The sequence below is a fragment of the Nocardia jiangxiensis NBRC 101359 genome (assembly GCF_000308615.1).
GTDB lineage: Bacteria > Actinomycetota > Actinomycetes > Mycobacteriales > Mycobacteriaceae > Nocardia > Nocardia jiangxiensis.
The window spans coordinates 1-91,580 of sequence record NZ_BAGB01000063.1 but is presented as its reverse complement, the minus strand read 5'-3'; the positions used below and the strand labels follow the sequence as shown (position 1 = coordinate 91,580).

Below are 91,580 nucleotides of genomic sequence, written 5' to 3'. Positions count from 1 at the left end.
CGCCTGGTGATCGCGTCGGGCGGGCACGAGGTCGTGGCGGATCCAGTAATAGATCGCTTTGGTCGTGACACCCAACGCTGCGGCGGCCTGTGTCACGCTGAGCTCGCCGTCGTGGACGGCGGCGGTGCGTGGGGCGGGGATGGTGTAGGTGTCGCGGATTCTGGCGACGGCCTCGGCGTCGAACCGCCGTCCTTTGCCGGTCCTCAGGCCGGCGGTGTTGAGTTCGTCGGCGAGTTGCTGGCTGGTTTTCACCGCGCCGTGTCGGCGGATGATCTCGAGCGCGGTGGTCGTCGTGCGGCCGACGCTGTTGCGGTTGGCGGTGATCTCGTCGGTGGCGCCGGTGTGCCAGCGCACCCCGATCCGGACTTGCCCGGAATCGGCGGTCGGCAGCAGTGTGACATCAGCGATCAGTGTGCGCAGCAACCGCTTTCGGTCGCGGGGGCTGGTATCGGGGTCGTTCCACAATCCCGGCAGGTCAGCGGCCAGCGCCTCCAGTGTCGAGCGCGGAGGCAGGGGCGGTTTGGCCGCCCGCGCGGTGTCCAACGCCGCTTGTGCCTCGGCCAACGCGGCGAGCTTGGCTTCCCATCGTGCTTCCAAGCTCCTTGCTACCAAACGATTTTCGGGCTCGACCTGGGAGAAGGCGCGTTCGGCGCGATCAGCGTCGTAGCGGGCGCGTTCCACCGCGAGCTCGGCAGCCCGATGCGACCGCATGTGCCGGTCGGTGACCTCGTCGGCCACCGCCAACGCCGACGCTATCTGGGCCGGGGTGACCGCGTCGAGCAGCAACCGGCCGACGACCTTGTCCACCGTCGAGGCGACAACACCGCGGCATTGCGCCGTCTTGGCGTGGTCGCGGGCAGCGCAACAGAAATAGAACCCGTTGCGGGCGCCGCCGTATCGGGTCCCCATCCGCCCGCCGCAACCACCGCAATAAATGATTCCCTGACACAACGCGCTGCCCTCACGCGGCGGACGAGCACCGACGCCGGTTTGGTTGGCCGCGAGCTTGGCCTCGTTGTCCAGGAACTGCTGCCAGCTGATGTAGCCCTCGTGATGGTCGTGGATCAGCACGGTCCAGTCCTCACGGGCACGTTTGCGTCGCGCCGAACGCACCGTGCCGTCGGGCTGGACCCGGCGTTTGTCGTAGCTGCGGCCGTAGGAATAGGCACCGGCGTACGCGGGATTCTTCAACGCCTGCAGCACCCGCTGGTGGACGAGCTTTCCCCACTTCAACCGGCCCGCCCACACTCCGCCGTAGGCGCGTTGCGGGAACAGCCGCCCCGTCTCGGCGAACGCCGCGACGACCCCGTAGGCCGATCCGGTGCGGGCGAACTCGGCGAACAGATCCTCCACCGCGGTGCGGACCTGTTCGTCAGGATCGATCACCACCATGCCGTCGAGGTCGTAGACGAACCCGACCGCGAGCTGGGCCCGCAACTCACCTCGGTGCGCCGCGGCCAGTTTCGCGCCGTGCAACCGTCCGGCGAGCAGGTGGAGCTCGGCCTCCGACATCGATCCCTTGAGCCCCAGCAACAACCGGTCGTTGACATCGCCCAGGTCGTAGACGCCGTCGCCATCGATGAGCAACGTATCGGTCAGCCGCGCCAACTCCAGCAGCCGCGCGAACTCCGCCGAGGACCGCGCCAGCCGCGAGACCTCCAGTCCGAAGATCGCGCCGACCTCGCCGAGGCACACCCGCGAGATCAGCTCCCGGAAACCGTCGCGGTCGGACCCGAACCGCCCCGACACCCCGAGATCGGCGTCGACGATGACGACCTGCTCGGACGTCCAGCCGAGTCTGACCGCTACGTCGGACAACCCGTATTGGCGCGCGGTCGATTCGGCGTGCTCGCGGACCTGCATCGCCGTGGACTGCCGCACGTAGACCACCGCGCTGCGGGACCGATGCGCCGTGCTGATCTTCGTCGCGCCGTTCACCGCAACCACCACCAGATCCCTTGCGCAGCAACGACTCGACCATGTTCGCCACGGCCATCACCGCCTCGCCGCACCACGTCGCGGCCACCACGCCTCATCTCCGAACCTGCCCGACCGACACCGGCCGGATCCAGCGTCTTCAAGATCATCTTTCACTCACCTGCTCGCCGCCCGAACAGCGCCCCCGCATGGCATCGATCACCGCACGTAGAGCTGTCAAACCGTCGGCAGCCAACCGCTGATCACCTTGCGGCGCACCGCGATCGGTCCACTCCTGCCGCAACGTCACCCGCGCCCGACCGTCGACCTCGCACACGAACCTCAACCCTGTTCGGGACCGGCGTTCGAACAACACCGGCAACTGCCTGCCGCACAACGGATGAAAAGGATGCGTGACCACCAATGAGCTACCACGAGACCCGGACGAACGGGTCCTTAGCATTTCGTATCCCCGCCGATGTCGAGCGCCGCGACCGCTTGATCGGACCGTTCACCTCCCGCCAGCTCGCCATCCTCGCCGCGACCGGAGTACTCCTCTATCTGGGGTGGATGGGCACGCGCACGGTGATCGCGCCGCTGGTGTTCGTGGCCGGAGCGGTCCCGATCGGCGTCATCGTCACGGTCCTGATCTCCACCACCCGCGACGGCCTCTCGGTCGACCAGTTGCTGCTCGCGGCGATCCGCCATCGGCTCCGGCCCCGTCACCTGGTCCGCGACCCCGGCCGCATCGCGGCGGTGCCACGCTGGGTCACCGACGAGGCGGTGCGGGGACCTCGGCCGCCGGTCCCGGCGGAGTTGTCCGCCGAGACCGCGCGGCTACCGCAGACGGTCACCAGCAGCACCAGCGGGATCGGTGTGGTGGATCTCGGTGCCGACGGGCTCGCGGTCATCGCCGCGGCCAGCAGCGTGAACCTCGCGCTGCGGACCCCGGCCGAGCAAGACAGCCTGGTGGCCCAGTTGGGTGGCTGGCTACACACGCTGCGCCAACCCGTCCAGATCCTGATCCGGTCCGCACGCCTGGACCTGAACCCGCACCTGTCGGGCTTGGACGCCGCCACCGCAGACATGTCACCCGAGCTGGCCACCGCCGCCCGCGATCACGCCGACCACCTCACCGACCTCGCCGCCGCAGAAGACCTGATCGCGCACCAAGTGCTCCTGGTCTGGCGCGAACCACTCCACACCCCCGCCGCACCCGCGCCATCAGCGGGCCTGTCGTGGCTGCCCCCGGGACATCGCCGCTCGCGGGGCCGAGCCTCGCTCGCGGCGCGGCGTGCCACCGAGTCCCGGCTCGTGCGGCGCCTGAGTGAAGCCACCGAACTCCTGGCCCCGCTCGGGGTCACCGTGACCGCCCTGGACGAGGCGCAAGCCACCACCGTGCTGGCCGGCTGCTGTAACCCGGGCAGCCTCGTGGCTTCTTCAGCGGACCTCGCCAGCCCAAGGGAGATCATCACCGCCCGCGACAGCGAGCACACCCTCGATGCCGGCCTCGGTCTCGAGGACGACGAATCCGCCGTGCAGGCATGCAGTTTCGGACCCGAGTCGCTCTCGATCCGGCCCCGTCACCTCGAAGTCGGGTCGGACTACGTGGCGACCCTGGCCGTGAGCGGGTTTCCCCGGGAAGTCACCTCCGGCTGGCTCACCCCGCTGCTCTCACACCCCGGGCGGCTCGACATCTCCGTGCACGTCGACCCGATCGACCCGGTCACCGCCGCCGCACGGCTACGCCGCCAGCTCGCCCGCCTGGAATCCTCCCGCCTGCACGACACCAACCGCGGCCGACTCGCCGACCCCCACCTCGATGTCGCGGTCGAAGACGCCGCCGAACTCTCCGCCCGCGTTGCCCGCGCTGAGGCCCGCCTGTACCGGGTCGGGGTGTATTTGACCGTGCACGCCGGTTCCGAAGCCGAGCTGGCGGACGAGATCGCCGCGGTGCGGGCCCTGGCGGCGAGCCTGCTCGTGGACACCTGCCCGCTCAGCTTCCGCGCCGCACAAGCCTGGGTGACCACATTGCCGGTTGGGTTGGACCTGATCGAGATGCAGCGCACCTTCGACACCACCGCCCTGGCAGCCGCGTTCCCGTTCGACTCCCCGCAACTCTCGACCCCGGACCCGATCACCGCCACCAGCCCGCCCGGGGTGCTCTACGGCCGCGACGCGGCGTCGGGTTTGGTGTTCGTGGACCGGTTCGCGCCCGAGGCCCACAACCACAACATGGTCGTGCTGGGCCGCAGCGGCGCGGGCAAGTCGTACCTGGTCAAAACCGAGATCCTGCGCTCGCTCTACCGGGGAATCGAACAGGTGATCATCGACCCCGAAGACGAATACCGGCGCTTGGCCGACGCCGTCGGCGGCGCGCACCTGCGCCTCGGTGCTCCCGGGGTCCGGCTCAACCCGTTCGACCTGGAAATCCACACCCGCCTCGATGGCCGCCGCACCGCGCCTGCCGACGCGATCACCCGCCGGAAACTGTTCCTGCACACCCTCATCCAAGTCCTGCTCGGTGAACAGACCCCCACCCAGCGAGCAGTGCTCGACACCGCCCTGACTGCCACCTACGCCGCATCCGGCATCACCGACGAGCCCGCCACCTGGACCCGGCCCGCACCCACCCTGGGCATGCTGCGCGATCAGCTGGCCGAGTTCGGTACCACGGCCGCCGATGATCTGGCCGCCGCGCTGCACCCGTTCGTCGACGGCGGCGCGTACGCCGGGCTCCTGGACGGGCACACCACCACCGAACCCGACGCCGGACTCGTGGTGTTCTCCCTGCGCGACCTGCCCGAGGAACTCAAAACCATCGGCACACTCCTAGCCCTGGACGCGACCTGGCGGCGCGTCTCCAACCCCGCCACCCGACGCCCACGCATGGTCACCGTCGACGAGGCATGGACCATCATGCGCCAACCCGTCGGAGCCGAATTCTTATTCAAAGCCGCGAAAAGCGGCCGGAAACATTGGACAGGACTTACTGTCGCCACCCAAGACTCCGCTGATGTTTTGTCCACCGAACTCGGACGCGCGATCGTCTCCAACGCCGCCACTCAAATTCTGCTCCGCCAAGCCCCCCAAGCCATCGACGACGTCGCGGCTGCTTTCAAACTCTCCGACGGTGAACAACAATTCTTATTGTCCGCAGCTCAGGGAAGTGGACTGCTCGCAGTCAGCGGCACTGACCGCACCATATTCGCCTCCCTCGCCTCACCCACCGAACACGCCCTCATTACGACCTCCCCGGAGTTCGACCTTCTCGAGACGCTCGACGACGACAGCAACACCGATATCGATCTGCCCACACTGCCGCCACCCACCGACTCGACGCACCAGGACACCGACGACGTGGGCCCCGGCCTCGACGCCGCCAGCAACACCGGGCCCGATTGGGACGTGCTCATCGGGCTACCGGATGCGGCATGAACCCGGATCCTCACCACCGGCACCGCGCGAAGAACACCCACCCGAGGCCACCGCGCAAGGCGCAGGGGCCCGAACAACGTATTCCTGCGGTGCAACACCGGTACGCGACAGCGAACGGAATTCAGGAACGCTACGGCCTGCGTCGGGATCGTGACGCACATGAAGGAGCTCAATCATGACTGCACGGAGTAAGCGTCACAAAAAAGTATCCTCTGAATCCGGCGCTCACCGGATTGTGGTCCGCGGCTCTCGCCACGATCCACCAGACGCCCGCAAACTGGCTGGGGTAATCGTCAGCCTGGCCGAATCGCTTGCATTAATGGGTGAAGAAACAAACGCGACCACATCCGACGAGACGATAATATCAATCGACGACGATTCGGTCGAAGGCCGTTCAGCGGCGGCATAGAAATACCTGACCGGTTTGGTAATATTGAAAATCCATTCGATAAAACAGTGAATATCGACTCCATTTTTGCGCGAAAAGATCTGCACGACTTCCCGAGGTCGGGTGGTGCTTCCGTGCTGTCGAGACCGCTGTTTGCGAACGAAAAGGAGAGAGTGTTTCATGGCCAGTGCTTACGCGGAACTCGACGACGAGTGGTCGCTGGAGGAAGTCGTCGCCACAACTGCCCACACCGTGCCGACGACGGGGGTGGAACCGGGAACCCGGGCGGTCATCTACTTGCGGGTGTCCTCGCCCGGTCAGGTCAAAACCGACTACGACCCTGAAGGCAACTCCATTCCCGCCCAGCGCAAGAGGTGCGAGAACAAGGCAGAACAACTCGGCCTGACCATCGTGGACGAATACATCGAGCCGGGACGCTCGGCAACCGAGATGTCGAAACGAGTTGCCTTCCAACAAATGCTCGCCCGCGTACGCACCGCGCGTGATGTCGACTACGTCATCGTCTACAAGCTGTCCCGCATGGCGCGTAACCGCCTCGATGACGCCATTGTCATGGCGGATCTCCGCAAACGTGGCGTCACCCTCGTCTCGGCCACCGAGAACATCGACGACTCACCCGTCGGCCAGCTCATGCACGGCATCCTGGCCACCTTCAACGAATACCAATCGCGCGAATCCGGAGCCGACATCGCCTACAAGATGGGGCAGAAGGCCCGCAACGGAGGCACCATCGGTCGCGCCCGCCTGGGCTACCTCAACGTGATCGACCGATTCGACGGCCGCGAGATCCGCACTATCGCGGTCGACACGGAACGAGCGCCATTGGTGAAGCTCGCCTTCGAGTTGTACGCCACCAACGGCTACACCCTCGATGACTTGTCCGAAGAACTCTACGACCGTGGCCTACGCACCAGGCCCACCCTGAAACACCCCGCCAAACAGGTATCGATCAACAAACTGTCCAAGATGCTGCGGGACCGCTACTACCTCGGCTACGTGCACTACGACGACGAGGAAATCCGCGGCCGACACGAACCCCTCATCGACGAAGACCTGTTCGATCGGGTCCAAGACGTTATCGGCTCACGTGCCACTGCCGGTGAGCGTCGACGGGTGCACCACCACTACCTGAAGGGATCCCTGTACTGCGCGCGCTGCAAACGCGCTGGCATCACCCAGCGCATGACCCTCCAGCACACCGTCAAATCCCGAGGCGCCGAGTACACCTACTTCTTCTGCCGCAACAGACGGAACGGCACCTGTGACGCACCGCACATCAACGTCGCCCTCGTCGAAGACGCGGTCGAAGCCCACTACGTCACCGTCCGGTTCAACCCAGAGTTCATCCTCGAAGTCCGCGGGCACATCGCCAGCGTGATCGAGGAACGGGACGTCGCCGAGCGGCTACTCCACAAACAACTCGCCACCGAGCTGCACGCACTGGACACCCGCGAAGACAACCTGATCGAGTTGGCCGCCGATGCGGCGACGCCGCAGCCGAAGATCAAAGTCAAACTTCGCGAGTTAGCCCGCGAGCGCCAACGCCTGACCGAACGGATGGCCAGCACAACCGAGAACCTGTCCGACAGCGCCAGACTCATCGAGATGGCACTCGAAGTACTCGAAGACCCACAAAAGTTATATCGGCGATGCAACGATCAACAGCGTCGAATGTTGAACCAGACCATCTTCCACGCCCTGTACATCGACGACGAACAGATCACCGACCACAGCATGCGTGAACCGTTCAGCCGTCTCCACGCCGTCCAACACGCCCGGCAATCCAACCGGCCCGCGCCCGACGACCCGAATGCCCAGACCGCAGAAACCAGCAACGCCACCCCTTCGCAAGGAAGCGGTGGCGTTGACGTCCTACTGCACGGCATTGACCTAGCGCCGTGTTCTAATAAGCCCCCCAAGGTGGAGCTAAGGGGAATCGAACCCCTGACCTTCTCGATGCGAACGAGACGCGCTACCAACTGCGCTATAGCCCCGTGGTTCGTTTCCGAACCGACGTTGGAGAACTGTAGCAGGTGGGTGGGGGAGACTCCGAATCGGCTGGTGGGGAGGGGTTTGTTGGTGGGTGGGGAGTGGGGTGGGGGTTCACATGGTGGGCTGCGGGGAGGGGCGGGGCAAAATTGCCGATAATTTGCGATCCGGGTGGGGGTGGTGGGTGGCGAACCGGGTGGTTGGCGGGGGCTCGTGTCGGATATATCTCACAGGGCGGGTTGATAGCATGACGGTCCTGGGCGGACGTGTCCGGCTGCGCATGCGTGCTTGCGTGCGCGAATACTTTCGAAAGAGTTGTCTGCCATGCAGTTTGAGATCCTCGAGCGGGACGAGACGTGGGTTGCGGGGCTGCCCGTGCGAAGCCCCAGGCGCGCGCTCGGAGAACTGCGTGATCGGAATCTGGACGCGGCGTGGGGCGCGGTTCTGCACCAGGAGCTCGGCGGGCCGCTGGCCTGCGCGTATACCGATTATTCGGCGGATATGAGCACGTTCAACACGCAGATCGTCGGATATCGGTGCAGCTCGTTCGACCAGGTCACCCGGGGGCATATCGTGGCGCGGTTACCGCGGGGTGTTTATGCGCGGTTCTCCTCGGTGGGGAACTTTCCGCAGATCATGACCGATCTGTGGACGCAGATCGCCTACGCCGAGGAACACAACCAGATCAAGCGGACTCATACCGGGGATCTCGAGTGCTATCCGCATGCCTACAAGATCGAGCTGTATCTGGCGGTCGACCCGCGATGAGTTACACGATCGTACTGCGCGACCAGGCGATCTACGGTGGTCTGGTGGTGCCGCGGGTGCGGCCCAGTTTCAAGGTCAGCAACAGCGAACTGATCGAATTCCTGCGCGACCGGCTGCGCGACCGCGACGATGGCGCCGATCGGCCGCTGTACACGGTGTACGTCCCGGATCCGGCCGGGAACTACAACGTTCTGGTCAGTTACGACTACCCGGTCGTTGACGTGATCCCGGCCGGTGACGTGCTGGTCCGGGTGCCCAACGGCGTGTACGCGCGGTTCGAGCCGAACGGGGACTACCACGATCCGGTCGAGGATGTGTGGGCCCAGGTCGACGATGCGACCGCCTCGGCTGAGATCACCCGGGCCTACCACGAGGAGATCGAGATCTGGCGCGGGCCGAAGGTCGAGTTGTACATCTCGATCCTGGTGTAACCAGCGCAGATAGCTACTGGGTAGCCATTTTAGAACCAACCGGTCTTCCCATTCCGCCCGATTGCCAAAGTCACCGCTCTGACCAGGGACTATTTGGGACCTTGGGCCCCGGTTCCGGAAGATTTGCCGGATGTCTGGTCAATTCCTGTTCGATGACGGATACTGCCTTAGCGACCAACCCCGGGCAGCGGCCACGATCCGGCCGATACGAGGAGGGTCGCGGGAAGGGCGCGGTATCGCGCAGCAACGGAGTAGGAATTCATGACAGTCGCAGCGGCCCGTCACCCCGTGTTCGCAGGGATTTCCCGGGAGTTCGCCGATACACTAGCGTCACTCGAGGACAGTTTCCTGGGCCTACTGGACGGGCCTGTCCATGAGATCATGGCGTTGGTGTTCCGTCTGAGGTATGCCGCCCGCACTACGGTCCGCAGCAGGCGGTTCCCGGTGCCGGGCATGAGTTCCCGCAGCTGACGCGATCGGAGATAAGGTGCCTCGGCGGACACTCGACTCACTGGTGACACAGGTCGCCTCGGAGTTGATGGGTGTCGACGCCACCACCCTGGTGGCGGCGACGGAACGTGTGCTCGCAAGCCTGATCGAGCATTTCGACGTGGACTTCTGTTATCTGCGACGGACCGATCGTGAGCGTCGCGCCACCATCCTGGTCGCCGAGTGGCCGCCGCGGCAGTGCGTGCCGGACCCGGACCCGTTGGGAATCGTCTACTTCGACGACCCGGACCCCGCGTTCAAGGCCTTCGAACATGCCACCGAGCCGGTCATCGTGCGGCCCGGCAAGGCGTTCACCCCGTATCGCGACCTCGCCCGCCGCACCGCCGGTATCACCGAGCTGACCTCCGCGGCCGTCCCGCTGCTGTCCCGCGGCGCGCCGATCGGGCTGCTGGGCTTCATCAAACTGGGTGACCGCGAGTGGAGCACCCGCGAACTCAACGTGCTCAAGGCGATCGCCTCGCTGTTCGCGCAGTTGCAGGCGCGGGTCGAGGCCGAGGAGCGGCTGCGCTACATCGCCATGCACGACGACCTGACCGGCCTGGCGAACCGGCGGGCCCTGCTGGAATACATGGAGGAGCGGCTACAGCCGGGCAATCCGGGGCCGGTCGCCGCGTTCTTCCTGGATCTGGATCGGCTCAAGGCGCTCAACGACTTCCTCGGACACACCGCGGGCGACAATTTCATCCGCACGCTCTCCACGCGACTGCGCGAACATCTGGATCCCGCCGACATGATCGCGCGCCTGGGTGGCGACGAATTCGTCATCGTCCCGGCCAAACCCATGGAGGCGGTCGAGGCCGAACTCGAGGGCACCCGCTTGCAGCAGCTCATCGCCCGGCGGGTCACCGTCGGGGAGGAGTCGGTCAGCCGGGCCGCGAGCGTCGGTGTGGCCGTGGGGATTCCCGGCGAGGCGACCGTCGCCGACGTGCTGCGCCGGGCCGATCACGCGCTGCTGTCGGCGAAGTCCGGCGGCGGCAACGGGGTCGCGGTGTTCACCGACGCGATGCGCGCGCAGTTCGAACTGCAGGACGACGTCGAACTCAACCTGCGCAGCGCGGTCTCGGACGGTTCGCTGCTGCTGCACTATCAGCCCGAGGTCGATCTGCGCACCGGGCGGATCGTGGCGCTCGAGGCGCTGGTGCGGTGGCAGCATCCCACTCGCGGACTACTGCCGCCGGGAGCGTTCGTCGGGGTCGCCGAGGCGACGAATCTGGCCGGGGAACTCGGCCGCTGGGTGATCCGCACCGCCTGTGCGCAATTCGCGCAGTGGCGCCAGCAGGGCCTGGCCTCCAACGTCGTGATCCGGATCAACGTCTCGCCGGTGCAGCTGGTCAGCCTGGATTTCGTGGAATCGATCGAGGACACCCTGCGCAGCAACGGAATCGACGGCAGTTCGGTCTGCCTGGAGATCACCGAACACGTCGTGGTGCAGGATCTCGCGCGCACCCAGCTGACCCTGCGCGGGCTCAAGCGGATGGGCGTGCAGATCGCGATCGACGATTTCGGCACGGGCTACAGTTCGCTCTCGCACCTCAAGGCCCTGCCGGTGGACGCGGTGAAGATCGATCGCGGATTCGTGCAGCGGCTCGGGGTCAGCACCGATGATCTGGCGATCGTGAAATCCATCGTCGGCCTGGCCGGGTCGTTCGGGCTCGGCGTGGTGGGCGAGGGAGTGGAGACGGCGGTCGCCGCGCGCACCCTGGTCGGGCTGGGCTGCTATCGGGCGCAGGGCTTCCTCATCGCGCGGCCGCTGCCGCCCGAGGCCGTCCGGACGCACCTGTCGGCCGGGCGGATTCCGCTCGATCTGGAACTTCCCCGGGTGTCGCGGACCGCCAAGCAGTAGCCTCCCCAGGGGATCGCGGCGCTGTCTGGGCTGTGGTGATCCCATTCGGAGATGCCGTGCGAACCCATCCCGGGCCGGGCTGCACCAGTCGGTCGGCGATACTTCCATCCTTGTTCACTCGGTGTTGCCCCGCTGGGCCGTATACCGCTGGACGATCAGGCGCGTGCGCATCGTTCAGCTGGCCAACTTCTACGGGCCGCGGTCGGGGGGATTACGGACGGCGCTGCATCATCTCGGATCGGGATATGTGGCCGCCGGACACGAGGTCGTGTTGATCGTGCCCGGACCGCGTCGGGACGAACAGATCCTGCCCGGTGGAGTACTTCGAATCACTTTGCCCGCCTTACAGATTCCCTGGACGCACGGCTACCGCGCGGTCGATCCGCGCCGGGTCGCCGATGTGCTGAGCGGATTGCGGCCCGACGTACTCGAGGTGTCGGATCGGTTGACGCTGCGGGGTTTCGGGCGCTGGGCGCGCAAGCGGGACGTGGCCGGGGTGATGATCTCGCACGAACGACTGGACCGGCTGATCGGCCAGGCGCTGCCCGGGCCGATGGCCCGCCGGGCCGCCGACGTGGCAAATCGGCGAACCGCCCAGGACTACGACATCGTGGTGTGCACAACGGAGTTCGCGCGGGCGGAGTTCGCGCGGATCGACGCGCCGAACGTCGAGTTGGTGCCGCTGGGCGTGGATCTGGAGATGTTCGCCCCGCACCGGCACGACGGGGTGGTGCGGGCGAGTTTCGCCGCCGCGGGCAATCCGCTGCTGGTGCACTGCGGACGGTTGTCGGTGGAGAAGCGGGTGGATCGCAGTATCGAGGCGATCAGCGCACTGCGCCGGGACGGGGTGGACGCACGGTTGATCGTGGCCGGGGACGGTCCGCGCCGCGAAGCGCTCGAACGCCGGGCGCGCGGGCTGACGCCGCTGCCCGATGGTCGTTCCGCGGTGCACTTCACCGGTTTCATCGCCGAACGCACCCGGTTGGCGACCCTGCTGGCCAGCGCCGACGTCTCGCTGGCTCCCGGACCGCACGAGACGTTCGGCCTGGCCGCGCTCGAGGCGCTGGCGGCCGGGACGCCGGTGGTGGCCAGCCGGTCCTCGGCGCTGGCCGATATCGTGACCGCCGAATGTGGTGCGGTCGCCGCGAACGATCCGGCGGATTTCGCGCGGGCGGTGACCGAGGTGCTCGCGCGCCCATCGGCCGATCGCCGGCGTGCCGCGCGCAGCCGCGCCGAGCAGTTCACCTGGCCCGCGGCCGTGTCCCGGATGCTGCACGTGCTGGGCGCATAGGGGACGGATCCGGGTCCGCGTACGGATGCACCCCGTATGCTCCTGGGGAGCACGGCAAGTGGCCGAGCGCCGATCATCGGATCGGTCCGGCGTCCGCATGAGCAGAGGAACGGTGTGCACGATCGCCTGAAATCCGTGAGCGGTAAGAAGGTTCTGATCACCGGAGCCGCCAGCGGCATCGGCCGGGCGACGGCGCTGGCCGCCGCGCGCGAGGGTGCAGAACTGGTGCTGACCGATATCGCCGCCGACGGGCTGGCGGACACGGTCCGGGTCATCGGCGACGACGGCGGCAAGGTGCTGCTCGCCCGGGATCTGGACCTCACCGATTACGACGCGGTCACCGCCTTCGCGACCGAGGTGCACGATCGGCACGGCAGTCTCGACGTGGTGATGAATATCGCCGGGACCTCGGCCTGGGGCACGGTGGAGAATCTCGAGCACCGGCACTGGCGTCGGATGGTCGATGTCAATCTGATGGGCCCGATCCACGTCATCGAGAATTTCGTGCCGCCGATGGTGCGGGCCGGGCGCGGCGGCGCGCTGGTGAACGTGTCCTCGGCGGCCGGGCTGCTGGCCTTCCCGTGGCATGCGGCGTACAGCGCGTCCAAATTCGGTGTGCGCGGGCTGTCGGAGGTGTTGCGGTTCGATCTGGCGCGACACGGGATCTCGGTGCGGCTGGTGGTGCCCGGCGCGGTGGACACGCCGCTGGTGCGCAGCGTGGAGATCGCCGGGGTGAATCAGGACGATCCGCGGATTCAACGGTATATCAAGCAGTTTCAGCGTCACGCCAAGACGCCCGAGCAGGTGGCCGCGATCATCCTGCGGGGTATCGAGCGCAATCGCTTCCTGGTGCACACCTCGTTCGACGTGCGATTCGGTTACTGGTGGGCGCGAAAGTTCGCCTGGCCGTACGAGATCGTGATGCGCAAGGCCAACGACGGCTTCGACAGCATCTACCAGCGGGTAACACGCAGCTAATTTTGGCCTCCGCTTCGCTCCGGCGGTTGGCGGCCCCTTGAGTCTCACCGGTCGGCCCCGTGTCGGATACTCGTTCCTCGCACCCGCCACGCGTCCGACCGGCGAGACGGGCCGCGAACAGGTGTTGGCGTCGTCCGGGGTCAGCGGAACGGGTGTACGGGTTGCTGGGTTCGCGGCTCAGGCTCCCGCTTTCTCCGCGCAGGGCTCGACCTGTTGATCGCAGGCCGGGCCGCACTGGTCGTTGTTGAGATTGACGTCCAGGACGCGGGCGCCGGGCCCCTCGTCGCCGAGGCGGTCGTGGAAGTTGACGATGCGGCAGCTGGCCAGGGACAGGCAGCCGCAGCCGATGCAACTGCTGACGCTGTCGCGCAGGCGGATGAGCTGTTCGATGCGCTGATCGAGATCCTGCCGCCAGATCGTGGACAGTCGCTCCCAATCCTTGCGATTGGGGGTGCGGCTCTCCGGTAGGGTGTGCAGTGCCTCGCGAATCTCGCTGAGCGGTATGCCGACTCGCTGCGAGATGCGGATGAACGCGACTCGCCGCAATGTCTCCCGTGGATACCGGCGCTGATTGCCGCTCGTGCGGCGGCTGCTGATGAGGCCCTCGCGTTCGTAGAAATGCAGCGCCGACACCGCGACTCCACTACGTTCGGACAGTTGTCCGGGAGTGAGCTCCTTCGCCTGCCAGGTGGTGTGCTGCATACCTCGACAATACTCGAGGTATACGGTGTCCGGCCCGGAATCGCGAGGGTGATCTACGGCGCCCGCGCAGCACCCACCCAGCCAATTCCGTGCCAATGACGCTGTGGCCTACTACGGTCGAATCATGGAAACCGATGGTGTGCCGGAGGGGCGACCGTTTTCCGTGACATCCGAGGTCGGGACGCTGCGTTCGGTACTGCTGCATCGGCCCGGCGACGAGCTGCGCCGGCTCACCCCGCGCAACAACGACCAGTTGCTGTTCGATGCCATTCCGTGGGTGGAGCGGGCCCAGCAGGAACACGACACGTTCGTCGAGGTGCTGCGCGGTCGCGGGGTCGAGGTGCTGCTGCTGGCGGACCTGCTCACCGACACCCTGGCCGTCAGCGGCGCGGGGCGCAGTATGGGCATCACCGCCGCGGTCGACGCGCGACGCATCGGATTCACCCTCGCCGAGGAACTCAGGGCCCATCTGCGCGCGGTGCCCGCGCCGGAACTGGCCCGAATCCTCATGGCGGGAATGACATTCGACGAACTGCCCGTCGCGCCCGACACCACCTCGCTGGTGCGGCGCATGCATCACGGCACCGACTTCGTCATCGACCCGCTGCCGAATCTGCTGTTCACCCGGGACTCCTCCTTCTGGGTGGGGCGCAAGGTGGCCATCACCTCGCTCGCGCTGCCCGCCCGCGCCCGGGAGACCACCCTCACCGATCTGATCTACGCCTTCCACCCGCGGTTCCTGGGCGTGCGCCGGGCGTACGAATCGCACACCGCGCCGATGGAGGGCGGTGACGTCCTGCTGCTCGCGCCGGGCGTGGTGGCCATCGGCGTGGGGGAGCGCACCTCGCCGGCGGGGGCGGAGGCGTTGGCGCGCAGCCTGTTCGAGGACAGTCTCGCGCACACCGTGCTGGTCGTGCCGATCGCGCAGAACCGCGCCACCATGCATCTGGACACCGTGTGCACGATGGTCGACCGCGATGCGGTGGTGATGTACCCGGCGGTGCGGGATTCGTTGTGCGCCTTCACGATCGCGGTGCGCGACGACGGTTCGGTGGAGATGCGCGGGCCCGAGCCGTTCCTCCCGGCCGCCGCCGAGGCGATGGGCATCGACAAATTGCGCGTCATCGATACCGGCCTGGACGGCATCACCGCCGAGCGCGAACAGTGGGACGACGGCAACAACACCCTGGCCCTCGCGCCGGGGGTGGTCGTGGCCTACGAACGCAATGAGAACACGAATGCCCGATTGGCCGATGCGGGGGTCGAGGTGCTGACGATTCCGGGTTCCGAACTGGGGTCCGGTCGCGGCGGCCCCCGCTGTCTGTCCTGCCCGCTGACCCGGGACGAGATGTAGAGGCGCCGATGGATATCCCGGTCGACCACCATTCGGCGGTCCCACCCTACGAACAGTTGCGACAGGGCATCGTCGCCCGGGTCCGCTCGGGCGAACTGACCGCCGGAACCAAGATCCCCACCGTCCGGGCCCTGGCCGTCCAGCTGGGGCTGGCTCCCAATACGGTCGCGCGCGCCTACCGCGAACTCGAACAGGACGGCGTCCTGGAGACTCGCGGCCGCCTCGGCTCCTTCATCGCCTCCTCCGGCGACCCCACCCAGGACGCCGCGGGCCGCGCCGCTACCGACTACGTCGCGGTCATCCGGCGGCTGGGTCTGGACGACGAGGCCGCGCTGCGCTACGTCCGCGCGGCCCTGGCCGAATAATCCGGCGCGGTCGGCGCGCGCCGGGTCGGGCTATTGATCGGCAATCCGGCTCGTCGCAGAATCGAGGGCAAGATCATCGACCCCGGTGCGGGCCGGGTGTCGTGTTTGTTTCTTCGATCGGCGGTGATCGGTCTTGCTGGCTCGGGTGTCGATACGACGAGTGTTCTCGGCGATCATCGTGATGATCGTGCTGCTGTTCGGAGTGTCCGCTGCATCGGCCGTGGTGAGCAGTGTGGTTGCCGGACGGGTGGCGAATGATCTGAACGATCGAGTTTTCGTGGCGCAGCGGTCCTCCTTGGCGTTGTTGCGGGCCTATGTGAATCAGGAGACCGGGCAGCGCGGTTTCCTGCTGACCGGTGACCCGGAGTTCCTGCAGCCCTATACCCAGGGGCGAGTCGACGCCGAGCAGGCGCAGGCCCAGCTCCGGCAGGCCATCGACGGCGACGCCCGAGCCACGGCGGCGCTCGACGCCGTCACGGCTGCCGCGAATGCCTGGCAGACGGCGGCGGCCCAGCCGGAAATTGCCGCTCGAACGGCCGGTCCGGTACCCGCTGACCAGGTCGAGTCCTTGGCGCTGCTCGGCAAAGGTCTGTTCGACACCCTGCGCGACGAGTCCACCCGCCTGCAGTCGGCGACCAACGATATGGCCGCGCGCCAACTCCACCGGGTGTCTTCCGCACAGCAGATCGCCAGGATCGCGACCTACGTCTCGATCGGACTGCTGGTGGTGATCGTGGTGACGGCCTTCACGCTGCTGCCGCGACTGGTGAACCGGCCCGTCACGCGGTTGATCGGACAGATACAGGCCGTGTCGGCGGGGAACTACGCCCTGGAGATCGAGCGGAACGGGCCGGTCGAGATCGCCGCCATCGCCGATGCGGTCAACCAGATGCGCGCCAGCATCCTCGCGAGCATCGATCACCGGGTGGCCGCCGAGAACGCGCTGACCCTGTACGACGAGCACACCCGGATGGCCGCGGACCTGCACGACCGCACGATCAACCGAGTGTTCGGGCTCGGGCTCCTGCTCGCCTCGGCGGTGAGCCGGCATCCCGGCACGCGATCGACGCTCGAGCCGCTGCTCACCGAGACCGACGAGATCATCAGCGAATTGCGCACGGTCATCTTCGATCTGAGCCGAGCCGACGAACCCGTCGCCGATGCGTCGGCCTCGGCGGATCCGCCGGCGAGCCTGGACCGCGACAGACAGTGACCGATCACCGCGACGGCCCGAGGGCTAACGCCAGCTGGGCAGGAGCAGGTGGTTGTGCCAGCTGTCGACCGTGATGGGCAACGCGGTCATGATGGGCCAGAGCCAGATGTAATTCGCGATGACGATGGCCAGGTACAGGCTGACCAGGAGTAGGCCCAGGCCCTGGCGTTCGCTGGTGAGCAGGAAGCGGTGGCCGTTGCGGGCGCGGACGAAGGGGGCCGGGCCCAGGATTTCGCCCAGGGCGATGGCCAGGCCCATCACCAGGAACGGGGCCATCGGGACGGCGTAGAAGAAGTACATCTGGCGGTCCAGGTCCATGAACCAGGGCAGCAGGCCCGCCAGGTAGCCGACCAGCATCGCGGCATAACGCCAGTCGAAACGAGTCACCGTGCGCCAGATGGCCCAGGCCAGCATCGGCAGCGACAGCCACCACATCGCCGGGGTGCCGATCAACATGACCGCCTTCACGCACACCGACTGGCCGCAGCCGGTGACGCCGTTGTCGGCGTAGTAGTACAGCATCGGGCGCAGGCCCATCGGCCACGACCACGGCTTGGATTCCCACGGATGGTGGTTACCGGCCGAATTGGTCAGTCCCTCATGGAATTTCAGCGATTCGCCCTGGTTGTGCCAGAGCGAGCGCAGCGCATCGGGTATCCAGGACCAGGTTCCGCCGGTGCCGATCGCGTTGCCGACCGCATAACGGTCGTAACCGTCCTCGCCGGCGAACCACATGCCCCAGGTACCCAGGTAGACCAGCAGCGCGATCGCGACCAGGGCATACAGTGCCGGGATCACATCGCGCACGATGGTGCCCAGCCACGGCCGCACCACCCCGTAGGCGCGCCGGGCGGCCAGGTCGAAGAACACCGACAGCAGTCCGAACGCGACGATGTAGTACAGGCCCGACCACTTCACCCCGGTCGACATGCCCAGTAGCAGGCCCGCGCCGAACCGCCACCACCGCACGCCCAGCCGAGGACCCCACTGGCTCAGCGCGATTCGGCCCTCGGCGTCGGCGCGCGCGAGACGCTCGCGCACCACGTCGCGGTCGACGATCAGGCAGCCGAACGCCGCCAGGACGAATCCGGCCTGGAAGATGTCCAGCATGCCGATGCGCGAGGACACGAATGTCACGCCGTCGCAGATCAGCAGAATTCCGGCGATCGCGCCGAGCAGGGTGGAGCGCGTCATCCGGCGGGTGATGCGGATGACCAGCAGCACGATCACCGACCCGAACACCGCCGCGGCGAACCGCCAGCCGATCGGCGAATAACCGAACAGCGCCTCGCCCAGCCCGATCATCTGCTTGCCGACGGGCGGATGCACCACCAGCCCGAATCCGGGATTGTCCTCGATACCGCCGCCGGTGACCATCTGCCAGGCCTGTGGGGCGTAATGCTTCTCGTCGAAGACCGGGGTGCCGGCGTCGGTCGGATAGTTCAGCATCGTGAACCGGGTGATCGCGGCGAGCGCGGTCAGGAATGCGGTGACGACCCAGCCGCGCGCGCGATCGATGGGACCGAAATCGGGGGAGGGTCGCCGCGGAGCCGGACTCGAGGGGCCCGCACCGAGCGGCGGTCGCACGTCCGTCAGCTGGGTCACGCAGACGAGTCTAAGTGGGGTCGGGCCTAGGGTGGCGATGTGGATACCACTGTGGGCACCGGACGTTTGATGCTGGCGGCGACGCCGATGGGCGAGATCGGTGATGCGTCACAACGCCTGCGGGACGCGCTCGGTTCGGCGGACGTCGTCGCCGCCGAGGACACCCGCCGCACCCGCGCGCTGGCCAAGGCGCTGGGTGTGGAGATCACCGGGCGCGTGGTGAGTTTCTACGATCACGTCGAGGCCGCGCGCATCCCGGTCCTGTTGGACGAGATCGCCGAGGGGCGAACGGTTCTGCTGGTCACCGATGCGGGGATGCCGTCGGTGAGCGATCCGGGATATCGGATGGTCGCGGCCTGCGTCGAGCGGGGGCTGCCGGTGACCTGTCTGCCCGGCCCGTCCGCGGTGACGACCGCGCTGGCGCTGTCCGGCCTGCCGATGGAACGTTTCTGCTTCGACGGCTTCGCTCCGCGCAAGAGCGGACAGCGCAAACAGTGGCTGGGCACTCTCGCCGCCGAGCCGCGCGCCGTGGTCTTCTTCGAGGCCCCGCATCGCCTCGCCGCCTGTCTCGCCGACGCCGTCGAGGTTCTCGGCCCGTCCCGCCGCGCCGCGGTGTGCCGCGAACTGACCAAGACCTACGAGGAGGTCGTGCGCGGCACGCTGGCCGAACTCGCCGACTGGGCCGTCGAGGGGGCCCGCGGGGAGATCACCGTCGTGCTGGAGGGCGCGCAACCGGTGGCGGCCGAACCCGCGGACCTCGTCGACAGGGTGGAATCCCTTGTCGCCAAAGGACTTCGCCTCAAGGATGCCTGCGCCGAGGTCGCCGCCGCGAACGGCACGTCGCGGCGGGAACTCTACGACGCGGTGCTGGCAGCGCGTTCGAGCTGACGTGGCTATTCGGGTAGCAGCGTGTCGTTCCAGTCCTTGATCTCGAAGGACTTCACCAGACCTTCGAGTATGAAGGGGTCTTCCCGGGTGAACTGTTCGGCCGCGGCTCGAGTGGTGAAGATCGCCATGTTTCCCAGATCGGAGAAAGGGCCGATTCCGATCACTACGCCGCGGGCGATGAACTTGTCCACGACCTGCTTGTGTCGTGGATAGACGCTCATGATCGCTTCCATGGTGGCGCCCGAGGGTTCCCCGATAACGACGGCTTTCACTCGGTCCTCCTCTGCTCGTGCACTCACGCTCACCAGTGGCGAGACTTGTTGTCCCAGAGTCGATATCCGCCCAGGCGCTCCGGGTGGCGGATCGCCGCGGGTACGCCTCAGTCCTTGGGTTCGATGTACTTCGGGAAGACCGGCTCCGGCGCGGGCAGGGGCAGACCTGCCTCGATCGGGGTGGCGATATCGGCGAAGGTGCGGCCGGTCTGGGCGAGCAGGTCGAGGATCTTGCCGGCCGAACCGGGGATGACCGGCTGAACCAGGATCGAGACGATGCGCAGCACCTCGAGGGTGACGTACAGCACCGTCGCCTCGCGTGCGAGATCCTCCGGGGTGCCCGATTTCGCGAGCGCCCAGGGCTGCTGGGCGGAGAAGTAGCGGTTCGTCTCGCCCAGGGTCAGCCAGATCGCCTCGAGCGCGAGATGGATCTGCTGCTGGTCGAATTCGGCGCGGCAGCGCTCGAGCAGACCGTTCGCGCGGTCCAGCAGTTCGCGATCGGCGTCGGTGAACTCGCCGGGCGTCGGCACGGCCGAATTGCAGTCGCGGGCAACCATTTTCAGGCTGCGCTGGGCGAGATTGCCGTATTCGTTGGCCAGGTCGGAGTTGATCCGGCCGACGATCGCCTCGTGGCTGTAGGACCCGTCCTGCCCGTAGGAGATCTCACGCAGCAGGAAGAAGCGCACCGCGTCCAGGCCGTAGCCCTCGACCAGGGCCAGCGGGTCGACCACGTTGCCGACCGACTTGGACATCTTCTCGCCCTTGTTGTACAGGAATCCGTGCACGAAAACGCGTTTCGGCAGTTCGATTCCGGCGGACAGCAGGAACGCGGGCCAGTACACCGTGTGGAAACGGGTGATGTCCTTGCCGATGATGTGCACGTCGGCGGGCCAGAACCGTTGGAACGCAGCGGAATCGGTGTTCGGGAAGCCGGCGCCGGTGAGGTAGTTGGTGAGCGCGTCCACCCATACGTACATCACGTGCTCCGGATCGCCGGGCACCGGAACGCCCCAGTCGAAGGTGGTGCGCGAGATGGACAGATCCTTCAGCCCGGCCTTGACGTAGCTGACGATCTCGTTGCGCCGTGTGGCGGGCGCGATGAACTCCGGGTGCGTCTCGTACAGCTCGAGCAGCTCGTCCTGGTAGTTGGACAGCCGGAAGAAGTAGTTCGACTCCTCGGTCCACTCCACCGGGGTGCGGGTTTCGGTCGAGATCCGGGTGCCGTCCTCGAGGACCGTGGTCTCCTCGTCGGTGTAGAACGCCTCGTCGCGCACCGAGTACCAGCCCGCGTAGGTGTCCAGGTAGATGTCGCCCCGCGCGTGCATCCGCTCCCAGATCGCGATGGACGCGGCCTGGTGATCCTCGTCGGTGGTGCGGATGAACCGGTCGAAGGAGATGTCCAGCACCTTGTCCATGCGCTCGAACACGTCCGAGTTGCGCGAGGCGTACTCCTGCACCGGAACGTCCGCTGCCCGCGCGGCCTGCTGCACCTTCTGGCCGTGCTCGTCGGTGCCGGTCATGAAGAACACCTCGTACCCGTCGAGGCGCTTGAACCGGGCCAGCGCGTCGGTGGAGATGTACTCGTAGGCGTGCCCGATGTGCGGCGCACCGTTCGGGTAGGCGATGGCCGTGGTGATGTAGAAGGCGGGGCGTGAGGATGCACTCATGGTGGCTCTACTCTAATGCGCGTGCCTTCGACCCTTCGCGTGAATATCCCCTCGACGCATGCCTAGCGCCCGGCCCGCACCCGAACCGCCCGAGCCGCTGTCCCCGTTGGTGGACGCGCACACCCACCTCGACGCCTGCGGTGCGACCGATGCGGAATCGGTTGCCGCCGTGGTGGATCGGGCCGCCGCGGTCGGTGTCGGGCGGGTCGTCACGATCGCCGACGACCTCGATGCCGCCCGGTTCGCGGTGCGTGCCGCGCACTGGGATTCGCGGGTTTACGCCGCGGTCGCACTGCATCCCACCCGCGCGAACGCCCTGGACGATGCGGCCATGCGCGAACTCGAGCAGCTGGCCGCCGATCCTCGCGTCGTCGCGGTCGGGGAGACCGGTCTGGACTACTACTGGCCCGGCAAACTCGAGGGCTGCGCCGGGGTCGAGGAGCAGGTCGAGGGTTTCCGCTGGCATATCGACCTGGCCAAACGGCTCGGCAAACCGCTGATGATCCACAATCGCGAGGCCGATCACGACTTGCTCGCGGTGCTGCTGGACGAGGGTGCACCCGAAACGGTGATCTTCCACTGTTTCTCCTCGGCCGCGAACATGGCGTTGGCCTGCGTGGAGGAGGGGTACGTGCTGTCCTTCTCCGGCACCGTCAGCTTCAAGAACGCGCACGACCTGCGCGAGGCCGCCAAGCTCGTGCCCGATGAGCAGATCCTGGTCGAGACCGATGCCCCGTTCCTGACGCCGCACCCGTTCCGCGGCGCTCCGAACGAGCCGTACTGCCTGCCCTACACGGTGCGTTCCCTGGCGCAGACGCGTGACCAGGATCCGTTCGAACTCGCCAGGCAGACCACCGCCAACGCCGAACGCGTCTACCGCATCGGATCCTGACCGGTACAGCATGCGCAGTGGGATGTGTCACACCGACACACCTCGAGATGCGGGATTGTGTCCGGTGTCACTACTATTACGGCACCTGTTACACCCCTGCGTTGTCGATATTGCTTCGTGATCTGGAAACTGCCTGCTCTACCACGTGTGGTCGTCGGGCCCGACCTGCCCGTTATCGTATTGTGACCATGCCGGAGTTTGAAGGATGTCCGCTTTAGCGCGGATCAACTCGTCACGTTCGCCGATGCTGTACACGGCGGTCGCGGCGCTGCTGATCACGTTGATCCTGGGTGCGGGTCTGGCCATCATCGACCGCAAGACGATCACCCTCGTCGTCGACGGGCAGACGACCACGTTCACGACCATGGCGGGCAGTGTGCGCGGCGTGCTGAAATCCGCGGGTTACCGGATCGACGGTCACGATGCGGTGACCCCGAGCGCCGGTTCCGAGGTCGCCAACGGGGCGACCATCACCTTCGATCGCGGCCGTCAGGTCGCCATGGTGGTCGACGGCAGCCCCCAGACGGCCTGGACCACCGGTAATACCGTGTCCGATGCGTTGTCCCAGCTGAAGATCCCGAACGACGTCTTCGTCTCGCCGTCCCGCCCGACCTCGCTCCCGCTGACCGGCGGGACGCTCTCGATCACCAGTCCGCACACGGTGCTGTTGGCCGACAACGGCCGCAAGGCGAAGTACGTCCGGCTCGCCGCGCCGACGGTCGGCCAGTTGCTGAAGGTTCAGGGTTCGCCGCTGGTCGATCAGGACTCGGTGCAACCGGTCGCGAGCACCCCGCTGACCGACGGGATGCAGATCACCGTCACCCGCAAGCGCACCGTGAACCGCGTCGAACGGGTACCGCTGCCGCCGACGGAGAAGGACGTCGACGATCCGACCATGAATATGGATCGCACCACGGTGGAGAATCCCGGCAAGCCCGGCGTGCAGGACGTGACGTATGCGGTGTCCATCGTGAACGGCATCGTCACGGGCAAGAATCAGGTCTCCAGCTCGGTCGTCGTGCCGTCCCAGCCCAAGACCATCCGCAAGGGCGCCAAACCCGGCACCGAGGTCCCGCCGGTCCGCGACGGCCACATCTGGGACGCGCTGGCCAAATGCGAATCCGGCGGCAACTGGGCGATCAACACCGGCAACGGCTATTTCGGCGGCGTCCAGTTCGACCAGAACACCTGGGCACGCCAGGGCGGCTTGAAATACGCCCCCCGCCCCGACCTGGCGACCCGCAACGAGCAGATCGCCATCGCCGAGAAGACCCGCGCCCGCCAGGGCTGGGGCGCCTGGCCCACCTGCACCAGCCGCCTCGGAATCGGCTAGTTACATCAATGCTCCGCCGTCGACGCGGATTTCGCTGCCGGTGATGTAGCGGCCCTCTTCGGAGGCGACCATCGCGACGACGCCCGCGATGTCCTTCGGGTCGCCGAGCGCGCCGTTGTTGAGCCAGCCGGTGAGGCGGGCCATCAGGTTCCAGTCGGCATCGGCGGGCAGTTGCAGGCCCGAGGTGATGCCGGTGTTGATGCCGCCCGGGACGATGTTCACCGCGCGCAGACCGTGTTTGACGTATTCCAGGGCCAGCGAGTGGGTCAGCGCGTTGACGCCGCCCTTGGAGGCGGAGTAGGCGGCCATGTACGGATTCGAGCCGAAGGCGGCGGTGGAGGAGAAGTTCACGATCACCGGGTGATCGGATTCGATCAGGCGCGGCAGCATCGCCTGGCACATCAGGAAGGTGCCGGTGAGGTTCACGCCGATGACCTGATTCCAATCCTCGAACGGCATTTCGTGGGTGTGCGCGCTGCGCATGATGCCCGCGGCGTTCACCAGAACGTCGAGTCCGCCGAGGGTGTCCAGCGCCGATGTGCAACCGGCGCGGACGGATTCGGGATCGGCGACGTCGATGCGGACGGTGTGCAGTCGATCGCGATCGGCTGCCGCGGCCCCCTCCGTGGTTTCCTTCAGACCGGTCTCGGCGATATCGGCGGCCACCAGCGTGGCGCCCTCGGCGAGCAGTCGCAGCGCGACGCCCCGCCCGATACCCGAACCCGCGCCCGTGACGAGAATCCGCCGTCCCTCATGCCTGCGCTGCATTGTGTGCCAACCTCTCGACTGTGCGGGTGGGCCGCACCGGCTCCGATGCGGTCAGTCAGAAAATTAGAACGTGTATCAGTCTGAGTCAATGCGCCGGAACGACACGCCGTGACTTTCACAATGGGTTCACGAGAAGGATCGATACGATCGCCCGGACGTTGTCCGATGCGACGGTGAGGGGTTCGGATGCGGTGGCGGGGCTGGGGGCCGATGGTGATGGCGGCCGCGATCGCGGTGAGCGCCGTGTGGACGACAGCCGCACCCGCGGATGCCGCCGTGCCGGGGAACGCGATCGGCGTTCTGCCACAGGCCGACAGCTGGCGCGGCATTGCGGGCGGTTCCATCCTCGACTACTGGATGACCGGATCGGACGGCACGCCGCAGCGGGCCAGTGGCGCACTGTTCGTTCCGCCGGGCCGGGCGCCGGCCGGCGGCTGGCCGATCATGGCCTACGACCACGGCACCTCGGGTCTGGGCGCGGGCTGCGGCGGGCAGACCACCGCGACGGGCTCGCTCGGTCAGCAGGAGGACAACCGGATCGTGCAGTACTTCCTGGCCAAGGGATTCGCGGTCGTCGCACCGGATTACCTGGGCCTGGGGCGATTCCGCACCGGCCCGCACCCGTATCTGGAGCTGAACACCGAAGCGACCGCCACCATCGATCTGGTGCGCGCGGCCCGCGCGACCCATCCGGCGCTGTCCCGGACCTGGGCCGTGATCGGCGGATCGCAGGGCGGGCAGGCGGCGCTGGGTACCGCGCATCTACAGCACACCTATGCGCCCGATCTGGATTTCCGCGGCACCATCACCGTCGATCCGGAATCCGATATCGAGGCGCTGCTGCCCGTGACCGGTCCGTGGGTGCCGAACCTCCGCGGCGTGAGCGACACCGGCACGACCACGTTCATCGCCATGATCCTGGCCGGGCTGCGGGCGACGCATCCGGAGGTCGCCGTCGACAGCTATCTGAGCCCCCGCGGCCGTGACCTCGTCGACGGGATCGGGGACCTGTGCCTGGGCGCCATCATGCGCCGCGCGGACGGCGCGTCGATCGGCGATCTGCTCGACCGTCAACTGACCACCGACGCCTTCCGCACCGCCCTCACCTCCTACATGGCCGTCCCCACCAGCGGATACGACGCCCCGATCCTGCTGCTGACCAATATCACCGACACCACGGTCCCAGGTCCGCTGCATGCCACCCTGGCCGCCCAGTTCGCCGCCGGGGGCGTGGACTTCCGCACCGTTGTCGGCCGCGGCAGCCACTGCCAGCTGAATCCTCGGATGTGGTCGGCCATCAGCGATTTCGCCGCACGTATCCAGGCCACACCCACCCGGCGGTAACTCACCGGCGAGGGGCCGGCGGGCCGGGTGCGGGGTGTGTGCCTGCGGGGTTGGTAGGTTGACGGGCGTGTCCGAATCAGAGGTCGTTGCCCGTGGTCAGGCCGGGTTGCTCGGTCCAGCCGAGGTGCGGGTGCTGGCGGAGCGGTTCGGGGTGCGGCCGACCAAACAGCTCGGACAGAATTTCGTGCACGACGCGAATACCGTGCGGCGGATCGTGGCGGCCGCGGGAGTCGGACGCGAGGACGTGGTGCTCGAGGTCGGGCCGGGGCTGGGTTCGCTGACTCTGGCGCTGCTGGACGTGGTGGACCGGGTGGTCGCGGTGGAGATCGATCCGGTTCTGGCGCAACATCTTCCGGAGACCGTGGCCGATCGCGCGCCGGAACTGGCCGATCGGCTCTCGGTCGTGCGTGCGGATGCGTTGCGAGTGCGCGCGCCGGACCTGCCCGCGCAGCCGACCGCACTGGTCGCGAATCTGCCGTACAACGTCGCGGTGCCCGTGCTGCTGCATCTGCTGGCCGAATTGCCGAGCATCACAACGGCTCTGGTGATGGTGCAGGCCGAGGTCGCCGATCGCCTCGCCGCCGAACCGGGCTCCCGGACCTACGGCGTGCCGAGCGTGAAGGCCGGCTTCTTCGGCGCCGTCCGCCGGGCGGGATCGGTTGGGCGGCAGGTGTTCTGGCCGGTTCCGCAGGTCGAGTCCGGACTGGTCCGGATCGATCGTTTCGCACAACCGCCCTGGTCGCTCGACACGGCGCACCGCACCCGCGTCTTCGAGGTGGTCGACGCCGCATTCGCCCAGCGCCGCAAGACATTACGCGCCGCACTCGGCGCCTGGGCAGGCTCACCCGCGGAGGCCGAACGCCGCCTCCTCGCCGCGGGCATCGCCCCCACGGCCCGCGGCGAAACCCTCGACACCGCGGCCTTCGTCCGCCTCGCGGACCAGAGCTGACTTCGCCGACCCCGTATGGAGCGAGTCTTCGAGCGACCGTTCGCGGCCGGCTCGCCGGTGAGCACTCGAAGCGCATGGGCGGAGCCCGAGTCTCGAGTGCTCACCGGCGAGCCTTGGGGGCCGCGAACACGCCGGAGCGGAGCGGAGGCCAACGACGGAGCCGTAGGCTGTTGCTGACCACGAAGACGCTGGACAACGCCATGGCCGCGCCCGCGAGCATCGGGTTGAGCAGACCCGCGGCGGCCAGGGGGATGGCGGCGATGTTGTAGCCGAAGGCCCAGAACAGGTTTCCCTTGATGGTGCGCAGGGTGATGCGGGACAGGCGGATGGCGGTGCCGACGGTGCGCAGATCGCCGCGTACCAGGGTGATGTCGCCCGCCTCGATCGCGACGTCGGTGCCGGTGCCCATGGCCAGGCCCAGGTCGGCCTGGGCGAGGGCGGCCGCGTCGTTGACGCCGTCGCCGACCATGGCCACCACCTTGCCGCTGTCCTGCAGCCGCTTCACCACATCGAGTTTGTCGCTGGGCAGGACCTCGGCGATGACCTCCTCGATGCCGACCTGATCGGCGACCGTACGTGCGGCGGCGGCATTGTCGCCGGTCAGCAGGACCGGGGTCAGGCCCAGCGTGCGCATATCGGCGACAGCGTCGGCGCTGGTCGGTTTGATCGCGTCGGCGATCACCAGCACGCCGCGCGCCACGCCGTCCCAGGCGACCACGATCGCGGTCCGCCCGGCCGACTCGGCCGCGGACTTGGCTTCGGCCAACGGCTCGGGCAGGGTGATCGACCAGTCGTCCAGCAGTTCGGTGCGCCCGATCACCACCGCTCGTTCACCGACCAGACCCTGCACGCCCTTACCGCCGTGACCGACGAACTGTTGCACCGGATCCGGCCGCAGCCCACGGTCGGCGGCGCCGGCCACGACCGCGCGCGCCACGGGATGTTCGGAGCCGTGTTCCACCGACGCGGCCACCGTGAGCACCTCGTCCGGGTCGGCGCCCTCGGCCGGGATCACCTCGGCGAGCGTCATCGTGCCGGTGGTGACGGTCCCGGTCTTGTCCAGCACGACGGTGTCGATCCGCCGCGTGGATTCCAGCACCTGCGGTCCCTTGATCAGAATGCCCAGCTGCGCGCCCCGGCCGGTGCCGACCAGCAGTGCGGTGGGCGTGGCCAGTCCGAGTGCGCAGGGGCAGGCGATGATCAGCACCGCGACCGCGGCCCCGAACGCCACGGCCGATGACGCCCCGGTGACCAGCCAAGCGATCAGCGTCGCCGCGGCGATCACCAGCACGATCGGCACGAAGATCCCGGCGACGCGATCGGCGAGCCGCTGCACGGGGGCTTTACCGGTCTGCGCCTGCTCGACCAGTGCGGCCATCTGTGCCAGCTGAGTGTCCGCGCCGATGCGGGTCGCCCGCACGGTCAGCATGCCGCCCGCGTTCACCGTCGCGCCGACCACCGGGGCGCCGGGCGCGACCTCCACCGGCACCGACTCACCGGTGAGCATGCTCATATCGATGGCCGAATTGCCTTCCACCACAACGCCGTCCGTGGCGACCTTCTCCCCGGGGCGGACCAGGAACAGCTCGCCGGAACGCAATTCGCCCACCGGAATGCGGATTTCGGCGCCGGATCCGCCCGCCGCGGCCCCGCGCAGGACGGACACCTCCTTCGCGCCCATCTCCAGCAGCGCTCGCAGCGCGGATCCGGCGCGCTCCTTGGCGCGGGTCTCGAAATACCTTCCGGCCAAGAGGAATACGATGACCCCGGCGGCCACCTCGAAGTAGATGTTGGACGCCGCGTCGCCGCGCTCGACCGCCAGGCTGAAACCGTGCCGCATGCCGGGCATTCCGGCCATGCCGAAGAACAGCGCGTAGACCGACCAGCCGAAGGCGGCCAGGGTGCCCAGCGAGATCAGCGTGTCCATGGTGGCCGCGCCGTGCCGGGCGTTCGTCCAGGCGGCGCGGTGGAAGCCCGCGCCGCCCCAGAACACCACCGGCACGGCCAGCGCCAGCGAGAGCCATTGCCAATTGCGGAACTGCAGCGCCGGAACCATCGCCAGCACGATGATCGGCGCCGCCAGCGCGAGCGTGAGCAGCAGCCGGTTGCGCAGCTGCGCGGCGGGGGAGAGCGTCGGATCCTCTTGTGGCACAGCGGTATCGACCGGCGCGTACACCTGGGCGGTGTACCCGGTGTCGACCACCCGCTCGATGAGCTGCTCCGGGCTGACCGAATCCGGGAAGCTGACCATGGCCTTCTCGGTGGCGTAGTTCACCGAGGCGGTGACGCCTTCGAGTCGGTTGAGCTTCTTCTCGATCCGGGCCGCGCAGGAGGCGCAGGTCATCCCGCCGATCTCCAGTTCGATCGACCGCTCGGACACCGGTGCGCTCATCGCCGCGCCTCGTTCATTGTCGCGCTCTCCTTCGTGATGGTTCTCGCGGTGGTTCGGTCAGCTCGCGAGCTGGTATCCGGCCTCGTCGACAGCGGCGGCCACGGCGGCCTGGTCGACCGGGTTCGCCGACTCCACCTGGACCCGCCCGCTGGCCAGGTCCACCTCGACGCCGGTGACGCCGTCGATCCGGCCGATTTCCTTCTGCACCGACGCCACGCAGTGTCCGCAGGTCATTCCGGTGACGGTGTAGGTGCTGCTCGCCATGATCTCGACTCCTTCGAAAATATACGGTGAGGGGGTATCCCCGGACGTTCCCGAAGGTACCCCCTACGGGTATTGCGTGCAAGTGGTTCGAGCTGCCTGACCGGCGCGGCGGCGCGTTGGCGACCGCTGTGACCGCACATGTCGGCCACGCCTATTACGCTTGGGGCTCGTGCTTTCAGTTGTACCCAGCCCTGTTGTCGTGCGGGCGCCGTCGAAGGTGAACCTGCACCTGGGGGTGGGTGACCTGCGTGCCGATGGGTATCACGAGCTCACCACCGTCTTCCAGGCGTTGTCGCTGAGTGACGATATCGAGATCACTCCGGCCGCTTCGCTGTCGGTGCGGGTGAGCGGCGAGGGCGCCGATCAGGTGCCCACCGATCGGATGAATCTGGTGTGGCAGGCCGCGGTGCGGCTGGCCCATCGCGCCGGGCGCGCTCCGCTGGTGGAGATCGCGATCCGCAAGGGGATTCCGGTCGCGGGCGGTATGGCGGGCGGCAGCGCCGACGCCGCCGCCGCGTTGGTCGGGTTGAACGAACTCTGGGACGTCGGCCTCACCCGGGACGAATTGGCGACGCTGGCCGCCGAATTGGGCAGCGACGTCCCGTTCGCGCTGTACGGCGGGACCGCGCTGGGCCGCGGGCGTGGGGAGAAGTTGCTTCCGGTGTTGTCGCGCAGCACTTTTCACTGGGTGCTGGCGCTGTCTCGCGATGGTCTGTCCACGCCGACGGTGTTCCGCGAACTGGACCGACTACGGGAGCAGGGCGATCCGCCCCGCCTCGCCGAACCGCAGGAGTTGTTGCAGGCCTTGGCATCCGGCGATCCGGCTCAGCTGGCCCCGCTGCTCGGCAACGACCTGCAGGCGCCCGCACTGTCGCTCAAACCCGGTCTGCGTCGCACCCTGCGCGCGGGCACGGGTGCGGGAGCCCTGGCCGGTCTGGTCTCCGGTTCCGGCCCCACCTGCGCATTCCTGTGCGAGGGCGAGGAGGCCGCCATCGCGGTGGCCGCCGAACTCTCCGGCGCCGGCGTCTGCCGCAGCGTACGCACCGCCAGCGGCCCGGTGCCGGGCGCCCGCATCGTCGGCGAGCACTGACCCGCGCGAATGCGCCGCAAAGATGCTGGTCCGGGCGCGATTCGGTATTCGGAGGGGGTGTCGTGTACTGTTGGAAACACGACGCGGGATGGAGCAGCTCGGTAGCTCGCTGGGCTCATAACCCAGAGGTCGCAGGTTCAAATCCTGTTCCCGCTACTAGCGAAAGTGGCCCGGAAGCATTGCTTCCGGGCCACTTTCGTATCTCCGGCCGCTGTGGACTCGCGTGCCGCTCCACCGCGGTCCCGCGCTCCGCCCGGGGGGAGATCCGGGACGTGAGCGGCGGCGTGAGATCATGAGGAGCTTGCCGAGCGCCCCGGGGACGGGCTGCCGACGCGGCAGGCGATCCGGAATCGATGACACGCCACTCACACTGTTTGGCCTGAATACGGAGAGGCGGACGAGCCCATGGTGAACCTGGTCAACCTGGAACAGGTCGGCAAGAGTTTCGGGATCACGCCGCTGCTGGATCAGGTCTCCCTCGGTGTGCAGGAGGGCGAGCGGATCGGGGTCGTGGGCCTGAACGGCGGCGGCAAGACGACGTTGCTCGAGGTGATGACCGGCATCGAGCAGCCCGACAGCGGGCGGGTGAGCCGGATGAACGGGCTGCGGATGGCGGTGGTCACCCAGCGCGGCACGCTGCCCGAGGACGCCACCGTCGGCGACGTGGTGCTGGCCGGGCTCGCGGACGACACGGTAGGCAGCGATCCCGTCGTGGCGGAACACGAATGGGCCGCCGATCCGCGGATTCGCAACGTCATCGAGGGAATCGGCATCGCCGGGCTCGGTATGGACGCCCCGGTCGCCAACCTGTCCGGCGGTGAGCGTCGTCGGGTGGCGCTGGCCGCGGCCCTGGTGCGCGACCTGGATCTGCTGGTGCTGGACGAGCCCACCAACCACCTCGACGTCGAGGGCGTGCAATGGCTGGCCGAACATCTGCTGGCCCGGCGCAGCGCCCTGGTGGTCGTCACGCACGATCGCTGGTTCCTGGACACCGTCGCCACTCGCACCTGGGAAGTGGTGGGCGGCAAGGTGGAAAGCTACGAGGGCGGCTACAACGACTGGATCTTCGCCCGCGCCGAACGCGCCCGGCAGGCCGATGCCACCGAAGCCCGCCGCCGCAATCTGGCTCGCAAGGAACTGGCCTGGTTGCGTCGCGGCCCGCAGGCGCGCACCTCCAAGCCGCGCTATCGCGTCGAGGCCGCCGAAGCGCTGATCGCCGACGTGCCCGCGCCGCGCGACACCGTCCAGCTGGCCGCCTTCGCGCGAAAGCGGTTGGGGCGCGTGGTGATCGAGCTCGAGGACGCGACGTTGAGCACGCCCGACGGCCGCGAACTGGTGCACGATCTGACCTGGCGGCTGTCCCCCGGTGAGCGGGTCGGTCTGGTCGGGGTGAACGGCTCGGGCAAGACCACGCTGCTGCGCGCGCTGGCCGGTGACACCGAGCCGGTGCCCGGCCGCCGGATCCAGGGGCAGACCATCCGAATCGGCTGGCTGCGTCAGGAACTCGACGATCTGCCGACGAATATGCGTGTGCTGGAAGCGGTATCCGATGTCGCGGAGCGAATCACGCTGGGCGACCGGGAGGTCAGCGCGGGACAGCTGGCCGAGCGGCTCGGTTTCACCCCGGCCAAACAGCGCACCCCGGTCGGCGACCTGTCCGGTGGTGAGCGGCGTCGTCTCCAGCTGACCCGCATCCTGATGGGCGAGCCGAACGTCCTGCTGCTCGACGAGCCCACCAACGACCTGGACATCGACACCCTGCAGCAGCTCGAGGACCTGCTCGACGGCTGGGCGGGCACGCTGGTGGTGATCAGCCACGACCGCTACCTGATCGAGCGCATCTGCGATTCGACCTGGGCGTTGTTCGGCGACGGCAAACTCACCAACCTGCCCGGCGGCATCGAGGAGTACCTCCGCCGCCGCGCCGTGCTCGCCGCGCCCGCCCGGCCGGCCTCCGCGTCCGGCGCCGCTACCGACGGATCGTCCAATTCCGCTGCCCCCGCGACGGATTCGGCCGCCTACCGGGCCGCCCGCAAGGAATTCGGCCGCCTGGAACGGGCTCTGGAGAAACTCACCGAACGCGAACAGCGCCTGCACGACGCCCTGGCCGAGGCCGCCACCGACCCGGACAAGCTGGTCACCCTCGGTGTGGAGCTGAAACAGGTTCAGGCGGACAAGGAATCGACCGAGGAACGCTGGCTCGAACTCGCCGACGAGGTCGGCTGAGCCGATGCCGCGCCCGAGGACGTGAGTCCTACTGCGCCTTGTCGACGGGCGGCACCGGCAGGCAACAGCAGACGAAGTCGCCGCCGAAACCGGTCAGCACGATGCTGCAGTACCGGATCTTGGCGCGCGGGCGGCTGCGCGACAACACCGACCGGGTCTGCGACTGGGCTTCGAGCAACTGGTACCGAGCCGGATTGTCCAGCGGTTCGGTGGTGAAGTCGATCAGGCCCAGCCGGCTCAGATTCGTCAGATAGTGGGCGGTCCGGTCGGGGGAGTGCAGCGCGGCCTCCTCGCCGATCAGGTTGAGCCCCATCTCGATTCGCTGCGTTCCGGGGGTCAGCGCGCGGCCGGTGCGCACATCCAGGGTGGGCTGCGGGCCGTCCAGGTAGAGGAATCGCAGGATGCGCGCCTCGTCGGGCGTCAGCTCGGACAGGATCCGCGCGTACGCCGGATGATCGCCCTCGCCGGTCTGCACCCGCGCGGAATGCCGGAGTAGTTCCGCACCGCGCTCGCGCAGATTCGAGACCGGTTCCGCATCCGAATCCGCTTGCGGTGCAGGGATACCCAGCGCCCGGCGGACCGATTCGCGCATCTGCTCACCGGCCTCGGTGAGCAGTTCGCGCGGCGGCCGCCCCGCCATACTGCCGCGCACGACGGTCCCGGTGATGTCCCGGGCGGTGTCCACGCTCCACGAAGTCGCTTCCGCCGCAGCCGATGCCGCCACCTGCACCAGCCCGGCCGCAGCGCGCACGGGGTCGCTCAAAGCCATGTTCTCGCCACTTCCGTTCCGAAGATCAGAAGATGAGCGTAACCGGCGATGAGCCCCAACACGCCGCCATGGACGAACAAGAGCCACTCGTCCTGTTTGATCGCCGCACGCAGCATATCCACGAAACTCGGTGGGGACAGGGCCGCCATCTGCTTGGCGATATATCGGCTGACCTGCGTACTCTGCTGTGCGTTGAAGGCCGGATCGGCGAAGGCTGCCGGTGCCAGGCTCTTGGCCTTGTCCGCGAAACTGTCCTGCAGCGTCGTGTAGTCGCGCCTGCCCATCATGAACTTCACCGGCCCGCGCGCCGGGCCCAGCGCCTTGTCGGTGGCCGGGCGCAGGGTGTCCTCCAGGACCTGCATGGTGCGGTCCGCGCGCGGCCCGTTCAGCAGTTCGTCGCCGACGTTGGCGACCGTGATGATCTGGGTGGCAACCAATTCCGCATAACCCTCGGTGATCTCGGACTGCCGTTTGATCAGCAGGCCCTGCCGCCATGGGCACCACCACTTCGGGTACGCGGGGGCGAAGATCATGTTCAGGCCGATCCAGTTCACCACCCAGCCGATCACCACCCCGCCGACCGGTAGCACGACCAGGGCGGACCAGTTCGTCAGATGCAGGATGGCCACCAACACCGCACCCATCGGCGCGCCGAAATAGAAGCCGAAATTCTGCATGAATCGCAGCTCCTTGGCCCCCAGCACCTGGAAGACCGTATTGAGCAGCTGCGGGCGGGACTGGAAATACCGGATCACCATCTGCTTGACATCGAGCAACTGCTCGATATTGTTGCCCAGCTCGACGGTCAGTTCCCGGAGCACCTCGGGCAACTGCTCGCGCACCCGTTCGTGCACCATCTCCCGGACCGGGTTGGGCAGGTTGTACCAGAGCTGTGGATGTTCGCGGATCGCGATTTCCTCGACGATGCCGCGGATCTGCTCCTGCGCGAGGGTGGTCAGATGTTCGGCCAGCGCGTCGGGCTCGAGCTCGCGATAGAAATCGCTGACGCTGCCCAGTTTGGACAACCCCTTGTCCACGGCGATCGAAGCCATCTTGTCCGCGCGCGAGGGGACGATGCCCTGCCAGCCCATTCGCCCGTCGTAGCGCAGCAGCGGGAGAACCTGAATCCGCTTGGGCAGGAAGTGGAACAGCGATTTGAGACCGGGCACCGAAATGCCGTGGAAGTAGATCGGCTTGAACAGCATCAGGATGCCGGTCCAGTTGGTGATGTAACCGATGATGCCGGTGAACAAGGGGATGGTGATCAGTTCCAGCAGAATGGATGGGTGGATATGAAAATAGCTGCCTAGCACGACACCCTCCTGCAGAACCGTACCGGTGACCACCGCCTCACCGGTACTCGAAGGTACCCGTCGGCAGGGTGGACCTTACTGCGGAATTGCGGAGATGGTCGAATTTGCGGCCGGATGTGGTCCGTGGCGTCCGAAGTGGGAGACTTTCGGGTAGCCGGTCGTCGTGGTTGCCCGGTACTCTTCGCACGGCCCGCCGGGCCGAGGCGCCCGATGATCGGGTGGCGGCGATAATCTGTGAGCGTTTTCGTTCACCTGGCGAGTTTCGGAGAAGGACGTGGCAGACGACAGGAGCGGACGCGACGTCGCCCGCCCGGGACCTCGTTCCGTGGAACGCACCTCGGACGTGGAGCAGCGGCAGATCAGCAACGAGGCCAGGCTCATCCGCGGCGTGTTCCGCGCGGCCGGGCTCGCCGCCGGGACGGCGGTGCGCGGCGGACAGTGGGCGATGGGCACCACCTACGAGGTGACCCGGCAGATCACCCAGGCGGCCCTGGACGGGGAATCCTCCACCGAGATCGCCGAGCGCGCCGGGCAGGCGCTGCAGTCGGTCGCTCGCAGTGTGCTGGGCGTCACCGAGGGGTCGGTGCGCGAGATCGTCAGCTATGTGCCGACCGCCAACGGGCATACGCCGCAGGCCATTACCACCGGCGGTTACGTCCGGTCCACCACGATGGACGATCTGCGTCGTCGCGGTGACGCGCTGCTGGCCCGTTCGGCCGATGTGTACTTCACCGAGGAAGTGCATCCGGCCTACGACCGGATCCTCGATCAGCTCGCCCCCGACGAGGCCCGCATCCTGCGATTCATGGCGCAGAACGGCCCGCAGCCCTCGGTCGACGTCCGCACCAACCGTCCCCTGGGGATCGGTTCGGAACTCGTGTCCGGTGATCTGACCTCGGTGCCCGAGCAGGCCGGCGTGCGCTACCCGGACCGCTCACGCCATTATCTGATCAACCTCAACCGCCTCGGCCTGCTGATGAACTCCGACGATCCGGTCCTGTTGAGCCGCTACATGGTGCTCGAGGTCCAGCCGATCGTCGAAACGGCCCTCAAAGCCGCCGGACGCGTCCCCAAGATCGTGCGAAAGAGCCTGCGCCTCACCGAATTCGGCGAGGACTTCTGCCGCATCTGCTTCACCCTCCCGGGCGAGGCCGCACCCACTCAGCGCACCGACGGGTAGTTCGCCGAACCGGCCGCCGTATAGCGATTCGGTACAGATCTTCCAAATCACGGAGAAGTCGGTGTCCGGATGGGATTGTTGAGGTATGGACTCCGATGCCGTCTCCGCAATCAGTCGGCTGAAGTTCCGCTACCTGCGGGCACTCGATACCAAGTCCTGGGACGATTTCGCCGACACCATGGTCCCGGACGCGACCGCGACGTACAGCGAGTACCTGCAGTTCGAATCGCGTGACGCGTTCCTGGCGTTCATGCGCAATACCCTCGGCCCGCACGTGATCACCGAACATCACTGCGATCATCCGGAGATCGACGTCGACGGTGACGAGGCCACCGGCACCTGGTATCTGGCCGATACGGTGCTGATCCCCGGCCACAACATGCTGCTGCGCGGCGCGGCGTTCTATTCGGACCGCTACGTCCGCTGCGAGGACGGCAACTGGCGCATCGCCCACACCGGCTACGAACGCACCTACGAGGTGGTGCTGTCCCTGTCGGACCTACCGAGCCTGCGCCTCACCTCGAGCCGCTGGGGCCTGATCGCCAGCGAGCCGGAGACCGGCGAAGTCGTGGGCGGTGACGGGAGATCCCCGAGCGCTCCCGAAGAAGAAACCATGGGTTGAGGCGGCGAACCTAGTCCGCGGTGGCGACCAAGGGATCCAGGGTCAGGTCGGGCATTTCCTTCTGGATGTACTGCAGGCGCCATTTGTCGCTGAACAGGGCCAGGATCGCGCCGTCGGTGCGGGTGAAGACCTCGACGCCGCGCTGGCGGTCGAGTTCGGTTGCGGATTCCGCGTCGGTGCGACGGGCCAGCTGATAGGGCAGGAAGTCCAGTTGCGTCTCGACGGTGAATTCGGCCTGCATGCGGGCGGTGACCACCTCGAACTGCATGGGACCGACCGCGGCCAGCACGGGGGAGGCGTCACCACGGGTCTCGTTGCGCAGCACCTGCACCACGCCCTCGGAGTCGAGCTGATCGATGGCCTTGCGGAACTGCTTGTACTTACCCGCGCTGCGCGCCCGCAACGTGGCGAAATGTTCCGGCGCGAAGGACGGGATCGGCGGGAATTCGACCTTCTTGTCCACGAACAGCGTGTGCCCGGGGGCCAGGGCGGTCGCGTTCACCAGACCGACCACATCACCCGGAAAGGCCGTGTCGACCGTGGAACGTTCGCGGCCGAAGACGGTCAGCGCGTACTTGGTCGCGAACGGCCGTCCGGTCTGGGCGTGCGTGACGACCATGCCGCGCTCGAATTCGCCGGACACGATGCGCATGAACGCCAGCCGATCGCGGTGCGCGGTGTCCATACCGGCCTGCACCTTGAACACGACCGCGCTGAACGGATCGGTGGTCACCCGGGCCGAGCCGCTCACGTCGTCCCGCGGTCCGGGCGGGGGAGCAAGGGCCACAAGGGTTTCCAGCAGCTGGCGCACCCCGAAGTTCAGCATCGCCGAGGCGTAGATGACCGGCGAGGTCTGCCCGGCCAGGAACAGTTCCTGATCGTGGTCCTGCCCGGTGGCCGAGAGCAGTTCGCTCTCCTCGGCCGCGGTGGTCCACACCTCGCCCTCGCGTTCGCTCGCCTGCTCGACGTCGTAGGACTCCTCGGGCGCGATCGTCGCGCCACCGGCGGTGCGAGTGAAGTGGATGTATTCGGTGGCCGCACCCTCTTCGCCGCGACGCAGCAGCCCGCGGAAATCGCCCGCGATGCCGACCGGTAGGAACAGCGGGGTCGGGGTCAGGCCGATGCGCTCGCTGATCTCGTCGAGCAGCTCCAGCGGCGCGCGTCCGGGCCGGTCCCACTTGTTGATGACGGTGATCACCGGAATCCCGCGGTGACGGCACACCTGGAACAGTTTGAGCGTCTGCGGTTCCAGGCCCTTGGCCGCGTCGATGAGCATGACCGCGGCGTCGACGGCGGTCAGCACCCGATAGGTGTCCTCGGAGAAATCCGAGTGACCGGGGGTGTCGACCAGGTTGATCACGCAGTCGCCGTATTCGAACTGCAGCGCGGTCGAACTCACCGAGATGCCGCGCGCCTTCTCCATCTCCATCCAGTCCGAGACGGTCGACTTGCGCCCGGACTTGCCGTGGATCGCACCGGCCTCGGCGATCACCTTGGCGTGCAGTGCGAGGGCCTCGGTGAGAGTGGACTTACCCGCGTCGGGATGGGAGATCACCGCGAAGGTGCGCCGCCGCGCGACTTCCTGTGCCAACCGCCCGGACGTGGTCGCGCTCGGGGAAGGGGAATTCACGGGACGGCTCCTGATTCGGGGGTGGTCAACCTCTCCAGATTACTCGGTCCGCTTCAGGCGAGATGCCGGGCTATCGCGGCGCGCACCAACTCCTCGATATCGGCCTGCGGCGCGATCAGCTCGATACTGCGATTGGCGACGACGGTCGCGATGCCGTGCAGATTCGTCCACAGACCCAGTGCCCGTTCGCCCGAACGATCCGGTGTGCAGGCGTTCACCAGATCCGCCCACAGCCGGTAGATCGGCACGGCGCGCTGCCGGACGTTCTCGCCGGTACCCGCGATCCGGTCGTGCCGGAACATCAGCACGAACATCTCCGGCCGTTCCCGCGCGAACGCCACGTACTGCACTGCCAGCGCCTCCACGCGAGCGCGCGCGTCCGTGGCCTCGGATGCCTCGAATCGTGTTCGCAGATCGACGAATCCGCGCGCGGCGATCGCGGCGAGCAGAGCGTCGTGGGTGGGGAAGTAGCGCCGCGGCGCCCCGTGCGAGACACCCGTCTCCCGGGCGATCGCGCGTAGTCCGAGTTGTCCCGCGCCGACCTGCTCGAGCATGTCGACCCCGGTGCTCACCAGTCGTTCCCGCAACGACTCATCGACTCCCATGCGCGTCATTCTCGCGTCCCGGTGTGACCGGATTGTGCGCGCAGGCCCGTAGACAGTGTCTACGGGCTGTGGTAGACACTGTCTGCGAGTCGAATTCAGGGAGGGTTCCATGTGGTATCGGCTGTTGAAGTACGTCGTGGTCGGGCCGCTGTTGTGGGTGCTCGGGCGGCCGAAAGTGGAAGGTCTGCACCATGTTCCGCGCACCGGGCCGATGATCATCGCGGCGACTCATCTCGCCGCGATCGACTCGCTGTACCTGTGCCTGGTGCTGCCACGCCGGATCACGTTCATCGCCAAGAGCGAGTACTACACCGGGACCGGGTTGCGCGGTCGATTCGATCGGTGGGTGCTGCGCGCGACCGGGCAGGTGGCGGTGGATCGATCCGGGGGCGCCGCATCGGCTCCGGCGTTGGAGGCGGCGGCGCATCCTCGACGACGGCGGGGTGTGGGGGATCTACCCGGAAGGCACCCGCTCGCCCGACGGGCGCGTGTATCGCGGGCGCACCGGTGTGATCCGGGTGGCCATGCGGACCGGTGCGCCGGTGATTCCGGTGGTGCTCTCGGGGACCGATCGGGTGAATCCGCCGGGGCGGCGCGGCTGGCGATTCGCCCGGGTGCGGATCGGTTTCGGTGAGCCGCGGTATTTCCGGCCCGCGGACCGGGACGGGGTGCGCGGTGCGACCGATGCGCTGATGTCCGAATTGGTGCAGCGTTCGGGGCGGCGGTATGTCGATCACTACGCGAAGCGGTTCGATGCCGCCTCGGAAGGATGAACCGTCTTCTCCGACAACGCGCAGGTGCGCGGGCGTAACGTTGCGGGGATTCGATTCGAAGGATTCGAACCCGTGTACATCGGCGCTCGGGACGGTAGTGTGGCGGAAGCACGGTGCGCCGGTCGGCGCGCGGATGTGAGCACCGTTCATGGCGCGGGGTCCGGTTCGGGGTGCTCCGTCGTGCGTGTTATTCTCTTCGGGTTGTCTCGGCGAGGGTGTGAGGCACAGATGTGCACACACCGTGATCGACGCGGCTCGGCTTTTCCGCCGTTCTCGTTCGTTCTTTCGCCCGACGAGCAGACCCTTTGCCAGGGCAGCCCCTGGCCAGCTAGGTACACCCGCCCCGGAAAGCCGTAGGAGAACTTCCCCTCATGTCCGACACCAGCCTTCTCGAAGCCACCGTACGTACCGAATTCGGCAAGGGCGCCGCGCGCCGCACCCGCCGCGACGGCAACGTTCCGGCCGTGCTGTACGGCCACGGTGAGGCGCCCAAGCATCTGGCCATCAACGCCCAGGCCTTCGCCGCCATCCTGCGTGAGCAGGGCACCAACGCCGTGGTGAACCTGGAGATCGAGGGCACCAAGCAGTTCGCGCTGACCAAGTCCGTTGTCGTGCACCCGATCCGTCGGTACATCGAGCACGCCGACCTGCTGATCGTCAAGCGCGGCGAGAAGGTCGTCACCGACGTGCACGTCACCCTGGTCGGCGACGCCGCTCCCGGCACCCTGGTCACCCAGGAGTCGACCACCCTGTCGGTCGAGGCCGACGCGCTGAACATTCCGGAGCAGATCGAGGTTTCGGTCGAGGGCGCCGGGCCGGGCACCCAGATCACCGCGGCCGACATCGCCCTGCCCAAGGGCGTCACCCTGGCCGCCGATGCCGAGACGCTGATCGTGAACATCATCGTCGCGCCGGCCGCCGAGGCCGAGGGCGAAGCCGAGGGTGAGGCCGAGGGCGAAGCCGCCGAGTAAGGCTGCTGCCCAACGGTTTTCCTGACCGAGTCGAATGCCTGAGATGCCCGAGAGAATGACGTCCGATACGGAGCGTCCGACGGGACCCGCGCTCGTGATCGGCCTGGGTAATCCCGGATCCGAATACGAGCGCACCAGGCACAATGCGGGTTTCATGGTCGCCGACGTGCTGGCTGGGCGCGTCGGCGGCCGTTTCACCGTGCACAAGAAGTCCGGCGCGGACCTGCTCGAGGCGCGTCTGGACGGGCGCAAGGTGCTGGTGGCCAAGCCGCGTTCGTTCATGAATGTCTCCGGCCGCCCGGTCGCCGCACTGGCCCGCTTCTTCTCCATTCCGCCGACCGAGGTGATCGTCGTCCACGACGAACTGGATCTCGAGTTCGGCACCGTCCGCCTCAAACGCGGCGGCGGTGAGGGCGGCCACAACGGCCTGCGGTCGGTCTCCAATGCCCTCACAACCAAGGACTACCTGCGCGTCCGATTCGGCATCGGCCGCCCGCCGGGCCGCCAGGATCCGGCCGACTACGTTCTCAAACCCTTCTCCAGCGTCGAGCGCAAGGAACTCCCCGTCATCGTCGAACAAGCGGCGGACGCAGTGGAACTGCTGCTCCGAGTGGGCCTGGAAGCCGCGCAGAACCAGGTGCACTGAGGTACATACCAGCGCCGATTGCGTTGTGCGAGGCCCGGATTGAGGTCTGCTCGAGTGAGATCGCCGGCGGGCTGCCATGATCGGATGTGTGCAGGAGTACACGAAACTGGTGGATCGGGTCCGTGGGTCACTGCTCGGTGGGGCTATCGGCGACGCGCTGGGGTGGCCGATCGAGTTCTACGAGCTGGATGCGATCCGTGAATTCCACGGTCCGGACGGCGTGACGGATTTTCTGCCCGGTCGCGTTTCCGATGCGCCGCAGCAGATCACCGATGACACCCAGATGACACTGTTCACCGCGGAGGGGTTGTTGCGGCTGGCGCCGGGCACGGATCCGGCCCCGGCGTTGCAGCGGGCCTATCTGCGCTGGCTGCGGACCCAGCGGCAGGACGACCCGGATCCCGTGCCCGACGGCTGGCTGTCGAGCCGGCCGTTCCTCTACGCGCGGCGCTCACCCGGGAACGCGTGCATGAGCGGACTGAACCGGCAGCAGGAGCAGTACTGCGAACCGCATCAGCTGGGCGTGCCGGGTCCGGTCAACCCCGACTCCAAGGGGTGCGGGACGGTGATGCGGTCCGCGCCGTTCGGGCTGGCCCGCCTGGGTCCCGATGTCGCGTTCGCCATGGCCGCGCGCTGCGCTCAGCTCACGCACGGCCACCCGACCGGCTATCTGTCGGCGGGTATCTTCGCCGCGCTGATCGATCGCGTGGTCGCGGGCATCCCGCTGCGAGATGCGGTGCAGCAGAGCATCGCTCAGATCACCGGCGGTCCCGGCGCGGAGGAGACCGTCGCGGCGCTACAGCGCGCGGTCGGCACCGCCGAGGAGGGCGAGGCCACGGCCGAACGCGTCGAACAGGTCGGCGCGGGCTGGATCGCGGAGGAATGCCTCGCGATCGCGGTGTACTGCGCGCTGATCGCCGATCGGACGGCGGATCCCCGTGCGGCACTGCTGCTTTCGGTGAACCACTCCGGTGACTCGGATTCCACCGGCGCGGTCGCGGGAAATCTGATCGGCGCGGCGCACGGCCTGTCCGCGTTGCCGCTGGACATGGCCGGTCGGGTGGAGGGACGCGACGAGTTGGTCCAGGTTGCCGACGATCTGATCCTGGCCTTCCACGTCGGCGACCGCAGCCATCTGCCCGCCCGCTACCCGCTCGACGCGCCGGTGCACTGACCGGCCCGCACCCGGCTCAGCGGCCGGTGGCCAGCCCGGTCACGGCCTCGGTGAAACGCTCCAGCTCATCGGGGCTGACGAAGCAGTGCGGCGAGGCGCGCACCACCGAGTCCAACCGGCGCGCGGACATATCCAGCAGCGTGGATCCGCGATGGCTCACGGTGACGGTGATGTCCTGGGCCAGCAGCCGATCGCGGATGTCCACCGGAATCCAGCCGTCGATGGTGAACGAGACGATGCCGCTGTGCCGGGCGCCCAGATCACGGACGGTCACCTCGGGGATCTCCGCGAGGGTTTTGCGCAACTGCTGGGCGTTGGCCGAGATCGCGGCGTAGACCTCATCGGGCCCGTGGTCCAGCAGATAGCGCACGGCCGCGCCCAGGCCCAGGCGCGCGGCGACGTCGCACTCCCAGAATTCGAAGCGGCTGGCGTCGGCGGCCAGGCGGTATTCGCGCGGTCCCACCCACGCGGCGCTGTGCAGGTCCAAGCGGGTCGGTTCCATGGTCGCGGCCAATTCCGGTCGCACGTACAGGAATCCGGTGCCGCGTGGGCCGCGCAACCATTTGCGGCCGGTCGCCGACATCGCGTCGACATCGAGTTCGGCCACGTCCAGCGGGAGCTGACCGGCGGACTGGCAGGCGTCCAGCAGTACCAGCGCATCCACGCGGTGCGCGATGCGGGCCGCCTCACCGACCGGGTTGACGAGGCCGCCGTTGGTGGGCGCGTGCACCAGCGACACCAGCTTCACGCGTTCGTCGAGCATCGCGGCCAGTGCGTCGAGGTCGAGCTGACCGGCCTCGTCGCTGGGGATCTGCTCGACCACCGCGCCGGTGGCCTGTGCGCGTTGCAGCGTCGCGATGGCGTTGCTGGCGTAGTCGGCCTCGGAGACCAGGATGCGGTCGCCGGGCGCGAGCGGTACCGCGTAGAAGAAATCGGACCAGGCCCGGGTCGCGCTGTCGCTCAACGCGATACCCGACGGGTCGGCGTTGATCAGCGTGCCGATCGCGGCCTTGACCGATTCCAGATCGTCCAGGCGCTCATTCGCGGCGCGGTAGCCGCCGATCTCGGTCTCCCGGCGTAGATGTCCGGTCACCGCGTCCAGGACCGGCCGGGGCGGCAGCGACGATCCGGCACTGTCCAGAAATACCGGTGTCGGCCAGGTGGCGTTGTCGTAGGCCGGGATGTCGGCGCGAAGGCGAGTCAGATCGAGCACCCAATCGACGATAGAAGATGCCGGGCATCGCGTGTGCGGCCAACTCGCCGAATCCGGCGCGGCGAACGCGGGTGTCGCACGCGCCGCACGGCGGATCCGTGCTCGCCCGAGGTCGGTTCGAGGGGATTCGCGCTGGTCGGGTGTGGTGATCACGCACCGTTATCGTTTCGTCAGATTTCTTGTCGGTAGCCGCCGCTACTCTGGTCCGGGTCGGCGGAATCGAGTTCCCCCGGGTGGCCGGTCCAGGTCCGCCCGGCCGGACGAGCCGCCGGGCGACACAGCTAGGAGCAGCACGGCTGCCGCGGCGCGAGTAGCGCCCGCGGCGGAGCGGAGGTTGACATGGCAGTCACGGCGGTCCGGGCCGCGGTCGGAGCGGGGGGCAATTTGACCTCACGCGCCGCGGCCGAGGCGTATGTCGGCGGCGTCTGTTTCAAACAGGGGCCACCCTGTCTGATCGGCGCCGAGCTCGAGTGGCTCACCGAATCCGGTGAGTGTTCGGCGCCCGCCCCGCGTCCCGAGCCGACGGCGCTCGCGGAGGCATTGGGGCCGTACGCGCCGTCCACGATTTCGCCCGAATCTCCCGCTCTACCCCTGCCCGGAGGCAGCCGGGTCACCGTCGAACCCGGTGGGCAGGTCGAACTCTCCAGTGCTCCGTTCGAATCAGCCGCCGAATTGTGTGCGAGCCTGCGGGCCGATGCCCGCCATCTCGAACGATTGCTCGAATCCCGTTCCATCCGAACGTTCTCCGCCGCGGCCGACGGCATCCGTCCGCCGCGGCGAGTGCTGCAGTCCCCGCGCTATCGGGCCATGGAACGCTCCTTCGCCGGAATCGGCCCGTTCGGCAAGCTCATGATGTGCAACACCGCGGCAACGCAGGTCAGCGTGGACGCCGGGGCCGATCACGCCGAGATCGCGGCGCGGTGGACCGCACTCAACACCGTCGGCCCGGCCCTGCTGGCGGCCTTCGCCTGCTCACCGGATCTGCACGATGCCCCGGCCGGTTCGTGGGCTTCCCAGCGAATGCGCGCCTGGCTGCGCCTGGACCATGCCCGGACCAGGCCGCCGGTGCTGGACTGGCCCGATCCGATCACCGCGTACGCCCGCTGGGTGCTGGACGTCCCGCTGCTGTGCGTGCGCCGGTCCGACCAGGAGGACGACTGGGCGGCCCCGCCCGGCGCGACCTTCGCGGATTGGCTGTGCGGCGCTCTCGACGAAGAGATCGGCCGCCGCCCCGACGCCGCCGACCTGGACTATCACCTGACCACGATGTTCCCGCCGGTGCGGGCCTCGGGATATCTCGAGGTGCGCTATATCGACGCGCAGCCCGGCCAGGACTGGTCGGTGCCGATCCACGTGATCGAAGCGCTCATGTCCGCGCCCGAGGTGGTCGCCGCGGCGACCCGCGCGGCCGCACCGATGGCGGACTGCTGGCTCGAGGCCGCCCGCTGTGGTCTGACCGATCCCGAAATTCGTTCGGTCGCAGTGGATCTGCTGGAAATCGCCGCTGCCGCCGCTGCCCCCGAAGCGGCCGATACGGTGCACGCCGCGGTGCGCCGATGTCGTGCCGGATTCATGCCCACCGCGCGCTGAACCTGCTCGCGCGCCGTTGTCGCGTCGTCATTCACCTCACCCTCGGAGTTCTTCCATGACCGTTCATCTTTCCGGAACCGACCACGCCGAAACCGAACGATTACGCGAGCAGATCGCCCAGGTGCTCACCAGGGCGCGCGAGCGTACCGCGGGGCTCACCGACTGCGTCGACGAGGCCGAACTGGTGGCCCAGCATTCGCGGCTGATGAGCCCGCTGGTGTGGGATCTGGCGCATATCGGGAATCAGGAGGAGCTGTGGCTGGTGCGCGATGTCGGCGGCCGGGAACCGGTGCGCGCCGACATCGATCAGCTCTACGACGCGTTCCGGCATCCGCGCGCCGACCGTCCCGCCCTGCCGCTGCTGGATCCCGCCGAGGCCCGCGACTACACCGGTACGGTGCGCGCGAAGGTGTGGGATGTGCTGGCGGACAGTGATTTACGTGGTGATCGACTGATCTCCGGCGGTTTCGCCTTCGGCATGATCGCCCAGCACGAACAGCAGCACGACGAGACGATGCTGGCCACCCATCAGCTGCGCGTCGGTGGCGCGGTGCTCTCGGCCTCGCCCGCGCCCACCGCCGCGGTTCCGGTGTCCGGCGAGATCATCTTTCCCGCAGGGGAATTCATGATGGGCACCTCGACCGATCCGTGGGCGCTGGACAACGAACGGCCCGCCCACCCGGTGCGAATGCCCGGATTCGCGATCGATGCCGCGCCGGTGACCAATGCGCAATATCTGGAGTTCATCGAGGACGGTGGTTACCGTCGTCCGGAGCTGTGGTCCGAGCAGGGCTGGGAGCATCGGGTCCGGGTGGATCTGAACGCGCCGCAGTTCTGGGAGCGTGACGGTGGAAACACCTGGTGGCGAAGGGTTTTCGGCACGATGACGCCGTTGCGTCCGCAGCAGCCGGTGGTGCACGTGTGCTGGTTCGAGGCGCAGGCGTATGCCACCTGGGCCGGTAAACGGCTGCCCACCGAGGCGGAATGGGAGAAGGCGGCGCGGTTCGATCCGGCCACCGGGCGCTCGCGCCGATATCCGTGGGGCGATGCGGATCCCGATGAGACCACCGCCAATCTCGGTCAGCGGCATCTCGAACCGGCGGAGGTGGGTGCGTACCCGGCGGGGGCGTCACCGTCCGGGGTGCATCAGCTGATCGGGGATGTGTGGGAGTGGACCTCCTCGGGGTTCGAGCCGTATCCCGGTTTCGAGATGTTCCCGTATCCGGAGTACTCGCAGGTGTTCTTCGGCGGGGATTACCGGGTGCTTCGCGGCGGGAGTTTCGGCACCGATCAGGTCGCGTGTCGCAGCACGTTCCGCAACTGGGATCACCCGATTCGGCGGCAGATCTTCTCCGGGTTCCGGCTCGCCCGCGATCTGCGAGCGGTGGAACGCTGATGTGCCGTCATCTGGGATATCTCGGTCCGCTCGCACCGGTCGGCGAGATCCTCACGCGCGGTGCGCATTCGCTGTACACACAGGCATGGGCCCCGCACGACATGCGCGGCGGCGGCACCATCAACGCCGACGGGTTCGGCGTGGCCTGGTGGCTGCCCGGCGGCGAGGTGAGCCGGTATCGCAACTCTTCGGCGATCTGGACCGATCCGGCCGTGGAAGAAGTTCTGCCGCAACTGAATTCGACTGCAGTGCTGGGGGCGGTCCGCTCGGCCACCAATTCGCTGTCGGTGGAACGCAACGCGTGCGCGCCGTTCACCGGTGGGCGCTGGGCGTTCAGCCACAACGGGCGGATACCGGACTGGCAGCCGGTACTCACTCGGCTGGCCGCGGAATTCGGCACGCCGTCGTTGATCGAGGCCGAATCACGCACGGATGCGGCGACATTGTGGGTGATCGTGCGTGATCTGCTGGAGAAGTCCGGCGATGCGGGCGAATTCGGTTCGTCGGTCGCGGATCCGGCCGCGGTGCTGCCGCGGGTGATCCGGGCCGTACTGGACCTCTCGCCCGAATCGCGCCTGAACCTGCTGCTGGGCGATGGCGAAACACTCTGGGCCACAACCGTTCACCATGCGTTGTCGGTGCTGGTCACCGAGGAGACGGCGGTGGTGGCCTCCGAACCGTACGACGACGATCCGCGCTGGCGGGCGGTCGCGGACCGGCAACTGGTGACGCTGCGTCCCGGCCACCTGTCGATCGTTCCGCTCGATGCCGAAGATTCCGAAAGGGCGCTGTGATGACCGCACCTACGCTGGAAATCCACCTCACCGATGCCGATCTCACCGAGGCGTTGCGCTCGGACGCGCGACGCGGGCTGACCTCGGACCCGAAGACCTTGCCGCCCAAGTGGTTCTACGATGCCCGCGGCAGTGAGCTGTTCGAGGAGATCACCCGCCTGCCCGAGTACTACCCGACCCGCACCGAGCGCGCGTTGCTCGAACGCGTCGTCGGGGAGATCGCGCAGATCGCGCAGGCCGAGGTCCTGGTGGAACTCGGCGCCGGGTCCGCAGCCAAGACCCGCCTGCTGCTGTCCGCGCTCAGCGCGGCCGGGCCGTTGAAAACCTATGTACCCCAGGATGTCTCGGAGTCCGCGCTGCGTGGTGCGGCCGAGCAGGTCGGTGCGGAATTCCCGGGCCTGGCCGTGCACGGCGTGGTCAGCGATTTCACCGACACGCTGCACAACCTCCCGCGCGGCGGCCGCCGCATGATCGCTTTCCTCGGCGGCACGATCGGCAATCTGATCCCCGCCGAGCGCGCGGAATTCCTCGCCGGTGTCGCCGCGGTCCTGGAACCTGGGGAGCAGCTGCTGCTCGGCGCGGGCCTGGTCATCGACTCCGACGTCCTCGTCCCCGCCTACGACGACGCCGCCGGAGTCACCGCCGAATTCAACCGAAATGTCCTGCACGTGTTGAACTCTCGCCTGCGCGCCGATTTCGACCCCGACGCCTTCACCCACGTCGCGGTCTGGGACGCGCGGAACGAGTGGATCGAGATGCGCCTGGAAGCCACCCGGGGCATGACCGTCACCGTCCCCGACCTGGACCTCACCGTCCACTTCGCGAAGGGCGAGCAGATGCGCACCGAGATCTCCGCGAAATTCCGCCTCGAGGGACTCGCCGCGGAACTCGACGTCGCGGGATTCGACACCGAGCACATGTGGACCGATCCGCAGGACCGATTCGCACTCGTACTGGCCGCCCGCCGCTGACGGGCGCGTTCGGCACCGAAACCGCACCGGCGTGGTTCGGTGCGGTTGCGGTGTCGGCCGGTGCATTCCGGCAGCTGCCCTATCGGATCGCGTCGATCAGCAATTTCGCCGCCGTGCCCGCCCCGTCCGAGGTGATCATGGCGGCCACTGCGTGTGCCCGCGCTCGGGTGGTGGACGTCAGTGCCGTGTCGAGCGCGGCGGACAATGACGCGAGATCGGGAAGCGTGTCCGCACACGCCGTCCCGATGCCGAGATCGGCCACTCGCCGGGCCCAGTACGCCTGGTCCATCATCTGGGGTATCACCACTTGCGGCACCCCGGCTCGGGCGGCGGTCGTTGTCGTGCCCGCGCCGCCGTGGTGGATGACGGCCGCGACGCGCGGGAACAGCGCCTGATGGTTGACCTCGCCCAGAGTCATGCAGTCGGGGAGGTCGTCGGGCACGGCGATATCCGCCCAACCGCGGGAGAGGAGCACGCGGTGGTTGTGCGCGCGGACTGCCTCGATCGCGACCTCGGCGAGGCTGCTGTGCACGCGCATACTGCCGAAGCCGATGTACACCGGAGGTGTACCGGCGTCCAGGAACGCCGCCAATTCGGTGGGCAGGGGACGTTCGTCCGGGACGATCCAGGCGCCGGTCTGCACGACGCCCACACCGGGTGATTCCGGCCACGGTCCCAGCACGGGATCCGCGGCCAGCCAGGGGCGGTCGGTGATGATGTGGTCGCGCACGGCATCCACCGGCGGTAGCCCGAGGGTCGCCCGGCGGGTATTCACCGCCGCACCGAACTGCGCATTCCACCCCTGGGCGTCGATCTCCCACTGCAGGGAGTTGGCTATCGTCTCCGGCGCGGGCCGTTCACCCGGCCTTCTCGGCATCGGCGGGTGATGCGGCGAGGGCAGGCTGGTCGGCTGGTAGCTCGCGTACTGGTAGTGGATGCCCAGCTTCTCCGCGGCCGACCGGGCGGCGATCTCGGTCATCCCGGTCGCCACCACCGCATCGCATCCTGCGGCTGCTGCGGGGATCGTCTCGAATTGATATGCGGGCCAACGGTTTGCGTAGTCCAGCACATCGGCCAGGGAGAATCCCCGCGTGGTCCGCGGGCTCGGCATCGGCGGGCCCAGCGGCACCAGCGGTACGCCCAGCTCGGTGAAGCGCCTGGCGAAGTCCGGCGGCGCGCACACCCGCACCTGGGCTCCGAACTCACGCAACCGCACCGCCAGGCCCAGGGCGGGCTCGATATCGCCGCGCGATCCGCTCGTCGACAACAGCACTCGCACGCCGTCACTCCTTGTCCGCATGTTCCGGTGGACGGTAGTCGGCCGTGGAAGGCCCGGTGATCACGGTGTTCCCACCGGTGGCGCGGGCGTGATGCCCCGGCCCGAGGCTGCCGCACGGGTGCTTTGTTCCCTGTTTTCCCTGTCCGGGCTGTGGATAAAATGTGGTGGAACCCGATTTGTGGCCGACTTGTCGCCACGGAAAGGTTTCGCAGTGACAGTCGACACGCCTATCTCAACTTCCGACGCAGCGGTTTACCCCGGTAGGTCGTCGGTGCCGAGGTCCGCGACTTTGCTCGATGTGCTGAACCACTCGGTTTCCGCCTGGCCGGACGAGATGGCGATCGACGACGGCGAACGTCGGTTGTCGTATCGGCGCCTCGATCGGGTCGTGCGTGCGGGGGCCGGTGCGCTGCGGATGCGGGGGATTCGGGTCGGTGATCGGGTCGGTGTGCGGGTGGCGTCCGGTTCGACCGAGTTGTATGTGGCGATTCTGACCGTGTTGGCGGCGGGTGCGGCGTACGTGCCGGTGGATGCCGATGATCCGGATGAACGCGCCGAGTTGATCTGGCGGGAGGCGGGCGTGCGCGCCGTGCTCGGCGCGGACGGCGGTATCACGCTGCGGGAGCACACCGAGCGGGTCTGCTCTGCCCGCGAGCTCGAACCCGGTGACGACGCGTGGATCATCTTCACCTCCGGCTCCACCGGGAAGGCCAAGGCGGTCGTGGTGAGTCATCGCTCGGCCGTGGCTTTCGCGGATGCCGAGGCCCGGTTGTTCCTGCGCGACGCGCCGATCGGGCCCGGGGACCGGGTGCTGGCCGGGCTGTCGGTGTCGTTCGACGCCTCCTGCGAGGAGATGTGGCTGGCCTGGCGGCACGGCGCCTGCCTGGTCCCGGTGTCGCGGGCGCTGGTGCGCACCGGGGCGGATCTCGGCCCGTGGCTCGCGCGGCGACGGATCACCGTGGTGTCCACGGTGCCCAGTCTGGCCGCCCTGTGGTCGCCAGAGATGCTCGCCGGGGTGCGGCTGCTGATCGTCGGCGGCGAACCGTGCCCACCAGAAGTGGTGCGGCGCTTCGCCGATGACGATCGCGAGGTCTGGAACACCTACGGGCCCACGGAGGCCACCGTGGTGAGCAGCGCGGCCCGGCTGCGCGACGGCGAGCCGGTGCGGATCGGACTGCCGCTGGACGGCTGGCGGCTGGCCGTGGTCGACGAGGCCGAGCGGCCCGTTCGCTGGGGTGAGGTCGGTGAGCTGGTCGTCGGCGGTGTCGGTCTGGGTCGCTATCTGGATCCCGCGCGGGATGCGGAGCAGTTCGCACCGCTGCCCACGCTGGGCTGGGCACGGGCCTATCGCAGCGGCGATCTGGTGCGAGCCCATCGCGAGGGCCTCGAATTCGTCGGTCGCCGCGACGACCAGGTCAAGATCGGTGGCCGCCGGATCGAACTCGGCGAGATCGAGGACGCACTGCTGGATCTGCCCTCGGTGGTGGCGGCGATCACGCTGGTCAAACACACTGCGGCCAGGTGCGATGTACTTGTCGGCTACGTCGTTCCGGCCGACGGCGACCCGCAGCGATTCGACCGGGACGGCGCGCTACGGCTGCTGCGCGAGCGTCTGCCGGCGGCGTTGGTTCCTCGGCTCGCCCTGCTGTCCGAGTTCCCCACCCGGGCGTCCGGCAAAGTGGATCGTGCGGCACTGCCGTGGCCGCTGCCCGCCGATCCGGGCAGGCAACCGGCCGAAACGGATGAGACGACCGCCTGGCTCTGCGGGTTGTGGCACGACATGCTGGGCACCGAGGCCGATGCGTACGGCGACTTCTTCGACCTCGGCGGCACCAGTCTGACCGCGGCGCGGCTGGTGTCGATGCTGCGCGAGCGGTATCCGGAGGTATCGGTGGCGGATGTGTACCGGTACCCGACCCCGGCGGCGCTGCGCCTACGGCTGGTCTGCGCGGATCAGTCGCAGCGGCCGTGCCGCACGGTGTCGCCGATCCCGTTGTGGACCCGTGCGGTCCAGACCGCGATTCAGCTACTGCTCCTTGCCGTTTCGGGTGTGCGGTGGGTCGTGGGGGTGGCGCTGATCGGCAACGTGTACTCGATCGTCGAACCGGAGAGCTGGCTGCCCCGGCTGCCGTGGTCGGTGCTGGTACCCGCCTTGTTGGTGCTGTCGGCTCCGCCCGGCAGGGTGCTGGTCGCCGGGCTGGGCGCGCGGGTCGTGCGGGGCCGGATCACACCGGGCAGCTACCGACGAGGCGGCCGGACCCATCTGCGACTGTGGGCCGCCGAGCGCCTGGTCGCCTCGTTCGGGCTCGCTTCGATCGTCGGCACCCCGCTGGCCGTCCAGTACGCCCGGCTGCTCGGCTGCCATGTCGGCAAGAACGTCGACCTGCACGCTCTGCCGCCCGTCACCGGGCTGGCGAGCATCGGCGACGGAGCGGCCGTCGAACCGCGAGCCGATCTGGCGGGCTGGTGGCTCGACGGCGATCTGCTGCGCGTGGGCTCGGTGCGCGTCGGCGCGGGTGCGCGAGTGGGGTCACGAAGCACGGTGATGCCGGATACCGAGATCGGGGACGGCGCGCAGGTGCTCCCGGGCAGTTGTGTGGTGGGTGCGGTGCCGGCCGGACAGTGCTGGGTCGGTTCACCGGCGTCGGGGCAGGAGAGCTCCGTGCGATGGCCGTTCACTCGGCCCGCTCGCCCGCGTCGGTGGCTGCTGGCCTTCATGCTGGCGCCCGCGCTGCGCGAGCTGGTGGGTGCCATGGCCGCGGTTCCGGTCGTGGTTTTGGGGTTCGTGGTGATACCCGCGGACGCGTCGGCATCCGACGCCGCGGTCCGTCTCGTGCTGTGGTTGCCGGTCATGGTGGTGCTGGGCATGCTCTGCCAGGCGTCGGCGACCGTCGCGATGGTCCGGCTGGCGGGACGGGCACTGCGGCCGGGGACCCACCCGATGTTCAGCGCGGCGGGGTGGGCGGCGTGGTTCGTCCACGAACTGCTGGAAACCTCGCACAAGAAGCTGTTTCCGTTGTACGTCAGCCTGTTCACGCCGATCTGGCTGCGTGCGCTCGGGGCCAGGATCGGTCGGTCGGTCGAGCTGTCCACCGTGCAGGCGCTGCCGCAACTGCTGCGGGTCGCGGACTCGGCATTCCTCGCGGACGACGTGCTCGTCGCACCGTACGAACTGCGCGGCGGGTGGCTGCGGCTCGGGCGTTCCCGGGTCGGAGCCCGTGGGTTCGTGGGGAATTCGGGGATCGTCGGCCCCGGCAAGGCGGTGGGCGACAACGCGCTGATCGGGGTGCTCTCCGATACCCCGGACGAGGTGCCGGAAGGGACGTCCTGGCTGGGCCGTCCGCCGATCCGGTTGCGGCGCAACGCCGAGCAGCCCGATCCCGCGCGCACGTTCGCGCCGCGGCGGGCGCTGGTCCTGGCGCGGGCGCTGGTCGAGCTGTGCCGGGTGGTGCCGTTCGTGTTCGCCGAGTTGCTCGGGCTGGCCACGTTCGGGGCCTTCGTCTTCGTCTGGGACGAGGACGGGGTGTGGCTGGCGGTGCTGGCCGGTGGCGTGGTGCTGTTCGCCGCGGGAGTCGTCGCCGGTGCGTCGACGACCTTGGCGAAATGGGTTCTGATCGGGCGTTTTTCGTCCGCTCGCCATCCACTGTGGAGTTCGTTCGTCTGGCGCAAGGAGCTCTACGACGTTTTCGTGGAGATGCTCGCGGTGCCGTGGTTGGTGACGCCGGCGATCGGGACGCCGACGTTGAACTGGTGGCTGCGCAGCCTGGGCGCGCGGTTGGGGAGTGGCGTGTGGTGTGAGGCGTACAGCCTGCCGGAGCCCGATCTCGTCGAGGTCGCGTCCGGTGTCAGCGTGAACCGTGGCTGCGTGTTGCAGACGCACCTGTTCCATGACCGGGTGATGCGGCTGGACCGGGTGCACCTGGACCGAGCCGCGACCCTGGGACCGCACAGCATCATGCTGCCCGGCAGCACGATCGGTGAAGCGGCGACGGTCGGCGCGGGATCGCTGGTCATGGCGGCGGAGTCGGTGCCGGGCCAGGGGCGTTGGCAGGGCGCGCCGATCACCAGCGTCAGGTAGGGCAGGCGCGTCCGCCGACGTGAAATAGCGAGGTCAGGCGGACATGGCCGTGAAGACCCGGGTGATCACGAGGGCGACCTGGGCGACCGCGTGATCGATCGGCCCGATCGGCTGGAACAGGTGGCTCAGGGTGAGGCGGACGAGGATTTCGATCAGTGCGGCCAGGTCGTCGTCGGAGAGGGTGGGGAGTTCGTAGCTCTGGCGCATGGCGGCGATGAGTGCGGTGAGCGCGCGGCCCAGGACCGGTTCGGGTTCGGTGACCAGGGCGGGCAGCAGAGTGGTGTCGCCGCTGTGCCGACCGGACAGGACGGCCTTGAGCAGGGTGTTGTCCGCACCGGTGCGCAGCGTGTACTCCGCTGCGCTGGTCATGCCGCTGATCGGGTCGGCCGGATGCTCGGCGAGGGTGTCGACGATGCCGCTCAGGAAGGTGCCGAGTTCGCGTTCGATCAGCGCGTCGGCCAGGGCCTGCCGGGTGCCGATCTCCTTGTAGAGCACCGGGCGGCTGATCCCCACGTCCTTGGCGATGCGGGACATGTTCACCGCACCCCAGCCCTCGGTGCAGACCACCTCCCGGGCGGCGTCCAGGGCTCGTTCGCGCAGGAGCAGGCGCATCTCGCTCTGAAAATTCGGCGCTTCAGCCACGGTGGTCATTGTACATCAGCTCCTCTTGTGACTCTCTCATTGACAACTCATCATAAGTTGTATTCACTAGATACACATTCTGCAATTGTGTAAACGGAGTGCGACATGACGACATCTCGGATCGGCGAATCGGGGCCCACCGCGGCCGAGTCCCGGCAATGGCGCGATCGCAAGCGATACCTGTGGCTGCTGGGCCTGGTCGCGCCGACCGCACTGCTGGTCGCGGCGGCGCTGGTGCGGGTCTTCAACTGGTTCGGTTGGCAGGCGGTCAGCCCGGTCTGGTGGTGGATCGGCCCGATCCTGGTCTACGTGCTGCTGCCGAGCCTGGACCGGTTCTTCGGTCCCGACGGGCAGAACCCTCCCGAGGAGGTCATGGAGCAGCTGGAGAACGATCGGTACTACCGCTACTGCACCTACGCCTACATCCCGTTCCAGCTGATCAGCCTGGCCTTCGCGAGTTATCTGTGGACCGCGTCGAATCTGTCCTGGCTGGGCATCGACGGCGGTCTGGGCCTGGCGTCCAAGATCGGCCTGGCGCTGAGTATCGGCACCGTCGGCGGCGTGGGCATCAACACCGCCCACGAACTCGGGCACAAGAAGGACGAACTCGAACGCTGGCTGTCGAAGATCACCCTGGCGCAGACCGCGTACGGCCACTTCTACATCGAGCACAATCGCGGCCACCACGTGCGGGTCGCCACGCCGGAGGATCCCGCCAGCGCCCGCTTCGGCGAGAATTTCTGGACCTTCCTGCCGCGCAGCGTGTGGGGCAGTCTGCGCTCGTCGTGGGAACTGGAGAAGACCCGGCTGCACCGAATGGGCAGGGGCCCGTGGACGATCCGCAACGACATCCTCAGCGCCTGGCTGATGACGCTCGTGCTGTGGGGTGTACTGACCGCGATCTTCGGACCGGCGATCCTGCCGTATCTGGTCCTGCAGGCCGTCTACGGTTTCTCGCTGCTGGAGACGGTGAACTATCTGGAGCACTACGGGCTGCTGCGGCAGCGGACCGCGAGCGGCCGCTACGAGCGGTGCACCCCGGAACACAGCTGGAATTCCGACCACATCGTGACCAACATCTTCCTGTACCACCTGCAGCGGCACAGCGATCATCACGCGAATCCCACTCGGCGGTACCAGATCCTGCGCAGTATGGACGGTGCGCCGAATCTGCCCAGCGGGTACGCCAGCATGATCACGCTGGCCTACTTCCCGCCGCTGTGGCGCCGGGTGATGGACCACCGGGTGCTGGAGCACTACCAGGGCGACATCACTCGCGTGAACATCCAACCCGCACAACGCGAACGGGTCCTGGCGAAGTACGGAGCCCGGTGATGGCCGCCTATCGCTGCCCGGTCTGCGATTACGTCTACGACGAGACCGAAGGCGCTGCGCGCGAGGGATTCCCGCCCGGCACGCCCTGGTCCGCCGTGCCCGACGACTGGTGCTGCCCCGATTGCGGCGTCCGGGAGAAGGTCGATTTCGACGCCGTCACCGATATGTCCGGAAGGAAGTCCCGATGAGTACCGACTACAAGCTGTTCCGTTGTCTGCAATGTGGTTTCGAGTACGACGAGGCACTGGGCTGGCCCGAGGACGGTATCGCGCCCGGCACCCGCTGGGACGACATCCCCGAGGACTGGTCCTGCCCGGACTGCGGTGCGGCGAAGGCCGATTTCGAGATGGTCGAGGTCAGTCGCGCATGACGGATCGGATCGTGATCGCGGGCGCCGGAGCGGCCGGTGCGACCGCGGCCCGGACCCTGCGCGCCGAGGGGTGCACCGGCCGGATCGTGCTCGTCGGCGCGGAACACCACGCCCCCTATCGCCGTCCGATGGTGTCGAAGGATCTGCTCGCCGGGACCCGCGAGATCGACCGGTGCCTGCTGGAACCCGAAAAGTCCTGGGCCGAGCGGGATATCGAGCTGCGTGTGGCGACCAGGGTCGCCGATATCGATACCGGCCGCCGCCGACTGTGGCTCAGCACCGGCGAACCGCTCGACTACGACGCGCTGCTGCTGGCCACCGGTGCACGGGCGCGACGCCTGGAACAGCATCCGCCCGTGCGGGTTCGCTCGCTGCGCGGCGTCGCCGATATCGCGCCACTGCGTGCGGCGATCGAGCACGGCCCGCTGCTGATCATCGGTGCGGGCCTGGTCGGCCTGGAGGTCGCGGCCACCGCTCGTGGCCTCGGCGCACAGGTGCGGATCCTGCACGCGGGTGCCGCGCCCTTGGATCGCACTGTGCCACCGGAGATTTCGGCGCTCGTCCGAGATCTGCACGCTGAGCACGAGGTGCAGATCGAGAACGATGTCCGCCTGGCCGAGCTCGAGCAGATCGACAGCCGGGGAGTGGTCGCGACGGCCACCGACGGCCGCACCTGGACCGCGTGCTCCGCCCTGGTCGCCATCGGCGCGGTCCCGGACACCGCCCTGGCCCGAACGGCCGGAATCGCCGTGGACAACGGCATTCTCGTGGACGAGCAGTACCGGACCTCGGCAGCGGGCATCTACGCCGCCGGAGACGTGGCCAACCGCTTCAACCCTCTGCTCGGCAGGCACGAACGCGGCGAGCATTGGAACAGTGCCTTGGCCGAAGGCAAAGCTGCCGCGAAATCTCTACTGGGACAACAGATCACCGAGGTCGACATCCCGTGGGGATGGTCCACCCAGTTTGGTGTGAACCTGCAGTTCGCGGGCTGGACCTCCGCGTACGACGAACTGATCGTCCGAGGATCGCTCGACGCCCGCGACTTCACCGCCCTGGCACTGCGCGACGGCGCACTCGTCGGCGCGGTATCCATCGGCCGCCCCCGAGACATCCGAGCGGCCCGTGATCTCATCGCGACCGGCGCGGCGCGCACGCCCGCGGCCTGGGCCGACGAATCCACGGATCTCGCCGACCCCGCCCGCATCTCGGTGCCGGCCGTGTCCTGAACCCTCGATTGCCCACGGCCGCAGGTCGTTTCGCGGCTACGCAGGTCCGGTCAGACCCGGGTACAGCCGACGCGCGGTCCCGGCGAAGATCTCCTCGCGATCGGCCTGCGGGACGTCGATCAGGACGGCCTGGGCCAGGGCGAGGAGTTCGGGCAGGGACTGTTCCGCGGCGGGCAGGTTGGAGCCCCAGGCGATGCGGTGTGCGCCGAAGGCGGCCAGCACCGGCTCCAGGAAACCCGCTGCCTCCCTGCCGACATCGCGCAGGGGTTCGAGGGTGCGGTGGGTCAGCTTGAGGTGCAGGCCCGGGTGCTGGGCCAGGCTCGCCACCTCTTTGCCCGCGCCCGTCGGGGAGGCCGCGACATCGGGGTAGCCCATGTGGTCCAGCAGCACGTAGACCGAGGGGAATCGGCGCAGCAGTTCCTCGAGCTGGGCGGTCGCGGGGCCCAGGCGCATCTGCATGCAGACGGTGACGCCGAGATCGGTGGCCTTCTCCCAGAACGGGTACGTCTCCGGCGCGGCGAACCATTCACCCTGGATGGGCACCGTACTGCCGCTGGTGAACAGCCGGACCCCGGAGAGCCCGTCGTCGGCGACGACCTTGGCGAGGTTGTCGGCGGCATCGGGACGCAACGGGTCCACCGTGCCCACCGCGATGAACCGATCGGACCGCTGTGCCCGGCTGTCCAGCACGTACGAGTTGTCGTAGCCGTACGCGGTCGTGGCCTGCACCAGCACCGACCGGGAGATCCCGGCCTCGTCCATGGCGGCGGCCATACCGTCCGCGGTGACCGGGCGGGTGGAAGCCCAGCCGGACTGCTTGCCGCCCAGCGGTGCGCGGGGGTAGCGGGTCGTATCGTCGGAGATGATGTGGCAGTGCGTGTCGATGATGTCCATTGCTGATCTCTTCTCTCAGGCGTCGGGGTAGCTGCCGTCGTCGAACAGGCTCGGCGGCTCGCCGGGGAAATCGGGGTCGAGCAGGCCCTGCTCCCGGGAGAACTGCACCAGCGCGCGCAGGCTGGCGTCGTTCGCCTTCAGGCCGTAGGGAATCGGGTCGCCGCCGATCCGTTCGGCCTGCCGACCCAGTCGCGGCAGCGCCGACCACTGCGGGTCCGCCGCGACCTGACGGCGCTTGGCCTCGGCGAACGCGGCGTACAGCGCGGTCGGCAGTTCGGGATCGCGCTGCACGAGTTCGCTGCGGATCGTGATCACCGAGTGCAGCGGGTAGATCCCGGTGCGCAGATACCAGTCGGTGGCGAGCACGTTGGGCTCGGAGAACAGCGGGTACGGCCCCTCGTCGCCGGTGGGCTCCCCGGGCGTGGCCTGCCAGCCGGTGACAGGTGCGCCGGCGCGCCCGGTTCCGGCGTTGCCGGTGAGCGCGGCGTCGATATCCCCGGCGCGCAACAACTCTCCGAGCGATCGGCCGTCGGTGACCCGCTCGACGTTCGAGGGCGCGCGGCCCTCGATGTGGTCGTCGTCGTCCACGACCCAGGTGATCGAATCGGTGTCGACGCCGTATTCGTCGCGCAGGATGCCGCGCACCCACACCCCGGTGGTCACGGTGTAGGCGCGCACGCCGATCCGCTTGCCCTCCAGGTCCTTCGGGAATCGAATGCCGGATTTCGCACTGCACTGGACATCGGCGTGGTGGAAGCGGCGGTTGAGGAACACCGGGATCGCGGTGAGCGCCACCTCGGCCTGTAGTGCCATCAGATAGGAGGTCGGCGCGAGTTCGCACACGTCGAATTCGAGGTCGCGGATCATCCGCCGGTACGCGCCGATGACGGGTTCGACCGTGACCGGTTCCACCGCGTAACCGTCGATCGCGACGTCACCGTCCAGCAGCGGCTGCGCGTGCGCGTATTTTCCCAGGACCACCGAAAGCTTGTTCATGTCTTGCCTTTTCGTTCGGATGTGATGTGGTCGGTTCGACCGGGTGGCTCAGACGTCCTCGCCGTACTGGATGCGCCGATAGGGCACACTCATCACGTCGCGGGTGATCCGGACGTCGATCACCGTGGGCCCCGGCGCACGGACGTACTCGGCCAGCGCGGCGCGCAGCTCGTCGGTGTCGCGGACGGTCGCACCGTTTCCGCCGAGCGATTTCGCCACCGCGCCCAGCTCCGGGGTGGAGATAAGCGCGAGTTCGGCGTTCAGGCCCTTGGCCTTCGATTTGTGGTATTCCGCGCCCAGTCCCTCGTCGTTCATCACGACGACGAGCACGGGAAGCCCATAGCGGCAAGCGGTTTCGAACTCCGACAGGTGCATCAGGAAACTCGCGTCGCCTTCGACCACGAACGTCGGCCGACCGGTGGCGACGGCGATGCCGATGGTGAGCAGCGGGGCCTGGCCGATCGCGCCGAACATGCCGTAGTTCGAGGTGATTTCGCGCGAGCGCTGGAACAGCATCGTGCCGAAGTCCGTCTGATGCCCGCTGCCCAGGACCAGCCCGATCTCGCCGGGCAGTTCGGCGTCGATCACCGCGATCGCCTCGCGCGGGTCCAGAAGGCCGTTGCCGCTGCGGTATTCGGCCGGATCGATCAGCGGCGCGGTCAGCCGGCGGTGCACCTCGGCGGTGTGGAAGCCCTCCAGCTCGACGCCGCGGGCATCCAGGGCGGCGGTCAGCTCGGTCAGGCCGCTGATCGCATCGGCCTGCACGTAGCAGTCGGCCACCCGCCCGTTGCCCATCACGAGGTGCGGTGCGGTGTCGATCTGCACGAAACTCGCTTCGGGGAACAGATATCCGCTCTCGATCGTGTAGTGATTGAGGCTCGCGCCCACCGCGATCACGCAGTCGGCCTCCTGCAACAGCTCCATCGCGACCTTGCTGCCGAACAGACCCGCGATCCCGACGTGGTAGTCGGTCTCCCCGTACAGCCAGTTCTTGGCCTGCAACGTGGTGGCCAGCAGCGCTCCGGTGCGGCGCTGCAAGGCCAGGATCTGTGCTCCCGCATCGGCGCCCCGCGCCCCGCGCCCACCGATGATGACCGGGCGTTTGGCCGCCGCGATGAGCTCACAGGCGCGCTGGATGCGTTCCGGATTCGGCAGCAGCGTCGGGGGCCGGATGAGATCGGTGGACGGGACGTAGTCGTTGAAGCCCTCGAACTCCTGCAGCTGCACGTCGAAGGGCGCGCTGATCATCACCGGCCGCGATTCGGTCCGCGCGCGGTAGAAGGCTTGCTGCACAATGTCTTCGGCCGAATCGGCCTTGGTCACCTGGAGGAATTCGCACTCGAGCGCGGCGGCGAACCGGCGCTGATCGAGATACTGCACGGCGGAGGTGTCGCCCAGCGACGTCTCGCCGCAGAACGCGACCAGCGGGATCCGGGCCCGGCTCGCCACGATCATCGAGGTGGCCAGCTGTGCCGTGCCGGGGCCGCTGGTCGTGGTCACGACGCCGGGACGTCCTGTGGCACGGGCGAATCCGTGCGCCATACTCAGTCCCGCGCCCTCGTGACGCACCTCGTACAGCCGGGTTCCGTGCCCGGCCAGCGCGTTCATCCAGTGCATGTTGGCGTCGCCCATCATGCCGAAGACGTGGGTCGCGCCCTCGGCGGCGAAAGCGTTCGCCAGCGCTTCGTAGACCTTCACTGCGCAACCTCCTGCTGCTTCGTGTTCTGCAACGCCGTGCTCAGGCGCGGAAAGACGCGTAATGCGTTGTCGCCGTAGATTGCCGCGCGATCCTGGTCGGTGATCGAGTCGATGGAGTCCAGAATCGCCTTGGTGTCGTCGAAGCGGCGTCCGGTCTCCGGATCCACGCTGCGGACCGCGCCGATCATCTCCGAGGCGAACAGCACGTTGCGCGCGGGAACGATGTCGGTGAGCAGTTCCAGACCGCGCTTGTGATAGACGCAGGTGTCGAAGAAGACGTTGTGCAGCAACGCTTCTTCCAGCGGCGGGCGGCCCTGGTCGATCATCATGCCGCGGTAGCGGCCCCAGTGATACGGCACCGCGCCGCCGCCGTGCGGGATGATCAGCCGCAACGTCGGGAAGTCGCGGAACAGATCCGACTGGCACAGCTGCATGAACACCGAGGTGTCGCCGTTGAGGTAGTGCGCGCAGGTGCCCTGGATCGCGGGGTTGCGGGACATCGCGACGTGCACCATCGCGGGCACGTCGAGTTCCGCCAGCTTCTCGTAGAGCGGGTAGTAGATCCGGTCGGTCAACGGCGGCGCCTGCCAATATCCGTCGGACGGGTCCGGATTGAGCAGACAGCCGACGAATCCGTGTTCGGTGACGCAGCGCTCGAGCTCCACCGCCGAGGTGCGCACGGATTCGGCCAGTGCGTCACCGGGGGACTGCGGGAGCTGGCACGCGCCGACGAACCGGTCCGGGAACAGTCCGCAGACTCGGGCGATCAGGTCGTTGCTCACCTGCGACCACACCAGGCTGGTCTGCGCATCGCCGTAGTGGTGCGCCATCTTTCCCGCGCCCGGCGAGAAGATCGTCAGATCGGTGCCGCGCTCGATCTGCAGCTTCAGCTGTCCCTGTTCGATGGCGGTGCGGATCTCCTCGTCGCTGATCTCGAGTTCACTCGGCGAGACGCGCGCGCCGGAGTTCTCGAACGAGGAGATCTGGCGCTCGCGCCATTTCCCGAGTGCGGGTGGGGCAGTGGTGAAGTGACCGTGACAGTCGATGATCATGAAAGTCTCCAGTTGTGCTGATCAGGAGCGGCCGGTTAGTTTGCGGCCGAGTTCGAGGCCGGGGTAACTGCGCACCGGCGCGGACATCAGGAAGCGGTAGCCCTCGTCGAGCACCTGCTCGACGTTGGATGTGGTGACGTGCGGATGTCCGACGACGACGCCGTGGTCGTTGCAGATCCGCACGATCCGCTGCCTGGCCTCGTTCAGCAGTGGATGGTCGAGCTGGCGGGGAATGCCCAGTTCCTGGCTGAGGTCGCCCTCGCCGATGAGGATCAGGCCGATGCCGGGCACCTGCTCGAGGATGTCCGGGAGATTCTCGATGCCGAGCTGATCCTCGATCTGGATGACGCAGAGGATCTCGCCGTCCGGATCCAGTGGCCACACATCGGCTTTGGCGTAGTACTCGGTGTTGGAGATCCCCCAGTAGCGGGCGGCCGCGGCGGGCGCGTCACCGCGCAGACCCGGCGGATCGAAGCGTTCGGCCTCGGGCAGTCGCGGATACCGGCATGCGGCGACGGCGTTGCGCGCCTCCTCGACCGTGGAGATGTGCGGCCACACGATGCCGTAGGCGCCCAGGTCCAGGGCCTGCTTGGCATGCCATTGACCGAATTCCGCGCCGTTGACCGGAACCCGGACCAGCGGGGTGGGGAAGGGAGCGAGCGTCTCGCCCTCGAAGATCCGCCGGCGATTCAGCAGGTATTGCAGGGTGTCCCGCAAAGTCGTTGCATCCCAAGGCTTGTGCTCGGACTCGAACACCAGGCCGTCGTAGTCGCTGGTCGCGAAGTCGAGTGCGGCGGCGGGCTCGGGCGGGGCGAACGCCGCGAACGCGTGTCCGCCCGATTCGAGTGCGCCGATCACACTGTTCAGCCTCGTCATCGAGCGACCTCCTGCCTGGTCCGCTGCTTCTGGGTGATCCGTCGCCACCAGTCGCCCAGGCGCGCCCAGAAGGATCGGCGGACCGGCGCGGCGGCGGCCACCACCTCATCGCCCGCGCAGCGGCGGACGAGTTGGTCGGCGAAGTCCTTCGTCATACGGGAGATGACCGCTCCCGCACCCGCTTCGATCAGCGGGACGAGCTTGCCGGTCAGGGTGATCTCGCCGCGCACGCTCACCCGGGACGTTCCGGCCGTCGGTCCCTCGGAGACGCCGAAGGTGGCATTGGCCTTGTACCGCGTCGCGCCCTGCCCGTCGTTACCCCGGGCCGTCAGGTGTCCCTCTCGGGTCTCGGCGTCGAGATCGAGTGTGATGCGTGCGCCGAATTTCACTCGCACCGCGCCGAACTTGACCACCATGGCCCCGTCGAACGAACCGTCCTCGTGGGATTCGCCGAGTTCCGCGCCCCGGATGCAGCCGACGACTTGCGGCGGGTCCGAGATCACCTCCCAGACGCGGTCGGTCGGGACGGGGACGTCTATGTCTTCTGTGATCGTGATCAACGCAAAGGACCTCGCTTGGCTCGGGCGGCGTCGGACGGGGTGAGCGCGGCTGCGGACGGACGCCGGAGATGGTTCTGCGGCTGGGAGGGTACTGCCTCCCAATTGCCTGGATTGTTTAACAACTTTTCTAGGCACGTTAGCAGTGGAGCGTCTAGTGCGGCAAGATACTTGCCGTGATGCCGAAACGGTGTTAGCTTGATCTCACATCTTGTTAGACAATCTGCGTTGAGAGCGATGGTTCGACCTCGCCCACCCCTCGAATCGGATTCAGCACGTCACGTCCCCATGCGGTCACCCCGCGCGGCGCGATCACGGACGACGGCCGGGCCACGCACGAAACGCACTGGAAGGCTGGTGGACAGTGAAGACCTACACAGCGGCGGTTCGCGACTACCTCTATACGACGGCGATCAAGTCCGGCGAGCGTGCACCGCAGAACGTCCAGGTCGAATTCCCGGAGATCGAACCGATCCATCGGGCGTTCGCCCCGATGGTGCGAGAGCTGAAGTTCGACTTCTCCGAACTGGCGCTGGCGACCTACCTACAGGCCCGCGAGGCCGGTAAGGAACTGAGCCTGCTGCCGCTGTCCCTGCACGGCAACTTCCATCATCGGTCGATCTGCCGATTGGTCGGCGGTCCGGTCGACAACCCGAAAGACCTGGCGGGCAAGCGAGTCGGCGTCCGTGCCTACACGCAGACCACCGGGATGTGGGTGCGCGGGGTACTGGCCGAGGACTACGGCGTGGACCCCGACGACATCGCCTGGGTCACCACCGAGGGACCGCACGTCGCCGAATACCTCGAACCGGCCAATGTCGAACGAACCTCCGGCTCACTGGTCGATCTGGCCCGCTCGGGCGATATCGCCGCGGTCGTGATGGGCCCGAAGGCGGTGCCCGCCGACGCGCCGCTCGAACCGCTGATCCAGGACTACAAGACGGTCGAGCAAGCCTGGTACCAGCGGCACGAGACGGTGCCGATCAACCACCTGCTGACCGTGCGCACCGAGATCCTGCGCGAGGACCCCGACGCCGTGCGCAATGTCCTGGACGCCTTCGCCGCGGAGATCGACGCGTGGACAGCGAAGTCCGAGCCGGGTCCGCGCGGATACGGCCACGGCCTGACCGGCAGCATCCGCGAAGCGCTGCGACTGTCGATCGACTACGCGGCCCAGCAGCATCTGATCAGCGACAAGCCCACCGTCGAGGACCTGTTCGCCGACTACAACCGCTACCTGGGCGAGCGATGACGGCCGCGACGGCGCCGCGGTCGGCGGTGAAACCGGCCAAGCTGTCGGTCGATGGGGTGTCGCGCAGCTTCCGGTCGATGGCCGACCGCAAGCGCGCCAGGTTCGTCCAGGTGCTGAAGAACATCTCCTTCGAGATGAACGAGGGGGAGATCGTCTCGGTCGTCGGCCTCAGTGGCTGCGGTAAGACCACCTTGCTGCGCATTATCGGCGGACTGCTCAAACCCGACGCCGGAGCGGTCCGGGTCGACGGCCGGGACGTCAGCGGACCCGGCCACGACCGGGCCATCGTCTTCCAGCAGGCATCCCTGCTGCCCTGGCGCACCACGTTGCGGAACGTGCAGTTCGGCCTGGAACTCAAGAAGACCGCGAAGGAGGTGAGCCTGGCGCGATCGCGCGAGGCTCTCGAACTCGTCGGTCTGAAGGATTACGAGCGGTACTACCCCAAACAGCTGTCGGGCGGTATGCAACAGCGCGTGGGACTCGCGCGAGCGCTGGCCGTGGATCCGGAGATCCTGCTGATGGACGAGCCGTTCTCGGCCCTGGACGCCCAGACTCGCGAGGGATTGCAGGCCGAACTGCTGCAACTGCAGGCGACCACCCGCAAGACGATCATGTTCGTCACGCACGACCTGGACGAGGCGGTCTACCTCAGCAATCGGATCCTGGTGCTGCTGCCGCATCCCGGACGCGTGCACAAGATCATCGATGTGAACCTCGGCACGCGCGGTTCGGTCGACGAGGTGAAGTCCGATCCCGCGTTCCTCGAGGCCCGCGACATCGTGGCTCGCGAAATCCGAGCTGGAGGCGACCAATGACGACGATTCAGAGTGTGGTTCGCGGATCTGCGAAAGCACAGGGAACCGGGGCGTCGGACGAGCCCACCGCGGAGGAGCGCGAGTGGGCCCAGCAGCAGCGTCAGGCACGCTTGCGCCGCCTGGGCCTGGTGTGGGCGCTGCGGCTGGCCGTGGCCGCGGTACTGCTGATCAGCTGGCAGATCATCGGACAGGCCAACCCGCTGTTCACCTCCTGCCCGACGGCTGTCGCCGCGGCGGCCTGGGACCAGGTCACCTCCGCAACGCTGTTCACCGCTATCGGGCAGAGTTTCGAGATTCTGGCCATGGGGCTGGTGCTGGGTGTGGTCGTCGGCGTCCTCGGCGGTCTGATCATCGGGCGATATGCGCTGGTCGCGTCGTCGGTCGAATGGATCATGAGCGCGCTCAACGCGACCCCGCTGCTGGCGATCATCCCGCTGGTGATCGTGTGGTTCGGCCTCGGGGTCGAGTCCAAGGTCGTCGTGGTGTTCATGCTGACCGTGTTCTCGATGCTGTTCAACACCGCCGCCGGTGTGCACGAGGTCGATCAGCACGTGCTCGATGTCAGCCGGGCATATATGGCCTCGGAAGGGCAGGTCTTCCGCAAGATCATCCTGCCCAGTTCGGTGCCGTTCATCATGACCGGCCTGCGCATCTCGATCGGCCGTGCGCTGATCGGTACGGTCGCCGCCGAGTTCTTCACCGGTATTTCCGGACTCGGCGGGCGGATCCAGACCTACGGCGCGGCCTATCAGACCGATTCGATGCTGGTCCCGGTGCTGACCCTGATGCTGATCGGTGTCCTGCTCACCGGTGTGGCTCGCTGGCTGGAGAAGATCGCCGCGCCGTGGCGCGACTGACCGAAGTAAGGACGACGATGACACTCTTCGATCTGCACACACACATCATTTCCCCGGACACCGAGCGCTATCCGTCCCGTCCGCTCGGTGGCAACCGGTCGACCTGGTCTTCGGAGCGCCCCGTGACGCTCGAGCAGTTGCTGCGCTCGCTCGATGAGGCCGGGATCGAGAAGGCGGCCGTCGTGCAGGCGGCGACGATGTACGGATTCGACAACAGTTATGTCGCCGACTCGCTGGCCGATCACCGGGACCGGCTGATCGGCGTCGGTTCGATCGACCTGGTCGCCGATGACGCCCTGGAACGGATCGACCACTGGATCGGCGAGCGGGGTTTCGCCGGGGTGCGCGTGCGGGCGGCCGACGGAACGACGGCGGTCAACAATGCCGCGAGCCTGGACGATCCCCGGCTGGAACCGGCCTGGTCGCGCCTGGAGGCGGACCGGATCCCGGTGTGCATCCAGATGCACTCCGAGCACGCACCGGTTCTGGCGTCGGTCCTGCGTCGCCATCCCGGACTGGTCGTCGCCCTGGATCACGGCGCCCGGCCGAATCTTGCTGGGGGACCGCCGTATTCGGTCCTGAGTGAGTTGTTCGAGCTCACCGGGTTCCCGAACGTCTTCCTGAAGATCACCCCGATCACGATCCGCCGGGCCGCGGCCGAGCCCGACGGTGATCCGGCCAAGCTGATCGCCCGGCTGGTCGAGGGATTCGGTTCCGAGCGGATCGCGTGGGGTTCGAACTTCCCCGCGTCCGCGGGTTCGCTCGCCGAACTGCGCGCCTTCGTCGAGGGCGCTCTCGCCGAACTCGCCCCCGAGCAGCGTGTCGACATTCTCGGCGGCACCGCGGCCCGGATCTATCCCCAGCTCGCCGGCTAGTTCTCGCCCCCATCTCACCTGGACTCGGAGACAGTAGTAATGAATCATGCAACGACGCATGTCCAGCGTCCGCTCGGACGCCTGTCGCGTCGCGGCTTTCTCGGTCTCACCGCCGGGGTGGGCGCGGCGGGGCTGCTGGCCGCCTGCGGTAGTGATCCCAACACGATCTCGATCATCAACACCTCCGCCACCGCGGCCGTCGCGCTCAACCAATTGCTCACTGACGGAAAGTATTTCGACAAGCTCGGGGTGAAGACGAAGATCTCCAACGTCAGCGCCGGCAATCAGGTTCTCGCCGCCGTCGCGTCGGGGTCGTCCGACCTCACCATGACCAGCGGGCTGATCGGCATACTCCCGGGGATCGAGAAGGGGATGCGGCTCAAGGTCGTCGGCGGCACGCAGGTCGTGTCCACCAGCGCCCTGTTCACCAAGGATCCGCAGATCACCTCCGTGCGCGACCTCGGTGGCAAGTCGCTCGGTGTCGGTGCGGTCGGGGCGGAGTTGTACGCCGTATTCGCCGCACTGTTCGCCAAATACGGGATCTCCAAGGACGGTGCCACCTTCCGCAATGTCGGCAGTAGTGCCGATTCGCTGAAGGCGGCCCTGGCCGGACAGGTCGACTGCGGTTACGGGCAGGTCGGCAACCAGGCGCTCGCGACGAAGCAGGGCGCCCGGATGATCGCCACAGTGAACGAGGAGCTTCCGCTGTGGATGAACAACGCGGCGGTGGCCTCGACCGAGGCGATCTCCAAGAAACGCTCCGCCCTGGTGAAGGTTCTGGCGGGCTATGCGCAGCTGTTCGCCTACCTGGGAACGCCCGAATCCAAGGACCCGTATGTGCAGGCGTACACGGGCGCCGGGGGTTCCGCGGCCGAGGGTGAACAGGAATGGCAGTTCATCAACCAGAACGGCTGCTATTCGCCCACCCTCGACTTCCCCGAGAAGAAGGCGGAATTCATCCAGAAACAGAACATTGCCAGCGGTACTCAGACGAAGGTCCTCGCCTACGACAGCTATACCGATCTGTCGGTGCAGGCCGACGCGCTGGCGCTGATCAAGAAATAAGCGCGCACGCAGGCGATCGGGTGCCCGGAACGCCGGGGCTCGATCGCTGCTGCGTTCGCGCAAAACGGACATATTGTGCAACAATACTGAACACTAGTATCCGGTCGGTCCAATTCACGCAGGATGATGACCGGGCAATCACAGGGCAACGCTCCAGTGTTGTTGAACAACATGGCATTGTGAACGTTGCCCCCGAATCGCGGGGAGGTATCGCGCCATGGTGGTGTCCGTGGGTAACGAGGTCGGCGCGGATTCGGTCGCCAACCGGACCGCCCAGGCATATCAGGATCTCCGCGCGCTGATCATATCCGGCCACTACGCGCCCGACTCCCGCCTCACCGAATCCGAGCTCACCACGCAGCTCGGTGTTTCGCGCGGCACGGTCCGCTCGGTGCTCGCGCGGCTCGCGCAGGAGGGGTACGTCACCACCGAGGTGAACCGCGGCGCCCGCACCCGCTCGTTCACGGTGGAGGAGGCCGTCGAGATCCTGGAGACGCGCGCCGTACTCGAGGCGGCGCTCGCGGCCAAGGCCGCCGAACGCGCCACCGACGAGGACATCGCGGCGATGACCGAGACCTGTCGGCGCATGTGGGACCAGCAGAAGCCCGGCGGGCGCGACGAGTACGTGCGACTCAATCACCGGTTCCACGAGCAGATCCGGCAGGCCGCGCGGCAGTCCACCCTCACCAGGTTCGTCGACAGCCTGCTGTACCCCCTGGTCGTGCGGCAGTACAGCAATGCCGATCGCACGAATCCGCGGCTCGAGTCGGTCAAGGAACACGAGGCGATCCTCGCCGCGATCGGCACTCACAATCCGGAGTCGGCCGCGGCGGCGATGCGACATCATCTGTCGGCGGTCCGGCGCGCACTGCAGCTGAATTTCGCCATGTCGAACGATCCGTCATCGTCGGGCGCCGACAACTGCTAGGTCGTCGCTACTCGGACGGACCGGCGTAATCCTCCTGCATGGACCACTTCTGCTCGATCCCGGCGAAACGCCAGATCAGCACGGAGGCCACCCAGGTCACGATGAACAGTCCGACGATGCCGTAACCGAGCAGGTTCAGATCCAGGCTGCCGATCCGGTCCCAGAAGCCGCCGGTCCAGCCGAACTGCCGGGCGAGCAGGCCGAGGAGTTCGACGCTGCCGATCACCAGGGCGACCACGACCGACAGTCCGGTGATGGTGATGTTGTAGTAGACCTTGCGGACCGGTTTCGCGAAGGCCCAGCCGTAGGCGAAGTTCATGAACGACCCGTCGATGGTGTCGAACAGGCTCATGCCCGCGGCGAACAGGATCGGCAGGCACAGGATCGCGTACCAGGGCAGTCCGGCCGCGGCGCCGGTGCCCGCCAGCACGAGCAGGGCGACCTCGGAGGCGGTGTCGAAGCCCAGCCCGAACAGTAGCCCGACCGGATACATCTGCCAGGGTTTGCCGATCGAGGCCATCGACCTGCTCAGCAGCCGGTTCACCAATCCCCGTTTGGCCAACTGGTTTTCGAGCTGTTGTTCGTCGTAGTCGCCGCTGCGCATGTCCCGGAAGACCCGCACGATGCCGATCAGGACGACGACGTTGACCCCGGCGATCAGGTACAGGAACGTGCCGGACACACTGGTGCCGATCAGGCCGGTGTAGTGATGCAGCGCCGAGGAGTTGTTCGCGACGGGGCCGGCCAGCGAGCGCACGCCGAACGAGAGCAGCAGCGCCAGCGCGAACACGATCGTGGAATGGCCGAGGGAGAAGTAGAACCCGACCGACAGCGGGCGTTGCCGGTCGTTCATCAGTTTGCGTGTGGTGTTGTCGATGGCGGAGATGTGGTCGGCGTCGAAGGCGTGCCGCATTCCCAGGGTGTAGGCGGTGACACCGATCCCGCCGCCGAATGTCTTGGTGCCCAAGCTGAAATGCTGCGGAGCGACGAGCGTGGTCAGCGTCAGCCATCCCACGACGTGCAGTGCCAGGACGACCGCTGCCATCGTGCCGATCGAGGCCCACTCCCGCCCGCTCAATGCCGTTGCCGCCGTGCGGTACCAGGCTGGGGATCGGTCATCGGTGTTGTGCGCCAAGGGATCTCCTCTGCGGTGCGAGTCGGATGCGGTCCGCGAACGCGCGGATGTGCTGTGGCGAAGCGCTGTGGACCGGCGACGGCGAAGCCCGCCCGGTGTGCAACCGGGCGGGCCGCCGCTGATGATTCAGCGGAATCAACTGCGGGAGAAGCGATTCACTTCGACGGGGTGGTCGATGGGTGGAACGGTTCGTTGATGGTGGTGAAGTACTGTGCCACGGCCGCGATCACGGTCGGGGCGGTTACCAGCAGCTGGCCCGCGAGGGTGCCGAGCGCGCCGACGGCGATGATGCCGCCCATGCAGCCGATCACGGCCGCCGGGATGAACGCGCCGAACAGGCCCACGATGGTCGCCGACGCGACGGTCGCGCCCGCGATGCCGCCGAGTACGCAACCGACCGCGCCGCCACTGAGACCACCGACCAGGGTGCCGATGGTCGCCCCGGCGGTGATGGTGTCCTTCATCCGGTTCCAGGCCGCCTGCTCGCGGTCGTACGGGGTCTTCCACGGCGCGCTGTCCTGGTACGGCAGAGCGACCGGCTTGTAGACCGCGTGCTGCATGTCGAACTGCGGGGTCAGCGTCGCGGTGTGATCGGCGATGTTCGCCGCGATCGGGAATTCGAAATCATCGACCCGGAACTTCAACGGCGTTCCGGCCAGGACCTTTCCGTTGGCGGCCTTGATCTCGAACACGCCGTTCGCGACGTCCATCGAACCGGCGTCGGTCCGGATGATGCTGGAGGTGTTCGTGGTGCTGGTCCGGAAGTCGACCGCGCCGTTGCCGGCGGTGGCCGGAGTCGCGTTCGCGGTTCCGGCCGGGATGCTCAGTGCGGCAGCGAGCAGCACCGATGCTGCAGCGATTTTCCTCATCGTTGTCACTTTCTCTTCTCGGTTACCTGCGATTCGCGAGATCAGCTGAGGGGCGGTGATCGGACGATCCGGTCGCGGGTCGAGACGGTCGGCTCGGTGATCGAGCCCGCCGGAGTGGGGCGTGGCATCAGGTTGTGCCGCCGCCGCTGACACCGCATCCGCACGTCTCCTGATGCGAATGCCGGTATGTCGCAGGTCACATGAAGATTGTCATACAACACGCGGTTGCGCAAGGGTCTTCATAGCCGATCTCGCAGTCGCAATCGGCTATGACCTTGAGATGCTTGTGGCGCAGATCTCCTCGTGCTAGTTTCTAGTCACAAATTGTTAGACAATCTATGAGTGACCGTGTGGGACGCGATCACGGGCAACGCCCGGAACGTCCTGCCGGACAGTGCACTCGACGCCAGATATGAGGCTGCGGGATCCCAGCACCCGCGTGCACGTCAAGGAGACAAGGATGTCGACCAGTCAGCGCGATCCGGCTGCGGAAGTGCTCCGTTTCGAGGACGTCACACTGGAATTCCCGGGGAGTCACCGACCCGCTATTCGTGATGTGTCGTTCCAGGTCGCCCGGCGAAAGTTCATCGCCGTGATCGGGCCGAGCGGATGCGGTAAGAGCACCGTCCTGGACCTGGCCTCGGGCCTGCTCACACCGTCGCAGGGCCGGGTCTACTTCGACGGCGAACCCGTCACGACCGTCGATTCCACCGCCGCCTATGTGACGCAGCGGGCCAATCTGCTGCCCTGGCTCAGCGTGAAAGCCAATATCGGGTTGGCGCTGAAATTCCGCAACGTCCCGAAGAGCGAACGCGAGGAACGCATCGCGCGTTGGGTCGAACTCGTCGGGCTCACCGGATTCGAGAGCCACTACCCGCGGGAGTTGTCCGGCGGAATGCAGAAGCGCGTCTCGATCGCGCGGGCGCTGATCTACGACCCGTCGATCGTGTTGATGGACGAGCCGTTCGGGCCGCTGGACGCGATCACCCGGCTCAAACTCCAGCAGGATCTGCTCGATCTGTGGGAGGAACAGAACGGCACGCTCGTATTCGTCACCCACGACCTCAACGAGGCGATCTACCTCGCCGACGAGGTCATCGTGATGTCCCGCGGGCCCGGGACGGTCCGCCGGATCCTGCCGATTCCGTTCGAGCGTCCCCGCCACATCGGCTCCCTGATCGAGACGAGCGAATTCTCCGAGCTCTACAACGACCTGTGGGGCCTGTTCAAGGCCGAGCTGGACACAGCCGACGCCGCCGTATGAGAAAGCCAGGTCCGAGTGCGTCGAGCGCGGACCGCGAAGGAGAAGTATCCATGGGACTGCGTAATCGGGGAGCTGCGCCGACGCGGCGGCCGGAGGTGTGGACACCGGAGCTGCTGGCGAAAGTCGAGTGGCGCAAACGTGCTGCGGCGGAGCCGTTCCGCGGAGTCGGCACGTCGGACGGCGTGATGCCCGGACTGTTTCCGCTGCGCAGCACCGGCGTGGACGTCGACGGGACTCGGCGCGCGGTGGAGAACTATCTCGCCGCGCTCACCCCCGAGCAACTGGCCGAGGGGCGCTTCACCATGCGCGATGTGTCCTGGCGGCACTGGAACAACGGCGCGCGCTATTTCCTGCGGCACGGGCTGTGCCTCGAGGACCTCGACGAGACCATCCGCGACCTGGTGCTGGAGATTCTGCGCCGCAGCCTCAGTGCGGCGGGGTACGCGCAGGTCGTCGATCTGATGCACCTCAATCTCACGATCGGCGAGCTGCGCGGCGAGGTTCATCTGCTGAACGAGTGGATGTACTGGTTCAGCATCTACGGGGAACCGGAGACCGGCGGCCCCTGGGGTTGGCAGCTCGACGGCCACCACGTCAACGTGAACTGCGTATTCGTGGGTGATCAGATGGTGCTGACCCCGAGTTTCCTCGGGGCCGAACCGGTGCTCGCGGAGTCCGGGAAGTACGCGGGCACACGGGCTTTCGGACGCGAGGAGGCCGTGGGCCGGAATCTGTTCGCCAGCCTGACCGGTCAGCAGCGCAAGCTGGCCACGATCGCCGAGGAATTGCCACCGGAATTGTTCGTCGGAGCCTTCCGCGACAATTTCGAGCTGAACTACGCGGGAATCCCGTTCGGCGACCTGACCGCGGAGCAACATGTGATCGCGCGAGACCTGTTGGGGCTGTATGTGAATCGAGCCGGCGGCGGGCACGCCGCGGTACGCATGGACGAGGTCCTGGCGCAGGAATCGGAAGCCCATTTCGCCTGGGCCGGGGATGCGAACGGGGTTTTCTACTACCGCATCCACAGCCCGGTGATCCTCATCGAATTCGAGCACATGGCCGGGGTGATGTACGACAACGACGTGCCCACCCGCCGGCACATCCACACCCTCGTCCGCACGCCCAACGGCGGCGACTACGGCGTCGACCTGCTGCGACAGCACCACGAGCGACACCACCACGGGCCCGACGGCCACGAACCGCACAGCCATGGTCCGCACCGCCACGGACCGCACGAGTGAGAGACGAATTCGAATGCTTACCAACGTGGAGGAACGATGAAACTGGTAACGGGCCGTGACGATCTCGCGGCTGCGGCGGAGAAGGCGGCCGCGGCGGCCGGGACGCCGCTGGAAAGGCTCGACGTCAAACCGGTGCACAAGGCATCGCGCGGTTTCCTGAACGGCGGCTCGCCCGAGGTCTGCGAATTGGCGATCGTGACGTTGTTGCAGGCGGTCGCCTATCGCAAACCGGTGGTGCTGCTGCCGGTTACCACACTCACCCGGTTCCAGCATCAAACCCTCGTGACGTGCTCGGATCTGTCGGTCGCGGATATCGAGGGGCGCAGCGTCGGCATTCGCTCCTGGAGTCAGACCACCGGCGTGTGGATGCGCGGATTCCTCGCCCAGCAGTACGGGGTCGATCTGCGCAAGGTGAACTGGATCGTGTACGAGGGCGGGCACGTCGACGAATACACCGATCCGGAGTGGGTCAGCCGTGCACCGGCGGGGGAGAAGTTGCAGCAGGACTTCCTGGACGGCCGGCTCGACTTCGGCATCATGGGCAACGAACTCCCCTCGGACGCTCGCATTCGCACGGCCATCCCGGACGCCCGTGCGGTCGCCGAACAGTGGACGGCGAGTAAGGGTTTCGCACCGGTCAACCATGTCGTCGGCGTCAGCGTCGACGCGGCGCGGGCGCATTCGGAGACGATCTGCGCCATCTACGACGCCATGCGGGACGTTGTCGCCGAGAGTGCGGAATCCGGCGCGGCGCAACGGGATTCGGCCGGATTCGAGGCTCTGCGCGGCCCGATCTCCGAGGCCGCCGCGTTCGCGCTCGACCAGCAGGTTCTGCCCCGGGCCGTCGATTTCGACGAACTGGTGGCACAGTCGTGCGACGCTCTCGCAGTGCCGCCCTCGCGCCTCGGTGGCTGAGTGTCATGCGCAATTCGGTAGTGACGCGGCGCATTCGGCTCGGTGCGCTCGCGGCGATTCTGGTTCTCGGGGCGGCGCTGGTCACCGCGTGCGGCGGCGACTCCGACGGGCGCACCACGGTGTCCATCGGAGTCGGCGGCAGCATCTTCGACACGCAGTTGCACGTCGCCGATGCCAACGGTTATTTCCGGGCCGCGGGCCTGAACGTCAAGTTCGTGACGCTGACGGCCTCGATCGGCGCGGCGGCGCTGGAATCGGATTCGGTGCAGTTCTACAACGACAGCCCGACCGACTTCCTGACCGCCGTCGGCCGCAAGATCCCGGAGGTCGGGGTCTCGATGAACGCGGTCGGCAACCCGATCGGCCTGATCGTCGGCAAGAAGTTCGCCCAGGTGCACGGGTTGACCGAACGGACGCCGCCCGCGACGGTGGCAAAGGCCCTGATCGGTTCGACCGGCGGGGCGAGTTCGGCCACCACCAAGGGCCAGGCCGGAATCTTCATGCGCGCCTACGGTGTACAGCCCTCCAGCGCGCACTATGTGATGCTGCCGAGTCCGGCCGCGGACAAGGCCGCGCTGAACAACAACCAGATCGACTGGTTCGTCACCTCGGAGCCGATTCCCCTGGCGGTCCAGGCATCCGGTGACGGCGTTGTCGTGGCGACTCCGGAAACCGTTCCGGCATGGTCGATTCCGAAGACCGGCTACGGGCAGGTCGTGGTGGCCCGGCAGAGCTACGTCCAGTCGCATCCGGACATCGTCCGCAAGTTCGTCGGCGCCGTCGAGCAGGCCACGAAATATATGCATGCGCACGAGAACGAATCGTTGGGCGTCGCGAAGACGATATTGACCGGCGTACCGGACGCGGTCCTGTTGCGCAGTCTGCGACAGGTCGATTGGCCCGAGCGCAACACCATGAACGATTCCGGATGGAAAACCACCATGGCATTCCTCAACGCCGAGGGTGCGCTTCCCAAGGGAACGAAGATCACCCACTCGAACTGGACCAACGAGTATCTGCCGCAATGACGTTCAGGGTGGACCCGGAAGGAACCGAAATGGTAACCGCGGAGAATATCGAACAGAAGACGAGAAAAGTCGCAGCTGTCGCACCGGCGCGAAAGCGGCCGAAAGGATCGGGCTGGAGCAACGGCACGGTCGTGACCATGCGCATCGTGGTGATCGTCGCATTCCTGGCCGTATGGCAGCTGATCAGCGGGCGGTTGATCCCGGATTATGCGATCAGCCGACCGACCGAGGTGGCGGCATCCCTGTGGAAACTCCTGATTTCCTCGAGCGGATGGACCGATATCTGGGCGACCACCGTCGAGGTGGTCGTGGGATTCGGCCTCGGCATCGCCCTGGGCGCCGTGCTGGGGCTGGTGCTGGGTTCCTTCACCACCGCGGGCCGGGTGCTCGAACCGCTGATGGCGGCGATCAACGGCATTCCCAAGATCGCGCTGGCCCCGCTGTTCATGCTGTTCTTCGGAATCGGCGCCTGGTCGAAGATCACGATCGCCGCCATGGGTGTGGCCTTCGTGATGTTCTACAACCTGTATCTGGGGCTGCGGCAGATCGATCATGAACTCGTACAAGGTATTCAGATGATGGGCGGGCGCAGGCACCACGTGCTGTTCTACGTGACGATTCCGACGCTCGCCTCGCCGTTCTTCGCCGCGCTGAAGGCGGGTGGTCCGCTGGCCATTCTCGGCGTCATCGGCGGGGAGTTCATCGCCTCGTCCAAGGGCGTGGGCCACGAGCTGTTCACCTCCGCGATGGCGCTGGACGCCGCCGGGGAGTTCGCCGGGCTGATCATCCTGGTGGTGATGACCCTGGTGCTCAACGGGCTGCTGAGCGAACTGGATTCCTACGCCCTCAAACGTCTGGGCCTGGGCGTCCGCCGTTCCGCGCAGCGCACCCGGGCGTGAGCTCGCACGCTCAACCGACCACGGCCGCAAGCCATTCCACGACCGGGCGCATCGTCTCCCAGGATTCGCGGATATGTTTTGCGGCACGTGGCGTTTCCAGCCAGGCGGGTGCGCCGAACTCCCGGCTCACCACCAGCGACCGGTGCCGGAGCAGCTCGATGCGCGGGTGGTCGGCCGGATAACCCTTGGGGCGGGTCTTGAGCCGGTCGCCGCCCACGGTGTATCCGGCGGCGGTCAGGGTGGTCAGGATCTGCTCGAGCTCGTGCCCGCGGACCTCGTCGTCGATGGTGCTGCGCAGTCGCGAAAGTTGTTCCGGGGAGGCGGAATACAAGCCGCCCGCGACGAAGAGTCCCGGGGCGCCGATCTGCACGTACCACCCCGAGCCCGGGGCGACGTGCGCCACCGCGCCCTGGTGATTCTTGTAGGGCGTCTTGTCCTTGGAGAATCGCACGTCGCGGTAGGGGCGGAAGATCTTGGCCGGGCCGAAAGCGTCCTCCAGGTCGGCCACCAGCGCCGTCATCGGGTCGCGCACCGCGGAGTCGTAGAGGTGTTTGTGCGCGGTCCAGAACGCCTTGGAGTTGTCGGCTTCCAGGTCTTCGTAGAAGTCGAGTCCGGCCAGCGGGAATCCGGTGAATCGGCTCATCGTGCCAACCTAGCGCGACCCGTCGAGGGTCAGATCCCGCGGGGCGAAATGGTAGACGGCCAGACTCACCACCGTTGCCGCGAGCGAGGCCAGGCCGGCCCATTTCCCGAGGCGTTCGCCACGCACATGCCCGATCGCGCCCAGGATCGCACCGATCGGGCCCAGTAGCCACAGGCAGGACAGCAGGGTGAGTCCGGCGCAGACGAAGGCGATCGCGGAGAACAGCCCGGCGACCGGGCGCAGTGCTGACGGGGCCGGATCACGGTGTGGCGGAACGGGATCGGGGCCGAGGCATTTCCAGGTTCCGGCCGCGTCGTCGTCCGGGGAGCCGGGCCGCTCGGGTCGGTGGCCGCCCGGGTACTGCCAACTGGCGTCGGGATTGTCGGATTCCGGTCCCACGCCGCACCCCTAGCTGTCGGTAGTCGTCTCTACCGTAGTGGTTACCACGACAGCGCGATCCGCGCGCGTCGATCGGCTAGTCCCCCGGTTCCTCGACGACCTCCATCGCCGCGAGTTCGGCCGGCCGATCGTCCTCGGCGCGCTCCTCGTCCCGATGCCGCCGCCGAGTCCAGGACTGCTCCAGATCCCGGGCGATCCCCTGCCGCCCCCCGTCCTCGTGATACTCGATGACCAGATTGCTCGGCGGATCGGTGATGTACCGCTCGTATTCCCGAACCTCGTCGGCCTGCTCGTCATCCCCGAGGTCGTAGTCGAGGTCCGTTTCGTCCTCGTCCATGTCCAGCACTTCATCGACCAGTGGATCCGGCTCCTGATCCGGTCCCGATGCCGTGGTCATGGCACACCGCCTTCCGCCTGCGCCCACAGTGGCTGTTAGCCCCAACCTACCGCCGATACGGCGCGGAGAGAATGCGCAGACACACCGTTGCGGAAGAACAACCAGTTCAGCCCCCACACCACACGCCCGCAGGCGACCCCGCCCAAAAATAAGATGCCCCCAGCTACCTGCTCACCTCGAACATGTCCAGCGGCGAAGCGTCCCGATTCCAACGAACAGCCCGCCCACCCCCCGACACTCCCCAGACCACCCACTCCCCGACGCCGCAGGCGAGCCCGAACTCACATGAGGGACCGAGCCACCCCGGCCACCTCCCGCGTGCTCAGCGGCGAAGCGTCTCCGTCCGGCTGGTAGTCGCCCGCGAAGCGAAAGGCTCAACAAGGCCAACCCCGAGGTTTTCGGCGCGGGCTCGTCGCTGCGCCCTCGAAGCGCATGGCCGAAGGCCGAGTCTCGAGGGCGCAGCGACGAGCCTTACAGCGCCGAAAACCCGCCGGAGCGAAGCGGAGGCCAAAAATACAGACCTACTCCCGCCGGAGCTTGCGGAGGCCGCCAGCTCCTCACTTACTCTCGCCGGAGCTTGCGGAGGCCACTAGCTCCTCACTTACACTCCCGCCGGAAGCTTGCGGAGGCCACCAACCCCCACCTACCCCGAAACCTCAAGCATTCCCGTTGAACAACCCGGTAACAGACCCGTTCTCGAAGACCTCACGAATGGTCCGAGCCAACAACGGAGCAATAGACAACACCGTCAGCGAAGGAAACTTCTTGTCCTCGGTGATCGGCAGCGTATTCGTGACGATCACCTCCTTCGCCCCACACGAGGACAGCCGCTCGGCGGCCGGGGCCGACAGCACCCCGTGGGTGGCGGCGATGACGACATCGCCCGCACCGGCTTCGCGCAGAACTCGCACAGCTTCGGCGATGGTGCCGCCGGTGTCGATCATGTCGTCGATCAGGATGCAGGTGCGGCCTTCGACCTCACCGACCGGGCGATGCGATTTGACCTGGTTGGGGACCAACGGGTCGCGGGTCTTGTGGATGAACGCGACCGGTGCGCCGCTGAGCGAGTCGGCCCACTTCTCGGCGACCTTGACCCGGCCCGCGTCGGGGGATACGACGGTGACGTTCTCGGTGGAGTAGTGGGTGCGCACGTATTCCGAGAGCTGGACCAGCGCGTGCATGTGGTCCACCGGGCCGTCGAAGAAGCCCTGGATCTGATCGGTGTGCAGATCGACGGTGATGATGCGGTCCGCGCCGGCGGTCTTGAGCATGTCGGCGACCAGGCGCGCGGAGATGGGCTCGCGGCCGCGGTGCTTCTTGTCCTGACGGGCGTACGGGTAGAAGGGCAGCACCGAGGTGATCCGCTTGGCGGACCCGCGCTTGAGCGCGTCGATCATGATCAGGTGCTCCATCAGCCACTCGTTCAGAGGGGCCGGAAAGCTTTGCAGCACAAAGGCGTCCGAGCCGCGCACGGATTCCTCGAACCGGACGAAGATCTCCCCGTTGGCGAAGTCGCGAGCCGTTTGCGGGGTGATGGAGACGTCCAGCTCCTTCGCGACCTGCTCGGCCAACTCGGGGTGAGAGCGCCCCGAGAACAGCATCAGGTTCTTCTGGTTATCGGTCGAGAACGCGGTCACTCTCTGTTGCCATCCTTTTGCTCGGTTGCTTGACTCGCTGTGTCTGCGGCCTCGAGTGCCTCGGCCGCGGCCTGCGCTGATGCGGTCCCTGGACGTTTCCGCTGCACCCAGCCCTCGATATTGCGCTGTGCACCACCCGAGACGGCCAGAGCGCCGGGCGGAACGTTTCTACGCAGCACAGTACCCGCCGCCGAATAGGCGCCGTCACCCACCGTGACCGGGGCGATGAACATGGTGTCGCTGCCGGTCCGGACGTGTGAGCCGATGGTGGTGTGGTGCTTGTTCACACCGTCGTAGTTGACGAACACGCTGGAAGCGCCGATGTTGCTGTATTCGCCGATGGTCGCGTCGCCGACGTAGGTCAGATGCGGCACTTTGGTGTGCGCGCCGATCGAGGCGTTCTTGGTCTCGACGAAAGCTCCGAGCTTGCCGGAGATTCCGACGATGGTGCCGGGCCGCAGGTAGGCGAAGGGGCCGATGGTGGCCGAGGGGCCGATGGTCGCACCCTCACCGTGCGTGCGCACCACGCGCGCGCCGTCGCCGACGATCACGTCGGTGAGTGTGCTGTCCGGCCCGACCTCGGCGTCCTCGCCGACGACGGTGTTGCCCATCAACTGCACACCGGGTCGCAGCACCGCGTCGCGGCCGATCCGCACGCTCGCATCGACCCAGGTGCTGGCCGGATCGATGACGGTGACCCCGGCGCGCATATGTCGTTCGAGGATGTAGCGGTTCAGGGTTCGGGCGGCCGCGGCCATCTGCACCCGGTCGTTGACGCCGGTCACCTTGTTCGCATCGATCAGCCGCGCGCCGTGCACCGGATGCCCGGCTTCGCGGGCCAGCTTCAGCACATCGGTCAGGTAGAGCTCGTGCTGCGCGTTGGCGGTGGTGAGGCGACCGATCATGACCCGCAGCACGGTGGCGTCGAAGACGTACACACCCGAGTTGACCTCGTTGATCGCGGCCTGTTCCGGGGTGGCGTCGGCGTGTTCGACGATCTCGAGCACCCGGCCCTTGTCGTCGCGGACGATGCGGCCGTATCCGTTGGGATCCTCGGGTTCGAAGGTCAGCACGGTGACCGCGGAACGTTCGGGGTAGCTGCGATGTTCGTCGAGCAGGGCCGAGAGGGTGTGCCCGTCCAGCAGTGGCACGTCGGCGGAGGTGACCAGCAGATCGCCGGTGAAGTCCTCCGGCAGTGCTCCGAGTGCACACTGCACGGCGTGCCCGGTGCCGAGCTGCTGGTCCTGAACGGCCGAGACGATCTCCCGATTCAGTTCCGCCGCAACAGCATTCACTGCCGCGCCGACCTGATGGCGGTCGTGGCCGATGACGGCGACGAGGTACGTGGGGTCGATCTCGTCGGCGGCATGCAGCGCGTGCGCGAGCATGCTGCGTCCGGCCATCGAGTGCAGCACCTTCGGTGTCTTGGACCGCATTCGAGTTCCGGCTCCGGCAGCGAGAACGACGACGGCGGTCTGCTGTGGCATGGATCTCCCTCGGCTGGCGTCGTCGGGTGTCGTCGTCAGTATCGGATGTAATCGGGTGGGTCGGGCGCGGACCACCATAGTCACCGCGCTCCCGAGCTCCGCCGCCAGGACTCGAACCTGGACTAACTGAACCAAAATCAGTGGTGCTGCCATTACACTACGGCGGATTGCCACACCGGCGGATCTCGCGAACCCACCGCTGCGCCACGGCATGCGCGTAGATCCTCGCATGCCCAGGGTATCTACGGCCAGTCCGGCCCGCCTATGACTTTTCGTCGGGTCGCGCGGCAGGGGATTCCCGGTCGGTGCGCGGGTGGGTCCGCAGCACGGCCGCAGGTGGCTGAGTTACTGGTGATTCTTCGGTGGCCGGAGCGTTGCGGGACGGGCGGGAAATGGGGAATTCGTACTGGAATCCGGGGGTGAAGATGTGGTGTTCAACAGACCGCGCGACAGGGTACCGCGCGCGCGGTATGGACGGTCTGCAAGAGTTGTCGTGGCAAGTTGGACGGATGCACAGGGAGGTGGTGGGTGATGACCTCGGGTGATTCGAACCGGGTGGGGCGGGCGCGCATGACCGGAACCCAACGGCGGCAACAGTTGATCGAAATCGGTCGGACACTGTTCGCCGAACGCGGTTACGACGCCACCTCGATCGAGGAGATCGCACAGCGGGCTCAGGTGTCCAAACCCGTTGTCTACGAACATTTCGGCGGTAAAGAGGGGCTGTACGCGGTCGTCGTGGACCGGGAGATGTCCTCGCTGCTGCACATGGTCACCTCCTCGCTGACGCAGAATCGGTCGCGGGTGCGCCTGGAGCAGGTGGCACTGGCGTTGCTGACCTATATCGAGGAACGCACCGACGGATTCCGCATTCTGATGCGCGATCAACCCGCCGCCGCGGCCGAGGGCACCTACTCGAGCCTGCTGAACGAGGCGGTCAACCAGGTCGCCCATATTCTCGCCGGGGATTTCGGCCGACGCGGCTTCGACACCAGCCTGGCCACGCTGTACGCGCAGGCACTGGTCGGCATGGTCGCCACGGCCGCGACCTGGTGGCTGGACGAGCGCGAACCCTCCAAGGAAGTGGTCGCCGCGCATCTGGTCAATCTCTGCTGGAACGGGCTGACCCACCTAGAGGCCGATCCGCAGCTGGCGTCGGAATGGCCCAGCGGGGTCCCTGAATCTTCCGGCGGCGCAACACCGTAATTCGCCTCACGCGTCGGTACGGTGCGTAATCGGCGGAGGAACTGGACAGTTAACCCAAAATTAGCGACGGAGGCCGGTCTGAATGCTCGATTCCACTGGCGCGGGCCGGTCGGATGGTACGGTTCACCCATCCTTCAAGTGCTGTTCGAGCTGTGATGTCGGTCAACTTCGGGATGTCGGTCTACTTCGGGATGGCTGGATTGAGGACAGGCGGATCTGATGGCTAGGCAAGCGCGCGCGGAGATCACGCGCGATTCCGTCCTTGCGGGCGCGGCCGATGTCTTTCTGCGCCTGGGCTACGCGAACGCGAGCCTGAGCGAGATCATCGCGCAGTCCAATGTCACCAAGGGCGCGTTGTACTTCCACTTCGGCTCCAAGGAGGAGCTGGCTCGCGCGGTGGTCGACCAGGGCAACGAACGCCTGGTCAGCGCGTGTCAGGGCTTCTTCGATCCGCGGGTGCCCGCACTCGAGGCATCCATCGGAATCACCTACGTGGTAGCCGATCTCACCATGAACGACCCGATGGTCGGCGCGATGCTCAAGCTGACCCATCAGATCGGCGACTACCGCGGCGCCAGCGGCGACAACATCGCCAAGACCTGGGGTGAGACGCACCGCCTGCTCGCCGAACGCGCTGTCGCTCAGGGGGATCTGAAGAGTGACCTTGACCCCGACACGATCGGGATGCTGCTGCAGGAGATGACCGCGGGCGTGCACATCACCGCCGTGGGCACGGACTCGATCGATCAGATGGCCGTACGCATGGAACGCCTGTGGTACTTCCTGCTCCCGTCGATCGTCCCGGAGGAGAAACTCGCGTACTTCCGCGAGTTCGCCGCGCGGCGCCTGCGCCGCTACGTGCCCTGAATTTCGGACCGTGGCGCAGCTCGGTCCGAACGGGGACTGGGCGGGGAGCTGTCGGGGGTGGTGATTAGACTCGGTTGGCCGCCGTGTGATGCCCATTTGCGCCAGGAGTCTGTTCATGTCCACCCAACGCCCACCTCTTGCGGGACTGGCCGCGGTGGCCGGTGCCGATACTGCGCTCGCCGAGGTCAGGGGGTTGGTGGGGCATTCGCCGGTGCAGTTGGTGGCCCCGTCGGCGGCGCGGCCGTTCGTGGCGGCGACACTGGCGGGGGAGCGGCCGTTGGTGGTGGTCACCGCTACCGGGCGCGAGGCCGATGATCTGACCGTGGAGCTGGCGGAGATCGCCGGGCCGGGTGTGGCGTTGTTCCCGTCGTGGGAGACGCTGCCGCACGAGCGCCTCTCGCCCAGTGCCGATACGGTCGGGCGGCGGTTGCAGGTGTTGCGGCGGCTGGCGCATCCGGAGGATCCGTACGCCGAGCCGCTGCGGATCGTGGTGACCACGGTCCGGTCGCTGATGCAGCCGATGGCTTCGGGGCTGGGTGATGTCGAGCCGGTGGTGTTGCGCGTCGGCGCGGAATTCGAACTGGACGAATTGGTCGCTCGGCTGGTCGAATTCGCCTACGAGCGGGTCGACATGGTCGGCAAGCGCGGCGAATTCGCGGTGCGCGGCGGCATTCTGGACATCTTCCCGCCGACCGCCGATCACCCTGTGCGCGTGGAGTTCTGGGGCGAGGAGATCAGCGAGCTGCGGGCCTTCGCGGTCGCCGATCAGCGCTCGCTGACCGACGTCACGGTGGAAGTCGTCGTCGCGCAACCCTGTCGTGAGCTGCTGCTCACCGGGGATCTGCGCGCTCGCGCGGCCGAGGTCGCCGCCGACAACGCCGCCGACGCCGCACTGGTGGAGATGCTGGACAAGCTCGCCGAGGGCATCGCCGTGGAGGGGATGGAAGCGCTGCTGCCGGTGCTGCGCCCCGAGGGCCTGGAGCTGCTCACCGACGTCCTGCCCGCCGGAACCCATGTGCTGCTGTGTGATCCGGAGAAGATCCGCACCCGCGCCGCGGATCTGGTGCGCACCGGTCAGGAATTCCTGGAAGCGTCCTGGACGGCGGCCTCGTTCGGCGCGGCTGCCCCGCTGGGCGCGCACGGCCTGGATCTGGCCGCCTCGGCCTACCGCGGCCTGGACGTCATCCACGCCGACGCCGACGCTCGCGAACTGCCGTGGTGGACGCTGAGCCCGCTGTCCTCCGGCGATCCGGCCGAAGTCGTGCTGCCGGTCCTGGCCGCACCGGCCGCCCGCGGTTCCGAGGAACTCGTCGCGACGGTCTTCGCCTCGCTGCGCGCACATGTGAGCACCGGCGGGCGCGCGGTCATCGTGGTCGCCGGACACGGTACGGCGCAACGCATTCTGGAACGCCTCGCCGATGCCGAGGTTCCCGCGGCGACGCTCGAGCCCGGCGCGGAACCGGTGCGCGGTCTGGTCGGAGTGCTGTGCGGTTCACTGCACGACGGCGTGGTCTTCGACGACGCGAAACTCGTCGTCATCGCCGAATCGGATCTGACCGGCAACCGCGTCACCGCACCCGGCGAGGGCAAGAAGCTGCCCGCACGGCGTCGCAACCAGGTCGATCCCCTGGCGCTGAGCTCCGGCGACATGGTCGTGCACGATCAGCACGGCATCGGCCGTTTCGTGGAGATGATCGAGCGCACCATCGGCGGCGCGCGCCGCGAGTACCTGGTCATCGAATACGCGCCGAGTAAACGCGGCCAGCCCGGCGACCGGCTGTTCGTGCCGATGGATTCGCTCGACCAGCTCTCCCGCTACGTCGGCGGCGAGATGCCGAGCCTGTCCAAACTCGGCGGTTCGGACTGGTCGAATACGAAACGCAAGGCGCGCAAGGCGGTTCGCGAGATCGCGACCGAACTCGTGCAGCTGTACGCGGCGCGTCAGGCCGCCCCCGGACACGCCTTCGCTTCCGACAGCCCGTGGCAGCAGGAGATGGAGGACGCGTTCGCGTTCACCGAGACGCACGATCAGCTCACCGCCATCGCCGAGGTCAAGTCCGATATGGAGAAGGCCGTCCCGATGGACCGGGTGATCTGCGGCGACGTCGGCTACGGCAAGACCGAGATCGCGGTGCGCGCGGCGTTCAAGGCCGTGCAGGACGGTAAACAGGTCGCGGTGCTGGTGCCCACGACCCTGCTGGCCCAGCAGCATCTGCAGACCTTCGCCGAGCGCGTCGCCGGATTCCCGGTGACGGTGAAGGGCCTGTCTCGCTTCACCGATCCGGCCGAATCGCGAGAAGTGCTGGAGGGCATGACGACCGGCGAGGTGGACATCGTCGTCGGCACGCATCGCCTGCTGCAGACCGGTGTGCGGTGGAAGGATCTGGGCCTGGTCGTCATCGACGAGGAGCAGCGTTTCGGCGTCGAGCACAAGGAGCACATCAAGGCGCTGCGCACGCACGTGGACATGCTGACCATGTCGGCGACGCCGATTCCGCGCACCCTGGAGATGAGCCTGGCCGGCATCCGCGAGATGTCGACCATCCTCACCCCGCCCGAGGAACGTCATCCGATCCTGACCTACGTCGGCGCGTACAACGACAAGCAGGTCGCCGCCGCCATCCGCCGCGAGCTGCTGCGCGACGGCCAGGTGTTCTACGTGCACAACCGGGTGTCCTCGATCGAGAAGGCGGCCAAGCGGATTCGCGATCTGGTGCCCGAGGCGCGGGTGGCGATCGCGCACGGTCAGATGAACGAGGACACCCTCGAGCGCACCGTGCAGGGGTTCTGGGAGCGCGAGACCGATGTGCTGATGTGCACCACCATCATCGAGACCGGTCTGGATATCTCCAATGCCAATACGTTGATCGTGGAACGTGCTGACACACTGGGGCTTTCGCAGTTGCACCAGTTGCGTGGCCGGGTCGGGCGCAGCCGCGAGCGCGGTTACGCGTACTTCCTGTATCCGCCGGAGAAGCCGCTCACCGAGACCGCCTACGACCGGCTGGCCACCATCTCGCAGAATTCGGATCTGGGCGCGGGTATGGCCGTGGCGATGAAGGATCTCGAAATCCGCGGCGCCGGTAACGTTCTGGGTGCCGAACAGTCCGGACATGTCGCCGGTGTCGGCTTCGATCTGTACGTGCGGCTGGTCGGGGAGGCCGTGGAGGCGTATCGCGCCGCCGCCGACGGCCGTCCGATCGTCACCGACGAGGAGGTCAAGGAGGTGCGCATCGATCTCCCGGTGGACGCGCACATCCCGCCCGACTACATCTCCAGCGACCGCCTGCGCCTCGAGGCGTATCGCAAACTCGCTGCGGCACAGGATGATGCGGCGCTGGCCACGGTGGTGGAGGAACTCGTCGACCGGTACGGGCCGCTGCCGGTGGAGGTGGGCCGGCTGGTGTCGGTCGCCAAGCTGCGGCTGCTGTGTCGCGAGTACGGGCTCACCGAGGTCGGCGTCACCGGGACGACGCTGAAACTCTCGCCGATGCAGCTGCCCGATTCCAAGCAGCTGCGCCTCAAGCGCCTCTACCCGACGGCCACCTACCGCCCGACCACCGGCATCGTGCAACTGGCGCTGCCGCGGGTGCAGGACAGCGTCGGCGCGGCGCGGGTGCGCGACGTGCAACTGCTCCAGTTCATCGCCGACATGCTGCTCGCGCTGGACGGAAAGCCGCAGGGCACAGTCGATCTGCGTGTCGCCACGGAGGTGTCGGCGGCGCGATGAGTGCTCCCGAATCCGATGCGACGGATCCGGCGCACACGGCCGATTCCGCACAGGTGGCGCACGGTCTGACCGAGGCCGTCGAGGTGATGGACCGGCTGTGGAGTTTCGGCGGCTGGGAGGTCACCCAGACGCACGATTCCCTGCGCCCGTACCTGCTCGAGGAGACCTACGAACTGCTCGACGCGATCCAGCAGGGCGATACGGCCACCGTCAAGGAGGAACTCGGCGATCTGCTGCTGCAGGTCCTGTTCCATTCCCGAATCGCCGAGGCCGCAGGCGAATTCACCGTCGACGAGGTAGCCGCCGCCCTGGTCGCCAAACTCGTGCACCGCAGCCCGCACCTGCGCGAGGATCCGATCGATCCCGATGCCACCGTCGCGGAGAAGATCGCCGCCCAGGAAAAAGCCTGGGAGGAACGGAAATCCGCGGAGAAGTCCCGCCGCTCCTGCCTGGACGGCATAGCCATGGCCCAACCCGCCCTGGCCCTGGCCGAAAAGGTCCGCTCCCGCAGCGCCAAGGCGGGCCTGCCCGAAGACCTCGTCCCAGACCTCCTCCGGGAGATCCGTCTCGGCGCCCCCGAAAGCGCCGAAGAACGCCTCCGCAAAGCCACCCTCACCTTCGCCGACGCCATCCGCACCGCCGAGGACACCGCCGAACAGGCCCGCGGCCACCGCGTTCCCCTGACCGCAGCCGATTGGCACACCTACTGGCCGCATTGAGTACGTTCGGTCATGGCCCGATGTAGTCGGATCTGCGAGGATCTCGGCATGAGCGCCCCGGACAAGCATCGTGAACTACGTCTGACCGCGGAGGAATTTGCCGACGGAAAGGCAGACGGTCTCGGCGATATCGAGATCGTGCAGGGGCTGGTCATCCCGCTGTCGGTCCAGAGCCCGCTGCACAGCCGCGTCGTTCGGCGGCTGGCCGGGCTGTTGGAGGCGGCGCGACGTCCCGGTGGCCCGTGTACGGTGGTCGATTCCGATGTCGCGGCGCGATTCGCAGATTCCGAGTCCCCAGCCGAGGATCGGCGATTGAATATCCGCTACCCCGACGTGTGGATTCGTGATTGTGAGCCGTACGAGGTCAACTCCGTGCGTGAGCACATCTTGCTGGTGGTCGAGGTGACATCCGGATCGACCATCGATGTGGATATCAACGACAAGCGCATTCAGTATGCGACAGCCGGGATTCCGATATATCTCATCATTCGGCTCGATCAGAAGGAAGAACGGATCGAGGAGATCGAGGAGTATCGGCTGGACTGGTCGGGACGGCGGTATCTCGTTCACACTGTGCACCGCCGGGTGTTGTTGCTCGATGAGCCGGTGGAGGCGACTATTCCGTTCGATGCGTTGGAGCAGGCGTAGGGTCAGTCGGCGGCGGCGAATGGGGTTGTGGGGGTGGGGATTCGGGTGTGGGTGGTGCGGTAGCGGCCGGGGGATCGGCCGAATTGTCTGGTGAAGGCGTGCGAGAAGGCGTAGGGGGTGGCGTAGCCGACCTGAGATGCGATGGTGGCCAACGGGTCTGCGGTGTCGCGGAGTAGGACCGCGGCGCGGGTCATGCGCCACCAGGTGAGGTATGCCATCGGGGGCTGGCCGATCAGGGCGGTGAATCGGCGGGCGAGGGTGGCTCGGGAGACGCCGGTCTCGGCGGCGAGGCGGTCGATGGTCCAGGGTGCGGCCGGGTCGGTGTGCAGGGCGCGCAGGGCGGCCGCGGTGATCGGATCGGTCAGTGCGGCAGGCCACAGACCGGTACTGGATTCGGTCATCCACGCGCGGATCATGTAGATCAGCAGCAGGTCGAGCAGGCCGGGGACCGCGATGCACGAGCCGGGGCCGCGCCGGTCCAGTTCGAGTCCGAGCAGATCGATCGCGGAGCGGAGTTCGATGCGGTCGCCGATGCGGGTCGGCAGGTGGATCAGCTGCGGCAGTTCGGCGACGAGGGGGTGCTGCCCTCGGCGGTCGAGCCGGTATTTGCCGCACAGGATCTCGAATTCGGCAGTGTCCGAGGATATTTCGGGCATCTGCATATCGCGCCATCGTTCGAACGGCACCGCGCGGGCCATGGCTCGCGCGTCCAGTGGATGGTCGGCGAGTACGTGCTCGGTGCCGTGCGGCAGCAGTACCGCGTCGCCGGGCCCCAGCAGAACCGGATCGCCCGCGCTGGGGAGCACCCAGCAGCTGCCCCGCAGGACGATGTGGAAACCCGCGCCGTCGTAGGGGTCCAGCCGGGTGGACCAGCCGCGCTCCCGGGTGCGCAGTCGGCTCGACGACGGCTGCCCCAGGCGCACGGCGGCGATCGCGTCGCTCAGTACATCCATGCGGTCCAGAATAGCGATTCGGATCAATACTGAGACTTATGCGTATCTAGAGGAGATTATCGAGCATTGATAAGCTCATATTGGTCTCCATAGTCTGAGAGGTATGGAACGTTCACAGAGCATCGTGCTCGGCGAGGTCGAGATCTTCCGGGTCATCGAATGGCGGGGGCCGTTGATGCCCGGTCCGGAACTACTGCCCGACACCACCGCGCAGACCTGGCGGGACAATGCCGACTGGCTCGCCCCCGACCACTGGGACTCCGACAGCGAACGCACCGTGGCCGCGATCCAGACGTGGGTGTTGCGCAGCGGAGGACGAACCATCCTGATCGACACCGGTGTCGGCAACGATCGCGAGCGACCCGGACGAGAGTTGTTCCACCATCGGCACGGCGACTTTCCCGATCGCATGGCACGGGCCGGTGTGCATCCGGACGAGGTCGACATCGTGATCAACACCCATCTGCACGGCGATCACGTCGGCTGGAACACGCATGCTGTCGACGGTGAGTGGGTCCCGACCTTCCCCAATGCGCAGTACTTGATGCCGGCCGCCGACGAGGCGTACTTCGGCCCCGGCAACAACTACGCCTACGGCCGCCGCCCCGACGACAGGTTCCTGTACGAGGACAGCCTCGCTCCCGTTCATCGCGGAGGTCAGAGTGTCCTGTGGGAGGGCTCCTACCGCATCGACGAGAATCTCACCCTCGAGTCCGCCCCCGGTCACACTCCCGGTTCCTCGGTGGTTCGCCTGGCATCGGACGGCGACCGCGCCGTCTTCGTCGGCGATATGGTGCACAGTCCCATGCAGCTCCTGCATCCGTCCTGCAGCAGTTGCCTGTGTCTGGATCCTCGCGAAGCCGCGACCACCCGCCGTCGCGTCGTCGAACGTGCCGCCGACGAAAAGGAATTGGTGATACCCGCCCATCTCGGCGGTTCGGGTGCGGTCGAAGTCCGCCGCGCGGGAAGCGGTTTCGTTCTCGGAGAATGGGCGGCTATGAATGAGCCACGCTGAATTGCTCTGGGCTGCTACAGAAAAGCGACGGTTCGGGAGCGGCACTACGGATGGTCAGTAGCGGCAGTGCGAGTCATCCGGGCGGATATGCCGATAAGATCGCATCGCGCAGGTGATTCTGCATCAGCGGCTCGGGGAGATGCCGAGCAGGCGTTCTGCTATCGGGAATCCCCTTGTGGGGCTTCGCTTTCAGCGGTGATCTGCGACAGTGCGTAGCCGACGGCTTCGGCTGGGGTATGTGCGGTGATCGAGGGATTCGGCACCGGTGCGCCGGTGCTGTCGAGCACCTGCCAGCCGCCGAGCGTGATCACGGGAACCGTGCCGCGACGGTGGGCGAGCGCGAATTCCGAGAGGGTTCCCCAGGATCCGCCGATGACGATCACCGCGTCGGCGGAGGAGACCAGGACGGCGTTGCGCGCCTCGCCCATATTCGTCCGGATCACCGCGGAAAGTCCGGCACAGGCCGTGGCCGGATCGTCGTCGGGCCGGATGCCGATGACCAGGCCCCCGGCCGCGCTCGCCCCCGCGGCCACCGCAGCCATCACCCCGGCGCCGCCTCCGCACAAGACTGTCACCCCGGCCTCGGCCAGCAGCGCGCCGACGACCCGGGCATGCTCCGCCTCGGCTTCGCTGCATTCCCGCGGACCGCAGACGGCGACCTGAATCGGCGACACGGTCTACTCCTCGCAGGCGTTCTGACGTATGCGCATGGTGAACAGGCTAGGCGTCGGGATCGGTGACCGAAAGCCATCGCACGGTCAATTCGCCGCGCCCGAAACGTTCGAGGTCGCGCGTGATGGTATCCCGGAGGCGTTGCAGCGCAGTGGTTTCCGCGGCATCGATCCGCACGAGAAGTGCGCCGGTCTCGGCGCGCAGAGTGCAGTGCCCCCAGGGTTCGAGGTGCACCGTCGCAGCGGTGCCGGTCGCCTCGACTCGCACACGGACCTCATCGTGTGCGGCCTGGCCGGTTCCGTGCATGCGCATCCGAGCACTGCCACCGGACCCCATAGCTGTTGCGTGACTGCAGAATTGGCGCAGATATCGCTCCGGACGTCCAGTGGAGATGCGGGTTTCGAGAGTGGGCATCGCGATCAGATCCCGGTGATCTCTGCCCGCAGTGATGCTGTGGTGTGCATGGGCGTTCCTGTCGAAATTAGGGGAGTCCGAGCCGGACCGTTCCAA

Annotated in this window: 80 protein-coding genes, 3 tRNA genes and 2 pseudogenes; 51 read left to right on the top strand and 34 right to left on the bottom strand. The window is 67.4% G+C overall.

Going from position 1 to position 91,580, the window contains the following annotated elements; all coding sequences use genetic code 11:
- Together ON40_RS28610 and ON40_RS56160 are read right to left on the bottom strand one after the other, a co-directional pair.
- Positions 1-1,947 (bottom strand): recombinase family protein (locus ON40_RS28610; RefSeq protein WP_040827990.1); only part of this gene is annotated, 1,947 nt, incomplete at its 3' end.
- 136 nt (positions 1,948-2,083) lie between these two features.
- Positions 2,084-2,380 carry a DUF5372 family protein gene (locus ON40_RS56160; protein ID WP_373281988.1) on the bottom strand — a complete coding sequence of 99 codons (297 nt, stop codon included), beginning with the start codon at positions 2,378-2,380 and terminating at the stop codon, positions 2,084-2,086.
- Here ON40_RS56160 and ON40_RS49310 point away from each other — a divergent pair.
- From ON40_RS49310 to ON40_RS56155, 3 genes and pseudogenes are all read left to right on the top strand, one after another.
- A complete protein-coding gene (locus ON40_RS49310; protein ID WP_063713107.1) occupies positions 2,341-5,355 on the top strand; it encodes a PrgI family protein in 3,015 nt (1,004 codons plus the stop codon). The genes ON40_RS56160 and ON40_RS49310 overlap by 40 nt on opposite strands.
- Positions 5,356-5,530: 175 nt before the next feature.
- Entirely contained in the window at positions 5,531-5,764 is a 234-nt protein-coding gene (locus ON40_RS52130; RefSeq protein WP_157186446.1) for a hypothetical protein, read from the top strand.
- Positions 5,765-5,923: 159 nt separating this feature from the next.
- A pseudogene (locus tag ON40_RS56155) lies at positions 5,924-7,018 on the top strand (recombinase family protein); the annotation flags it as partial.
- A gap of 667 nt (positions 7,019-7,685) precedes the next feature.
- On the opposite strand, the gene ON40_RS28595 reads toward ON40_RS56155, so the two are convergent.
- Positions 7,686-7,758 (bottom strand) — tRNA-Ala (locus ON40_RS28595).
- Positions 7,759-8,077: 319 nt separating this feature from the next.
- Between ON40_RS28595 and ON40_RS28590 the strand changes: the two genes are divergently transcribed.
- From ON40_RS28590 to ON40_RS28565, 5 genes are all read left to right on the top strand, one after another.
- The gene (locus tag ON40_RS28590; RefSeq protein WP_040827959.1) at positions 8,078-8,521 is read left to right on the top strand and encodes a GyrI-like domain-containing protein; all 444 of its coding nucleotides are present in this window, start codon (positions 8,078-8,080) and stop codon (positions 8,519-8,521) included.
- Entirely contained in the window at positions 8,518-8,952 is a 435-nt protein-coding gene (locus tag ON40_RS28585; RefSeq protein WP_040827958.1) for an effector binding domain-containing protein, read from the top strand. The genes ON40_RS28590 and ON40_RS28585 overlap by 4 nt, the downstream gene beginning before the upstream one ends.
- Positions 8,953-9,490: 538 nt before the next feature.
- On the top strand, positions 9,491-11,305 hold the full coding sequence (locus tag ON40_RS28575; protein ID WP_051193677.1) for a putative bifunctional diguanylate cyclase/phosphodiesterase: 1,815 nt from the start codon (positions 9,491-9,493) through the stop codon (positions 11,303-11,305).
- Positions 11,306-11,468: 163 nt separating this feature from the next.
- Positions 11,469-12,596, top strand: coding sequence for a glycosyltransferase (locus ON40_RS28570; RefSeq protein ID WP_040827955.1), 1,128 nt, complete (start codon positions 11,469-11,471; stop codon positions 12,594-12,596).
- 114 nt (positions 12,597-12,710) lie between these two features.
- Positions 12,711-13,574: an SDR family oxidoreductase gene (locus ON40_RS28565; protein WP_051193671.1), complete on the top strand. Its 864-nt coding sequence runs from the start codon at positions 12,711-12,713 to the stop codon at positions 13,572-13,574.
- A 177-nt stretch (positions 13,575-13,751) separates the two neighbouring features.
- On the opposite strand, the gene soxR is transcribed toward ON40_RS28565, so the two are convergent.
- Complete coding sequence (gene soxR / locus ON40_RS28560; RefSeq protein WP_051193670.1) at positions 13,752-14,276, bottom strand: redox-sensitive transcriptional activator SoxR; 525 nt, start codon at positions 14,274-14,276, stop codon at positions 13,752-13,754.
- Positions 14,277-14,400: 124 nt separating this feature from the next.
- Between soxR and arcA the strand changes: the two genes are divergently transcribed.
- The 3 genes from arcA to ON40_RS28545 all read left to right on the top strand — a co-directional run bounded on the left by arcA (position 14,401) and on the right by ON40_RS28545 (position 17,208).
- On the top strand, positions 14,401-15,630 hold the full coding sequence (gene arcA / locus ON40_RS28555) for an arginine deiminase (RefSeq protein WP_051193669.1): 1,230 nt from the start codon (positions 14,401-14,403) through the stop codon (positions 15,628-15,630).
- An 8-nt stretch (positions 15,631-15,638) separates the two neighbouring features.
- Positions 15,639-15,995, top strand: coding sequence for a GntR family transcriptional regulator (locus ON40_RS28550; RefSeq protein WP_040827954.1), 357 nt, complete (start codon positions 15,639-15,641; stop codon positions 15,993-15,995).
- 145 nt (positions 15,996-16,140) lie between these two features.
- Positions 16,141-17,208 carry a CHASE3 domain-containing protein gene (locus tag ON40_RS28545; RefSeq protein WP_157186445.1) on the top strand — a complete coding sequence of 356 codons (1,068 nt, stop codon included), beginning with the start codon at positions 16,141-16,143 and terminating at the stop codon, positions 17,206-17,208.
- A 24-nt stretch (positions 17,209-17,232) separates the two neighbouring features.
- Here the strand turns inward: ON40_RS28545 and ON40_RS28540 are convergent, their stop codons facing one another.
- Positions 17,233-18,813 (bottom strand): dolichyl-phosphate-mannose--protein mannosyltransferase, encoded by a 1,581-nt coding sequence (locus ON40_RS28540; RefSeq protein WP_051193667.1) that lies wholly within the window; start codon positions 18,811-18,813, stop codon positions 17,233-17,235.
- Positions 18,814-18,882: 69 nt separating this feature from the next.
- Between ON40_RS28540 and rsmI the strand changes: the two genes are divergently transcribed.
- Positions 18,883-19,701, top strand: a complete 819-nt coding sequence (rsmI, locus tag ON40_RS28535; RefSeq protein WP_040827983.1) for a 16S rRNA (cytidine(1402)-2'-O)-methyltransferase — start codon at positions 18,883-18,885, stop codon at positions 19,699-19,701.
- A gap of 5 nt (positions 19,702-19,706) precedes the next feature.
- On the opposite strand, the gene ON40_RS28530 is transcribed toward rsmI, so the two are convergent.
- Positions 19,707-19,973: a YciI family protein gene (locus tag ON40_RS28530; protein ID WP_245568034.1), complete on the bottom strand. Its 267-nt coding sequence runs from the start codon at positions 19,971-19,973 to the stop codon at positions 19,707-19,709.
- Between the two features lie 107 nt (positions 19,974-20,080).
- Positions 20,081-21,640 (bottom strand): methionine--tRNA ligase, encoded by a 1,560-nt coding sequence (gene metG, locus ON40_RS28525; RefSeq protein ID WP_040827953.1) that lies wholly within the window; start codon positions 21,638-21,640, stop codon positions 20,081-20,083.
- A 58-nt stretch (positions 21,641-21,698) separates the two neighbouring features.
- Between metG and ON40_RS28520 the strand changes: the two genes are divergently transcribed.
- Positions 21,699-22,532, top strand: a complete 834-nt coding sequence (locus ON40_RS28520) for a TatD family hydrolase (protein ID WP_040827952.1) — start codon at positions 21,699-21,701, stop codon at positions 22,530-22,532.
- A 205-nt stretch (positions 22,533-22,737) separates the two neighbouring features.
- Positions 22,738-23,865 carry a resuscitation-promoting factor gene (locus ON40_RS28515; RefSeq protein ID WP_040827951.1) on the top strand — a complete coding sequence of 376 codons (1,128 nt, stop codon included), beginning with the start codon at positions 22,738-22,740 and terminating at the stop codon, positions 23,863-23,865.
- On the opposite strand, the gene ON40_RS28510 is transcribed toward ON40_RS28515, so the two are convergent.
- Complete coding sequence (locus ON40_RS28510) at positions 23,866-24,633, bottom strand: SDR family NAD(P)-dependent oxidoreductase (RefSeq protein WP_040827950.1); 768 nt, start codon at positions 24,631-24,633, stop codon at positions 23,866-23,868.
- 186 nt (positions 24,634-24,819) lie between these two features.
- Here ON40_RS28510 and ON40_RS28505 point away from each other — a divergent pair, with 186 nt between their 5' ends.
- Positions 24,820-25,977, top strand: a complete 1,158-nt coding sequence (locus ON40_RS28505; protein WP_040827949.1) for an alpha/beta fold hydrolase — start codon at positions 24,820-24,822, stop codon at positions 25,975-25,977.
- Between the two features lie 67 nt (positions 25,978-26,044).
- A complete protein-coding gene (rsmA, locus tag ON40_RS28500) occupies positions 26,045-26,926 on the top strand; it encodes a 16S rRNA (adenine(1518)-N(6)/adenine(1519)-N(6))-dimethyltransferase RsmA (protein ID WP_040827948.1) in 882 nt (293 codons plus the stop codon).
- A 100-nt stretch (positions 26,927-27,026) separates the two neighbouring features.
- On the opposite strand, the gene ON40_RS28495 is transcribed toward rsmA, so the two are convergent.
- Both ON40_RS28495 and ON40_RS28490 read right to left on the bottom strand, forming a co-directional pair.
- Entirely contained in the window at positions 27,027-29,318 is a 2,292-nt protein-coding gene (locus tag ON40_RS28495) for a heavy metal translocating P-type ATPase (RefSeq protein WP_051193665.1), read from the bottom strand.
- Between the two features lie 57 nt (positions 29,319-29,375).
- The gene (locus ON40_RS28490) at positions 29,376-29,582 is read right to left on the bottom strand and encodes a heavy-metal-associated domain-containing protein (RefSeq protein WP_040827947.1); all 207 of its coding nucleotides are present in this window, start codon (positions 29,580-29,582) and stop codon (positions 29,376-29,378) included.
- 169 nt (positions 29,583-29,751) lie between these two features.
- Between ON40_RS28490 and ON40_RS28485 the strand changes: the two genes are divergently transcribed.
- The 3 genes from ON40_RS28485 (at position 29,752) to ON40_RS28475 (ending at position 32,898) form a co-directional block, all read left to right on the top strand.
- Positions 29,752-30,672: a 4-(cytidine 5'-diphospho)-2-C-methyl-D-erythritol kinase gene (locus ON40_RS28485; protein ID WP_040827946.1), complete on the top strand. Its 921-nt coding sequence runs from the start codon at positions 29,752-29,754 to the stop codon at positions 30,670-30,672.
- Between the two features lie 82 nt (positions 30,673-30,754).
- Positions 30,755-30,828: transfer RNA gene (locus ON40_RS28480), tRNA-Met, on the top strand.
- A 249-nt stretch (positions 30,829-31,077) separates the two neighbouring features.
- A complete protein-coding gene (locus ON40_RS28475) occupies positions 31,078-32,898 on the top strand; it encodes an ABC-F family ATP-binding cassette domain-containing protein (protein ID WP_040827945.1) in 1,821 nt (606 codons plus the stop codon).
- Positions 32,899-32,926: 28 nt separating this feature from the next.
- On the opposite strand, the gene ON40_RS28470 is transcribed toward ON40_RS28475, so the two are convergent.
- Both ON40_RS28470 and ON40_RS28465 read right to left on the bottom strand, forming a co-directional pair.
- Positions 32,927-33,667: an Abi-alpha family protein gene (locus tag ON40_RS28470; RefSeq protein WP_245568033.1), complete on the bottom strand. Its 741-nt coding sequence runs from the start codon at positions 33,665-33,667 to the stop codon at positions 32,927-32,929.
- Positions 33,658-34,980, bottom strand: coding sequence for a DUF445 domain-containing protein (locus ON40_RS28465; protein WP_051193676.1), 1,323 nt, complete (start codon positions 34,978-34,980; stop codon positions 33,658-33,660). The genes ON40_RS28470 and ON40_RS28465 overlap by 10 nt, the downstream gene beginning before the upstream one ends.
- A 274-nt stretch (positions 34,981-35,254) precedes the next feature.
- Between ON40_RS28465 and ON40_RS54830 the strand changes: the two genes are divergently transcribed.
- On the top strand, positions 35,255-36,160 hold the full coding sequence (locus ON40_RS54830; RefSeq protein WP_083896003.1) for an Abi-alpha family protein: 906 nt from the start codon (positions 35,255-35,257) through the stop codon (positions 36,158-36,160).
- 85 nt (positions 36,161-36,245) lie between these two features.
- Positions 36,246-36,782: a nuclear transport factor 2 family protein gene (locus tag ON40_RS28455; RefSeq protein WP_051193664.1), complete on the top strand. Its 537-nt coding sequence runs from the start codon at positions 36,246-36,248 to the stop codon at positions 36,780-36,782.
- A 10-nt stretch (positions 36,783-36,792) separates the two neighbouring features.
- Here ON40_RS28455 and ON40_RS28450 read toward each other — a convergent pair whose 3' ends face one another.
- Positions 36,793-38,412 carry a peptide chain release factor 3 gene (locus ON40_RS28450; protein WP_040827944.1) on the bottom strand — a complete coding sequence of 540 codons (1,620 nt, stop codon included), beginning with the start codon at positions 38,410-38,412 and terminating at the stop codon, positions 36,793-36,795.
- Between the two features lie 53 nt (positions 38,413-38,465).
- Positions 38,466-39,017 carry a TetR/AcrR family transcriptional regulator gene (locus ON40_RS28445; protein WP_040827943.1) on the bottom strand — a complete coding sequence of 184 codons (552 nt, stop codon included), beginning with the start codon at positions 39,015-39,017 and terminating at the stop codon, positions 38,466-38,468.
- A gap of 109 nt (positions 39,018-39,126) precedes the next feature.
- Between ON40_RS28445 and ON40_RS28440 the strand changes: the two are divergent.
- The 4 genes and pseudogenes from ON40_RS28440 (at position 39,127) to ON40_RS28425 (ending at position 42,581) form a co-directional block, all read left to right on the top strand.
- Positions 39,127-39,790: pseudogene (locus ON40_RS28440) on the top strand (lysophospholipid acyltransferase family protein).
- Positions 39,791-40,161: 371 nt separating this feature from the next.
- Complete coding sequence (locus tag ON40_RS28435; RefSeq protein WP_040827942.1) at positions 40,162-40,761, top strand: 50S ribosomal protein L25/general stress protein Ctc; 600 nt, start codon at positions 40,162-40,164, stop codon at positions 40,759-40,761.
- A 55-nt stretch (positions 40,762-40,816) separates the two neighbouring features.
- Positions 40,817-41,407, top strand: a complete 591-nt coding sequence (pth, locus tag ON40_RS28430; RefSeq protein WP_040827941.1) for an aminoacyl-tRNA hydrolase — start codon at positions 40,817-40,819, stop codon at positions 41,405-41,407.
- 88 nt (positions 41,408-41,495) lie between these two features.
- On the top strand, positions 41,496-42,581 hold the full coding sequence (locus ON40_RS28425) for an ADP-ribosylglycohydrolase family protein (protein WP_040827976.1): 1,086 nt from the start codon (positions 41,496-41,498) through the stop codon (positions 42,579-42,581).
- Between the two features lie 16 nt (positions 42,582-42,597).
- On the opposite strand, the gene ON40_RS28420 is transcribed toward ON40_RS28425, so the two are convergent.
- Positions 42,598-43,794 (bottom strand): aminotransferase class V-fold PLP-dependent enzyme, encoded by a 1,197-nt coding sequence (locus ON40_RS28420; protein WP_040827975.1) that lies wholly within the window; start codon positions 43,792-43,794, stop codon positions 42,598-42,600.
- A gap of 339 nt (positions 43,795-44,133) precedes the next feature.
- On the opposite strand from ON40_RS28420, the gene egtA reads away from it, so the two are divergent.
- Genes egtA through egtD form a run of 4 tightly spaced genes read left to right on the top strand, consistent with a single transcriptional unit; the run spans position 44,134 to position 48,545 of the window.
- Positions 44,134-45,384: an ergothioneine biosynthesis glutamate--cysteine ligase EgtA gene (gene egtA / locus ON40_RS28415; protein ID WP_040827940.1), complete on the top strand. Its 1,251-nt coding sequence runs from the start codon at positions 44,134-44,136 to the stop codon at positions 45,382-45,384.
- Positions 45,385-45,439: 55 nt separating this feature from the next.
- Positions 45,440-46,780: an ergothioneine biosynthesis protein EgtB gene (egtB, locus tag ON40_RS28410; RefSeq protein WP_051193662.1), complete on the top strand. Its 1,341-nt coding sequence runs from the start codon at positions 45,440-45,442 to the stop codon at positions 46,778-46,780.
- Positions 46,780-47,574, top strand: a complete 795-nt coding sequence (gene egtC / locus ON40_RS28405; RefSeq protein WP_040827939.1) for an ergothioneine biosynthesis protein EgtC — start codon at positions 46,780-46,782, stop codon at positions 47,572-47,574. Before egtB ends, egtC begins: the two co-directional genes overlap by 1 nt.
- Entirely contained in the window at positions 47,574-48,545 is a 972-nt protein-coding gene (egtD, locus tag ON40_RS28400; RefSeq protein WP_174435082.1) for an L-histidine N(alpha)-methyltransferase, read from the top strand. Before egtC ends, egtD begins: the two co-directional genes overlap by 1 nt.
- 79 nt (positions 48,546-48,624) lie before the next feature.
- On the opposite strand, the gene ON40_RS28395 is transcribed toward egtD, so the two are convergent.
- A complete protein-coding gene (locus ON40_RS28395) occupies positions 48,625-49,824 on the bottom strand; it encodes a glycosyltransferase (protein WP_040827937.1) in 1,200 nt (399 codons plus the stop codon).
- A 334-nt stretch (positions 49,825-50,158) separates the two neighbouring features.
- On the opposite strand from ON40_RS28395, the gene ON40_RS28390 reads away from it, so the two are divergent.
- On the top strand, positions 50,159-53,902 hold the full coding sequence (locus ON40_RS28390) for a Pls/PosA family non-ribosomal peptide synthetase (protein ID WP_051193675.1): 3,744 nt from the start codon (positions 50,159-50,161) through the stop codon (positions 53,900-53,902).
- A 33-nt stretch (positions 53,903-53,935) separates the two neighbouring features.
- Here the strand turns inward: ON40_RS28390 and ON40_RS28385 are convergent, their stop codons facing one another.
- The gene (locus ON40_RS28385; RefSeq protein WP_245568032.1) at positions 53,936-54,553 is read right to left on the bottom strand and encodes a TetR/AcrR family transcriptional regulator; all 618 of its coding nucleotides are present in this window, start codon (positions 54,551-54,553) and stop codon (positions 53,936-53,938) included.
- 96 nt (positions 54,554-54,649) lie between these two features.
- Between ON40_RS28385 and ON40_RS28380 the strand changes: the two genes are divergently transcribed.
- Genes ON40_RS28380 through ON40_RS28365 form a run of 4 tightly spaced genes read left to right on the top strand, consistent with a single transcriptional unit; the run spans position 54,650 to position 57,478 of the window.
- Positions 54,650-55,879 carry an alkane 1-monooxygenase gene (locus tag ON40_RS28380; protein WP_040827936.1) on the top strand — a complete coding sequence of 410 codons (1,230 nt, stop codon included), beginning with the start codon at positions 54,650-54,652 and terminating at the stop codon, positions 55,877-55,879.
- Positions 55,879-56,067, top strand: a complete 189-nt coding sequence (locus tag ON40_RS28375; RefSeq protein ID WP_040827935.1) for a rubredoxin — start codon at positions 55,879-55,881, stop codon at positions 56,065-56,067. The genes ON40_RS28380 and ON40_RS28375 overlap by 1 nt, the downstream gene beginning before the upstream one ends.
- Positions 56,064-56,249 carry a rubredoxin gene (locus ON40_RS28370; protein WP_040827934.1) on the top strand — a complete coding sequence of 62 codons (186 nt, stop codon included), beginning with the start codon at positions 56,064-56,066 and terminating at the stop codon, positions 56,247-56,249. Before ON40_RS28375 ends, ON40_RS28370 begins: the two co-directional genes overlap by 4 nt.
- Entirely contained in the window at positions 56,246-57,478 is a 1,233-nt protein-coding gene (locus ON40_RS28365) for an NAD(P)/FAD-dependent oxidoreductase (protein ID WP_040827933.1), read from the top strand. Before ON40_RS28370 ends, ON40_RS28365 begins: the two co-directional genes overlap by 4 nt.
- A 36-nt stretch (positions 57,479-57,514) precedes the next feature.
- Here the strand turns inward: ON40_RS28365 and ON40_RS28360 are convergent, their stop codons facing one another.
- From ON40_RS28360 to ON40_RS28335, 6 genes are read right to left on the bottom strand one after another with little or no spacing between them, the layout of a single operon-like run.
- A complete protein-coding gene (locus tag ON40_RS28360) occupies positions 57,515-58,372 on the bottom strand; it encodes an amidohydrolase family protein (protein ID WP_040827932.1) in 858 nt (285 codons plus the stop codon).
- Positions 58,373-58,387: 15 nt separating this feature from the next.
- Positions 58,388-59,368, bottom strand: coding sequence for a substrate-binding domain-containing protein (locus tag ON40_RS28355; RefSeq protein ID WP_040827931.1), 981 nt, complete (start codon positions 59,366-59,368; stop codon positions 58,388-58,390).
- 48 nt (positions 59,369-59,416) lie between these two features.
- A complete protein-coding gene (locus ON40_RS28350) occupies positions 59,417-61,066 on the bottom strand; it encodes a thiamine pyrophosphate-binding protein (protein WP_040827930.1) in 1,650 nt (549 codons plus the stop codon).
- A complete protein-coding gene (locus ON40_RS28345; RefSeq protein WP_040827929.1) occupies positions 61,063-62,118 on the bottom strand; it encodes an amidohydrolase family protein in 1,056 nt (351 codons plus the stop codon). The genes ON40_RS28350 and ON40_RS28345 overlap by 4 nt, the downstream gene beginning before the upstream one ends.
- Positions 62,119-62,139: 21 nt before the next feature.
- Positions 62,140-62,994 carry an HpcH/HpaI aldolase family protein gene (locus ON40_RS28340; protein WP_040827928.1) on the bottom strand — a complete coding sequence of 285 codons (855 nt, stop codon included), beginning with the start codon at positions 62,992-62,994 and terminating at the stop codon, positions 62,140-62,142.
- Positions 62,991-63,554 (bottom strand): SRPBCC family protein, encoded by a 564-nt coding sequence (locus ON40_RS28335; RefSeq protein WP_040827927.1) that lies wholly within the window; start codon positions 63,552-63,554, stop codon positions 62,991-62,993. The genes ON40_RS28340 and ON40_RS28335 overlap by 4 nt, the downstream gene beginning before the upstream one ends.
- A 361-nt stretch (positions 63,555-63,915) precedes the next feature.
- Here ON40_RS28335 and ON40_RS28330 point away from each other — a divergent pair, with 361 nt between their 5' ends.
- The 6 genes from ON40_RS28330 to ON40_RS28305 all read left to right on the top strand — a co-directional run bounded on the left by ON40_RS28330 (position 63,916) and on the right by ON40_RS28305 (position 69,343).
- Entirely contained in the window at positions 63,916-64,803 is an 888-nt protein-coding gene (locus ON40_RS28330; RefSeq protein ID WP_040827926.1) for an ABC transporter substrate-binding protein, read from the top strand.
- Positions 64,800-65,618, top strand: a complete 819-nt coding sequence (locus tag ON40_RS28325) for an ABC transporter ATP-binding protein (protein WP_051193661.1) — start codon at positions 64,800-64,802, stop codon at positions 65,616-65,618. Before ON40_RS28330 ends, ON40_RS28325 begins: the two co-directional genes overlap by 4 nt.
- A complete protein-coding gene (locus ON40_RS28320; protein WP_040827925.1) occupies positions 65,615-66,475 on the top strand; it encodes an ABC transporter permease in 861 nt (286 codons plus the stop codon). The genes ON40_RS28325 and ON40_RS28320 overlap by 4 nt, the downstream gene beginning before the upstream one ends.
- Before the next feature lie 17 nt (positions 66,476-66,492).
- Positions 66,493-67,350 carry an amidohydrolase family protein gene (locus tag ON40_RS28315; RefSeq protein WP_040827924.1) on the top strand — a complete coding sequence of 286 codons (858 nt, stop codon included), beginning with the start codon at positions 66,493-66,495 and terminating at the stop codon, positions 67,348-67,350.
- Positions 67,351-67,389: 39 nt separating this feature from the next.
- Positions 67,390-68,415, top strand: a complete 1,026-nt coding sequence (locus ON40_RS28310; RefSeq protein ID WP_040827923.1) for an ABC transporter substrate-binding protein — start codon at positions 67,390-67,392, stop codon at positions 68,413-68,415.
- A gap of 217 nt (positions 68,416-68,632) precedes the next feature.
- A complete protein-coding gene (locus tag ON40_RS28305) occupies positions 68,633-69,343 on the top strand; it encodes a GntR family transcriptional regulator (RefSeq protein WP_051193660.1) in 711 nt (236 codons plus the stop codon).
- A 7-nt stretch (positions 69,344-69,350) separates the two neighbouring features.
- Here the strand turns inward: ON40_RS28305 and nicT are convergent, their stop codons facing one another.
- A complete protein-coding gene (gene nicT / locus ON40_RS28300; RefSeq protein ID WP_051193659.1) occupies positions 69,351-70,478 on the bottom strand; it encodes a Nickel transporter NicT in 1,128 nt (375 codons plus the stop codon).
- A gap of 155 nt (positions 70,479-70,633) precedes the next feature.
- On the bottom strand, positions 70,634-71,347 hold the full coding sequence (locus tag ON40_RS28295; RefSeq protein ID WP_040827921.1) for a DUF8020 domain-containing protein: 714 nt from the start codon (positions 71,345-71,347) through the stop codon (positions 70,634-70,636).
- Positions 71,348-71,807: 460 nt separating this feature from the next.
- On the opposite strand from ON40_RS28295, the gene ON40_RS28290 reads away from it, so the two are divergent.
- Genes ON40_RS28290 through ON40_RS28270 form a run of 5 tightly spaced genes read left to right on the top strand, consistent with a single transcriptional unit; the run spans position 71,808 to position 76,697 of the window.
- Positions 71,808-72,611 carry an ABC transporter ATP-binding protein gene (locus ON40_RS28290; protein WP_051193674.1) on the top strand — a complete coding sequence of 268 codons (804 nt, stop codon included), beginning with the start codon at positions 71,808-71,810 and terminating at the stop codon, positions 72,609-72,611.
- Positions 72,612-72,661: 50 nt separating this feature from the next.
- On the top strand, positions 72,662-73,855 hold the full coding sequence (locus tag ON40_RS28285; RefSeq protein WP_051193658.1) for a DUF3500 domain-containing protein: 1,194 nt from the start codon (positions 72,662-72,664) through the stop codon (positions 73,853-73,855).
- 36 nt (positions 73,856-73,891) lie between these two features.
- Entirely contained in the window at positions 73,892-74,770 is an 879-nt protein-coding gene (locus ON40_RS28280; RefSeq protein ID WP_040827920.1) for a hypothetical protein, read from the top strand.
- Between the two features lie 5 nt (positions 74,771-74,775).
- On the top strand, positions 74,776-75,798 hold the full coding sequence (locus tag ON40_RS28275) for an ABC transporter substrate-binding protein (protein ID WP_040827967.1): 1,023 nt from the start codon (positions 74,776-74,778) through the stop codon (positions 75,796-75,798).
- A 29-nt stretch (positions 75,799-75,827) separates the two neighbouring features.
- Complete coding sequence (locus ON40_RS28270; RefSeq protein ID WP_040827966.1) at positions 75,828-76,697, top strand: ABC transporter permease; 870 nt, start codon at positions 75,828-75,830, stop codon at positions 76,695-76,697.
- Positions 76,698-76,707: 10 nt separating this feature from the next.
- Here ON40_RS28270 and ON40_RS28265 read toward each other — a convergent pair whose 3' ends face one another.
- The 6 genes from ON40_RS28265 to ON40_RS28240 all read right to left on the bottom strand — a co-directional run bounded on the left by ON40_RS28265 (position 76,708) and on the right by ON40_RS28240 (position 81,427).
- Complete coding sequence (locus ON40_RS28265) at positions 76,708-77,340, bottom strand: DUF2461 domain-containing protein (RefSeq protein WP_040827919.1); 633 nt, start codon at positions 77,338-77,340, stop codon at positions 76,708-76,710.
- Positions 77,341-77,349: 9 nt separating this feature from the next.
- On the bottom strand, positions 77,350-77,739 hold the full coding sequence (locus tag ON40_RS28260) for a hypothetical protein (protein ID WP_040827918.1): 390 nt from the start codon (positions 77,737-77,739) through the stop codon (positions 77,350-77,352).
- 76 nt (positions 77,740-77,815) lie between these two features.
- Complete coding sequence (locus ON40_RS28255) at positions 77,816-78,136, bottom strand: hypothetical protein (RefSeq protein WP_245568031.1); 321 nt, start codon at positions 78,134-78,136, stop codon at positions 77,816-77,818.
- A 656-nt stretch (positions 78,137-78,792) separates the two neighbouring features.
- Positions 78,793-79,773, bottom strand: coding sequence for a ribose-phosphate diphosphokinase (locus ON40_RS28250; protein WP_040827917.1), 981 nt, complete (start codon positions 79,771-79,773; stop codon positions 78,793-78,795).
- Positions 79,770-81,260 (bottom strand): bifunctional UDP-N-acetylglucosamine diphosphorylase/glucosamine-1-phosphate N-acetyltransferase GlmU, encoded by a 1,491-nt coding sequence (glmU, locus tag ON40_RS28245; RefSeq protein ID WP_040827916.1) that lies wholly within the window; start codon positions 81,258-81,260, stop codon positions 79,770-79,772. The genes ON40_RS28250 and glmU overlap by 4 nt, the downstream gene beginning before the upstream one ends.
- A 96-nt stretch (positions 81,261-81,356) precedes the next feature.
- Positions 81,357-81,427 (bottom strand) — tRNA-Gln (locus ON40_RS28240).
- Positions 81,428-81,830: 403 nt separating this feature from the next.
- Between ON40_RS28240 and ON40_RS28235 the strand changes: the two genes are divergently transcribed.
- The 5 genes from ON40_RS28235 to ON40_RS28215 all read left to right on the top strand — a co-directional run bounded on the left by ON40_RS28235 (position 81,831) and on the right by ON40_RS28215 (position 88,430).
- On the top strand, positions 81,831-82,466 hold the full coding sequence (locus tag ON40_RS28235) for a TetR/AcrR family transcriptional regulator (protein WP_040827915.1): 636 nt from the start codon (positions 81,831-81,833) through the stop codon (positions 82,464-82,466).
- A gap of 219 nt (positions 82,467-82,685) precedes the next feature.
- Positions 82,686-83,333: a TetR family transcriptional regulator gene (locus ON40_RS28230; protein ID WP_040827914.1), complete on the top strand. Its 648-nt coding sequence runs from the start codon at positions 82,686-82,688 to the stop codon at positions 83,331-83,333.
- A 115-nt stretch (positions 83,334-83,448) separates the two neighbouring features.
- Positions 83,449-87,063, top strand: coding sequence for a transcription-repair coupling factor (gene mfd / locus ON40_RS28225; RefSeq protein ID WP_040827913.1), 3,615 nt, complete (start codon positions 83,449-83,451; stop codon positions 87,061-87,063).
- Complete coding sequence (locus ON40_RS28220; protein WP_083895999.1) at positions 87,060-87,782, top strand: nucleoside triphosphate pyrophosphohydrolase; 723 nt, start codon at positions 87,060-87,062, stop codon at positions 87,780-87,782. The genes mfd and ON40_RS28220 overlap by 4 nt, the downstream gene beginning before the upstream one ends.
- Positions 87,783-87,830: 48 nt before the next feature.
- Positions 87,831-88,430, top strand: coding sequence for a Uma2 family endonuclease (locus tag ON40_RS28215; RefSeq protein WP_040827912.1), 600 nt, complete (start codon positions 87,831-87,833; stop codon positions 88,428-88,430).
- A gap of 2 nt (positions 88,431-88,432) precedes the next feature.
- On the opposite strand, the gene ON40_RS28210 is transcribed toward ON40_RS28215, so the two are convergent.
- Positions 88,433-89,383: an AraC family transcriptional regulator gene (locus ON40_RS28210; RefSeq protein ID WP_051193657.1), complete on the bottom strand. Its 951-nt coding sequence runs from the start codon at positions 89,381-89,383 to the stop codon at positions 88,433-88,435.
- Between the two features lie 103 nt (positions 89,384-89,486).
- Between ON40_RS28210 and ON40_RS28205 the strand changes: the two genes are divergently transcribed.
- Entirely contained in the window at positions 89,487-90,398 is a 912-nt protein-coding gene (locus ON40_RS28205; protein WP_040827911.1) for an MBL fold metallo-hydrolase, read from the top strand.
- A 158-nt stretch (positions 90,399-90,556) separates the two neighbouring features.
- Here the strand turns inward: ON40_RS28205 and ON40_RS28200 are convergent, their stop codons facing one another.
- Both ON40_RS28200 and ON40_RS28195 read right to left on the bottom strand, forming a co-directional pair.
- Positions 90,557-91,072, bottom strand: coding sequence for a TIGR00725 family protein (locus ON40_RS28200; protein WP_245568030.1), 516 nt, complete (start codon positions 91,070-91,072; stop codon positions 90,557-90,559).
- A gap of 46 nt (positions 91,073-91,118) precedes the next feature.
- Positions 91,119-91,580, bottom strand: a 462-nt coding sequence (locus ON40_RS28195; RefSeq protein ID WP_218008881.1) for a DUF2218 domain-containing protein, incomplete at its 5' end; no start/stop codon positions are given.

Bases quoted from the DNA above. Each gene is read 5' to 3' on its own strand.
- ON40_RS28365 (WP_040827933.1), top strand. From the start codon at position 56,246: ATGACGGATCGGATCGTGATCGCGGGCGCCGGAGCGGCCGGTGCGACC.
- ON40_RS28520 (WP_040827952.1), top strand. From the start codon at position 21,699: ATGCCTAGCGCCCGGCCCGCACCCGAACCGCCCGAGCCGCTGTCCCCG.
- ON40_RS28590 (WP_040827959.1), top strand. From the start codon at position 8,078: ATGCAGTTTGAGATCCTCGAGCGGGACGAGACGTGGGTTGCGGGGCTG.
- ON40_RS28305 (WP_051193660.1), top strand. From the start codon at position 68,633: ATGGTGGTGTCCGTGGGTAACGAGGTCGGCGCGGATTCGGTCGCCAAC.
- ON40_RS28355 (WP_040827931.1), bottom strand. From the start codon at position 59,368: ATGAACAAGCTTTCGGTGGTCCTGGGAAAATACGCGCACGCGCAGCCG.
- pth (WP_040827941.1), top strand. From the start codon at position 40,817: ATGACGTCCGATACGGAGCGTCCGACGGGACCCGCGCTCGTGATCGGC.
- ON40_RS28215 (WP_040827912.1), top strand. From the start codon at position 87,831: ATGAGCGCCCCGGACAAGCATCGTGAACTACGTCTGACCGCGGAGGAA.
- ON40_RS28265 (WP_040827919.1), bottom strand. From the start codon at position 77,340: ATGAGCCGATTCACCGGATTCCCGCTGGCCGGACTCGACTTCTACGAA.
- ON40_RS28380 (WP_040827936.1), top strand. From the start codon at position 54,650: ATGACGACATCTCGGATCGGCGAATCGGGGCCCACCGCGGCCGAGTCC.
- ON40_RS28230 (WP_040827914.1), top strand. From the start codon at position 82,686: ATGGCTAGGCAAGCGCGCGCGGAGATCACGCGCGATTCCGTCCTTGCG.
- ON40_RS28285 (WP_051193658.1), top strand. From the start codon at position 72,662: ATGGGACTGCGTAATCGGGGAGCTGCGCCGACGCGGCGGCCGGAGGTG.
- ON40_RS28475 (WP_040827945.1), top strand. From the start codon at position 31,078: ATGGTGAACCTGGTCAACCTGGAACAGGTCGGCAAGAGTTTCGGGATC.
- ON40_RS28390 (WP_051193675.1), top strand. From the start codon at position 50,159: ATGGCGATCGACGACGGCGAACGTCGGTTGTCGTATCGGCGCCTCGAT.
- ON40_RS28275 (WP_040827967.1), top strand. From the start codon at position 74,776: ATGCGCAATTCGGTAGTGACGCGGCGCATTCGGCTCGGTGCGCTCGCG.
- ON40_RS28375 (WP_040827935.1), top strand. From the start codon at position 55,879: ATGGCCGCCTATCGCTGCCCGGTCTGCGATTACGTCTACGACGAGACC.
- mfd (WP_040827913.1), top strand. From the start codon at position 83,449: ATGTCCACCCAACGCCCACCTCTTGCGGGACTGGCCGCGGTGGCCGGT.
- ON40_RS28585 (WP_040827958.1), top strand. From the start codon at position 8,518: ATGAGTTACACGATCGTACTGCGCGACCAGGCGATCTACGGTGGTCTG.
- ON40_RS28445 (WP_040827943.1), bottom strand. From the start codon at position 39,017: ATGGGAGTCGATGAGTCGTTGCGGGAACGACTGGTGAGCACCGGGGTC.
- ON40_RS28340 (WP_040827928.1), bottom strand. From the start codon at position 62,994: ATGACGAGGCTGAACAGTGTGATCGGCGCACTCGAATCGGGCGGACAC.
- ON40_RS28360 (WP_040827932.1), bottom strand. From the start codon at position 58,372: ATGGACATCATCGACACGCACTGCCACATCATCTCCGACGATACGACC.
- ON40_RS28325 (WP_051193661.1), top strand. From the start codon at position 64,800: ATGACGGCCGCGACGGCGCCGCGGTCGGCGGTGAAACCGGCCAAGCTG.
- egtD (WP_174435082.1), top strand. From the start codon at position 47,574: ATGACCGCACCTACGCTGGAAATCCACCTCACCGATGCCGATCTCACC.
- ON40_RS28435 (WP_040827942.1), top strand. From the start codon at position 40,162: ATGTCCGACACCAGCCTTCTCGAAGCCACCGTACGTACCGAATTCGGC.
- metG (WP_040827953.1), bottom strand. From the start codon at position 21,640: ATGAGTGCATCCTCACGCCCCGCCTTCTACATCACCACGGCCATCGCC.
- ON40_RS28510 (WP_040827950.1), bottom strand. From the start codon at position 24,633: ATGCAGCGCAGGCATGAGGGACGGCGGATTCTCGTCACGGGCGCGGGT.
- ON40_RS28210 (WP_051193657.1), bottom strand. From the start codon at position 89,383: ATGGATGTACTGAGCGACGCGATCGCCGCCGTGCGCCTGGGGCAGCCG.
- ON40_RS28255 (WP_245568031.1), bottom strand. From the start codon at position 78,136: ATGACCACGGCATCGGGACCGGATCAGGAGCCGGATCCACTGGTCGAT.
- ON40_RS28295 (WP_040827921.1), bottom strand. From the start codon at position 71,347: ATGAGGAAAATCGCTGCAGCATCGGTGCTGCTCGCTGCCGCACTGAGC.
- ON40_RS52130 (WP_157186446.1), top strand. From the start codon at position 5,531: ATGACTGCACGGAGTAAGCGTCACAAAAAAGTATCCTCTGAATCCGGC.
- arcA (WP_051193669.1), top strand. From the start codon at position 14,401: ATGGAAACCGATGGTGTGCCGGAGGGGCGACCGTTTTCCGTGACATCC.
- ON40_RS28270 (WP_040827966.1), top strand. From the start codon at position 75,828: ATGGTAACCGCGGAGAATATCGAACAGAAGACGAGAAAAGTCGCAGCT.
- ON40_RS28290 (WP_051193674.1), top strand. From the start codon at position 71,808: ATGTCGACCAGTCAGCGCGATCCGGCTGCGGAAGTGCTCCGTTTCGAG.
- ON40_RS28320 (WP_040827925.1), top strand. From the start codon at position 65,615: ATGACGACGATTCAGAGTGTGGTTCGCGGATCTGCGAAAGCACAGGGA.
- ON40_RS28495 (WP_051193665.1), bottom strand. From the start codon at position 29,318: ATGAGCGCACCGGTGTCCGAGCGGTCGATCGAACTGGAGATCGGCGGG.
- ON40_RS28345 (WP_040827929.1), bottom strand. From the start codon at position 62,118: ATGATCATCGACTGTCACGGTCACTTCACCACTGCCCCACCCGCACTC.
- ON40_RS28470 (WP_245568033.1), bottom strand. From the start codon at position 33,667: ATGGCTTTGAGCGACCCCGTGCGCGCTGCGGCCGGGCTGGTGCAGGTG.
- soxR (WP_051193670.1), bottom strand. From the start codon at position 14,276: ATGCAGCACACCACCTGGCAGGCGAAGGAGCTCACTCCCGGACAACTG.
- egtA (WP_040827940.1), top strand. From the start codon at position 44,134: ATGGCAGTCACGGCGGTCCGGGCCGCGGTCGGAGCGGGGGGCAATTTG.
- ON40_RS28235 (WP_040827915.1), top strand. From the start codon at position 81,831: ATGACCGGAACCCAACGGCGGCAACAGTTGATCGAAATCGGTCGGACA.
- ON40_RS28385 (WP_245568032.1), bottom strand. From the start codon at position 54,553: ATGACCACCGTGGCTGAAGCGCCGAATTTTCAGAGCGAGATGCGCCTG.
- ON40_RS28505 (WP_040827949.1), top strand. From the start codon at position 24,820: ATGCGGTGGCGGGGCTGGGGGCCGATGGTGATGGCGGCCGCGATCGCG.
- ON40_RS49310 (WP_063713107.1), top strand. From the start codon at position 2,341: ATGAGCTACCACGAGACCCGGACGAACGGGTCCTTAGCATTTCGTATC.
- ON40_RS28315 (WP_040827924.1), top strand. From the start codon at position 66,493: ATGACACTCTTCGATCTGCACACACACATCATTTCCCCGGACACCGAG.
- ON40_RS28455 (WP_051193664.1), top strand. From the start codon at position 36,246: ATGGACTCCGATGCCGTCTCCGCAATCAGTCGGCTGAAGTTCCGCTAC.
- ON40_RS28205 (WP_040827911.1), top strand. From the start codon at position 89,487: ATGGAACGTTCACAGAGCATCGTGCTCGGCGAGGTCGAGATCTTCCGG.
- egtC (WP_040827939.1), top strand. From the start codon at position 46,780: ATGTGCCGTCATCTGGGATATCTCGGTCCGCTCGCACCGGTCGGCGAG.
- ON40_RS28280 (WP_040827920.1), top strand. From the start codon at position 73,892: ATGAAACTGGTAACGGGCCGTGACGATCTCGCGGCTGCGGCGGAGAAG.
- glmU (WP_040827916.1), bottom strand. From the start codon at position 81,260: ATGCCACAGCAGACCGCCGTCGTCGTTCTCGCTGCCGGAGCCGGAACT.
- ON40_RS28550 (WP_040827954.1), top strand. From the start codon at position 15,639: ATGGATATCCCGGTCGACCACCATTCGGCGGTCCCACCCTACGAACAG.
- rsmI (WP_040827983.1), top strand. From the start codon at position 18,883: ATGCTGGCGGCGACGCCGATGGGCGAGATCGGTGATGCGTCACAACGC.
- ON40_RS28575 (WP_051193677.1), top strand. From the start codon at position 9,491: ATGGGTGTCGACGCCACCACCCTGGTGGCGGCGACGGAACGTGTGCTC.
- ON40_RS28515 (WP_040827951.1), top strand. From the start codon at position 22,738: ATGTCCGCTTTAGCGCGGATCAACTCGTCACGTTCGCCGATGCTGTAC.
- ON40_RS56160 (WP_373281988.1), bottom strand. From the start codon at position 2,380: ATGCTAAGGACCCGTTCGTCCGGGTCTCGTGGTAGCTCATTGGTGGTC.
- ON40_RS28310 (WP_040827923.1), top strand. From the start codon at position 67,390: ATGAATCATGCAACGACGCATGTCCAGCGTCCGCTCGGACGCCTGTCG.
- ON40_RS28220 (WP_083895999.1), top strand. From the start codon at position 87,060: ATGAGTGCTCCCGAATCCGATGCGACGGATCCGGCGCACACGGCCGAT.
- ON40_RS28370 (WP_040827934.1), top strand. From the start codon at position 56,064: ATGAGTACCGACTACAAGCTGTTCCGTTGTCTGCAATGTGGTTTCGAG.
- ON40_RS28490 (WP_040827947.1), bottom strand. From the start codon at position 29,582: ATGGCGAGCAGCACCTACACCGTCACCGGAATGACCTGCGGACACTGC.
- egtB (WP_051193662.1), top strand. From the start codon at position 45,440: ATGACCGTTCATCTTTCCGGAACCGACCACGCCGAAACCGAACGATTA.